Genomic DNA, 102,237 nt, shown 5'->3' on the forward strand with positions numbered 1-102,237 from the left:
AGCAGATCCGCATCCAGGCATCTGGTGGTCTGTCCGACGCCGACATCGAGAAGATGGTCAAGGACGCCGAGGCGAACGCCGAAACCGACAAGAAGCGTCGTGCCGGTGTGGAAGCCAAGAACCAGGCCGAAAGCCTCATTCACTCCAGCGAGAAGTCGCTGGCTGAATATGGCGACAAGGTAACCGAGACCGACCGTAAGGCGATCGAGGATGCCATTGCCGCGCTCAAGGCTTCGGTCGAAGCTTCCGAGCCTGATGCAGATGACATCCAGGCGAAGACCCAGACCCTCATGGAAACATCCATGAAGCTTGGTCAGGCCATCTATGAGGCCCAGCAGGCTGATGGTGGCGCTGCCGAAGCCGGCAAGGACGACGGTGTCGTCGATGCCGACTACGAGGAAATCAAGGACGACAAGAAGTCGGCCTAAGTCTGGTTCCGTTGACGGATACCGCTAGATAGTCGACTAAGATATCCGGCTGCCATCGTGCAGCCGGAACCCTTTCTGGAGCCGGTTACCGCTTATGGCTAAAGCAGATTTTTACGAAACGCTGGGTGTCGGCAAATCCGCTGACGAGAAGGAGCTGAAAAGCGCCTTCCGTAAGCTTGCGATGAAATACCATCCCGACAAGAACCCCGGCGATGCGGAAGCTGAGAAGAAATTCAAGGAGATCGGCGAAGCTTACGAGACGCTGAAGGATCCCCAGAAGCGCGCGGCCTATGATCGCTTCGGTCATGCTGCCTTCGAACAGGGTGGCATGGGCGGCGGCGGTGGCGGCTTCTCCGGCGGCGCGGGAGCAGGTGGCTTCTCCGACATTTTCGAAGACATTTTCGGCGACATGATGGGTGGCGGCCGTGCGCGCCGGTCCTCCGGCGGTCGCGAACGTGGCGCCGATCTTCGCTACAATATGGAGATCACCCTCGACGAGGCCTATGCCGGGAAGACGGCGCAGATCCGGGTTCCGTCCTCGATCACCTGTGATGTCTGTTCGGGTTCGGGCGCCAAGCCCGGCACCCAGCCGAAGACCTGCGGCACCTGCCAGGGATCCGGGCGCGTCCGTGCATCCCAGGGCTTCTTCTCGGTCGAACGGACCTGCCCGACCTGTCATGGCCGCGGACAGACCATCACCGATCCGTGCACCAAGTGCCACGGCCAGGGTCGCGTCACCGAAGAGCGTTCGCTGTCCGTAAACATTCCATCGGGCATCGAAGACGGCACGCGCATTCGCCTGCAGGGCGAAGGCGAAGCCGGTGCGCGCGGTGGCCCAACCGGGGATCTCTACATCTTCCTGTCGGTCCGACCGCACGAGTTCTTCCAGCGTGATGGCGCCGATCTCTACTGCGCCGTGCCGATCTCCATGACAACGGCAGCGCTTGGCGGCACGTTCGATGTCGGGACGCTGGATGGATCGAAGTCACGTGTGACCGTTCCTGAGGGCACACAGGCCGGCAAGCAGTTCCGCCTCAAGGGCAAGGGAATGCCGGTGCTGCGGTCTTCACAGACGGGTGACCTCTACATCCAGATCCAGATCGAGACGCCGCAGAAGCTGACCAAGCGCCAGCGCGAGCTGCTGCAGGAGTTCGAGGACATCTCGTCCAAGGAGAACAATCCGGAATCGACGGGCTTCTTTGCCCGGATGAAGGAATTCTTCGACACCTGATGGCTGTCGCAAAGACGAAGATTGCAAAACGCCGGCCCTGCGCCGGCGTTTTTCTTCGTTAACCCTTATAGACACCGCAATCTGCCCAGCCATTATTATAGAGCTGAACAATCCCGCTCTGTAGTTGCGGGACTGAAACAATCGAGACCAGACATGACGGACGGTAAACACTACTGGCTTCGCAAAGACGACAAGCAGGCGACCAAGGCCAACTTCCCGGAACTGTTCTTCGACCTGGTCTTCGTCTTCGCCTTCATCCAGTTGTCGGAAACGCTGGCCGCGGATTTCTCACTCGGGATCGCCGCCGAAGCGCTGATTTTCATCTTCGCGCTCTGGTGGGTCTGGATCCACACGACCTGGGTCACCAATCTTCTCGATGCCGAAATAGAGCCGGTGCGGATCCTGCTGTTCGGCCTGATGTTTCTCGGCGTCATTCTGGCAATTGCCCTGCCGAGGGCGTTTCAGGACATGGGCCTGACCTTAGCGCTCGCCTATTCGGCCATGCAGATCATTCGATCGCTGTTTGCGCTCTACGCCTTCCGACACGCCGATCGGGCCTCCTATGTCACCTTCCAGCGGATTACCGTCTGGCTTTCGGTTTCGAGCGCTTTGTGGATCGCCGGCGGCCTCGGTGAACAGTCCGTCCGGGTGTATTTCTGGATTGCTGCGCTGGCGATCGAATATATCGCACCGATCCTACGTTACCGGGTGCCCGGGCTAGGTGCCGCGCCTGCGGAAACGCTTGACATCAACGGCGAGCATATGGCCGAACGCTGCGCGCTGTTCGTCATCATCGCGCTTGGGGAAACGATCCTCACCACGGGCAAGAATGCATCCAGTCATCTGGAAAGCAGCTTGACGCCACTGGTGCTGTTTGTAGCCTTCCTTTCGACCGTGCTGATGTGGTGGATCTACTTCCATGACGGGCAGGAAAAGGCAGCCGACAAGGCGGAAGAAAGTTCAGAGCCGCAGGCGACCGCGAATCATCTTTTCACCTACGGTCACCTGCCGATTATCGCTGGCATCATCCTTACAGCAGTCGGTGAAGACTTCGCACTGTCGCATGCGCACGAGCATGCGACGCTTGCTCAGGCTTTCGCGCTTCTAGGCGGTCCGATCCTGTTCTTAAGCGGCATGATCTGGGTAAAGACGCATTCGACAAAGCATGTGCCATGGTCGCATTGCGCCGGCATTGCCGTCCTTGTTGCCTGCTTTCTGCTTGTTGCGAGCCTGACAACCGTCCACATCCAGATGCTTGCGACGGGTTCGCTTCTGGCCGTCGCAATCTGGGAATATGTGGCCCTGAGGCGCTTTGCCCGCGCCGCCGCGTGACGGTCAGTAGTGTGGCGGCCTGGTGTTGGCCGGCGCTTCCAGCGAGGTTTCCTCGAGGGACAGAAAGCGTACGGTCAGCCGGTCGAGCTTCGAGCGGGTCTGCTCGACGACCTTCCACTGTTCGGCAAGCTGGTCGGACAGTTCCTCGATGACCTTGGCCTGATGCGCCGCCAATTCCTCCAGCTTCAAAATTCTATCGTCGTCGGTCACACTATTCACTCGCACTCGATTTCGGGCATTCGCCGGATCCCTCCGGCTGAGGCTTTCTCCGAGACTACAGCGTTTGGAGCGGGAAGAAAACGGCGGGCACGGCCTGCATTCTGCTCAGGGTGATGTGACTTGTAGACCTCCGCTTGCCTTCTTGGCGCGAAGTCCTTAGCTCCTACGTGGAAACAACGCGATACAAGATGGCGCAAAAGACTTTCCTTTCCCGGCTGAAGCTGACCGACTTCCGGAATTACACCCAGGCTTCGCTCGATCTCGACGGCCGGCATGTCGTCCTGACCGGCGAGAACGGTGCGGGCAAGACCAACCTTCTCGAAGCCGTGTCCTTCCTGTCTCCGGGCCGTGGCCTGCGCCGCGCCGTGCTGAGCGATGTCACGCGCGTCGGTGCTGCCGCTGGTTTCAGCGTCTTTGCGGATGTGGACGGGATGGAAGGCGAGGTTTCGCTCGGCACCGGCATCGAAGCGAATGACGGCGACGGTGTCAGCCGTAAGCTCCGCATCAACGGCACGCCGGCAAAATCGACGGAGGAACTTTCCGACCATCTTCGTGCCCTGTGGCTGACGCCGGCGATGGACGGCCTGTTTACCGGCCCTTCGGCCGACCGTCGCCGCTTTCTCGATCGACTGGTTCTCTCGCTCGATGCAGGCCACGGTCGGCGGGCGGGCGATTTTGAGCGCGCCATGCGCAGCCGCAACCGGTTGCTGTCCGAAGGACGGTTCGACCCTGCGTGGCTTTCCGCAATCGAGGCCCAGATGGCGGGTCTCGGCATATCCATGGCAGCGGCCCGGCACGAGATGCTGGGACTGCTGAAGACGCTGTCTGCCAATCTCGGCGACACGCCGTTTCCAACGCCAGAGCTTTCGCTGGAAGGGTTTCTGGACGGTGCCATGGATCGGCCCGCGGCGGACCTCGAAGATGAATATCTCGCCATGCTCGCGTCAGGGCGTGGCCGCGACGCTGCAGCGGGACGAACACTGGATGGTCCGCACCGTGTCGACCTAACCGTTCGTCACCGCGAGAAGGACATCGAGGCTTCGCGCTGCTCGACCGGGGAGCAGAAAGCCCTGCTGATCGGGCTCGTGCTTGCCCACGCCCGCCTGACGGCTGATATGACCGGCCATGCGCCAATCCTGCTTCTGGACGAGATTGCAGCACATCTGGACGAGGGACGGCGCGCGACATTGTTCGATCTCGTGCATGGGCTGGGCGGCCAGGCCTTCATGACCGGCACCGATCGCCACATGTTTGCAGCGCTTGCCGACCGGGCGCAGTTCCTGACAGTCTCGCATGGCGGCATAAGCCGCTGAACCTGCTTACACTCGATTTCTGCGGTGCTATGATCCCATGATGGAAAACCAGAATTCGGACACGCTTCGCCCAGATGAAATCGAGCGCTATCGCCGCCATATCCTGCTGCCGGAGATCGGCGGTCAGGGCCAGCAGAAGCTCAAGAGCGCACGTGTGCTGGTGATCGGTGCGGGCGGTCTTGGGGCGCCCATTCTCGAATATCTCGCGGCGGCCGGCATTGGCACGATCGGCATCGTCGACGACGACCGCGTTTCGCTGTCCAACCTGCAGCGTCAGGTAATTCACGATACCGGCACGATCGGCGAAATGAAGACACGAAGTGCAAGGCAAGCGATCGCGCGGTTGAACCCGAATACGCGGGTGATGGATTTCGAGGAGCGCTTCTCCGCCGAATGGGCGCAGATGCATCTCTCCCGTTTCCGCCTGCTGATAGACGGCTCGGACAATTTCGACACGCGGTATGCGGCAGCGGACGCTGCGGAAGCGGCCCGCATTCCATTGGTCACGGGTGCGGTCGGACGTTTCGACGGGTCGGTGACGGTACTGAAACCGTACGAGGCCGGCGCGGACGGAGAGCTCAACCCCACCTACCGCGACCTCTTCCCCGAGCAGCCGCCGGAAGGCCTTATCCCCGCCTGCGCGGAGACTGGCGTCGTCGGTGCGCTCACCGGCGTGATCGGGACGCTGATGGCGATGGAAGCGATCAAATTGGTGACAGGGATTGGCGAACCGCTGGTTAGGCGCCTGTTGCTCTACGATGGACTTGCAACGCGGTTCGATGTGATCAAGTACAAGCGCCGTGCGAAACGGACGGCTACCGAATGACTGAGATCGTTCGCATCGACGAGAGTTTCACCGGCTGGGAAGACCTGCTGACGCTGATCATGTCATCCTTTGCCTATATGGACGGGGTGATCGATCCGCCCTCCTCTGCCCACCGGCTCACGCTTGTGTCGCTTGAGCAGAAGGCGCGCGACGAGATTGCGTTCGTCGCGGTGGAAGAGGGACAGCTTGCAGGTTGCGTGTTTCTGAAGCCTGAACCCGGATGTCTCTATGTGGGCAAGCTGGCGATATCGCCTGCGTTCCAGAGCCGAGGCATCGGCCGGCATCTGCTTTCCGTGGCGGAGGATATCGCGCGGCAAAGAGGCCTGCCTGCGCTCAGGCTGGAGACCCGCATCGAGCTTACCGGCAATCACACGACCTTCGCGAGGTGGGGCTTCGTGAAGACGGCCGAGAATGCCCATGCGGGCTATGCCAGAACGACATCGATCGAGATGCGGAAGCGGCTTTCGCAGACAACCTAGTTCCGGCCGGGCAGAACCCGGTTCGGTGGGCGATGGCCGTCGAAATACGTGCGGATATTGATGATCACCTTGTCGCCCATGTCGATGCGACCTTCGATCGTTGCCGAGCCCATATGCGGCAGCAGCACGACACGTCCCTCGCGGGCGAGCTTGACCAGCTTCGGATTGACGGCCGGTTCGTTCTGATAGACGTCGAGCCCTGCGCCTGCAATTTTCCCATCGCGCAGCAGCTGCACCATCGCGACCTCGTCGATGATATCGCCGCGGGCGGTGTTGACGATGATCGAACCGGGCTGCAGCAAGGCCAGCCGGCGGGCCGAGAGAAGGTGGAAGGTCGCCGGCGTCGACGGGCAGTTGATCGAGACGATATCGACGCGCGCAAGCATCTGGTCGAGGCTGTCCCAATAGGTCGCCTCCAGCTCTTCCTCGGTGGCCGGACTGACCGGCTTGCGATTGTGATAATGGATGGCGAGGCCGAAGGCCTTGGCCCGGCGCGCCACGGCACTGCCGATGCGGCCCATGCCGACGATGCCGATACGCTTGCCCCAGATCCGCCGGCCGAGCATCCAGGTCGGGCTCCAGCCTTCCCAGTCTCCGGGCTTGTCGGTGAGGATCCGCGATCCTTCCGCCAGGCGTCGGTTGACGGCAAGAATCAGCGCCAAGGTCATGTCGGCCGTGTCTTCGGTCAGGACGTTCGGCGTGTTGGTGACCGTGATTCCTTTCTTCGCGGCCGCATCCACATCGATATGATCGGTACCGTTGGAAAAACTGGCGATCAGCTTCAGCTGCGGGCCTGCTTCCGCGATCAGCCCTGCGTCGATCCTATCGGTAACCGTCGGCACCAGCACATCGGCGGTCTTCATAGCAGCGATAAGCTCTTCGCGCGAACGGGGACAATCGTCGATATTGAGCTCTGCGTCGAAAAGCTCGCGCATGCGCGTTTCAACGGCGTCCGGAAGTTTGCGAGTGATGTAAACCTGGGGTTTTTTCTTCGCTGTCATGGTTTCAAAGCCGCATTGCAATCAGCTGCCATTAGGACGTCCTTAACCAAGGTGCGCAATAGTCTGAGGCATCCAGGGCGTTTTCTTAACAGACCCGTCGGCGAAGACAAACAAAACCTCGCATGGACAGGAACGCTTGTGGAATTTCAGCCGGAATGAGATTCATGCGCAGAACATTCTTTACATCCTTCCTTGCAGCCTCGATCGGGCTCCTCACCTGCCTTTCCGGCGCCGACGGCGCACTTGCACAGGGCGTTGCCAAGGGCGCAAGCGGCCTGCCGCTTCCCCGTTTCGTCAGCCTGAAATCGAGAAAAGTGAACATCCGCATCGGTCCGAGCACGGATTATGCGGTGTCATGGATGTACATGAAGTCGGGAACCCCGATGGAAATCATCCAGGAATACGACAACTGGCGCCGTGTTCGCGATGCCGAGGGCACGGAGGGCTGGGTCAACCAGGCCCTGCTATCGGGCGAGCGCACGGCCGTTGCAGCGCCGTGGATGCGCGGCAAGGGCAAGGACATCTATGTCAACATGCGCAACGAACCGCAGCAATCCGCGGGCCTCACTGCAAAGCTCGAGCCCGGCGTGATGATCAAGATCAGCGAATGCAATGGCGACTGGTGCCATGCGGAAGCGAATGGTGCAGAGGGCTGGATCGCCCAGGCGGAAATCTGGGGCGCTTACCCGGGAGAGGCCTTTAAATAAGGCCTCTTTCCTTCGCCGCCTGCGCGAGCGAGACCATCGGCCGCGGCCCGATCTGCTGAATGACGATGGCCGCGACCAGGCAGCCAAGCTTGCCGCAATCCTCAAGCGAACGATCTGCGGTATAGCCGTAGAGAAAGCCGGCGGCGAACAGATCGCCGGCACCGGTCGTATCGACGAGTTCCTCGATGGCATAGGCCGGGATCGCGATCCGTTCCTTGCCACGCACGAGAACAGCACCTTCCTCGCTCAGCGTGATGGCCGCCAGCTTGCAATCGTGAGCGATCTTGCCGAGGGCGAGCTCGAAATCGTCCGTCTCGTAGAGCGACAGAAGTTCCTGCTTGTTGGCAAAGACGATATCCACGATGCCGGATTTCATCAGCTCCAGGAATTCCTCGCGGTAGCGGCCGACGCAGAACGGATCCGACAGCGTCATCGAGACTTCACGACCATGCGCATGGGCGATGCGGGCTGCTTCGCGGATCGCATCCTTGGCGCGCGGCGGATCCCACAAGTAACCTTCGAAATAGGTCACCTTCGATTCGGCCACCACGTCTTCCTCGACATGTTCAGGACCGAGTTCGACGCAGGCGCCGAGATAGGTGTTCATCGAACGCTCGCCATCCGGCGTCACGAAAATCATCGAACGGGCGGTCGGTGGATGAACACCGTCAGGCTTTGTTTCGTAGTGGACACCCTGGGCACGGATATCATGCTGGAAAATGGTGCCGAGCTGATCGTTGGCGACCTTGCCGAAGTAGGCAGCCCTGCCGCCGAGACTGGCAACGCCGGCCGCTGTGTTGCCGGCGGAACCGCCTGAGGCTTCGACCGCAGGACCCATCTTCGAGTAGAGAAGTTCGGCGCGCTCGGCATTGATCAGGTTCATCGCACCCTTGATGATCGCGTTGTCGCCGAGGAATTGATCGTCGCAGCGCGCGAGGATGTCCACGATGGCATTGCCGATGGTTAGCACGTCGAATTTCGGCATCCGGCTCTGATCCTCTTTCGAATGAATGGATGAGAGAACGGGTATTCGCCTTTAGCCGTGATGGGAAGCAAAAAACGCTGTCGGCACTAAGGCTCCAAAAATCCGCAGCTGTCATTCTCCCGTCATGGTGAGCCCCTAGATAACGATCATCCGATTGCTGATGTCGACCACGGATGAACTGGCGACGAAGCGTTTGGACACCCCTGGCTGGACCGGGGAAGGAAGCGGGGATCAAGCCCCGCTTTTCTGTTTTCGGCTTTCGCCTGCAACGGGTTTGCGCCCGACGCATTTGTCGTTCAGCCAGATCTGCGCTAGACGCAGATAACAGTCTCCTCCGAAAGCCGCCTCCGTGTCGTCAGTCTTCGCCAATGTGCTGCCCGTCTTCATCCTGATCCTGATGGGCTGGCTCGCCGCCAAAACCGGGCTTTTGAAGGCCGAAACCGGTGACGCGCTGGGGGAATACGTCTTCAAGATCGCGGTTCCGATGCTGATCTTCCGGACGGTTGCGGACGCCCATTTTGGCGGCGTCTCTCCCTTCGGGCTGTGGAGCGCCTATTTCATTGCCGTTGCCGTCACATGGACGACCGGGCATCTGATGGCCACGCGGTTCTTCGCACGGGATGCCAAGGTCGGCGTCATCGCGGGCATGTCGAGTGCGTTTGCCAACAACATCTTCATCGGCCTGCCGTTGATCGATCACATGGTTGGCAAGGAAGGGCTTCTTGCCGTCTCGATCCTGCTCGCCATCCATCTGCCGATCATGATGATCGCCGGCTCGATCCTGATGGAGGGGGCAACTGCGCGGGTCGACGGCACACAGAAGCGCACGCTTTCCGTGGTTCTGCGGCAGGTCGCCAGCAACCTGGTCCGCAATCCGCTCGTGATCGCGATCGCGATCGGGATACCGTTCAATCTTCTGGGCTTCTCGATCCCCACGTCCGTGCTGCCTGTCGTCAACCAGATCGCCGCCTCAGCCGGGCCGGTGGCGCTGATTTCAATCGGCATGGCGCTGACCCGTTATCCGATCCGTGGCGATATCAATCTCGCCACGGCCGTTGCAGTCCTGAAGCTTACCCTGATGCCGGCGATCGTGTTCGCCACAAGCCATGCGATCGGGCTGCCGCGGGACTGGGCGGCCGCTCTGGTTTTGACCTCTTCTGTTCCAACGGGCATCAATGCCTGGCTGATTGCCCAGCGGTTCAGGTCCGGACAAAGCCTTGCCGCCTCGACCATCAGCATCACGACAGCGTTCGGCCTTATCACCGTAAGCTTCTGGGGTTGGCTGCTGTCGTGATCGGAATGTCTGCCGCCGGGTGGGATCAATTCGTCGGGGCGGGAGCGGGTGCAGCGCCGGGTTCAGGCAGTGGCGCAGGGCTATCAGACTGTTCGCGGATATAAGCAAGCAGGTTGCCGCGTTCCTTGTCGTTCTTCAAGCCGGCAAAGCCCATCGCTGTCCCCTTCACGTAGGCCTTGGGCGCAACGAGGAAGTGGTTGAGGTGATCGAACGTCCAGGTCTCCGCGCCGCCCTTGGAGAAATCCTTCATGGCAGCAGAGTAGGAAAAGCCCTCATGGCTGGCGATCGGACGGTTCACAACACCCCATAGATCGGGACCCACCTTGTTGGGGCCTCCCTTTTCAATGGAGTGACAGCTCTGACACTTCTTGAATACCGTTGCGCCGGCAGCGGCATCGGCACCCGCCATCAGCTGACCAACAGGGACAACTTCCGCGGCACCGCCACCGGCAGCCGCTTCGCCGCCGGCTGGCTCTTCCAGCGCGGCGATTGCAAATCCTTCCTTCTCAGGCGACGGCGAGTGGAAAATCCCCTCCGACGCGATCGATACGGACATCATCACGAAAACCGTGGCAAGCAATGCGCCTACCGACATGTTTACATAGGGATTCATCAGCAAATTCTCCTCACCGGCCCGCCGTCCCAAAGCAGGCACCTTGAATTTGTTTGGAAGCTATGTCTTTTGCAGAGGCCTTGCAACACGATACGCTCGTTCTGCTTGAGACTTTTTGCCACTGCACAGGCTGGATTGGAAGGTTTTACGATGACTTACACGGCTTTCGACCGGACGCTCGTCCTCATTCCAGCACGAATGGCGTCGACGCGCCTTCCCGGCAAGCCGCTCGCAGACATCGCCGGCCTTCCCATGATCGTGCAGGTCGCAAAGCGCGCCGAGGAGGCCAATGTCGGTCGCATCGTCGTTGCCGTGGACCATCAGGACATTTTCGATGTGGTGAAAGCTGCAGGCTTCGAGGTGGTCATGACCCGCGAAGACCACCAGTCGGGTTCCGATCGGATCTTCGAAGCGCTGACCAAGGCGGACCCTGACGGCAAGGTGGAATACGTCATCAACGTGCAGGGCGACCTGCCGACCGTGGAAGCCGACGTCGTGCGCGCCTCGCTCAAGCCGCTGCTGGACAGCCCGCAGACGGATATCGCCACGCTTACCGTCGAAATCACTGACGAGCATGAGAAGACCAATCCGAACGTGGTCAAGATCGTCGGTTCGCCTCTCTCGGACACGCGGCTGAAGGCGCTCTATTTTACCCGCGCCACAGCTCCTTACGGCAACGGACCACTTTACCATCATATCGGGCTTTACGCCTACCGCCGCACTGCACTCGAGAAATTCGTGGCGCTCGGCCCTTCGGTGCTCGAAAAGCGCGAATCACTCGAACAGCTGCGGGCACTTGAAGCCGGCATGCGCATCGATGCCGAAATCGTCGCGTCGGTGCCGCTGGGCGTCGACACGCCGGCCGACCTTGAAAAGGCACGCGCCATCCTCTCCTCCCGCGGTTTGTAACGGATCAGCCTCATGAATGCCTCGACCAACCGCATTTCCTTCCAGGGCGAATTCGGCGCCAATTCCGATATGGCGTCCAGGGACATGTTTCCGGATATGGAACCCCTGCCCTGCCCGACCTTCGAGGATGCGTTCCAGGCGCTGGAAAACGGCGATTCGGATCTCGCGATGATCCCGATCGAAAACACCATCGCCGGCCGTGTTGCCGACATTCACTACCTGCTGCCGGAATCGCGTCTGCATATCGTCGGCGAATATTTCATGCCGATCCGGTTCCAGCTGATGGTGCTGCCGGGTGTGGAGCGCGAGGAGATCCGCACCGTCCACAGCCATATCCACGCGCTTGGCCAGTGCCGCAAGATCATCCGCGCCAATGGCTGGAAGGCCGTTGTTGCCGGCGACACGGCGGGTGCTGCGAAACTCGTTTCCGAAAAGGGCGACCGCTCGATGGCGGCCCTTGCGCCACGGCTTGCGGCCAGTCTCTACGGGCTCGACATTCTGGCTGAGAATGTCGAGGACACGGAAAACAATGTCACACGGTTCGTGGTCCTGTCGCGCGACGAGAAGTGGGTGCAGCGCAACGAGGCCGACGACGTGATCGTCACCACCTTCGTGTTCAACGTGCGCAACATTCCGGCTGCGCTCTACAAGGCGATGGGTGGATTTGCCACCAACGGCATCAACATGACGAAGCTCGAAAGCTATCAGCTGGGCGGCAAGTTCGTGGCGACGCAGTTCTACGCGGATATCGAGGGGCATCCGGACGATGCCCCTGTGCGCCGTGCGCTCGAAGAACTGCGGTTCTTCTCCGAGAAAGTCCGCATCCTCGGAACCTACAAGGGTCATCCGATGCGCGGCGCGCTGCAGAAAGGCTGACGGGCGGAAGCGCTCCTTTCAGCGCTTCCAGTCGATCCAGTCGCGCATCAGCCGATAGGCAATCGCTCCCTTGGCGGGGCCGAACGGCTTGTCATCCGGGCCTGCCTCCAGCATCGCCTGCACCTCGGCGCGCGAAAACCAGCGAACGTCAGACATTTCGTGGGCATCGATGGTGATCTCCGTCGACGTCGCCTCGGCGAAACAGCCGATCATCAGCGAATGCGGCATCGGCCAGGGCTGCGATGCGTGATAGCGCACGCGTCCGATCTCGATCGCCGATTCCTCGACGGTTTCACGTCTGACGGCCTGTTCGATCGTTTCGCCGGGTTCGACGAAGCCAGCCAGGCAGGAATACATACCCTCCTGGAAATGATGGCTGCGTCCGAGCAGGCAGCGGTCGTTTTCCTCATCGATCGTCATCATGATGACGACGGGGTCGGTGCGCGGAAACATCATGTGCTGACACTTCGTGCAGACGCGCTTGTAGCCGCCGATCTTCATTTCGGTGGGCGAGCCGCATTTGCCGCAGAAGATATTGGCGGCATTCCAGTTGAGCAAGGACACGGCCTGGGCGACCTCGCCCTGAAGCTCGTCATCGAGCAGGCCTTCACGGAAAAGAGCTCGCGCCTCGGTCGGCTTGTAATGGCTTGCAAGCTCTTCATCGGCGATCGTGACCGGGACGGCGACGCGCGGCTCGCCGTTCTGGTGATGGCCGAGCAGCACGGCCCGGTCGAAATCCGGCTTCAGCTCCGCCAGCTCGTAAGCCGCAAACAGCGGATCGAGGATCTGGCCGTCGTGCTTCAGAATGACCCGGCTGCCGGAGAAGGCGAGGATATGGGTGCCATCGACGGACAGCGCCTTCTCGATGCAGTCGTCTTCCCGGTTTTCCGCCTGCCGGTCGAGCTTGTTGCCGGAGAACGCCGTGAGGCTGCTGGGGTCGGGATGGGGTGTATCGGTATCGAATATGCTGCTCATCGGGAAAGCTTTTCCATCAGTCTGTTCATCAGGGCCTGCATCTTTTCGCCATCATACGGTTCTGCGGATCCGTAGCCCCAGATCGGGCCCGGCCAGTTCGCATCGCCTTCGAAGCGGGCAATCACATGAACATGGAGCTGCCGGACGATGTTGCCAAGCGCACCGACATTAATCTTGGTCGCGCCCGTTATCGCATTCAAGGCGGCCGCAACATGATTGACCTCGGCCGACAGGAGCGCCTGATCGGCCTCCGAAAGCTCGAAAATCTCGGTCATGTCGGCCCGCTGCGGCACCATGACAAGCCACGGCCAGCGGCTGTCATTCTGGATCCGCAGCTGACAGAGATCGAGGGTGGCGATGAGATCGGAGTCCCGCGCAATGCGCCCGTCCAGTTCGAACTCGCTCAAGCATTCCTCCTAAATTTTTTTATCTGGTCGTAGTTTTTTACAGGCTTGGCTTGCATTTGGAAGCGTTATTGACGATATGAGCGGTGGGAGGTTGGTGGTGGACGAGCCACTCGCCAACCGGGTCAGGTCCGGAAGGAAGCAGCCCTAACGAGCCAGGCACGGGTCGCCGTGCCAGCCTCCCACCCTCTCATCTTGGTCAGCATCCGGCGCGCTCAGTCTCTGACGGCCGGAATGGCCCGTACAGGCTGGCAGGATTTTCATGAGCGACGACGGGCCGACATATTCCAGCAACCCGACTGCGCCCACGCCTTCCGGCAGTGGCTACCGGGTTCTCGCCCGCAAATACCGTCCCAAGGATTTTTCCGACCTGATGGTCGGCCAGGAGCCGATGGTGAGAACACTCACCAACGCCTTCGAGACCGGCCGCATCGCCCAGGCCTATATGCTGACCGGTGTGCGCGGTGTCGGCAAAACCACGACTGCCCGCATTCTGGCGCGTGCGCTCAATTACAAGACCGCCGAGATCGACCGCCCGACGATCGATCTGCGTATCCCCGGCGAACACTGCCAGGCGATCATGGAAGGTCGGCATGTCGATGTCATCGAGATGGACGCAGCCTCGCACACCGGCATCGACGATATCAGAGAGATCATCGAGCAGGTGCGCTATCGGCCTGTCTCGGCGCGCTACAAAGTCTACATCATCGACGAAGTGCACATGCTCTCCACGCAGGCCTTCAACGGCCTGCTGAAGACGCTGGAAGAGCCGCCGGAGCATGTGAAGTTCATCTTCGCGACGACGGAAATCCGCAAGGTGCCGATTACCGTCCTGTCGCGCTGCCAGCGCTTTGACCTCCGCCGGATCAGTGCTGCCGATCTCGTCGGCCTGTTCACGACCATCCTCGAAAAGGAAGGTATTCCGGCCGAGACCGAGGCACTGTCGATGATCGCGCGCGCGGCTGAAGGCTCCGCTCGCGACGGACTGTCCCTTCTCGACCAGGCGATTGCCCATGGCGCAGGCCATGTGGTGGCCGATACCGTGCGCGGCATGCTTGGCCTTGCCGACCGCGCCCGCATCGTCGATCTGTTCGAACAGATCGTGCAGGGCGACGTGACGGCTGCCCTTTCCGAATTCACCGCACAATACGAGGCCGGCGCCAACCCTGTCGTGGTTCTGACCGACCTTGCGGACTTCACCCATCTCGTCACGCGCTTCAAATATATCCCGGAAGCGGCGGACGATCCTTCGCTGAGCGAAGTCGAGCGTGTGCGCGGTCGCGAATTTTCCGAGACGATCGCCGTCAGCACCCTGTCGCGGATCTGGCAGATGCTGCTCAAGGGCATTCCGGAAGCGGAGAACTCTTCCCGCCCCGCCGGTGCCGCCGAAATGGTGCTGATCCGCCTGACCCATGCCGCCCACCTTCCCTCGCCGGAAGACGCTGCGCGTCGGCTTGCCGACCTTTCCGGTGGCGATGGCCAGCGCGGCGCGCCCAATGGGAATGGCGGCGGCAATGGCGCAGGCCAGACTTCGTCATCGCAGCCGCCGGTCAATGCCCGCGGGATCGATATGCAGTCGCAGCGTATGCCGTCAGGCGGACCGACCGCGATGCTGAAAGCCGTGCCGAACGACAATCCGCGCGAGATGCCGGTCGGCCGTGTCGAGGAAAAGCCCGAGCCCAGCGTTGCTGTTCGCTCGCTGGCCGACATCGTCGATCTCTGCTCCAAGAACCGCGACGCGAAGCTGAAGGCGCTGGTGCGCAATTTTGTGCGGCTGGTGAAGATCGAACCGGGCCGGCTCGACATGCGCCTGACCGACGGCGGACCAACGACGCTGCCGGGTGAACTCGGCGTCAAGCTGAAGGAATGGACCGGCATCCACTGGATCGTCTCCCTCAGCAAGGAAGACGGTTCGCCGACATTGGTCGAGGCAGAGGGAACCGCGCGCGAGGCGCGGCTGACCGACGCCCGCTCCGATCCGGATGTCGCGGCGATCCTGTCGCAGTTTCCCGGCGCAAAGATCACCGACGTCCGGATCCGCGTGAGCGAGGACGAAATCGACGCAGACGAATTGCCGCCGCCAGCCGTGGTGGAAAGCGCCGAGGGCGATATCCTGCCGGGCGACGACATCGAACTTTAAAAATCAGGAAGAGGAGATCCCGATGCGCGACATCATGGGCATGATGGGCAAGGTCAAGGAAATGCAGGCCAAGATGGAGAAGATGCAGGCGGATATCGCCGCTCTCGAAGTCGAAGGCACGGCCGGTGGCGGCCTCGTGACCATAAGAATGAACGGCAAGGGCGACATGCTGGGTCTGAAGATCGATCCGTCCCTGTTCAAGGAAGACGAATCCGAGATTCTCGAAGACCTGATCATTGCGGCCCACAAGCTGGCAAAGGACCGGGCAGAAGAGATCACTGCCGAAAAGACCAAGGAACTGACCGCCGGCCTGCCGATCCCGCCCGGCATGAAGCTGCCGTTCTAAGACGAGACCGGCGTTCCCTCTTGGAACTGCCTGCCAACAAGGCCCGCCTATTCGTTAGAACTTGGCGGGTTTTCCGGCTTCGATCGCCTCTCGCATATCGGCATGGATGGGTGCGGATAAAAACCGTTGCCGGTCGTCATCCCCAAGACGCTTGCCGAATTTTGCGAGCAGTTCCGGGATGGAAACCCTCGTTCCCTGGTAGACGCTGAACTCGACCGCATCGCCCGCCGCTGCAAAACCCGGCGTCAGCACCCGGCAGTAGATGCCGGGGCGAGCAGCCGTTCGGTAGGCTTTGACGAAAGTCGGATCGCCCATCTTGGCGGCAAGCGTCGCGCAGGGTGTGCGGGCGGATGTCGCCTGCAGAACAAGCTCGGCACCGATGCGGAAACAATCGCCGGCGGCCACGTCGCGGTTGTCGAGCCCTTCGATCACGAGGTTTTCGCCAAACGTGCCATCCGGCAAATCACGGCCGAGTTGCGACCGCCACCAGTCGAGCGTCAGGCTGCCTTCGAGCAGGATCGCCTGCTCAGGGCCACCATGATATTTCGTATTGCAGACGGCATCGCCGACCAGGCCTTCCACGTCGATCATGACCGGATTTCTCATCGGCATCTTGTTGATGCCGGTCTTGTAGCTCTTGCCCGGAAGCTTTTCCGGATGACCAAGGCAGAGGCTAAGAAGTTTCATTCGGCTGGTCCTTCGTCGATTCCGTTTCCCCTGCATATGGGCTAAAGGAGAACCATGGCAAAGCGAGTCACCGGCCCCGAAATCGAAAAACTCATCCAGCTTCTGGCGAAAGTACCGGGTCTCGGCCCCCGTTCGGCCCGCCGGGCGGCATTGCATCTTATCAAGAAGAAGGACCAGTTGCTCGGTCCGCTGTCGAACGCGATGGGCGAAGCCTATGACAAGGTGAAGATCTGCTCGCGCTGCGGCAATGTGGATACGTCCGATCCCTGCACCGTCTGCACCGATATCCGACGCGACCAGTCGACGCTGATCGTCTGCGAAGATGTGTCCGATCTCTGGGCGCTGGAGCGCGCAGGCGCGATGAACGCGGCCTATCACGTGCTGGGTGGCACGCTGTCTCCGCTCGATGGCGTCGGACCTGATGATCTTAACATTCGCGGCCTGATCGACCGGGTGAGCGAAGGCTTGGTCAAGGAAATCATCATCGCCGTCAACGCCACGGTCGAGGGACAAACCACAGCACACTATATAACCGACCAGCTGGCCGGCATCGATGTCAAGATCACCCGGCTTGCGCACGGCGTGCCTGTCGGCGGCGAGCTCGACTATCTCGACGAAGGCACGCTGACGGCGGCACTTCGGGCACGAACGGCGATCTGAGGAGATTTCATGCGCAAGACACTCATCGCCCTTGGCGCCATCCTTTGCCTGCTTCCGCCGCCCGTGATGGCCCAAAACAAGCCGGATGTGGAAAAGCAGTTCCAGCGATGGATCGCCAGCGATCTTGGGCCGGAAGCCCGCAAAGCCGGCATTTCCGAGCGGACACTGAAAACCGCCTTTAACGGGATCTCGCTCAACTGGAGCATTCCTGATCTGGTGCCGCCGGGGTCAAAGCCGCCGAAAAGCCAGGATCAGAGCCAGGCGGAGTTCTCTTCCCCCGGCGCCTATTTCTCCGAAAAGCGGCTGCAAGGACTGGCGGCAACGGGTCGCGGCCTTGCGTCGACACATGCCGCGACGCTGAAGCGGATCGAGGCCGCCTACGGCGTTCCCGGTGAGATCGTGGTCGCCATCTGGGGTCGCGAGTCCGGTTTCGGCAAGGCACGGCTTCCCTATTCGGCACTCGAGGTTCTCGCGACCAAGGCCTTCATGTCCACACGCAAGCCGATGTTCCGTGAGGAGTTGATTGCGGCGCTGACGATGATCGAGCGCGGCGACGTGGATGCGGCGACGATGAAGGGTTCGTGGGCGGGCGCTCTCGGCCAGCCGCAATTCATGCCGACCAGCTACCTGAAATACGCCGTCGATTTCGACAAGGACGGGCATCCGGACATCTGGAATTCCGTGCCCGACTCGCTCGCGTCCATAGCCCACTATCTTCAGAAGGAAGGCTGGCAGCGCGGGCGTGACTGGGGTTTCGAGGTTTCCATTCCTGCCAAGGTTTCCTGCGCCCAGGAAGGCCCGGATCTGGCCAAGCCGATCTCCGCCTGGGCGGCGACCGGGATCACCCGCGTGTCGGGCAAGCCTTTTCCTTCCGCCGATCTCAAGGCATCCGGCATGATGCTGGTACCTGCCGGCCGCAACGGACCGGAATTCGTCGTCACGCCGAATTTCTACGTGCTCAAGGAATACAACAACTCCGACCTCTATGCGCTGTTCATCGGCAATCTCGCCGATCGCATTGCCCACGGCGCCGGCGCCTTCGAGGGCGCATGGGGTGACGTCGGCAAGATGCTTCGCTCCGACGTGCTCGCCATGCAAAAGGCGTTGGTGGCCAAGGGTTACGACGTCGGAAACGTCGATGGTCTGCCGGGCTTCAAGACCCGCCGGGCGCTTGGCGACTGGCAGGCAAAGAATGGTCTGACGCCGACCTGCTATCCGGATGCATCGCTGAAGACCCGGCTCAGGTAACAATCGCCGGCCTTTCGCCTTAGTGGTGAAAGTCGATATGGGGCTTGTGCATGATGTCGGTGGAGGGCGGGATCGTCTGCCGCTCGATCATGCGATGGACCTTCGGTTCTTCTTCACCCTGATGCAGCTTGCGGATCGCATCCCAGATTTCGGCATCCATCTGCATGCGCCGCTGGTTGTGGCGCACGTAATCCGCCCAGGTGGCGGTATGATAGGTCTCCGTCCAGACGTCGGGATGTTCGAGATCGCGCATCAAGGCCCACTGCCGTGCACCGTCGCGGATACGCACCCGTCTGCGGCGTGCCATCAGGGTCAGGAATTCGGGGATATCGGCCTCGCCGATGAGGTAGTCGATCTGGAGCACGATCGGACCGCTGCGCGGCTGCAGCGCGAGGCTCAGAAGCGGCGCGTTGAAGCGGTTGAGCGGATCAAGATTGACATCGCCGAACTGCGGCAGCGGCATGCGCCAGCCGACGAGAGCGCCGACAAGCATGGCGAGGCTCGCGATAGAGAGTGCAACCGACGCGCCAAAGTTTTCGGACAGAAGACCCCACATCCAGCTGCCCGCAGCAATGCCGCCGAAGGTTGCCGTCTGGTAGAAGGACAAGGCACGGCCGACGACCCAGCGTGGCGTCGAAAGCTGCACGGTCGTGTTGAACAGTGATAGCGCGAGAACCCAGCAGGCGCCGGGGAACAGGAGGGCGATCACCGTCACCGTCGTATTCGTGCTTGCGCCGATGACGGCGGAGCTTGCGGCAAAGCCCACGAACGCGAACCGGACGATCCACTCGCTCGAAAACTTTTCCCTGAGCCTCGCATTGGCAATGGCACCGGCGACGGCGCCGATGCCGAAAGCGCCCAGCATGATGCCGTAGGTGAACGGGCCACCGGACACGAGATCGCGGGCAACGATCGGCAGAAGGGCCAGAATAGCGCTTGCGGTCAGACCGAACAGCAGGCCGCGCAGCAGCACATTCAGAATATTCGGCGACATCGCGACGTAGCCAAGGCCGGCGGACAGTGCCCGCAGCAAAGTTTCGCGCGGAAGCGAATCGTCGGCACGCTGCGGCTTCCAGCGAAACAGCGCATAGATGATCGCGAAATAGCTCATCGCGTTGACCGCGAAGGCGGCAGCAGCCCCTGCTGCTGCGACGATCGCGCCGCCGATCGCCGGCCCGACGCTGCGGGTGATGTTGAAGCCGACGCTGTTCAGCGTCACTGCGGTCGGCAGGATTTCGCGTGGTACGATATCGCCGACCGAGGCCTGCCAGGACGGGTTGTTGAGCGCCGTGCCGCAGCCGATCAGGAAGGTGAACATCAAAAGAAGCCACGGCGTCAGCAGGCCGAGATAGGCAAACACCGTCAGCGCAATCGACACGGTCAGCATGAAGACCTGCGCCGTCAGCATTAGGCTTCGGCGATTGTAATTGTCGGCCAATGCCCCGGCGACAAGCGAAAACAGCATGATCGGCAACGCGTTGGACGCCTGCACCAGCGCCACCATGTCTTGCGAACTGGCGATCGCCGTCATCATCCAGGCGGCACCGACGGCCTGGATCAACCCACCGAAATTCGACGCGATGCTGGCAATCCAGATCATTCGGAACGTCGGCAGCCGAAACGGCGCCAGCGTCGAAATCCGATCGGGCAAGTCTCTTCCTCCCATCATGGCACTGTCACCAAAGGGTTATAGACCTGAAGACCACAAATTCCACCCGCGTCATGTCCTAAAATGCCCGATGATGGAGATCTGCTGTCACCAACCCCATCACGGACCGGAGCGAATGCGACGAGTCTTGCGGCGGTCTTGCAATCGCCGGTGTGAAAGCGTATATGCAGGCCATATTCTTGATCGTCCGATGAAGAGTGGGCCCTCCCGGACCCGCTCTTTTTTGTTAGGCGATCGCTTTTCTCCCCCTCGTCCGGAAACCGGACAGGGAGCACGAATTCGGAGGGCGCATGCCACAAACCGACAGCGAACCGCGCCTGATCGTCGAGACCGGGCTTGAACTGAGAGTGGCCGAGATCATCGAGCCCGTTCTGACATCCATGGACTTCCGCCTCGTGCGCGTCCGGATGCTCAATCAGAATGGCGCGACGCTGCAGATCATGGCCGAACGCAACGATGGCACGATGGATGTCGAGGGCTGTGAAGCCGTCTCGATGGCGATCTCGCCCGTTCTCGATGTGGAAGATCCGATCGATCGCGAGTATCATCTCGAAGTGTCGTCGCCCGGCATCGATCGCCCGATGGTGCGCAAATCCGATTTCGAGCGCTGGAACGGCCATATCGTGAAATGCGAGACGTCGATCCTGGTCGACAATCGCAAGCGTTTTCGCGGCAAGATCACCGACGTCACGTCCGAGGGCTTCACGATCGACCGCGATCAGGTCGCCGATGGCGAGACACAGCATTTGCTCATTCCGTTTACGGCGCTGTCCGAAGGAAAGCTTGTCCTCACCGACGAACTGATCCGCGACGCGTTGCGGGCTGACAAGGCGGCCAAGCAGCAGGCCGCCAATCAGAACGACGAAACCGACGAAGACACTGACGAAGAATAACCGACAGCACGCCTTCCTTTGAGAAGGTCGCACATAGCTCGACTTACGGAGACCAACGACAATGGCAGTGAGCGCAAACCGGCTTGAACTTCTGCAGATCGCAGATGCAGTAGCCCGCGAAAAGGTCATCGACCGCGAAATCGTGCTGGCTGCGATGGCCGACGCCATCCAGAAGGCCGCCCGCTCGCGCTATGGTTCGGAAACCAACATCCGTGCCGACATCAATTCCAAGACCGGCGAGATCCGCCTCCAGCGCCTGCTGGAAGTGGTCGACGTCGCCGAGGATTACGGCACGCAGATCCCGCTGACGCTGGCACTCGATCGCAACGTTGACGCCAAGATCGGCGACTTCATCGCCGATCCGCTGCCGCCGATGGATTTCGGTCGTATCGCTGCCCAGTCTGCCAAGCAGGTTATCGTCCAGAAGGTGCGCGAAGCGGAACGTGACCGTCAGTTCGACGAGTTCAAGGACCGCGTCGGCGAAATCGTCAATGGCACCGTCAAGCGCGTCGAATATGGCAACGTCATCGTCGACCTCGGTCGTGGCGAAGGCATCATTCGCCGTGACGAGATGATCCCGCGCGAAAACATGCGCTACGGTGACCGCGTTCGAGCCTATGTCTACGACGTGCGCCGCGAACAGCGTGGCCCGCAGATTTTCCTGTCGCGTACCCATCCGCAGTTCATGGTGAAGCTGTTCACCATGGAAGTGCCTGAAATCTACGACGGCATCATCCAGATCAAGTCGGTTGCTCGCGATCCGGGCTCGCGCGCCAAGATCGCTGTCGTTTCCAACGACTCGTCGATCGATCCGGTCGGCGCCTGCGTCGGTATGCGCGGTTCGCGCGTTCAGGCCGTCGTCGGCGAGCTGCAGGGCGAAAAGATCGACATCATTCCGTGGAGCCAGGATCCGGCGTCGTTCATCGTCAACGCGCTGCAGCCGGCAGAAGTCTCCAAGGTTGTTCTCGACGAAGACAGCGAGCGGATCGAAGTCGTGGTTCCGGACGAGCAGCTGTCGCTGGCGATCGGTCGTCGTGGCCAGAACGTCCGCCTTGCATCGCAGCTGACCGGCTGGGATATCGACATCATGACGGAAGCCGAGGAATCGGAGCGCCGCCAGAAGGAATTCAACGAGCGCACCAACCTGTTTATGGACGCGCTCGATGTCGACGAGATGGTTGGCCAGGTGCTGGCGTCCGAAGGCTTTGCCGCCGTTGAAGAGCTTGCCTATGTCGAGCTCGACGAAATCTCCTCGATCGACGGTTTTGACGAAGATACCGCGACCGAGATCCAGACCCGTGCCCGCGAATATCTCGAGCGGATCGAGTCTGAAAACGATGCAAAGCGCGTCGCACTCGGTGTTGCCGACGAACTGAAGCAGATCGACGGCCTGACCGGTCAGATGCTCGTCGCGCTTGGCGAAGACGGCATCAAGACGATCGAGGATTTTGCCGGCTGCGCGGCCGATGATCTTGTCGGTTGGAGCGAGCGCAAGGACGGCGAGACCAAGAAGTTCGAAGGTCTGTTTTCGAAGTTCGAGGTTTCGCGCACCGAAGCTGAAAACATGGTCGTGCAGGCCCGCCTGCTGGCTGGCTGGATCACCGATGCGGATCTTGCCACCGAAGAAGCACCAGAGGCCGAAGACGCCGAGGAGGCGCCTGCCGCCGAGCGGGAATGATCCCGATTGGCAATGAACCAGACGACGATGCAGACGACGAGCTTATCGTGAATGACCGTACCTGCATCGTCACCCGTGAAGCCGGATCACCGGAAACGCTGATCCGCTTCGTGGCCGGGCCTGATGGCCAGGTTGTTCCCGATCTCAAGCGTCGCCTTCCGGGGCGGGGCTGCTGGGTAAAGGCCGAACGGGCGTTGATCGACCGGGCGGTCCAGAAGAAATCCTTCGCCCGCGCGTTGAAGACGGACGCTAAGGCGGATGCCGATCTGGGGGCGACGGTTGACAGACTGCTCGCGGCCGATCTGATCGGCATGATGAACATGGCTCGCAAGGCGAGCCAGTTTATTTCGGGCGCGACGAAGGTCGATGCCGCAGTTCGCTCCGGCGGCGCGATTGCTTGCTTTCATGCCTCAGATGCTGCGGCAGACGGTATCCGGAAGATCGATCAGGCTCGCAAAGCCTTCAAATTCGGCTCGAATGCCGAGGAAGAAATTCCATCCTTTTTGCTCTTCACGGGGGCCGAACTGGACGAAGTGATGGGCCAGAATGCTTTTATCCATGCCTGCGCGCTTGCGGGACAGGCGGGTGAAGGTGTAGTGAAACGCGCAAACCTACTTGAACAGTACCGCACGGGCGGTCTGTCCCAGACAAAAGGTGTCGCTGACATGCCGAAACAATGACGCGGTTACCGGTTTTTGCCGGACGCACATCGATATGTACGAATTGAACGACAGGCACTGATGGCTTCCATCTGTTCCTGTCCGAAGGAACAGGAACGGAATGACTGATAACAACGACGACAAGACACTGGGCGTGAAGAAGACCCTTACCCTGAAACCATCGGGTGTGACCCAGGGTACTGTGCGCCAGGACATGGGTCGCGGCCGGACCAAGGCGGTCGTCGTCGAGACGGTCAAGCGCCGTCCGACCCGTCCGCTCGACGAAAAGCCAATTACACCGATCGCAGCACCGGCCCCTCGGCCAGTCGAGGCAGCCGCTCCTATAGCGCCACGCCCGCAGCCGGCAACCCCTGCAGCGCCGGCACCAGCCGCCCCTGTGGCAGCCGCTGCACCTGCAGCCCCCGCCCCTGCTGCACCCGTCAGCCAGCCGAGCCCGCCGCAGCCGCGCGTACAGCAGCCTTCATCGCAGGGATACCGCCCCGGTTCTTCGCAGGGCCAGCGCCCTTCGTCATCGCAGGGTCAGCGTCCCTCGTCGCATCAGGGCCAGCGTCCGCAGCAGCCGTCACAGCCGCAGCGCCAGCCGCAGCGTTCGGGTGGTGCTGTCCTGCACGACCTGTCCGCAAGCGAGATGGATGCACGCCGTCGCGCACTCGTCGAAGCCCAGGCGCGCGATGTGGTCGAAGCCAAGCAGCGCGTCGAGGATGATGCACGCCGCAAGGTAGAAGACGAGCGCCGCAAGGTCGAAGAAGCAGCCGAGGCAGCACGTCTGGCCGAAGAAGCCAAGGCACGCGCTGCCGAGGAAGCTCTGCGTCCGGCACCCGTCGCGCCAGCGCCAGCCGCTGCAGATCGCAACGCAAATACACAAGACAACCGTAACTCGGCTCGCCCGACGCCTGGAGCCGCACCTGTTGCCGCGCCCGTCATCGGTCGTGGTCGCCGCAACGACGAGGAAGAGGATCGCGCACCTGCCCGGACCATTCCAGGTCGTGGCCGCGTTGCAGCGCCGGTTCCTGCCAAGCCACCGACACGCCCGAAGGTCGAGGAAGGCCGTCGCCAGGGCAAGCTCACGATTACCGCTGCCAGCACCGATGATGACGGTACCGGCCGTGGTCGCTCGATGGCTGCCATGCGCCGCCGGCAGGAAAAGTTCCGCCGCAGCCAAATGCAGGAAACCCGCGAAAAGGTTATGCGCGAGGTCATCCTGCCTGAAACCATCACCATTCAGGAACTGTCGCAGCGCATGTCAGAACGTGCCGTCGACGTTATCAAGTACCTGATGAAGGAAGGCCAGATGATGAAGGCCGGCGACGTTATCGACGCCGATCTCGCTGAAATCATTGCAGGTGAATTCGGCCATACGGTCAAGCGCGTTTCGGAATCGGACGTTGAAGAAGGTATCTTCAACCAGATGGACGACGCCGGCGAAATGGTGTCGCGTCCTCCGGTCGTGACGATCATGGGTCACGTCGACCACGGCAAGACCTCGCTTCTCGACGCCATTCGCCAGGCCAACGTTGTTTCGGGCGAAGCCGGTGGCATCACCCAGCATATCGGTGCCTATCAGGTTGAACAGAACGGCCAGAAGATCACCTTCATCGACACCCCCGGTCACGCCGCCTTTACGGCCATGCGTGCCCGTGGTGCGCAGGCGACTGACATCGCGATCCTCGTGGTTGCAGCCGACGACAGCGTGATGCCGCAGACGATCGAATCCATCAGCCACGCAAAGGCTGCCGGTGTTCCGATCATCGTGGCGATCAACAAGATCGACAAGCACGAAGCCAACCCGGACAAGGTGCGCCAGCAGCTGCTGCAGCACGAAGTGTTCGTGGAATCGCTGGGCGGTGAAGTTCTCGACGTCGAAGTTTCGGCCAAGAACAAGACCAATCTCGACAAGCTGCTCGAGGCTGTTCTGCTGCAGGCCGAAATTCTCGACCTGAAGGCAGATCCGGTCCGTACGGCCGAAGGCATCGTCATCGAAGCCCAGCTCGACCGTGGCCGCGGTGCGGTTGCAACCGTGCTCGTCCAGAAGGGCACGCTGAAGCCTGGCCAGATCATCGTTGCCGGCGATCAGTGGGGCCGCGTCCGCGCGCTCGTCACCGACAAGGGTGTTCACGTCAAGGAAGCCGGCCCGGCCATGCCGGTCGAAGTGCTCGGTCTTTCCAGCACGCCTGCTGCCGGCGACAAGTTTGCCGTCGTTGAAAACGAGAGCCGTGCTCGCGAGATTTCCGAATATCGCCAGCGGCTTGCCCGCGACAAGGCGGTTGCTCGCCAGTCCGGTCAGCGCGGTTCGCTCGAACAGATGATGAGCAAGCTGCAGAATACCGGCTACAAGGAATTCCCGCTGCTCATCAAGGGCGACGTTCAGGGTTCCGTCGAAGCCATTATCGGCGCTCTCGACAAGCTTGGCACCGACGAAGTCCGCGCCCGCATCGTCCATTCGGGCGCAGGTGCGATCACCGAGTCGGATCTTGCGCTTGCCGAATCCTCCGAAGCAGCGATCATCGGCTTCAACGTCCGTGCCAACGCACAGGCGCGCATAGCGGCCGATCGTGCCGGCACCGAGATCCGCTACTACAACATCATCTACGATCTGGTGGATGACGTGAAGGCAGCAATGTCGGGTCTGCTTTCGCCAGAACGTCGCGAGACCTTCCTCGGCAATGCCGAAATCCTCGAGGTGTTCAACATCACGAAGACCGGCAAGGTTGCAGGTTGCCGCGTCGTCGAAGGCAAGGTCGAGCGTGGTGCAGGTGTTCGCCTGCTGCGCGACAACGTTGTCATTCACGAAGGTAAGCTCAAGACGCTCAAGCGCTTCAAGGACGAAGTTGGCGAAGTGCCGATGGGTCAGGAATGCGGTATGGCGTTCGAAAACTACGAAGATATCCGCGCAGGCGACACGATCGAGTGCTTCCGCGTGGAGCACATCACGCGCACGCTGTAAGTTTAGCGCTGCCGAAACCATCAACCGCCGAAGAGAAATCTCCGGCGGTTTTTTCGTTTGTGCGGAGCTTTGGGAGACAGGCTGCGGCTGGCAGCATGGCCATGCGGACCAAATCATGACGGAAGCAGTCAAATTTAAGCGATACTCTCCCGATTATAGTTGCCAACCACACTCATGTTTATTATCGCATAGCGGCAAGCCGCCGCCCTCAGTTTTCGGACCGGCTGAATGATATCGAGCCGTTGGGCCAACTGAGCCTTCCGGCGACCAGTCGGAGTATCGCTGCCATGTCCGTTGTGCCGAAGTCTCACCTCTACAGGAAGCAGTTGCGCGTTGCCGGGCCAGGTCCCCTGGTGACAACGATTGCGGCCTTGATGCTGATGACGACAAATGCGGTCGCGCAGGTCGAGGCGCCTGCACCGGAAGCGCCTGGTCCGGCACAACAGACGGCGCCGGCCCTTGCTCCTCCAAGCGCTGCTCCTACGACACAGCAGACCCCGCCACCCGTTCAAGACGCAACCCCGGCAGAACCTGCTGCTCCCTCCGTGACGCCAATCGAGCAGGCTCCGGCTGCAACGGGTGCACCTTCCCCCGAAGCACGCGCCGATATTCCTCACAATCTTTCGCCCTGGGGCATGTTCATGGCGGCCGACTGGGTGGTGAAGGCCGTGATGATCGGCCTTGCCATTGCCTCGCTTCTCACATGGACGATCTGGATCGCAAAGACGCTTGAGCTGATGGGCGCCCGTACCCGCGCCAGGCGCGTCCTCAAGATCATCCAGGGCGCGCATACGCTGCCGGAAGCGCTTGAGACGACAGGCAGCCGCGGCGGGCCTGCGGCCCTGATGCTGCGCGCGGCGACCGAAGAGGTGGAGCTTTCCGAAGCTGCTCTCGACTACGCCCATACCGATGGTGTCAAGGAGCGCGTATCTTCGGTCCTGTCGCGCATCGAAGCATATTCCGGACGGCGCATGGCCCGCGGCACGGGCATTCTCGCCTCGATCGGTTCGGTTGGCCCGTTTGTCGGGCTGTTCGGCACGGTCTGGGGCATCATGAATTCCTTTATCGGCATTTCGCAGTCCAACACGACCAACCTTGCGGTCGTGGCACCCGGCATCGCCGAAGCGCTGCTTGCGACCGCCCTTGGTCTGGTCGCGGCAATCCCGGCCGTGATCATCTACAACGCCTTCGCCCGCTCGGTCACCGGCTACCGCCAGCTACTGGCCGACGCTGCTTCCGGTGTCGAACGACTGGTCAGCCGCGATCTCGATTTCCGCAAGGTGCCGCCAGGCGGACGCAGGCCGGCGTCGATGTCTCTGGTCGCGGGGGAATAATTCCATGGCAGGCGGCATTCGCGAACATCACGGCGATGAACTTCCCGAAAATCACGAGATCAACGTGACGCCGTTTATCGACGTCATGCTGGTGCTCCTGATCATTTTCATGGTGGCCGCGCCGCTGTCGACGGTCGACGTCAATGTCGATCTGCCCGCCTCCAGCGCCAAGCCCGCAGAACGACCGGACGAGCCTCTCTACGTGACGGTCAAGGACGACCTATCGCTCAATATCGGCAACGATCCGGTCGCGCGCGAACAGTTTGCCGCAAATCTCGACCGCCAGACCGAGGGTAACAAGGATACGCGGATCTTCCTGCGGGCCGACAAGGCCGTCGATTACGGGCAGTTCATGGAAGTGATGAACCTGCTGCGCGATTCCGGCTACCTGAAGATTGCGCTGGTCGGGTTGGAGGCCGCGTCGGGTGCCCAACAGGCGCCAGCGTCTACACCCGCCGCACCGGCAGCGCCTGCACCAGCCGCTTCGCCGGCCACCGGAGGCGCTCCATGAGCCTTGCCATGCAGCGCAGAGGATATGCGAGCAGGATCGGCGAGATCGCGCTGTGGGGATCTGCCGCTATCCTTGTGCTCACGGTCCACATTGCCGCCGCAGCTCTTCTGATGAGGCAAGAGCCGGAGGAACTCGCCGACAACGGTCCGCAGGCCGCCATCATGATCGAGCTTGCGCCGGAGCCGGAGGCGGCGATCCCAGACGAAGAGCAGATCGCTACCGACACCGAAGACCGGCAACTGGTCGAGACCCAGCAGACCGAGCCGGTCGAAGAGGTCGAACCCATCGAGGAGCCGCCACCGGTCGAACCGCCACCGGAAGTGGCTGAGGAGATACCCGAACCGCCGCCGGAACCCGTGATCGAGACGCCGCTGCCGGAGGAAACGCCCCCGCCGCCGGAGATCGTCGAAACGCCGCCGCCCGAGCCTGTCGATCCGATCGAGCAGAAGGTCACCGCAGCGTTGGAGAACGTGGAAGTCCCGCTGCCGGTCACTCGTCCACCACCACCGAAGCCGGTCCAGAAGGTAGAAAAGCCACGCCGTCAGCCGCAGGCGCAGAAGGAAAAGGCGCAGGCAAAGGTTCAGGCAAAGCCGTCGGAGCGCACGGCCGCTGCGCAGACCTCGAGCGGATCGGTGGCCTCGACGATGTCACCGTCCACCTGGATGACCCGTGTGCGCACGAAGATCGCCCGTAATGCCCGCCGCTGCCCGTCCAACCAGAAGGGGATCGTGACGATCAGCTTCAATTTCGATAGCGATGGCAATATCGGGCGCGTGTCCGTTGCCAGATCGTCTGGAGATACGCGTATCGACGACTACGTCGTCTCAGCCGTTCGGCGCGCATCACCTGTTCCGATCGCACCGGCAGGTGTTGCAAGCCTCGTCACTCAGTCGGTAGAGTGCAAGTAGCCGTGCTTTCGGGTTCGGTTGCCCTCCTTAACACTCGCTCCCGGAACAGCTTGTCCATGCAGATTACCCTTGAAGAAGCCGAAACGCTGGTGAGCGGCGTTTTCGAAGCCAACGGCGTGCTTGATAGCACCGCACGCTCGGTTGCCCGCGCCCTGGTGCAGGCGGAAGCCGCCGGCCAGTCCGGTCATGGGCTTCGCCGCATCCCGGCCTATGTCAAACAGGTGCGGACCGGCAAGGTCGACGGCAGTGCTCTCCCTGAGGCGAGCAGGCCTCGACCCGCAGTTCTTGCAATCGACGCGAACTTTGGCTTTGCCTATCCGGCGCTCGATCTCGCTGTCTTGGAACTTCCAGCGATTGCGCGCGAACAGGGCATCGCCTTTGCCGCCATCAACCGTTCGCACCATGCAGGCGTCATGGCGTTGACCGTGGAGCGCTTTGCCGAGCAGGGGCTGGTTGCGATGATGTTTGCCAACGCGCCCGCCTCCATGGCCCCCTGGGGTGGCAAGGTGCCGCTGTTCGGCACCAATCCGATCGCTTTTGCGGCGCCTATTGCCGGTGACGAGCCGCTGGTCATCGATCTAGCACTCTCCAAGGTTGCCCGCGGCAAGGTGATGGAAGCGACCCAGAAGGGCACCAGTATTCCCGACGACTGGGCGTTCGACACCGACGGCAATCCGACAACCGACGCATTTGCCGCGATCAAGGGAACGATGGCGCCATCCGGGGGCGCCAAGGGGGCAGCGCTTGCACTCATGGTCGAAGTGATGGCGGCCGGCATCGGCGGTGCGCATTACTCCTACCAGGCCAGCTCGCTGTTTGACGAGACCGGACCTCCGCCGGCGCTTGGCCAGTCGCTGATCGTCATCGATCCGGATGCCACGACGGGTGGCGGCGCGGCAGAACGCTTTGCGGCATTGGCGAGCGAAATGGCAAAGCAGGACGGTGTCCGCCTGCCCGGCCGGCGCGGCCGCGGTCTTCGCGCCGAAAGCATCCAGCACGGTCTCAAGATCGACGACGACGTGATGAAGGCGATAGAAGCTCTGGGCTGACCTGCAGATCCACCTTTATGCCGGACAAGCCAGTGCAGCGATGCGCTGGCTTTTTCTTATTGCGCAGCAAGGCGTTCTGCGGAGGCAGAGCCGGTCATACAGAGGATTTTAAGGGATACAAAACGAGAAAAGCCTGGCGCGGGAGGAGGATGCGCCAGGCTTTAAACTTGATCAACAACTGGGAGGAGGAGGGTGTTGTTGATCCGTATCGAACGACACTGGGAGGAGGAGGTGCGTCGTTCGATGACCAAACTTCTAGCCATATCTTCCCGGTGCGCCAAGAGGCTCTGCTGCAATGCAGCAATGCGTTTGCTGCATTGCTGGGCAATTGCTCACGCGTTCGTGTTTCGTCGTCGCCAAGCGATAGCCATTGTCCGGGATAAGACGATGCGGCCGCGTGCTTCCACCGGAGCTTTCCTCTAGGTTATCCCGCATAGAGCCTGACAGCGGAGACACGCATGAAGACGTCGATACGGTACCATCAAGGAGATATTCCAGCCTCTGACGCTGCGCGCTACACAGGCGCGATCGCAATCGATACGGAAACGCTTGGCCTCGTCCCGCGCCGCGACAGGCTTTGTGTCGTGCAGCTCTCACCAGGCGACGGAACCGCGGACGTCATCCGGATCGCAGCCGGGCAGAAGCAAGCTCCCAATCTCGTCGCACTGCTTGCCGATCCCGCCCGACAGAAAATCTTTCACTACGGACGCTTCGATATTGCGGTTCTGTTTCACACGTTCGGGGTTACGACCACGCCTGTCTTCTGCACCAAGGTCGCATCGCGGCTCGTGCGGACCTATACGGATCGACACGGCCTCAAGGACAATCTGAGAGAGTTGCTGGACGTCGATATCTCGAAGGCGCAGCAGCAGACCGACTGGGCTGCCGAAACCCTGTCGCAGGCCCAGCTCGAATATGCGGCGTCCGACGTGCTTCACCTCCATGCGCTCCGCGACAAGCTGACCGAGCGCCTTCTCCGCGACGAGCGTATCGAACACGCGACGGCGTGTTTCGAGTTCCTGCCGACCCGAGCCAAGCTCGATCTGCTCGGCTGGGGTGAGACCGACATTTTTGCGCATAGCTGACGACCGGTCGGGCCTGCCAGCGATTAGCGATGATTTAACCATAGCGATTTAAGAATTGGTGCTCGGCATTCATGCGCCATGAGTTGGCGGCGCAGTTTTGGCGTGCGACGTGCGCGTGAATTCGTGTGTGGCCGAGTTGTCCCTTCCTTTCACACGCGAGAGATGGAGGCGCGCTATGCTTACTCCTGTCAGTGCTACGCAAAGCATGCAGGCCGACCCACTCTCTCCGGTCCGTACGGTTGCTTCCACGCGTCCCATCGCGGCGGCCGCAGGAGCAGACCCTGACCTGTCCGCGAGCGATGGACTGCTTGCGGGCGCCCGCCTGAACCTTCTGTCGCTCTCCGGCCAATTGCAGCTTGCCTACGGGTCGTCGATCTTCGCCGAAACGATCGGTCAACTCCTGCAGATACCGCGAAACGACGGCGAGTTGCTGGCAGACTATGCAGAGCGCCTGACTGTCGCGGTGCAGTCCATGAATACGGACGACATTGCAGCGCTTGAAAAAACGCTGAGACAGCTGGTCAAGGGCATGTCCGTGCCGCTGCTCGCCGAGATCCTCAAGAACCCCGGTGGTCTCGACGCAGCACGGCTGATCCTGTCGCTCGAAGCAGCGCTCGTCACGGATAGCGATACGGTTGAGAATGCAGCGGTCACCTCCTATCGGCAGAATGAGATAGCCAGCCTTCCAAAAGACGGTGCGGCACCCTCTCCTACGACGCGGCCCGGCGCCCCGCCGGCAGTTGCCCCGACTGGCCCGTCCTTGCCCGGCCCATCATCCCCCGCGCTCTCAGCGCTCCAACCCTCGACGCCCAGCCCCGCATCGCCGGCAGTTCCTCTGCCCGGTTCTTCTTCGGGCACAGCAAGTACAGAGACCCCCGGGCCATCCCCCGGCGCTCTGCCTGACATCGGAGCAAAATCGCAGTCGGTGACGTCACCCGCCACCAGTGCAACGCCGCCGGCTCCCGGTGCAGCGGCACCAGCTATCGCTCCGTTCTCGCCACCCACGAGCGGGTCAGCCGCCGCGGCTCCTGACACAAAGGTTCCCGGTACGGAGCTTCAGAAACCCCAACTGCTGCCGCCGCTCGTTGATCTGCAGGAAGAGCCGACCCGCGAGGCGATTCTTGCGCGGCCGATGCCGGTCCGAACAGAAGGTCTCGCGACAGCAACCGCCGACCTTCAATCCAAACCAGCTCTACCATCTCCCGCCGTCCCAAGTGCGGTTCCGATCAAGCCGGACGCAAGCCCGGCGCCTGCGCAAGCCCCGCCGATCTTGGCTGCAGATGCGAAGCCGATGCGGCAAGTCTTGCCGCAAGTCTTACCGCAGACCGCCGTGCCGGGCATCGCGACTGTGACGAATACCGGGGCTCTGGTCGCAGCGGTTATCGATGCCTTCGACACCGAATTGAAGATCCCGATCAGCGATGCCGAACCGGCGCCGGCGCCGAAACCCGCTGTGGAATGGCCCAGCAATCTGGCACAACTGGTGTCAGTGATTGCACCAAGCGCGCTTCAGGCAGCGCTGCTCGCGACAGGAGCTCCGGTCGACAATTCGACAGCGGCACTGTTCAAGAACCTTTTTGGCGGAGGCGGCGGTGGAACGGTGCCCCATGCCGGCGGGCATGGACAACCTGCCCCGGCTGCTCCGGACATAGACGCAATGCATACGGCCGGGATAACGGATGCCGAGGACGATCTGCTGCGCATTGCAAACGAACGTCACACCACGGCCGCAAAAGCCAGCGGAGCCCCGGAGGCGGCGCCAGAGCCTGACATCCAGCCGATGCCGGTGCCGCTGCCGCTCGTCCAGCGCGAGGCGATTGGCCTGCCGTTTGTCCCCTACCCAATGGCGGACGACGAGCCGCGGCGCGAAAACCGCAAGACGCAGCCGGTGACGGCAGTCGACGAGGATGGCGAAGCCGACCACAGCCAGGACCAGGCTTTCGATCACCCTGATGACGGCAACGAGCCGACTGACGACGACAACCCTGGCGACGGCGAGGCCGCATCCTCGGAGGCCAGCAACGACGATCGTCGTCCGAACGAACTTTACTGGCGCATGGCAGGGTGGGCCTGAGCCGACAGTTCACGGTGCGACCCAAAAAAAGCGGGCATGAAAAAAGCCGCCGGATCTTTCGATCCGGCGGCTTTCGCATTTCAAGCTACAACGATTACTCGCTGCCGCGGTTCTTCAGAGCCGCGCCGAGGATGTCGCCGAGCGAAGCGCCGCTGTCGGACGAACCGAACTGTGCAACTGCTTCCTTTTCTTCAGCGATCTCGAGAGCCTTGATCGACAGCATGACCTTGCGATCCTTCTTGGAGAAGTTCGTGACGCGGGCGTCAAAAACCTGACCAACCGAGAAACGCTCCGGACGCTGATCGTCGCGATCGCGTGCCAGGTCGTTGCGGCGGATGAAGGACGTGATGTCTTCGTGAGCAACAAGCTTCACTTCAACACCACCGTCGTTGACGGCGATGACTTCGCACGAAACGACAGCGTTCTTGCGCAGTTCGCCGGATGTTGCGGCTTCGCCGACAGCATCCTTGCCGAGCTGCTTGATGCCGAGCGAGATACGCTCCTTCTCGACGTCCACATCCAGAACGACAGCCTTAACGACGTCGCCCTTGTTGAACTCCTCGATGACCTGTTCGCCTGGACGGTTCCAGTCGAGGTCGGAGAGGTGAACCATGCCGTCAACGTCGCCGTCGAGGCCGATGAACAGGCCGAATTCGGTCTTGTTCTTGACTTCGCCTTCGACTTCAGTGCCGGCCGGATGGCTGAACGCAAATGCCTGCCATGGGTTCTCGAGGGTCTGCTTGAGACCGAGCGAGATGCGGCGCTTCGACGGATCGACTTCGAGAACGACAACGTCGACGTCCTGCGTGGTCGAAAGGATCTTGCCGGGATGTACGTTCTTCTTGGTCCAGGACATTTCCGAGATGTGGATCAGGCCTTCGATGCCTGGCTCCAGCTCGACGAATGCGCCGTAGTCCGTGATGTTCGTGACGGTACCGGAGATCTTCTTGCCAACCGGGTACTTGGCAGCAATGCCATCCCACGGATCCGACTCGAGCTGCTTCATGCCGAGCGAGATGCGGTGGGTTTCCTGGTTGATGCGGATGATCTGAACCTTGACCTGCTGGCCAATGGACAGGATTTCCGACGGATGGTTGACGCGGCGCCATGCCATGTCGGTCACGTGCAGCAGGCCATCGATGCCGCCGAGGTCAACGAACGCACCGTAATCGGTGATGTTCTTGACGACGCCGTCAACAACCTGACCTTCTTCAAGGTTCTGAACGATTTCCGAGCGCTGTTCTGCACGGGACTCTTCAAGAACCGTACGACGCGAAACAACGATGTTGCCGCGACGCTTGTCCATCTTGAGGATTTCGAAGGGCTGCGGGTTGTGCATCAGCGGGGTCACGTCGCGGATCGGACGAATGTCGACCTGGCTGCGCGGAAGGAAGGCAACAGCGCCGTCGAGATCGACCGTGAAGCCGCCCTTGACCTGGTTGAAGATAACGCCTTCAACGCGTTCGCCAGCTTCGAACTTGACTTCGAGCTTGACCCAGCTCTCTTCGCGGCGAGCCTTCTCGCGCGACAGAACTGCTTCGCCAAGCGCGTTTTCGATGCGCTCGACATAGACTTCGACTTCGTCGCCGACCTTCAGCGAACCGTCTTTGCCCTTGACGCCGAATTCCTTCAGCGCGATGCGACCTTCGACCTTGAGGCCGACGTCAACAACGGCCATGTCCTTTTCGATCGCCGTTACCAGACCTTTGGTAACGTAGCCTTCGGCCAGATCATTGGTTGCGAAGGATTCTTCGAGAAGGGCTGCGAAGTCCTCCCGCGACGGGTTAGTTACTGCCATGAAATCTCCTGGTCGTGTCCAGTCAAGGACACATTGCGCCGTGGGTTCGTGTTGATCACACCCGAAATCCAAGCCCGCCTCGTCATGTTCAGAGGCAATCCGGCGCGAGGACTAAGATATCGGGCTCGAATGCGCCGCCGGTTATCCGGTCGGTCATCATCCTTTCAGGGCGGCGTCGATAATCGCCTTCGCGGCCTGAAACGCGGCCTCTATACCCATTTCTGACGTATCAAGCAAGTGCGCGTCTTTCGCAGGCTTCAAAGGGCTGTCGGCACGCCCCATGTCGCGCTCGTCGCGCTTTCGCACATCGGCAAAAATCTCGTCGAAATCTGCGGCATCGCCGCGGCCAACGATCTCGTCGTAACGGCGTCTGGCGCGCACTTCAGGCGATGCGGTGACATATAGTTTCACGGGTGCATCGGGGCAGACGACGGTGCCGATATCACGCCCGTCGAGCACCGTGCCTGGCTTGCGCCTCGAAAACGCCTGCTGCGCTTCCACCAGCGCCCGGCGCACGGCGGGCATGACGGCGATCTTCGAGGCCGCTTCGCCAATCGCATGGGCCGACAGGATTTCGCGGTCGAGACCTGCCAGTTCGACGTCTCGCGCCATCGTCTCGGCAACACCCTCGTCGTTGAGCGGCAGACCCCGGTCGAGCAGCGCCTTGGCGGCTGCGCGGTAGGTGAGGCCCGTATCGAGGTGCTGGAAGCCGTAGGTTTCAGCGATCTGGCGCGACAGCGTGCCCTTGCCGGCTGCGGCCGGGCCGTCGATTGCGATCACCAGAGGCGTAGTTCTATCTGCAGAATTCATGTCAGGCGGGAGGCTCCGTAGCGGCGGACAAGATCGGCCATTTGGTCCTGTCCGGGCATGTTATCAAGTCCGGAGGCTACGCCTTCGCGATCGCCGACCGGGCGGTTCTGACTGACCTTCCACTTTCCTTCGATCGCCGCGATCTCGATCTCGACACCGACGATACCCTTCAACTGGGCGGAAATGAAATCGTCTGGCGCATCGTTGACGGACCAGGGCATCGGCCGGCTGCTCTCATGCTGGCTGGTGATTGCCTCGATCTGGGCAAGCAGCCAGCCGGCGTCTTCGACGATGCGGGCCGGACCGCGGGCCTGAACGATGGCATAGTTCCAGGTGGGCACGACCTTACCCGTCTCCTGCTTGGTCTGGTACCAGGACGGTGTGACGTAGCTATCGGCGCCCTGAAACACAGCAAGGACGCTCGCGCCGTCGCGGATGTCTTTCCACTGGCTGTTCGCCCGGGCAAGATGCAACCGCAGCACACCTTTTTCGGCAGCTTCTCCATCAAGGTGAAACGGCACCGGATTGGCCAGCAGACCGGAATTTCCCGATGTGATCAGCATGCCCAGCGGATGGGCGCGGATCAGCGCATGCTGGGTGCCGAGATCGTCTTCGCGGAAATGCGGCGGTTGGTACATTAGCGTGCGCCTCAGGTCTTTCCTTCGATGTGGTTCTCGATCTGCGCGCCGAGACCGGTCATCAGATCCATGAACTCCGGAAAGCTGGTGGCGATGATCGAGGCGTCGTCGACCGTGACTTCGTGCTCGGATGCCAGACCGAGAACGAGGAAGCTCATGGCGATGCGGTGATCGAGATAGGTGATAACGGCAGCGCCGGACGCATTGCCGTAGCCTTTACCGCCTGGACGGCCGCGCACCACCAGCGTTTCCTTGCCTTCATCGCAATCGACGCCGTTCAGCTTCAAACCTTCGGCAACGGCCGAGAGACGGTCGGATTCCTTGACGCGCAGCTCCTCGAGACCGAGCATCGTCGTCGTTCCCTCGGCAAAGGCTGCGGCGACCGCGAGGACGGGATATTCGTCGATCATCGATGGCGCACGATCGGCAGGAACGGTGACGCCGTTGAGGTCGGAGCCGCGGACGCGCAGGTCGGCCACATCCTCGCCGCCAGCGCTGCGGGCATTCATCACCTCGATATCCGCACCCATTTCCTGCAGCGTCAGAATAAGACCGGTGCGGGTGGGGTTCATCAGGACGTTCATGATGGTCACGTCCGATCCCGGCACCAGGATGGCGGCCACAAGCGGGAACGCGGTCGAGGACGGATCGCCGGGAACATCGATCACCTGGCCCTTGAGATTGCCGCGACCTTCAAGCCGGATCGTGCGGACGCCATCGGCATCGGTCTCGACGGTCAGATCAGCGCCGAAACCCTGCAGCATTTTTTCCGTATGGTCGCGGGTCATGACCGGTTCGATCACGGTGGTGACACCAGGCGTGTTGAGGCCGGCAAGCAGCACCGCGGACTTGACCTGCGCCGAGGCCATGGGCACGCGGTAGACGATGGGGTTCGGCGTGCGCGGACCACGCAGCGTGACGGGCAGCCTGTCGCCGGCCATCGACGTCACCTGGACGCCCATCTCGCGCAATGGATCGAGCACCCGGCCCATCGGCCGCTTGGACAGCGAGGCATCGCCGATAAAGGCGGACTCGAAATCGTAGACGCCGACGAGACCCATCGTCAGGCGGCAGCCGGTGCCGGCATTGCCGAAATCGAGAGGCGCCTGCGGTGCGAGCAGCGCGCCGTTGCCGGTGCCCTGGATGATCCACTCGGCGCCGACCTTGTCGATCTTTGCGCCCATAGCACGCATCGCCTTGCCGGTGTTGATGACGTCTTCGCCTTCCAAGAGGCCGGTGATCCGCGTCTCGCCGGCAGCCAGGCCTCCGAACATGAAGGAACGATGCGAGATGGACTTGTCGCCCGGGATGCGGACGGTCCCGGTGAGGTTCGTCGATCTTCTCGACTTTGCCGGTTTGAGGGCAATCCCATGCGACATGATCGGTCCTTGCTCGTATGCCTTTGATTTCCGCCGTCGTTATCACAAAGCAAAAGGCGGGTCATTAGCCTGCCTGCCAAGGAATTCAGGAAAAGTTAGTCTTTGACATGGAGCCCGCCAGGCCTTATGGGGACCGGCTTAGATTTTTCACCCATTGATTGCCGCTTTATGCGGCTTCGCCGACCTGTTCGGCCATCTCATGAGGCTTTGATAGTGGCTAAAGCGGAACTCGGAACCAAGCGCACCGACCCGGATACCGGCAAGAAGTTTTACGATCTGAACCGCGATCCCGTCGTTTCCCCCTATAGCGGCAAGTCCTGGCCGTTGTCGTTCTTCGCCGAAAACAGCGCCGCTGCAAAGCTGGAGCAGGCGGAAGAAGAAGATGTCGAGGAAGTCGACGTTGAGAACCCAACTGTCGAGCCCGTCGCAACCGACGACGCCGACGATGCGGCAACCGGCGACGACATCCCGGATCTGGGCGACGACGATGATGTCGATATCGGCGACGATGACGACAACACCTTCCTCGAAGCCGACGAAGACGATGAAGACGACGACGTAACCGGCATTGTCGGCGTTGGCGGCGACGACGACGAGAATTGATCTTTCGACCTAAAGCCCGGTAATTTGAAGAAAAATTGCCGGGCTTTGAAAAACAGGCTTGCACTCTCCGAAAACCGGACGTAATAAGCCGCCACTCCGGTCAGCATCGCTGCTTCGGAGTTCCCAAGGACCGGAACACCCGGACCACCCTGATGGGGCTATAGCTCAGCTGGGAGAGCGCTTGCATGGCATGCAAGAGGTCAGCGGTTCGATCCCGCTTAGCTCCACCAAATCTTTCTCCGAACAAACCGACTGCTGAATAGAGGCCGACAAGGCCTAATTCGCGAAGTACGCGGCTGTGCTGTGCGCAGCTTTCGTCTGATGAATCCGGGTGCGGCGGGCGGCGAGTTTGCGGGTTTTGTGGGCCGCGTGCCGGAAGCGCTTCTTGGTGCGCTCGACTTCGCGCAGATAGCCGAGATCTGAGGCCAGAACCTCGTCCTGGTACTGCTGGCGGCGAGCATCCGCGATCTGGCGAACCACCAAGGCGCCGGTCCCTGCGAGAGTGGCGACCGCTGCAATCAGAATTAAAATTACCGTCATTGCCGTTTCCTCCATCCCCATAACGCGGAAGGAGCGCAAAGGTTCGCTTTCCCGCATTGGAGGTAGTGGAACACGGAACTGGTTACGGCCGATTTAAAGGTTAACCGATCGCCTTGTCGTTTTCGTCGAACCGGTGCAGCGAGGCCTTATCCGGTGTGGCAAAGACGATGTCGTCTGGACCATAGCGATGCTCGCCGAACAGACGGACCGTGATGAGGCCCGCCGTCTCGGTTTCGAGATAGAGGATGGTATCGGCGCCGAGGTGCTCGGCATGGACTACCTTGGCCTTCCAGTCGCCGCTTTCTCGCGACAGAGCGATATGCTCCGGCCGGATGCCGATGGTCTTGATGCCGCTTTCGGAAAGCGTCTCGCCCGGGATAAAGTTCATCTGCGGCGAGCCGATGAAACCGGCGACGAAGACGTTGGCGGGCTTGTTGTAGAGCTCCATCGGAGACCCCACCTGCTCGATCGCGCCGGCGCTGAGCACGACGATCTTGTCGGCAAGCGTCATCGCCTCGACCTGGTCGTGCGTCACGTAGATCATCGTCGCCTTAAGCCGCCGGTGCAGGCGGGCGATTTCAAGCCGGGTCTGCACGCGCAGCGCCGCGTCGAGGTTGGACAACGGCTCGTCGAACAGGAAAAGCTTCGGTTCCCGCACGATGGCACGACCAATCGCCACGCGCTGGCGCTGTCCGCCGGACAGCTCGGCAGGGCGACGGGCGAGATAGGGATCGAGCGACAGAAGCGACGAGGCATTCGACACACGTGTCTCGATCTCGGCCTTGTCCGTTCCGGCCTGTTTCAGACCGAGGCCCATATTGTCCTTCACCGTCAGATGCGGGTAGAGCGCATAGGACTGGAAGACCATGGCAATGCCGCGCTTGGCGGGAGGGGTCGTTGCCATTTCCTGGTCGTCGATCCGGATCGAGCCCGATGACGCATCTTCAAGGCCTGCAATGACCCGCAGCAGCGTGGACTTGCCGCAGCCGGAAGGACCCACGAAGATGACGAATTCGCCATCCTGAACCTCGAGGTCGATGCCCTTCAGCACTTCATGATCGCCGAAGGCCTTTCGGATGGATTTCAGTTGCAGCGAACCCACGAGCGTATTCCCACTTCTGTCGTTTGGTGCAATCGCGGACGCTGTCCCGTCCGGCACGATTGCTTGCGTTGCTTTCAGAGATAGATCGGCTTGCCGGTCCGTGCGCTTTCATCCGCCGCAAGGCAGATGCGCAGCGACTGGACCGCATCGTCTATGTGCCGGCTGAGATCGATATCCTCGCGGATCGCCTTCAGCATATAGGCCTGCTCGAAATCGCAAAGCTGCTGATGGCCGGGTTCGCCCGCCATCGTCATATCCTCGTCGGGCCTGATGAACCTGCCGTCCGGGCCGGTCTCGGCGTTGTGAAGGCGAATGACAGAGGTTTTGGTATGGGTGTCGATATCGTCGGATTTGGCATTGGGGTCCATGACGATCGAGACCGAGCCTCTCGGCGACATCACGTCCTTCACGAAGAACGCAGTTTCGGAAATCATCGGGCCCCAGCCCGCCTCGTACCAGCCGACCGATTTGTCATCGAAGATCACCTGAAGGTGGCCGTAATTATACATGTCGGGCGCAATTTCATCGGAAAGGCGCAGGCCCATGCCGCGCACTTCCACCGGCTTGGCATCGGTGATCTGGCACATGACATCGACATAATGAACGCCGCAATCAACGATCGGCGGCGTCGTCTGCATCAGCGCCTTGTGGACATCCCAGGTGGGGCCTGACGATTGCTGGTTGAGGTTCATCCGGAAGACATAGGGCGGTCCGAGCTTGCGGGCTTCGGCAATCAGGCGGATCCAGGAAGGATGATGGCGCAGGATATAGCCGATCACCAGCTTCTTGCCCGCGACCTTGGCGGCGGAAACGACGCGCTCGGCATCGGCAACCGTGGTTGCCAGCGGCTTTTCGACAAACACGTCGCAACCGGCTTCGAAGGCGGCAACTGCATAGTCTGCATGGCTGTCGGAATAGGTGCAGATGGCGCAGAGGTCCGGCTTCAGCTCGGCAAGGGCTGTCAGGAAATCGGCATGGATCTCGTAGCCGGCAAGGGCCGGATCGAGCGTCGGCGTCGAGCGGTTGACGAGACCGACGATCTCGAAGCCCGGGTTGTTGTGATAGGCCAGCGCATGGCTACGGCCCATATTGCCGAGGCCTGCGACGAGAACGCGGATCGGCTTTTCGGTTGAACTCACTTGACGGCTCCAGACGTGATGCCGCGGATCAGTTGCCGCGAGAAGATGACGTAAAGGACAAGGATCGGCAGGATGGCGAGCGACAGCGCTGCCAGCACCGCGTTCCAGTTGGTGACGAACTGGCCGATAAAGATCTGCGATCCGAGCGTTACCGTCTTGGTGGCCTCAGAGGGCGCGAGGATCAGCGGGAACCAGAGATCGTTCCAGATCGGGATCATGGTGAAGACGGCGACCGTTGCCATGGCCGGGCGCACAAGCGGCAGGACCAGACGGAAGAAGATCGCATATTCCGAGAGCCCATCGATGCGCCCGGCATTTTTGAGATCGTCGGAGACCGAGCGCATGAATTCGGACAGGATGAAGATCGCAAGCGGTATCCCTTGCGCCGTGTAGACGAGGATCAACGCGGTGAGCGTGTTGACGAGGCCCGACGCGACCATGCCCTGCAGGATAGCAACCGTGCCGAGCCGGATGGGGATCATGATGCCGATCGCCATGTAGAGGCCGAGCAGCGTGTTGCCGCGGAAGCGATACTCTGACAGCGCAAAGGCGGCCATCGCGCCGAACAACAGCACGAGCGCGATCGAGACGACCGTGACGATCATGCTGTTCTGGAAATAGCCGATGAAATCCGCCTGTCCGAGAACCGTCTGGTAGCCGATCAGGCTGAAGCTCGACGGTGTGGGAACCTGCATCGGATTGCGGAAGATCGAATTGCGATCCTTGAACGAGTTGATGATGGTGAGGAACACCGGGAAGAGCGCGATCAGCGTGTAGGCGATCAAAGCCAGATGCACGAGGCTTGAGCGGATCGGTGAAGAGCGTGCCTTGTTGGACATATCTACACGCCCCCTAGAACTGGTAGCGGCGCATGCGCCGCTGGATGGCGAAAAGATAGAAGGAAACGCCGGCAAGGATGATGACGAACATCACCGCTGCGATCGTTGCCCCCATGGAGCGATCTCCGAGTTGCAGCTGGAAACCGAAGAAGGTGCGGTAGAGAAGCGTGCCGAGAATATCCGTCGACATATCAGGGCCCGCAAGCGCGCCCTGCACCGTGTAGACCAGATCGAAGGCGTTGAAATTTCCGACGAAGGTCAGGATCGAGATGATGCCGATCGCCGGCAGAATGAGCGGCAGCTTGATCTTCCAGAACTGGCTCCAGCCGGTAATGCCGTCGCATTCGGCAGCTTCGACCACCTCTTCGGGGATGCTGAGCAACGCCGCATAGATCAGCATCATGGGTATGCCGACATATTGCCATACCGAAATCAGGGAAACGGCAATCAGCGCCGGCCCGGACTGACCGAGCCAGGGCGCAAACAGCCATTTGGCACCGGCAAGGCTCATCAGCCAGGGCGCAACGCCCCAGATGGGCGAGAGGATGAGCTTCCAGATAAAGCCGACGATGACGAAGGAGAGAAGCGTCGGAAGAAAGATGGCGGTGCGGTAAAAGGCGGCGAAACGCAGTTTCGGCAGCGACAGGAGTGCTGCGAGCGCAATGCCGATCGGGTTCTGCACGCACATGTGGATGGCGAAGAAGATCAGGTTGTTGGTGAGCGCATTCCAGAAATCGCGCGCCCAGCGCACATCACCGAACAGGACCTGGTAGTTTGCAAAGCCGACGAAGGACTGAGCACCATCGACAGTGTTGTAGAACGAAAGCCTGAGCGTCTCGATCAGCGGCAGGATCATGATCGCCGTGTAGACCAGCAGCGCCGGCGCCATGAAGACGACGATATGCCAGCGGAACGGGCGCTTGATCGATACCAGCTGCAGGGCAGATGAAGGGTGGATGTCGCTCATGGCTTTGCCTGTTTTCTTGTGCTTGCGCTGGCGCAGCATGATCACGATACCTCCCCCTTGAAGGGGGAGGTCGCAGCGAAGCTGCAGGTGGGGGTGACACCACACGCACAAGGATCACCCCACCCCGGCCCGTCGGGCCGACCCTCCCCATCAAGGGGAGGGTAAGCTTGTCACTTACCTGGCTTGTACCAGCTGTCGAGGCCCTTCTGGAGCTTTTCGGCGGCAACGGCCGGGGTATCGGTGCCGTTGATGACGTTGGCCGATTCGACCCAGGTCTCGTTTTCGAGGTTCGGGGTGCCGCGCGACAGGATTTGATAGGTCGAGCGGACCGTCGGCTTGTATTTTTCACGCCAGGAAACGAATTCCTGCGCCATCGGATCGGCCATCTTCACCGGCGACGAATTCAGGCTGAAGAAGCCCGGAAGAGAATTGGCGTAGATCTCGGCGAATTCCGGCGAAGCAACCCAGGTAAGGAACTTCTTGGCTTCTTCCGGATGCTTGCTCTTGGTGTTCAAGCCAACGCCGATATCCGGATGGTCGGAGATGTAGCCGGTTTCGCCAGCCTTCAGGACCGGCGGCGGGAACGCGCCCATCTTGAACTGGGCCTGGCTGGTGAACAGCGCGATTTCCCACGAACCGGCTGGGAAGATCGCCGCGCGGCCGAGCGTGAAGAGGTTCTGGCTGTCGGCATAGGTCTGGGCTTCGAAACCGTCGCCGAGATAGGGCTTCCACTTGGCCAGCTCTTCGTAGGGCTTGACCCATTCCGGATCGGTCAGCTTCTGCTTGCCTTCGATCAGCGCCTTGCGGCCTTCCTCGCCCTTCCAGTAGTTCGGGCCGATGTTCTGGTAGCCCATCGTTGCGGCTTCCCAGAGATCCTTGGTTCCCATGGCAAGCGGAATGAACGTGCCGTCGGCCTTGATCTTGTCGAGCGCCGCGTAGAATTCTTCGTTCGTCTTCGGCACCGCGATCTTCAGCTGGTCGAAGGCGTCCTTGTTGTAGATGAAGCCGTGGATGACGGATGCCATCGGCACGCAGAAGGTGGACTTGCCGTCGTCTGTCGACCAAGCGGCCTTGGCGACCGGCGAGAAATTGCTCATGCCCGACAGGCTGGTGAGATCGACGAGCTGCTTCTTGTTGAAGAGTTCGAGCGAGGCATCGAACGGACGGCAGGTGATGATGTCACCGGCAGAGCCTGCATCGAGCTTGGCGTTGAGCGACGCATTGTACTCGGTCGGTGCGGTCGGCGAGAAGTTGAGCTTGATGCCGGGGTTCTTCGCTTCGAAGGCCGGGATCAGCTTTTCTTTCCAGATCGCCAGATCGTCATTGCGCCAGCTCTCGATGTTGAGCGTGACATCGGCCGCAGACGCTGCACCCGCGGACGCGAGCACCGTCGTGGCCAAAAGAATTGTTTTCAACAGGCTGTTCATGCTGTTCTCCCTTATTGGTTAGCGCCTTGCAGCGCGAGTCTCGGTCGTTTCCGTCATCTTCAGTTCCGCAAGTGCTTTCCTCAACACGTGATCGGAACGAATAAGCAACGATTGTGCGGCGTCGACATCAGAGGCGCCTTCAGCCAGGAGCACGGCGATCTTCACCGATCCGTCCGCCACCTGCAGATATCTTACCGCCTCGTCGGCAGTCACGCCTGCGATATCGGCAACCATGCCGGCGGCGCGGGTGCGCAGCTTGGCATTGTCGGCGCGCAGATTGACCATGTGTCCGTCATGCACGTGACCGAGCTTGATCGCAGCCAACGTCGACAGCATGTTGAATGCAAGCTTCTGTGCGGTCCCCGCGCCCATGCGCGTCGACCCCGCCACCAGTTCCGGCGGCGTTTCGAGAAGGACGGCCACATCGGCATGGTCAAAAAGGGGTGCATCGGGATTGTTGGCGAGTGCCACGACCTTTGCGCCACGGGCCCCGGCAATTTCGACGATCTTCAGCACGTAAGGGGTCGAGCCGCTTGCAGACACGGCGAGAACGCAGTCTCCCGCCGCAATGATCGCTGCATCCTGATCGGCCAGGGCGATATCATCCTCCGGCGCGCCCTGCAGGTCAGCCAGAACGGACGTTCCGCCGGCAAGAAGAAGAACGATCTGCTCGCGTGCAATGCCGTAGGTTCCGGGAAGCTCGAGCGCATCGGCCATGGCCATCAGGCCGGAGCTGCCGGCGCCTGCGTACACAAGCTTTCCGCCCATCTTCAGAGCCGAAGCAACCAGCTCCGCTGCATCGGCAAGAGCCGGGACCGCCGCATCGATGCTGGCTGCGGCCTGCTGCTGACCGGCAGCCAGAAGCCGAAGGATTTCGGTCGGGGCGCGCGTATCGAGCCCTTCCGTATTCCCATGCCTGGCTTCGGTGGCTGTTTGGCTCATCCGTTTCTCCCTCAAGCAAAATGATGCCAAAAAAATACCAATTGTCCAGCAGGAAATTAACGAAAGTTACCGACTGAAACATGGCAGCTGGCGTTTAGTACTAATAATCGAGTTAAAATAGCGTCTTAGCCCCGCTCTGTCCGCATCAATAATTTCGCGCTTGGTAAATGGTATTTTTTTGGTATCATTCTTCGTGGAGGTATCCATGGCGGATTACGTGATCGGGATAGATGGCGGCGGGACAAGCTGCCGGGCGGCGCTGGCCGATAGGAACGGCACCCTGCTCGGCCGCGGCAAGAGCGGTGCCTCCAATATCCTGACCGATCCCGACACTGCCCTCAGGCATATTGCTGAAGCCGCAGAGCTGGCGTTCGAAGATGCTGGGCTCACGCCGGATCTTTCATCCGCATCTGCAATCCTGGGTCTTGCCGGCAACAATGTCGGCGGCGCGGTGGGCTATGTGACCGAACGTCTCCCCTTTGCCAGATCGCAGATCGTGTCTGACGGCGTCATCGCCTTGCAGGGCGCGATCGGTGACGAAGACGGTGCGATCGGCATCGTTGGGACCGGGACCGTCTATATCATTCGCAGCCAGGGTCAGTTCAGATCCGTCGCCGGCTGGGGGTTTCAGGTGAGCGATCTCGGCAGCGGTGCAAGGCTGGGACAGCTCGCGCTGCAGGAAACCCTGCTTGCCTTTGACCGGATACGGCCGATGACCCCGCTTTGCGAGGCAATCCTTGCCGAGTTCGACAACAATCCGGAACTGATCGTCGATTTCGCGCGGCTGGCAAAGCCCGGCGACTTCGGTCGTCACACGCCAAAGGTCTTCGACTTTGCGCGGCGTGGCGACGAGACGGCTTTGCGGATCCTCCATACCGGTGCAGCCGGGATCGACGAAGCGCTCGATGCAGTTACCGCGCTATCCGGCGACAAGACCAAGCTCTGCCTGCTGGGCGGTCTCGCACCGCTTTATCCTCCCTATCTTGCCCAGAGGCACAGGCGTCGCCTTTCCGAGCCGCGGGCGGACGCGCTGACCGGCGCCGTCGAACTGGCCGTCAAGGCCTTCGCATCTGGAGCCCGGATGGAGGCGTGCGCATGAGCGAGACGCTGACGGCCATCCTCCCCCTCGACGGCCTGCAGTCCGGCGGCTCCGGCCCGCTTTATCTCAAGCTGCGCCAAAGCCTGGAAGATGCGATCCGGTCCGGCAAGCTCGGTCACGGCGACGCGCTTCCCGCGGAGCGGGATCTCGCCGACTATGCGAGCGTCAGCCGCGTCACGGTGCGCAAGGCCGTCGACGATCTCGTCCGGGACGGGCTTCTGACCCGCCGCCATGGATCCGGGACCTTCGTGGTAAAACCGCTGTCGCGCGTCGAGCAACCCCTGACCAAGCTGACATCGTTTACCGAGGACATGGCACGGCGTGGCCTGGTTTCCCGATCGGAATGGCTGGAGCGCGGATTGTTTCATCCCTCGCCCGAAGAGATGATGATGCTGGGTCTCGCACCCGGCACGATGGTTGCCCGGATCGGACGTTTGCGCTTTGGGAACGACATGCCGCTTGCCATCGAGCGCGCCAGCATATCGGCAGAATTCCTGCCCAACCCGGTATCGCTCCAGCAGTCGCTTTATGCGGAACTTGAAAAGAAGGATGCGCGACCGGTACGCGCCATCCAGCGGATCTCCGCTACCAATCTGAAAAAGATCGACGCCGGCCTGCTTGAAGTGCCCATCGAGGCGGCGGGCCTGTCGATCGAACGCGTTTCCTACCTGGCCTCCGGCCGGGTGGTGGAGCTTACCCGCTCGCTTTACCGGGGCGATGCCTATGATTTCGTGGCCGAGCTTTCGCTTGGCGACAGCTGATCAGACGAGGATGACGATGAAGACCCATATGCGCCAGGAAATCGACGAGATACCGGAGGCGACGGCCCGATTGCTCGACCGTTCGGCGGCAGACATTGCCAAGGCCGGCAAGGCCCTGCGCGACAAGGATCCGGCCTTCCTGGTAACGATCGCGCGCGGCTCCTCCGATCATGCCGCGACGTTCATCAAATATGCGATCGAGCTGACGGCGGGGCGCCCGGTTGCCTCGCTCGGACCGTCGCTTGCCTCGATCTACGGTGCCAATATGCAGCTTGGCGGTGGCGCTGCGATCGCCATCTCCCAGTCCGGCAAGAGCCCGGACATCGTCGCGATGGCGGAGGCTGCGACCCGGTCAGGAGCGGTGACGATTGCGCTGACCAATACGCTCCCGTCGCCGATCACCGAGGCATCGCTGTATGGGGTCGATATCAATGCGGGTCCGGAAATTGCGGTTGCGGCAACCAAGTCTTTCGTCAGCTCGATTGTCGCCGGTCTTGCCCTTCTCGCCGAATGGACCGCCGATGACCGGCTGAAAGCGGCGGTTCGCGCCCTGCCCGGCCATTTCGATGAAGCCATCAAGCTCGACTGGAGCGCGTTTGCGAGCGAACTCGGCGATGCTGATTCGCTCTACATGCTCGGCCGCGGCCCGGCGCTAGCAGTCGCCAGCGAGGCTGCGCTCAAATTCAAGGAAACGTCCAACATGCATGCGGAGGCCTATTCCGCGGCCGAAGTCCTGCATGGTCCGGTGGCGCTGGTCGAAAAGCGCTTTCCGGTACTGACCTTTGCCGCGAGGGACGCGGCGGAAGCGTCCGCGGTGCAGATCGCAGACAATTTCGCGGCCAAGGGCGCGCTCGCCTACGCGACCTCCGACAAGGTCACGGCTGCCCGAAAGCTGCCATTCGTTGCCACCGGCCATCCGCTGACCGACGCGCTGGCGCTGATCGTGCCCTTTTACGGTTTCGTCGAAGCCTGGTCGCGGTCGAAGGGGTTTGATCCCGATCAGCCGGCAGCCCTCAACAAAGTCACCGAAACCCTATGACCGACCTCAAGGCTCTGACTGCAAACCGCATCTTCGACGGCGCCGACTGGCATGAGAATGCCGCGGTCGTGTTTTCGAACGGCCGGATCGATCACATCCAGCCTTCGGCTTCGCTCGCACCTGAGATCGAGAGGATCGACGGTGGCGAGATCATCGCTCCGGGTTTTATCGACCTGCAGGTCAATGGCGGCGGTGGCGTGCTCCTCAACGAAGAGCCGACGGTCGAGGGTATCGCCACGATCTGCGCCGCCCATGCGAAGTTCGGGACGACGGCACTGTTGCCGACCTTGATCACCGACACGCCTGACATTTCCGCCCGGACTGTTGCCGCCGGTATCGATGCGAAGACGCGGGGCATTCGCGGCTTTCTCGGACTGCATCTGGAAGGACCGCATCTGTCCGTTGCCCGCAAGGGAGCGCATGATCCTACGCTCATCCGTCCGATGGAGGATCGCGACCTCGATCTGATGCTCTCCTGCGGACGGGCGCTCGATGTGCTGATGGTGACCATTGCGCCGGAAAGCGTGACCGCCGAACAGGTCACAAAGCTCGCAGACGCCGGCATCATCGTCAGCCTCGGTCACACGGAAGCAAGCTACGATACGGCGGCGGCCTATGCCAAGGCCGGCATTCGCACCGTCACGCATCTCTTCAACGCCATGAGCCCGCTCGGTCACCGCGAACCGGGGCTGGTCGGGGCGGCGCTCGATACCGGAGCGCTTTATGCAGGCCTGATCGCCGATGGCATCCACGTCCATACCGCGGCAATGGGGGCAGCGCTGCGCGCCAAAGCCGGTCCGGGAAAGATATTCCTGGTGACCGATGCCATGTCGACGATCGGCACCGACATGACATCCTTCACGCTCAACGGCCGCGAAATCCTGCGCAAGGATGGCCGGCTGACCCTTGCCGACGGAACACTCGCCGGCGCCGATATCGACATGATCTCGTCGGTTCGATACGTGCACCGCAATCTCGGCCTGTCGCTGGAGGAGGCCTTGCGCATGGCTTCTGCCTATCCCGCCCAGGCCGCTCGCATCGAGGATCGGAAGGGCTTTCTGAAGCCCGGATATGATGCGGATTTCGTCGTGCTTGGCGCGGATCTCTCCATGAAAAGCACCTGGATTTCTGGAGAATGTGCGTACGCTTAAGGGTGGAGGAACCTATCCGGCCAGCGGGAAATCGATCCGGACTTTCAAGCCTGTACCGACTGAGGCATCGTGAAGCGACAGGGCAGCGCCGTGTAGGCGGGCGATCTCTTCGACGATCGGCAGTCCGAGACCGGTGCCGGATGCATCGCCGCGGCCGAGACGTCCGAATCGTTCGAGCACGGTAGCTCGCTTCTCGGGCGGAATACCCGGGCCGTTATCCTCGACCTCGAGCCGGGCCGTCTCGTCACTCCGTTCGATGCGGACGGTGACCTCCGTGCCGGAGCCCCCATGAAGGATCGCGTTGACGATCAGGTTCTTCACCAGTTCGCCGATCAGCAGCGGCTCGACGTTGACCTCAGTTGCGCCCTCTCCTTCGAACCCGAGGTCGATGCCACGATCGGCGGCGCCCGGAACATGATCTCCCGTCAGGCCGCGGACGAGATCGGTGAGATCGAGCTTGCGGAATGCTGCCGAGCGTCCGGCCGCATCAATCTTTGCCATCAGCAGCAGCTGCGCGAGGATATGTTCGGCACCGGCGACCGCTTCATCCGCCTTGCGGACCGCCGTCTTTGCCGTGGCCAGATCGTCCGCCCGGTCCGCAAGTGCGAGCTGTGTGCGCACGATTGCGAGCGGAGTTCGGAGCTGGTGGCTGGCATTGCCGGTAAAGTGGCGCAGGGCATTCAACGCGCCTTCGAGCCGCACCATGAACGAATTGACGGTATCGACCAGGCCCTGAACCTCGTTCGGCACTCTTTCTCCGATCGGATGCAGATCGTCCGGGCTGCGTTCGGCGATCGCTTCGCTGAAGCGATAGAGCGGCCGGAGCGACAGCGTGACGGCGATCCAGACGATCACGGCGGCACCGATGATCATGAAGAGGATTCGCAGCGCCGACCGGATCAGGATGGTGCGCGTCAATTGTTCGCGGGCCATGGTGGTTTCGGCGACCGTGACGACGAAGGGCACAGACCGGATGCCGGTCGAGGCGGATCTGGCGAGCACCGCCACGCGGATGGGCTCGCCGCGGAAGCTGGCGTTCTCGAACGCCACCGCCTGGCCCTCCCGACGCGCGATGGAGGGAAGGTTCTGGTAGCCGGTGATGAAGGTGCCGGGCGGCCCGTCGACGCGGTAGAAGACCCGGTCCTGCGCGGCAGAGGTCAGCATTTCCAGGGCCACATAGGGGATGTCGACCTCGAGCGCTCCGTCTTCCGCGACGATCACGCGCTCGGCGATCGCGAGAGCCGACCCCGCAAGCACGCGATCGGACACTTCATTGGCCGTATCGAGCGCCTCATCCCATGTGTCGAACATGGCGACGCCACCGATCAGCGCCGTCGAGAGAAGCAGCCACGCTAGGAGGCGGCGGCGGAGCGAATAGGCGGCTGTCGGCGTCATTCCGGAGAGGCCATTTTCTCGAGATAATAGCCGATGCCGCGGGCGGTCTTGACGGTCAGGCCGTAGACCGCAAGCCGCTTTCTTAGTCGGCTCACATACTGCTCGATCGCATTGGACGAGAGGTCGTCGTCGAACCCTGTCAGCGACCGAATGATCGCCTCCTTGGACACGACCTTTCCGGCCCGCATGAAGAGGAGTTCGAGAAGGGCCACCTCGCGGGCAGGGATATCGAGCGGCACGCCCTGGCTCGAAAAGGTTCGGGAGGTCAGATCGAAAGTGACGCCGCCATAGGTGATGACAGAGCTTCGCAGGCCCGCTTGACGGCGAAGAAGGACGCGGATGCGCGCCTCGAACTCCGGCACGTCGAACGGTTTCGTCATGTAATCGTCGGCGCCGAGATCGAGGCCTTTGACCCGCTCTTCCGGCGTGCCGCGGGCGGTGAGGATCATCACCGCCGCCCGGTTCTGGCGGGCGCGCATGGCCTTCAGAACATCGAGACCATCCATTTCGGGAAGGTTGAGGTCGAGAATAACCAGATCGTAGCTTTCGGCGGCGACCGTTGCCTCCGCCGACGTTCCGTCGGCCACGAGATCGACCACATAGCCGCTGCCGCGCAAAATCGCGGCAAGGCCCGATGCCAGCGTCTGATTGTCTTCGACAAGAAGGATACGCAAACCGTCATTTCCCCGTTCCGGCTGACTCTTATCGCCGGGACGCGGGGTTGTCACTGGACACAGCAGCGTCTGCCGATAGCTCGCCTAGCTACGGCCGAGATAATCGGTCTTGCCGATGGGTACGCCTTTGTGGCGGAGGATCGCGTAGGCGGCGGTGAGATGGAAATAGAAGTTGGGCAGGGCAAACCCGAGAACGTAGTCGGTGGCTGTGAATTTCATCTCGCCGGACCGGGTCTTCAGCACGACCTCGGCCTCGTCGCGACCGGACATGCTGGCGGGAACGACGGTCTTCAGGAAGGCGACCGTCTTGTCGATGCGGGCATGGAGATCCGCAAACGTGACTTCGTTATCCTCCATCGCGACGTTTTCGAGCTGGCCGACGCGCACCGGGACGAACTTGGCCGTGTCGCTAGCGCGCTGGATCTGACCCGTCAGCGGCAGCATGTCCTCGATCAGGCACGCTTCGAGAAGCTGGCTGTGGGGAATGCCCTTCTCGTCGGCGAAGGCTTCGGCCTTCTTCAGGATCTCGGAGAGATTGGCAAATCCACGGATAAAGGCCGGGACGGAGACGTCGTAGAGGGAAAGCGACATGGTTATGACCTCAAAGGGCTGGTGGGGAAATCGCCATTGACAGGTAATAACGGCGACCGGCAATACAACAGGGGAGCGGTAAACCGCGAGCCCTGCATTCCGGACGCCAGTGATGGATTTCCAACGGCTTGCCGCAAGCGCCCGGGTCGGGCATTCTTGCCCGCAATGAAAAAGCTTCTCCTCTGTCTTTGTCTCATCGCTGCGCCGCATCTGGCCGTCGCGGAAGTGCTGATGTTTCCTGCCCTTTCGGGCAACAAGGATGCGCCTGTCCTTACCGTCTATTCGTCGCTGGACGAGCCTCTTGCCAAGCCGATGATCACAGGCTTCCAGTCGTCCAACCCAGATGTGGCGGTGTCCTACGAGGACATGCTGACGGGAGAGATCTACGACAGGATCGTGCGGGAGACCGACGCGGGCCGCAAGACCGCCGATTTCGCGTTTTCGTCGGCCATGGATCTCCAGGTCAAGCTCGCCAATGACGGTTACGCCCAGGCGAGCGATCTGCCGATGAGCGGGCGATGGCCCGAATGGGCGAACTGGCGCAATACGGTTTACGCGCTGACCTTCGAGCCGGCCGTGTTCGTCTACAACAAGCCGAGTTTCAAGAACGAGGCGCCGCCTGCCACCCGCGCCGAGTTCATCGCGTTTCTGGCGCGCCAAGGTGACCAGGCGCATGGCCGCATCGGCACCTACGATATCGAACGCTCCGGTGTCGGCTTCCTGTTCATGTCGCGCGACCAGGAACAGTTCGGCGACATCTGGTCGGTGGTGCGGGCGATGGGCGAAGCGGGCGTCAAACTCTATTCGACAAGCGGCGCCATCCTCGAGAGGGTGGCGGATGGCCGTTTCCTGATGGGTTACAATATCGTCGGTTCCTACGCCGCCGACTGGGCCTCACGGAACCCGAATGTCGGGATCGTCCTGCCGAAGGACTATACGGTGGTCATGTCGCGTATCGGGCTGGTGCCGCAAGCCGCTCAACGTGCCGATCTCGGAAAGCGCTACCTCGAATTCTTCATGTCGAAGGAGGGCCAGACGATTATGGCCCGCGAACTGCAGATCCCGGCCGTCAGTCCCGAAGTGTCCGGCAACAACACCGCAACGACGATGCGCGAGATGCTGGGTGGCCAATTGAAGCCGGTGCCCGTCAGCCTCGGGCTGATGGTCTATCTCGATCAGGTGAAACGGGCGCGGCTGATCTCGAAATGGAACGAGGTCTTGCGCCAGCAGTGATCAATTCTGGCGATTTTGAGGCATTTACCCTTGTCAAACAGACGCAGTCAGGGAAATGTCAGGTAGATGTCAGCTTGTTATGCTGCCTTAGAACCATTCGAGACCCGTTCGGAGGCGGACTCGATCGGTGACGGGAGGAGATCAACGGACGGCACCAGTCCGCTCAAATCGATCCTACCGTTGCGCCATCAAAGATTTCGTCCAAAAGGACGTCAACGGAGGACATACCCTTGAAACATTTTCTCATCGCATCTTTCCTCGCGGGCGCAGTCGCCTTCCCGGCTGTAGCGGCTGACTATTCGGTCATGGCACCGGCAGCGCCGGGCGGCGGCTGGGACCAGACGGCCCGCACCATGCAGGTCGCCCTGCAGCAGGAGAAGATCTCCAACCGCGTCCAGGTCATGAACGTTCCGGGCGCCGGCGGCACGATCGGCATCGCCCAGTTCGCCAGCCAGCAGAAGGGCAACCCGAACGCTCTGATGGTTGGCGGTTACGTCATGGTCGGCGCAATCCTCACCAACAAGTCGCCGGTAACTCTGAAAGACGTCACACCGATCGCACGCCTGACCGGCGAATACGAAGTGATCGTCGTCCCGACCTCTTCCGACATCAAGACGATGGCGGATCTGGTCACCAAGCTGAAGGCTGATCCGGGTTCCGTATCCTGGGGTGGCGGTTCGGCTGGCGGCACCGACCACATCGGCGCTGGCCTCATTGCAAAGGCTGCCGGCGTAGACCCGACCAAGATCAACTACATCGCGTTTTCCGGTGGCGGCGAAGCGCTTGCCGCGATCCTGGGCAGCCAGGTGACGGCCGGTATCTCGTCCTACGGCGAGTTCGAATCGCAGATCAAGGCCGGCTCGCTGCGCCTGCTGGGGATCTCGTCCGACAAGAAGATCGACGGCATTGATGCCCCGACGCTGAAGGAATCCGGTCTCGACGTCGTGCTGCAGAACTGGCGCATGGTTGCCGCTGCTCCCGGCATTTCCGACGAGCAGAAGAAGACCATCACTGCCGACATCGAGAAGCTGGTAAAGTCCAAGACCTGGCAGGATAACCTGAAGACCAAGGGCTGGATGGACACCTACCTCTCCGGTCCGGCCTTCGATGAGCAGCTCGCCAAGGATATCGCTGCGACGGAAACCATCCTGAAGGACATCGGACTGGTCAAATGAGTTCTGAAAACACGACTACCGAACAGCGCCGCCCTGATTGGGCGGCGCTTGCCATTGCAGCCGTACTCGCGATCGTCGCCGCCGTCATCTTCATCGATGTGTCGCGGCTGACGAGTACGACTGGCTACTCGCCTGTCGGCCCCGCCTCCGTGCCCTACTGGATCGCTTTCGGCCTGATCGGCCTAGCCATCTGGACGGTCTTTGCGGCATTCCGTCGGGATTTCCCCGCGCGCGAACGGCAGGAATTCGGTCCCGTCGCCTGGGTTGTCGCCGGGCTTCTCGCCCAGATGATCCTGATCCGGTTCGTCGGGTTCTCGATTGCGACGGGCCTGCTTTTCGCTTTCGCCGCACGCGGTTTTGGTGCCCGTCGGCTGCATATCAGCATTCCGATCGGCATCGCGATCTGTCTCGCCATCTGGTACCTGTTTGCGGGCGTCCTGCAGCTTTCCCTTCCCGCCGGTCCGCTGGAAAACCTGCTCCTTTAACTTGGAGCCAGAGAGTTAATCCATGAGCACTTTCGAATTCCTTCTTCAGGGTCTGGCCTCTGCCGCAGAGCCGATGAACCTGTTTTACGCGCTCGTCGGCGTAACGCTCGGCACGATGGTCGGCGTGCTGCCCGGCATCGGTCCGGCAACCACCGTCGCGCTGCTTCTGCCCGTTACCTACCAGCTGGATGCAACCGGCTCGCTGATCATGTTTGCCGGCATCTATTACGGCGGCATGTATGGGGGATCGACGACCTCGATTCTTCTCAACACGCCAGGCGAAAGCGCCTCGATCGTGACTGCGCTCGAGGGCAACAAGATGGCCCGCGCAGGACGCGGGGGGCCAGCGCTTGCAACAGCTGCGATCGGTTCCTTCGTGGCCGGCCTGATCGCCACGCTCGCGCTCGCCTTCGTTGCACCCTATATCGTCAAGCTGGCGCTGGTGTTCGGTCCGCGCGAATATTTCGCGCTGATGGTTCTCGCCTTCGTCACAGTCTCGTCGGCTTTCGGAAACTCGACGCTGCGTGGCTTGACATCTCTGTTCATCGGTCTTGCTTTGTCGCTTGTCGGCATCGATCAGCTGACCGGCCAGAACCGCCTCTCCTTCGGCGTACCTGACCTTCTCGACGGCATCGAGGTCACGACCATGGCGGTTGCCATGTTTGCGATCGGCGAGACGCTGTTTATCGCAGCCCAGGGTGCCCAGGCACCCGACAAGGTGGAAGCGATCAAGGGCTCCGTCTGGATGACCGCCCAGGACTGGGCGCGCTCTTGGAAAGCCTGGTTGCGCGGGACCGTCATCGGCTTCCCGATCGGCGCAATGCCGGCCGGTGGTGCAGAAATCGGCACCTTCCTCTCCTATGCGACCGAAAAGCGTCTTTCCAAGCATCCTGAAGAGTTCGGCAATGGTGCGATCGAAGGTGTTGCCGGTCCGGAAGCTGCCAACAACGCATCCGCCGCCGGTACGCTCGTGCCGCTTCTGACGCTCGGTCTTCCGACGTCGGCGACGGCCGCCATCATGCTGGCCGGTTTCCAGCAATATGGCCTGCAGCCGGGCCCGCTGCTTTTTGTCACCAACCCGCAGCTGGTCTGGGGACTGATCGCTTCGCTTCTCATCGCCAACCTGATGCTGCTGGTGTTGAACCTGCCGCTGGTCGGTCTGTGGGTGAAGCTGCTGACGATCCCGAAGCCTTGGCTCTATGCCGGCATTCTCGTGTTTGCGACGCTTGGCACGATTGGCGCAAATCCGTCGGTGTTCGAGCTTGGCATGCTGCTCGTCTTCGGTCTCGTCGCCTACATCATGCGCGTGTTCGATTACCCGATCGCGCCTGTGATCGTCGGCCTGATCCTTGGCCCGCTGGCCGAGCAGCAGTTGCGCCGTGCCTTGTCTATCAGCCAGGGCGACGTGACGGTGCTGTTCACCTCGCCGATCGCCGCAGGCCTGCTGCTCGTGGCAGCGGCTGCCCTGATCGTACCGCTGGTGCTGCGCATGCGCGGACGCGGCAACGTGCTGAACCAGATGGCAGCCAGCGAAGACTGAGGACCTCAGCCTTCCCCCAACGAAACAAGCCCGGTCTTCCGAAAGGAGGCCGGGCTTTCTGTTTTGAAGGGAGTGTTGTGTCAGTGCCCGAACACGGACCAGCCGGTTTCATCCGCCAGCATTTCGAGCGCGAGCGAACCGACCAGCGAATTGCCGTTCTGATTGAGACCTGGAGACCAGACGGCCATTGATGCGCGTCCCGGCGCCACGGCCATGATGCCGCCGCCGACACCACTCTTGCCGGGAAGCCCGACCCGATAAGCGAACTCGCCGGAGCCGTCATAGTGGCCGCAGGTCAGCATGAGGGCATTGATGCGCCGTGCCCGCTGGCTTGAGACCACGGTGTGCCCGGTCATCGGGTTGCGGCCATTGGCGGCGAGGAATAGACCGGCCCGCGCCAGCTGGGTGCAGGTCATGGAGATGGCGCAGTGGTGGAAATAGACGCCGAGCACATGCTCGACCGGATGCGAGAGCTTGTTGAAAGAGCGCATGAAATTGGCAAGCGCAAAATTTCGGTAGCCGGTCGCTTCCTCGGATTTCGCAACCGACGGGTCGATCGCGATCGTTTCGTCATCCGCCAGATATCGGACGAAGCGCAGGATCTCCCCGATCGCCTCGCGCGGCGTATGGCCAGCAAGAACGAGATCGCTGACGGCAATCGCGCCGGCATTGATGAAGGGGTTGCGGGGCTTTCCGGCCTCCTGTTCGAGCTGGACAATGGAGTTGAAGGGAGAGCCCGACGGCTCCCGACCGACCCGGTTCCAGGTGGTTTCGCCATGCTTGCCGAGTGCGAGCGTCAGCGTGAAAACCTTCGACACGCTCTGGATCGAGAAGGGTTCGGCACAATCACCAGCGCTATTGACCTTGCCGTCGACGGTGACGACCGCCATGCCGAACTTGCGTGGATCGACATGGGCAAGCTGGGGAATGTAGTCGGCCACTTTTCCCTCGCCCAGCCGGCTCTGCAGCTTGGCGTGAATCCGGTCGACGATGGCCTGCAGATCGTCCGTCATTGCTCACACTCCGAGATATCGATCCTGCAACCCTGGTGTCAGATCGGCTGGTGCGCCGGTCCAGACGCTTCTGCCATTTTCGAGGATGACGCACCGGTCGGCAACCGGCAAGAGCTCGGACAGCGTCTTGTCGACCAGGAGAATGGACAGGCCCTTCGTCTTCAACTGGCGCAGCGCCTTCCAGATATCCTGGCGGATGACAGGAGCAAGCCCTTCTGTCGCCTCGTCGAGGATCAGCAGGCGCGGATTGGTCATCAGCGCGCGTCCGATCGCCAGCATCTGCTGCTCGCCGCCCGAAAGCGACCTCGCGATCTGCGCATGCCTTTCCTCAAGACGGGGAAACAGGGCATTGATCCCTGCGACGGTCCATTCGCCGGGCCGGGCCGCGGCGACCAGGTTTTCGTGAACGGTGAGGTTCGGGAAACAGCGGCGTCCCTCGGGCACAAGTCCGACGCCCAGCCGCGCCACCTTGTAGGGTGCCAGCTTCCCGGTGTCCTTACCATCGAAGACGATGCGGCCGGTTTTCGGGCTCAAGAGATTGCAGATCGACTTGATGGTCGTGGACTTGCCCATGCCGTTGCGGCCCATCAGCGCCACGACCTCGCCTTCCGCCACCGCAAATTCGACGCCGAACAGCGCCTGGCTGCTGCCGTAGTACGTCGCGATATCCTTGACATCGAGCAGCATCAGGCGTGATCCCCCAGGTAGGCGGTACGGACCGCCGGATCGCGCCTTATATCCTCAACCGTGCCGGTTGCGATGATGCGGCCGTAGACCAGAACCGAAATCCGGTCGGCCAGCGCGAAGACGGCATCCATATCATGTTCCACAAGCAGGATCGGTGCTTCCTGGCGCAGCGTATCGAGAAAGCCTGTAAGCCGTTTCGAACCTTCCGGCCCCATTCCCGCCATCGGCTCGTCGAGAAGCAGAGCCTTCGATTGCAGGGCCAGCGCCATGGCGATCTCCAGCTGGCGGCGCTCGCCGTGGGAAAGCTCGGCCGCCGGCAGGCGTGCCCGGTCGGACAGACCCACGCGCTCGAGGATCGCCATCGCAGGATCGATCAGCGATCTGTCGCGCATGACAGGTCGGAAGAAACCGAAACTCGACCCCTGCCTCGCCTGAACCGCCAGCATGACATTACGCAGCGCTGAAAACTCCGGCGCCAGCGACGACACCTGAAACGTGCGACCGAGCCCCCGTCGGGCGCGAGCGGCAGCACTCAGTGCGCCGATGTCTTCACCCGCGAGGCGGATCGTGCCGCTATCCTGCTTGAGCGTGCCGCAGATCTGGTGAATCAGGGTCGATTTTCCGGCACCGTTTGGACCGATCAGTGCGTGGATTTCGCCCGGCTTCAGGTCGAGCGTGATGCCGTCGGTGGCTCGAAGCGCGCCGAAGCTCTTGACGAGATTGTCTATTTGCAGGACCGGCTCAACCATGTTTCGTCTTCCCGGCAAGAAGGCCCAGCAATCCGCCGCGGGCAAACAGAACCACGCCGAGAAGGATGAGACCGAGGAAGAACTGCCAGCGTTCGGTGAGGCCTCCCAGCGCGAACTCGAACGCCACATAAAGGGCTGCCCCTGCCAGCGGCCCGAACAGCCGGCCGGTGCCGCCGAGAATGATCAGGACGATGAGTTCGCCCGACATGTGCCAGGCGAGCATGGACGGGCTGACGAAGCGGTTGAGATCTGCGTAGAGAGCGCCGGCAAGGGCCGTGATCATGGCCGAGATGACGAAACCTGCGAGCCGGATACGATAGGGGTCTATGCCGAGGGCGGCAACGCGAATCTCGTTCTGGCGGGTGGCAACCAGCGCCGCACCGAACCGCGACGCACGGATCAGCGCGAAAAGGCCGATGCCGGCCAGCAGAACGGCATATGCGACGAAGAAGAAATTGAGCGGGCGCATCGTGTTGGTGCCCGGAAACTGGTTGCGCACCGCGATCGAAAGCCCATCCTCGCCACCGTAAGCCGGCCAGGATATCGCGAAGTAATAGACCATCTGCGCGAAGGCGAGCGTGATCATGATGAAATAGACGCCTGACGTTCGCAGGCTGAGCGCGCCGATGGCGAGCGCCACCAGACCGGCTGCGATGACCGCGACCAGCCAGATGATCGGCATCTGCGCCGTGCCCGAGAGATCGAACAGAAGCGGTTCGCCTGATAGCGCGTGGCTTGCAAGAATGCCGGCCGCATAGCCTCCGATGCCGAAAAAGGCTGCGTGGCCGAACGACACCATGCCGCCGAGGCCGAGCGCAAGATTGAGGCCGAGCGCTGCCAGCGCCAGAATGGCGATCCGGGTCGCAAGGGTTATGTAGAACGGCTGGCCGAGCGCACTCGCGGCCAGGGGCACGGCGAGCAGCAGGACGGCCAGCGTGAGATTGACTGCGTTTTCGCGGGTCAGCACCATCGTTGAACGGCCTTCATGCATGTGCTGGCGGAAACAGGCCGCGAGGTTTTACCGACAGGATCACGGCCATGACCACATAGATCAGCATGGATGCCGCAGCGCCGCCGATCATGCCCGCCTGGGACGGATCCATGAACAGGGTCAGCAGTTGCGGCAAAAGAAGCCGGCCGAGCGTATCGGTGATACCGACAAGCAGCGCGCCAATGAGCGCACCCTTGATCGACCCGATGCCGCCGATGACGATCACCACGAAGGCGAGGATGAGGACCGGTTCGCCCATGCCGACCTGGACAGATTGCAGCGGGCCGACGATTGCGCCGGCAAGCCCGGCCAGAGCCGAGCCCAGTGCAAAGACCAGCGTATAGAGCGTGCGGATATCGACGCCGAGCGCGCCGATCATCTCGCGGTCGCTTTCGCCGGCCCGGATGCGCATGCCGAGCCGGGTCTTGCCGATCAGCAGGTAAAGGCCGAGCGCCACCAAGGCACCGACAGCGATGATCGCCAAGCGGTAGACGGGATAGGTTGCATCCCCCGGCAGAGCGACCGCGCCCTGCAGCAACGGCGGAATATCGAGATAAAGCGGGAAGGAGCCAAACAGCCAGCGGGTGCCTTCGGAAAAGATCAGGATCAGTGCAAACGTCGCCAACACCTGATCGAGATGATCGCGGTCATAGAGCCTGCGGATGACCAGGAGTTCGACGATGGCACCGGCTGCCGCCGCACAGGCAAGGCTGGCGACGAGACCGAGCCAGAACGACCCGGTCAATGCTGCAACGGCCGCGCAGGCGAAGGCGCCGACCATGTAGAGCGAGCCATGGGCGAGATTGATCAGGCCCATGACGCCGAAGATCAGCGTCAGCCCGGCAGACATGAGAAACAACATGACGCCGAGCTGGATACCGTTCAGCAGCTGCTCGAGAGCAAGCGAGATGGTCACATGCTTCCCTTAGATCTTGCAGTCTTTGGCGTAGGCGTCGCCATGATCGGCAAAGATCTTCTCGACCGTCTTGTTGGTCAGAACGCCGTCCTTCTTCACCACTTCCGTCAGGTAGATATCCTGGATCGGATGCTGGTTGGTGTTGAACTTGAACTTCCCACGCGGCGACTTGATATCGGCTTTCAGAAGTTCGGCGCGGAAGGCCTCGGTATCCTTGACATCTGCCTTGGCAGCGGCCGACGCGATCAGCTGGCCGGCATCATAGGCCTGAAGCGCATAGATGGACGGCAGGCGATTGTATTCGGCCTTGAAGTCGGTGACGAATTTGCGGCTGACGTCGGTATCGAAATCCGGAGCCCACTGCCCCGATGCCTTGGCGCCGAGCGCCGCATCGCCGATCGCCGGCAACACATCCTGGCTGAAGGAGAAGCCCGGGCCCATGACCGGGATCTTCACACCCGACTGGGCAAACTGCTTCATGAAGGAAATGCCCATGCCGCCCGGCAGGAAGACGAAGATGCCGTCTGCACCCGATGCCCGCATCTGGGCGATTTCGGCGGCGTAATCGGTCTGGCCAACCTTGGTATAGACCTCGCCCGCCAGCTCGCCCTTGTAATAGCGCTTGAAGCCGGTGAGCGAATCCTTGCCCGCCGGATAGTTCGGCGCCAGGATGAACATCTTCTTGTAGGACTTGTTGGCATATTCGCCGACAGCTTCATGAAGATTGTCGTTCTGATAGGCAGCGTTGAAATACAGTTTGTTGCAGCCGGCACCGGCGAGCGCTGCGGGTGCGGCATTGGTTGAGACGTAGAACTTGTCCTGCGCGACCGCGCCTGGAACGACGGCCATCAAGAGGTTCGACCAGACGATGCCGGTGAGCAGGTCGACATTGTCGCTCTGGATCATCTTGTCGGCGATCTGGACGGCGAGTTCCGGCTTCTGCGCATCATCCTCGGTGACGACGGTGATATCCTTGTTGCCGGACTGCTTGATGGCCAGCATGAAGCCGTCGCGCGTATCGACACCGAGGCCTGCACCGCCGCCGGATAGCGTGGTGATCATGCCGATCTTGAGCGGTTCTGCGATGGCCAGACCGGATGCGCCGAGGCCGAGTGCCATCGTGGCGGCTGCCAGGATTTTCTTCATCGTCATTCTCCCCTTTTTTATCCCCTGCTCCGCCAATCCGTCGATGGCGGTGAAACCGTTACCTTCCACATTCGCCGGCAAACTTCCACCGCGTGCAAGCGCAAAAAGCATCACAAAGCAAACTATGCCAACGAGGCGATGTCTGCGGAGACAAACGCAGGCTTTCCAGCGACACCGGGGGCGGGTTATGACGCTAGCCGGATCAATCATGGGACAATCACATGCGCCACGGGATCATCGACTGGGACGACGCCTATGCCAATGGCCCGAACATTCCAAAGGGCGATCGTTGGCCAGCGGCCTGGGTGGAACCGGCAAGACTGTACCGCGAAACGCTGGTGGCCGAAGGACGTGCGAAGCTCGACATTGCCTATGGCGACAATCCGCGCAACCGGTTCGATCTCTTGCTGCCCGCCGGAAAGCCGGCAGGCCTCGTCGTCTATGTCCATGGCGGCTTCTGGATCGCGCTCGACAACAGCTACTGGTCGCATTTTGCCCATGGCGCGCTGGAAAGCGGATATGCGGTGGCACTCCCCGCCTATACGCTTGCGCCGGAAAACCGGATCGCTGAAATCACCCGCGAGATCGGCCAGGCCATCACGGCCGCAGCAGATCTGGTGGACGCGCCGATACGGCTTGCCGGGCATTCGGTGGGCGGGCATCTGGTGACGCGGATGATCACCACCACGTCGCCACTCGCAGAGACCGTCCGAGACCGCATCGTCAACACGGTGTCGATCTCAGGCGTGCATGACCTTCGCCCGATCATGAAGACGAAGATGAACGAGAAGCAGCGGATCGATCCTGACGAGGCGCAGCGCGAAAGCCCGGCCTTGCTGGAACCCCTGCCGAACACGCGCCTCACCTGCTGGGTGGGTGGCAACGAGCGCTCGGAATTCCTTCGACAGAACGCCCTGCTCGCCAATATCTGGAAGGGTCTGGGGGCCGAGACCGAAGCCGTCGAGGAGCCGGACAGAAACCATTTCACGGTTCTGGACGGGCTATCCGATCCGAACCACCCGCTGACGAGAGCGCTTTTGGGCTAGCGTTTTGTCGCTAGAGAGACGCGGCGCCGCGGGCGGCCTGATCGTAATGGCCGGACAGGGCGCGAAGGCGGGCGGCGACATCCGACAAGGAGTCTGCGGACACTTCGGTTGCCAAAACGGATTTGACGAGCAGGCTTTCACGCATCGCCTTGTAGCGGGCACAGGCGGCAGCGCCCGCTTCCGTCACCATGACCAGCTTTTCCTTGCCGCGTCTGCCGGACTTGATCAGCTTCAGCCGTTCCAGCTTTTTGAGCGCGTAGGTCACGACGTGGGTGTCTTCGATATTGAGGACGAGCGCGATATCGGCCAGCGTCTTCGGTTTGTTGCGGCTGTTGACGTTGTGCAGGACGAGAATGTCGACGGTTGAAAGGTCAGGCACTCCGGATGCCGCCATGCAGCGCACCATCCAGCGGCTGAACGCATGATTGAGCATGGTGAGGCCGAACTCGATTTCGGACAGAGCCGGCAGCGCGCCGCTCGCCAGGTGTTCCGAAGAAACGATCGGGCCAACAGTGTCTATCGGTTCGGACATGAGCTTCTCCGGAATGAGAGGGCGCCGCGGCACGATTGCCACGGCGCTTCCGAAATCACATCTTCTTGTAGGCGTCCAGAATGGCGGCGCCATCTGCGCCGGCTTTCTTCGACCAATCCTCGGTCAGCTTGGCGCCGATTTCGGAAAGACCGGTCTTCAGTTCGGCGCTTGGTTCCAGAACCTGCATGCCGTTCTTCTTCAGCGTTTCCATGTAGGACGCCGTCTTCTCGGCGGCCATCGACCAGCCGCGGGTTTCTGCAGCCGCAGCCGCATCCGTCACGGCTTTCTGCGTGGCGGCGTCGAGGGCTGCGAACGCAGCCTTGTTGACGAAGATGACGTTCTTCGGGATCCAGGCCTGGGTGTCATAGTAGTGGGTCAGTGATTCCCAGATCTTGCTGTCGACGCCAGTGGCGCTGGAGGTCATCAAGCCATCGACGACACTGGTTGCCAGAGCCTGCGGCAGTTCGGCAGCCTGGACGGTGACCGGCTGGGCGCCGACCAGTTCCGCAATACGCGATGTGCCGACATTATACGCGCGCCACTTCAGACCCTTCAGGTCGGCGACGGTGTTGACGTCCTTCTTGGTGAAGAGGCCCTGTGGCGGCCATGGCGTGGTGTAGAGGAGCTTCAGGCCCTGCTTGTCGAGCGCCTGTTCGATAGCGGGCTTCGACGCTGTGTAAAGCTTCTTGGACTGTTCGAAGCTGGTGGCGAGGAACGGCACGACGTCGATCCCGAAGACCGGGTTTTCGTTTTCGTGCAGCGACAGCAGCACTTCGCCCGCCTGCGCCTGGCCGGTCTGGACCGCGCGCTTGATATCGGGGGCCTTGAAGAGGGAGGCATTCGGATGAACGGTGATCTTCAGCTCACCCTTAGTGGCCGCATCGATGTCCTTGGCGAACTGGTTGAGGTTCTCGACATGGTAGTTGGTCGGTGGATAGGCGGACGGCAGGACCCAGTTGGCTGCGAAAGACGATGCTGTGGACGCGAGGAGCGCGGCTGCGGCAATGCCGAGGCGGGCGAGTTTTCCAGTGACCTTCATTTTCAGTTCCCTCTTTGTGATTAACCCGGGAATGCCATTTTCGGCAGAACCATCACGATTTCCGGGAAAACCGTAATGATGGCGACGGTCGCCACAAGCAGGAAAAAGAATGGCAGCGAGGCTTTTGCCACCGTGAGGCTATCGCGCCCGCTCATCGTCTGCAGGACGAAGAGATTGAAGCCCACGGGCGGAGAGACCTCCGCCATCTCGACGATCAGCACCAGGAAGATGCCGAACCAGACGAGGTCGAAGCCGGCCTGCTGGATCATCGGCAAAACGACAACCGTGGTGAGGACGATCATCGAAAGACCATCCAGTGCCGCACCAAGCAGAATATACATGATCGTCAGCACCGCGATCAGCGCGTAAGGGCTGAGGTTGAAGCTATCGACCCAGGCAGCCAGCGCGTTCGGAATGCCGGTATATCCCATGGCGATCGACATGAAGCCGGCACCCGTCAGGATCAGCATGATCATGCAGGTGAGACGTGTCGCACCCATGACGCTGTCCCAGAAGGACTTCCAGCTGAGCGTTTTCGACCAGGCGGCAATGGCGAGCGAGCCGGCCACACCCCAGGCCGCACATTCTGTCGCTGTGGCCCAGCCGAGCAACAGTGTTGCGAAGACGAGGATGATCAGAAGGCTGACCGGAATGAGATTGGCCGATTCCTTCAGTTTTTCTTTGAAGCTCATTTTCGGCGGCGCAGGCGGCTGCTTGTCGGGGTTGAGCAGCGACCAGACGACGATATAGCCGCAATAGAGGACCATCACGATCAGGCTCGGCAGGAATCCGGCGAGGAAGATCTGGATGATCGAAACGTTGGCGGCGACCGCATAGACGACCATGGTGATCGACGGCGGAATGAGAATGCCGAGCGTGCCGGCACCGGCCAGCGAGCCGAGACTGACCATTTCGTCATAGCCGCGCTTCTTCAATTCCGGCAGGGCGATCTTGGCAATCATTGCCGTGGTTGCAGCCGAGGAACCTGAGATCGAGCCGAACAGGCCGCATCCGAGAACGTTGACATGCATGAGCCTGCCCGGGAGCCAGCCAAGCCAGGGTGCCAAACCCCGGAACATCTCTTCGGACAGCTTTGTCCTGAAAAGGATTTCGCCCATCCAGACAAACAGCGGCAGCGCCGCCAGCGACCAGGACGCGCCGTTGCTCCAGGAGTTGGTGGCCAGCACCGCGCCAAACGGGATGCCCGGCACGAAAAGCATGGCAATCAGGCCGCAGATGAGCAGCGAGAAGCCGATCCAGACTCCGGCGGCCAGAAGCGCCAGCAGCGCGACGAGGACGACGCCGGCGATTTCAACGAGTTCAATCGTTCCCATGCGTCAGGCCCCGCTCTGCATTGCGCGTTCAATTACTTCTTCGGCCGTTTCCGCAGGCGGCTTTTCATAGCGGGGTGCCCCGCCGAAAAGCACATGCAGAAGCTCGTCCGTCATGGCGACAGCGAGGATGATCAGGCCGCCGGAAAAACCGATCTGGGGGATCCACAGCGGCATGGCGATGACGCCTTGGGCAAGATCGTTGAACCGCCACGACGTGACGTTCATGTCGAAAGCGTACCAGGCGAAATAGAGGGCAGCGGCGGACCCAACCAGCAGGGCAAAAATCTCGACCATCTGGCGGGTACGGCCGGTGAACCTTTCCACCAGCAAGCCGACGCGGATCATTTCGCCGGAGCGGAATGTATGGGCGAGACCGAGGAAGGCAGACGCCGCCATTGCCCAGGATGCGAAATCGTCGCCGGCCGGAACGTCTATCCCAAGCGGGCGACCTGCGGAAAGCGCGAGCATGATGAGGAAGATCGCAATCAGGAAAAGCCCGGCCAGCCAGCCGGACACGAGGTACAAACCGTCCAACCCTTTACGGAGCCATTCGGGGAAGATGCTGTGGCGTGGATCAACGGTGGACACAGTTTGCCCTCCGCACAAGAATGCGTAGATCGCTCATATGGCTTCCCCTCGGTTGCCTTTGCGGCGCGGCTCTTCTGGCCACTTTGCCTGTTATAAAGGCATGATGCCGTACTGGGCATTTTCCTGTCAATCGATCATTGACGTTTTATCGACGAAATGTTCTCGTGGCCTCAAATCGATCGTTACGGGGGCATTGCATGGCGCAGGACAAGTGGGATTTCTGGATCGACCGCGGCGGCACATTTACCGATATCGTTGGGCGCAAGCCGGATGGGACACTTGTGGCCCACAAGGTCCTTTCGGAAAATCCCGAAGCCTATCGCGATGCTGCCGTGCAGGGCATTCGCGAGTTGCTGCAGGTCGAAGCTGGGCAACCTATTCCGGCCGAACTGGTCGGCGCTGTTAAAATGGGAACGACCGTCGCCACCAATGCGCTGCTGGAGCGCAAGGGCGAGCGGACGCTTCTCGTCACCACACGCGGCTTCAAAGATGCGCTGGCGATCGGTTATCAGGCCCGAACCGACATCTTTGCCAAGAAGATCGTGAAGCCCGAACTGCTCTACACGGCGGTCGTGGAAGTCGAAGAACGCGTGCGTGCCGACGGAGAAGTCGAGGCGGAGCCGGACGAGGCGACGGTGCGCGCGGACCTTCAGGCGCAGTTCGATGCGGGCTACCGTGCGATCGCTATCGTCTTCATGCATGCCTATCGTTATCCGGCTCATGAACAGCTCGTTGCAACGATCGCCCGCGAGATCGGCTTTGCTCAGGTCTCGGTCAGCCATGAGGTTTCGCCACTGATCAAGCTGGTCGGCCGCGGCGACACGACCGTCGTCGACGCCTATCTCTCACCGATCCTGCGCCGTTACGTCGATCAGGTGGCGAGCGAGCTTGGCACGGATGCGGAGACTGCCGGTTCTGAGGGACCGCAGCTGATGTTCATGCAGTCGTCTGGGGGCCTTACCGCGGCACGACTGTTTCAGGGCAAGGACGCAATCCTGTCAGGCCCGGCCGGCGGCGTCGTTGGCGCGGTCGAAACCTCGCGACTTGCCGGGTTCGACAGAATGGTCGGCTTCGACATGGGCGGCACGTCCACCGATGTTTCGCACTATGACGGAGAGCTTGAACGTTCGTTCGAGACCGAAGTCGCTGGCGTGCGGATGCGCGCGCCGATGATGTCGATCCACACGGTCGCGGCCGGCGGGGGCTCTATCCTGCATTTCGAAAACGGTCGGTTCCGCGTCGGCCCGGATTCCGCCGGCGCCAATCCCGGCCCGAAGGCCTATCGCCGCGGCGGACCGCTTACCGTCACCGATGCGAACGTGATGCTGGGCAAGCTTTCACCAGAACTCTTCCCTAGGATTTTCGGGCCAAACCGCGACGAGCCACTGGATGCCGGTGCCGTGCGGAAAGCCTTCGAGGAGATGGCGACGGTGGTCGGCGATGGCCGCACGCCGGAACAGGTGGCGGATGGCTTTCTTGCCATCGCGGTCGAGAACATGGCCAATGCCGTCAAAAAAATCAGTGTCCAGCGCGGCTACGATGTCACGCATTACGCGCTGACCTGTTTCGGTGGCGCCGGTGGTCAGCACGCCTGCCTGACAGCGGACGCGCTCGGTATCTCGACGGTCCTGATCCATCCGTTTTCCGGTATCCTGTCTGCCTACGGGATGGGTCTCGCCGATATCCGCGCTACCCGCCAACGGACGGTTTCGCGGCCGCTTTCCGAAGCATTGGCGTCGCTCGACCCGGTACGCGACGAAATGTCGACAAGCGTGCTCGCCGAAATGGGTTCGCAGGGCGTGGCTCAAGCGCAGACCGAGGTGCTACACCGTGCTCATCTTCGCTATCAGGGAACGGATACGACCCTCTCGGTCGCGGTGACAGATGCCGGGGAGATGACGGCCGCGTTCGAGACTGTCCACCGGAAGCAGTTCGGCTTTATCTTCGAAAACCGCGAGATCATCTTCGAGGCCTACGAGGTCGAGGCGATCGGTGGCGGTGCCGATGCATCGGAGCCCGAGTTTGCGCTGGACGACGCGGCTCCAACGGCTGCGGAGCGCACGCGTTTCTATTCCACCGGCGCATGGCGCGAGGCACCTGTCTATCGCCGTGCCGACATCAGACCCGGCGCGCGGGCAAACGGTCCCTGCCTGATCGTCGAGCCGCACCAGACCATCGTGATCGAGGATGGCTGGGCATTCGAAGTGACCCGGCTCAACCACGTGGTCCTAAAGCGCATCGTCACGTTGTCGCGTGGCAAGGCTGTCGGCACCCAGGCCGATCCGGTTCTGCTTGAGGTCTTCAACAACCTGTTCATGTCGATTGCCGAGCAGATGGGCGTGACGCTGCAGAACACGGCGTCGTCCGTCAACATCAAGGAACGACTGGATTTCTCCTGCGCCGTGTTCGACGAGAACGGCGCTCTGGTCGCCAATGCACCGCATATGCCGGTTCATCTCGGATCGATGGACCGCTCCGTCGAAAGCATCATCGCGCAGAACCGGGGCAAGATCCGTCCCGGCGACGTGTTTGCGTTGAACGCGCCTTACAATGGTGGCACGCATCTGCCCGATATTACCGTGGTCACACCGGTATTCGATGACGCGGGTGAGAAAATCCTGTTCTACGTCGCCTCGCGCGGTCACCATGCCGATGTCGGCGGGACCGCGCCGGGATCGATGACGCCGCTGGCAACGACAGTGGATGAGGAAGGCGTGCTGTTCGACAACGTGCTTCTGGTCGACCGCGGCCGGTTCGACGAGGCGGGCATCACCAACCTCCTGTCCGACCATCCCTACCCTGCCCGCAACGTCGCTCAGAACGTCGCAGACCTGAGAGCGCAGATCGCGGCCAATGAAAAGGGCGTCTACGAAATGCGCCGGATGATCGCGCAGTTCGGGCTGGATGTCGTGCAGGCTTATATGGGCCACGTGCAGGACAATGCGGAGGAAAGCGTTCGCCGCGTGCTGGAAAAACTTGGCGACGCAGAGTTCTCCTATGCCACCGACCAGCGCAGCACGATCAAGGTCAAGATCACCATCGACAGGCAAAAGCGCGAGGCGACGGTCGATTTTACCGGCACCAGCGAGCAGAAGAAGAACAATTTCAACGCACCCGAACCGGTGACGCGCGCAGCTGTTCTTTACGTGTTCCGCGTGATGGTGGAGAGCTCAATCCCGATGAATGCCGGGTGCCTGAAGCCGATCCGGATCATCGTGCCAGATGGTTCGATGCTCAAGCCGCAATATCCGGCAGCGGTCGTTGCCGGCAATGTCGAGACGTCGCAGCACGTGACGAATGCGCTGTTCGGCGCGCTGGGTGCCATCGCGGCAAGCCAGGGCACGATGAACAACCTGACCTTCGGCAACGCCACCTACCAGTATTACGAGACGCTGTGCTCCGGTTCGCCGGCAGGTCGTTTCAACGACGGCAGCGGTTTTGCGGGCACCGACGCTGTCCATGTGCACATGACCAACTCGCGTCTCACCGACCCGGAAATCCTGGAGACGCGCTATCCGGTGCTGCTCGAAGATTTCCACATCCGCGACAATTCCGGCGGACAGGGGCAGTTTGCGGCAGGCGACGGCACGAAGCGGACGATCCGGTTTCTCGAAACGATGGATTGCGCCATCCTCTCCTCGCATCGAACGCTTCACCCGCACGGCCTTGACGGCGGCGGAGAGGGAGAGCTTGGCATCACCACCGTGCGCAGGCTCGACGGCTCGATCGAGACACTTCCGGGCTGTGCCCAGACGGTGATCGAGGCGGGCGAAGCGGTGACCGTGACGACACCAACGGCTGGGGGCTATGGCAAAACGGGGTGATCTGCCGTAACCGGAGATCATGAGCAGACAGGTTGCGATCATAGGCGGTGGGCCGGCGGGACTGATGGCGGCGGAGCATCTTTCCGCCGCAGGATTTTCGGTGACCGTTTACGAGGCGATGCCGACCTTCGGGCGGAAGTTTCTGCTGGCCGGAAAGTCCGGGCTCAATATCACCCATGCGGAGGATTTTGCCCGGTTTGCCGGTCGCTTCGGCTTGTCTTCGTCGCGGATACAACCGGCGCTTGACGCGTTCACACCGTCGGATGTTCGCGCCTGGGCACAGGAGCTCGGGACGGAAACATTCGTCGGAACGTCGGGCCGGGTTTTTCCGGTTGCCATGAAGGCATCGCCACTGCTGCGCGCCTGGCTTAGCCGCCTGGACAAGCAGGGTGTCGTGCTGAAGACGCGCCATCGCTGGACGGGGTTCGAAGGCGGCGGTTACAGATTCGAAACTGTTGATGGCGACCTTCTCATTCGCCCGGACGCCGTCATTCTGGCGCTCGGGGGCGCAAGCTGGCCAAGGCTCGGTTCGGATGCGGCATGGGTGCCGTGGCTGAAGGCCGAGGGGATTGCGATATCCGAGCTCCAGGCTGCCAATTGCGGCTTCGACGTTGCGTGGAGCGACGTGTTCGTCGAGCGGTTTTCTGGAGCACCGCTCAAATCCGTCTCGACGCGATCGGATGCGGGCACGTATCAGGGCGAGTTCGTGATCTCGAAACACGGGATCGAAGGCAGCCTTGTCTATGCGCATTCGGCAGTCCTGCGTGAGTTGATCAACAGGGATGGCCAGGCGGTGCTTGATGTCGACCTGATGCCGGGCCGAAGCGTCGAGCGTCTCGTGCGCGATCTCTCGCGGCAGGATGTCAAAGCAAGCTTTTCCAACCGGTTGCGCAAGGGTGCAGGCCTCGACGGCGTCAAGGCGGCCCTGCTGCGCGAACTGATACCGGATGTGAACCGGATGCCGCCGGAGGATCTGGCGCGGGCGATCAAGTCCCTGCCGATCCCGCTGCTTCGCCCCCGCCCGATTGCGGAAGCGATCTCGACGGCCGGTGGCATTGCCTGGGACGAGCTCGATAGCGGCTATATGCTCAAGCGGCGTCCCGGTCTGTTCGCAGCCGGCGAGATGCTCGACTGGGAGGCGCCGACCGGCGGCTATCTTCTGACCGCCTGCTTTGCCACGGGCCTTGCTGCGGCGCGCGGCGTTGAAGACTATCTCAAGACAGAGTGACCGTTGCCGCGTTCACCATCGGCCCGCGACAGGATAGACTGGCCGGGACTCAAACAGACGACGGTCCATGTTTTTTATTTCCAAGCTGATCTGGCTGCTCGCACAGCCGCTTTCCATCGCCTTCCTGCTTTCGGCCCTTGCCGCTCTCTTCGGACTTTTCGGCCTGCGGAAGCTTTCCGGCATCTCGGCACTTCTGTGCGCGCTCACCCTGTTCGTGACGCTCTATACGACGGCGGGCGCTTTGGCGCTGCAGTCCCTCGAAGCTCGCTACCCGAAGCCGGCAACCGATCCTGCCGACCTCTCCTGCATGATCATTCTCGGCGGCGCCTTCGAGAGCGAGGTGACGGCGGCGCGGGGTGGCATCGAATTCAACCAGGCGGCGGACCGCTTTATCGAAGCGGGTCGGCTGGCGCTGCAATTTCCGCAGTCGCGCATCCTGATTTCCGGCGGCGACGGGTCGTTCAGCGGCGTCTATGAAGGCGAAGCGCAAGCGTCCGAACGCTTCTTCACAGCCTTCGGCATAGCGCCGGACCGGGTAGTGAAGGAAAACACGTCGCGCACCACCTACGAGAATACGCAGAATACGGCCGACATCCTGAAACAGCAGGGTTTCAGCGATTGCGCGCTGATCACCTCGGCCTTCCACATGCCCCGTTCCGTCGCCCTGTTTCAGAAGGCGGGCATTCAGGTTCGCCCGTGGCCGACCGACTTTCGCACCAGCGGCATCGTAGCCGCCAAGCTCGATTTTACCCAGCCGGCGCTCAATGCGCAGCTGACGGCGACGGCTGCACGGGAGTGGATGGCCGTTCTCGGCTATAGGTTCGCGGGCCGTATCGACAGCATCAAGGCGCCCTGATCCCTAAAGGGGCCGTGATTACTGTTTCGAGATCGTCACGAAACGGCCGCCGCGGACGCGGACCCGCATGACGCAGGGCGCGGCATCGGTGCGCTCGCAGAACCGCGGATGCATCTGCAGCATGAACACCATGTTGCCGAAATACTGGACGAAATCGTAGCCATAGATCTGGGCGGTGGCGATCATGATATAGCCGCCCTCCTTCGCCTGGACGTAGAAGTTCTGCGGGCAGCCATCTGCATTGCATTTGGGGCCGCGAACGCCGTCGCACGTCAGGTCGCTGTGATCGGTGACGACGTCCGTTATGCCATCATTGTTGATGTCGAAACGTTTGACGAAGCCCGGACCGAACTCGACTTTTCCGCAGGTTTTCTGGAAATGGCTCTTTTCCGTGACTTCCGGATCGCTGAACAGTTTCTGCTGGGCTGACGCGAAGGTCGGCAGCAGGACGAGAGCGACCAGAAGTATCAAGACCTTATTCACCGCACCTACCCATATTCTCAAATCATCTGTTCATGACATCATCGGACCTGGCCGGAGATGCCGTTGCTGTCGTTAGCGTGATCATCTAGAGCAATGCACTTGCGCGACGCTGGAGAATGGAATGTCCCTGCTGATGATCCTCGATTATGCCGGCATCGCGGTGTTTGCCGCAACCGGTGCGCTTGCGGCATCAAGAAAGGAGCTCGATCTCATCGGGTTTTTGTTCTTTGCAGCCGTGACCGGGCTCGGCGGCGGCACGGTGCGTGACATCATTCTTGGCCGTACCCCGGTCTTCTGGGTTCTCGACCCGACCTATATCCTGATCTGCGTCGTAACCGGCGTTCTCGTCTACCTGACGGCACACCGGGTCGAATGGCGCTATCGCTTGCTGATCTGGCTCGATGCGGTGGGCCTTGCCGCTTACACCGTGCTGGGTGCGGCCAAGGGCCTGGCCGCGACCGGATCACCCACGATCGCGATCATCACCGGCGCGCTGACGGCGGCATTCGGCGGGATCCTGCGCGATCTTCTCGCAAACGAGCCTTCCGTGCTGCTGCGCTCGGAAATCTATATCACGGCCGCGATCGCCGGCGCGGCCGCGTTCACGGCGGCACAAGCGCTCGGTTTTCCGCAATATGTCAGTTCAGGCTTTGGGGTATGTGTCGCCTTCGCCTTGCGGGGCGGCGCGATCCATTACGGCTGGACGCTGCCACGCTACAAGTCACGTCCGGGGCGACCGGCAGACGAGGCGATCAAGGGCAAGGCCAAGGATTAGCCGCGCTTTTCGCGCAGCCGGATGATGACGTCGACATGGGCGATTTCCATGCCCTCGGGCGCATCCGGGAGATTGCCGATTTCGAGATTGCTGATCGGGATATCCAAAACCTCGTTGCGCCCTTCGACAAAGAAGTGATGGTGATCGGAAATATTGGTGTCGAAATAGGTGCGTGCGCTCTCCACCGCGAGAACGCGGATGAGGCCTGCCTCGGTAAACTGGTGGAGGGTATTATAGACGGTGGCGAGCGAGACCGGCACGCCGGCTTCCGTGGCTTCCGCGTGCAGTTCCTCGACCGTCAGATGCCGATCACCCTTTGCAAACAACAGATCCGCCAACGCGACGCGCTGCCTCGTCGGTCGAAGGCCGCAATGGCGCAATCTAATCTCGATGTTCGGCATGGCATCCGCCATATGTGCTTCGGCTCCAACCGTTTCGTCACACGGGATCTAATCTGATTTCCGATATAACTTTTAAGATGAATTCTTTCAATAGTGTCCCTTAGCACGTCCTTCCGCGGTCGGCAAAAACGCTAATTTTCGGTGTTTTACCACTGGTTTGCGCTCTCCGCTTCCTATATGCGGACCTGAATGCGATGCTTCCGCAGCTGCAGTCTTCCCCAGACAGCACCTGTGTTTTCATGGCAAGACTTCAATTTCGGCCCATATTGCTCTAAAGCTTGGGAAACAAAAGCTTCAAACGGGGGGAAACGGAAATTCATGTCCACCAGACAGTCCAGCTTCAGCTACGAAGAAATCCTCTCTTGCGCCCACGGTGATCTGTTTGGTCCCGGCAATGCGCAGCTGCCGTTGCCGCCCATGCTGATGGTCCACCGGATCACGGAGATCTCGGAAACCGGCGGCGCCTTCGACAAGGGTTACATCCGCGCTGAATACGACGTGCGTCCGGACGACTGGTATTTCCCCTGCCATTTCGAAGGCAACCCGATCATGCCGGGCTGCCTTGGCCTTGACGGCATGTGGCAGCTGACCGGCTTCTTCCTGGGCTGGCTGGGTGAACCCGGCCGCGGCATGGCGCTTTCGACCGGCGAAGTGAAGTTCAAGGGCATGATCCGCCCGGACACCAAGCTTCTGGAATATGGCATCGACTTCAAGCGCGTCATGAGGGGTCGCCTCGTGCTGGGCACCGCCGACGGCTGGCTGAAGGCCGATGGCGAGACCATCTATCAGGCGACGGACCTCCGCGTGGGTCTGTCCAAGGAAAAGACCGCCTGAACTGCTTGAAAAGCGCAGCTGTCGAAAACAACAAAGGTTTGATGAAATGAGACGGGTAGTTGTCACTGGGCTCGGTATCGTGTCCTCGATCGGTAACGACGCAGCCGAAGTCACCGAGTCCCTGCGGCAGGCAAAGTCCGGTATTTCTTTCTCGCCGGATTTCGCCGAGCACGGCTTCAAGTGCCAGGTCTGGGGCAAGCCCAACATCGATACGACGGAACTCGTCGATCGCCGCGCCATGCGCTTCCTCTCCCAGGGTGGAGCGTGGAACCATGTGGCGATGAAGCAGGCGCTGGCCGATTCCGGACTTGAGGAAAAGGATTACAGCGAGAACGAGCGCACCGGCATCATCATGGGTTCGGGCGGTCCTTCCACCCGCACCCTGATCGAAGCGGCCGAGACGACGATCAAGAACAACAGCCCGAAGCGGATCGGTCCTTTTGCCGTGCCGAAGGCGATGTCTTCGACGGCGTCGGCAACGCTTGCGACCTGGTTCAAGATCCACGGCGTCAACTACTCGATCTCGTCGGCCTGCTCGACGTCTGCGCATTGCATCGGCAATGCCGCGGAGATGATCCAGTGGGGCAAGCAGGACGTGATGTTCGCCGGCGGCCACGAAGACCTCGACTGGACCATGTCGAACCTGTTCGACGCGATGGGCGCCATGTCCTCCAAGTACAACGACCAGCCGGCGACGGCTTCGCGCGCCTATGACGCCGACCGCGACGGTTTCGTCATCGCCGGCGGTGCAGGCGTTCTCGTGCTTGAAGAGCTGGAGCATGCCAAGGCGCGCGGCGCCAAGATCTATGCGGAACTCACCGGCTACGGCGCAACATCCGATGGCTACGACATGGTCGCACCATCAGGCGAAGGCGCAATCCGCTGCATGCGTCAGGCGCTTGCCAACGTGGAAGGTGAGGTCGACTACATCAACACCCACGGCACCTCGACACCGGTTGGCGATTCCAAGGAAATCGGCGCCATCCGCGAAGTGTTCAAGGACAAGATCCCGCACATCCAGTCGACCAAGTCGCTGACCGGCCACTCGCTCGGCGGTGCCGGCGTGCAGGAATCGATCTACGGTCTGCTGATGATGCAGGAACGCTTTATCGGCGAGAGCGCGCACATCCAGACGCTGGATCCGGAATTCGACGGCGTGCCGATCGTTCGCAAGCGGATCGACAATGCCAAGATCGACACTGTGCTCTCCAACTCCTTCGGCTTCGGCGGCACCAACGCTACGCTCGTCTTCCAGCGTCATAACGGATAATTTGATGTCCGGGATCATGCAGGGCAAGCGCGGCCTGATCATGGGCGTTGCCAACAACCACTCGATCGCCTGGGGAATTGCCAAGGCGGTCGCGGCACAGGGTGCGGAAGTGGCTTTCACCTATCAGGGTGAGGCGCTTGGCAAGCGGGTCAGACCGCTTGCCGCCGAACTCGGCTCAGATTTCGTGGTTCCCTGCGACGTCGAAGACATCACGTCGGTCGACGCAACGTTTGAAGCGCTGCGCGAACGCTGGGGCACGATCGACTTTCTCGTTCATGCCATCGGCTTCTCCGACAAGAACGAGCTGAAGGGCCTCTACGCCGACACGACGCGCGAGAATTTCTCGCGCACGATGGTAATCTCCTGCTTTTCCTTCACGGAAATCGCCAAGCGCGCCGCAGCCCTGATGCCGGATGGCGGCTCTATGCTGACGCTGACCTATAACGGTTCACAGCGCGTCATTCCGAACTACAACGTGATGGGCGTTGCCAAGGCAGCGCTTGAAGCCTCGGTGCGGTATCTGGCCGCCGATTTCGGCCCGAACGACATCCGCGTCAACACGATCTCCGCCGGCCCCGTGCGCACGCTTGCCGGCGCCGGGATTTCCGATGCACGGGCGATCTACGCCTGGAACCAGCAGAACGCGCCGTTGCGCCGCACTGCCACGATCGAGGACATCGGCGGATCGGCACTCTATCTGCTGTCGGATCTCTCCCGCGGTGTGACCGGCGAAGTGCATTACGTCGATGCCGGATACAGCATCACCTCACTGCCAAGCCTCGACAGACTGCGCAAGTCCGACGCTCAGTAGCATCCGACGCGTGCGATCCCTGGGACGGCGGGCACTTTCAATTTGAGTTCAATTCCCGGACCGCGTCGGCATTGCCGGCACTCGCTGACTGCTTGAGCAGTTCTTTGGAGCGACGTGGATCGCTCGACCGGATCAACTGCGCCAGCTTCAGCTGCGCCCAGTGATCGTGCGTGAAAGGCAGGCTCTTTTCGAAATAACTTTGCGCAAGGGCGAGGTTCTTTGCGACCCCCTCCCCGTCCATCAACATGAAGGCCAGCATATGATGGGCCCACAGGTTGCCTTTGCTGGCGGAGCGCTCGTACCATTCGACAGCCCGTGATGGATCAGCCCGCAGGCTCAAGCCCTTCTGATAGAACCAGCCGACCTTCAGCTCCGCATGCATGTCGCCAGCGTCGGCGGACTGGCGATACCAGCGGAGCGCTTCCGGAAGATCGAGTGGGACACCTGAGCCTATCTCATAAGCTTCACCGAGCTTGTATGCTGCCGCAGCGTTGCCGTTCTTGGCCGCGAGCCGGAAGTAATGCGCGGCAATGCGAAGGTCATCCGGCCCTTTGACCTTGTATTTGCGATAGGTTTCCGCGGTGTTGAACCATTCCCAGGTCAAGCGAACACTGGCGCGCGGCTCTTCGGCGCTCGCCGTTTCAGTGGCGATCAAGAGCAGAAGTGCTGAAACAACGCCTTTCATACAAAAACCCCGACAGCTCGAACGCAACTTCAGTGTGCATTCGAGCTGTCGGGACGGGCAATCCTAGATTTTGAGGGGTGACGTTACTTCTTCGCCCACAGGATCTTGAAGCGGGCGTTGCGGCAGGTTTCGCCGTATTCCCGGAACGCTTCCTCGAGCACCGGCTCGTATTGCATGCCGCGATTGGCGACCAGCATAAGCCTTCCGCCGCTTCTCAGCGCGCCCGCAGCCGTGCGGATCATCGTCTTGCCCAGTTCCGGATCCGCAGCCTGCGTCTCGTGGAAGGGCGGGTTCATGATGACGAGGTCGTATTTTTCCTTTGGCGGCTCGGTTCCCAGATCCTGCCAGAAGAAGCGGGCTTCGAGATCCGGGCAATTGTGCGCAACGTTCTGCTTTGCAAATTCCAACGCCCGGTGATCGGCCTCGAACAGGTCGATACGGTTCACGCGGGGCGAACGCTCGGCCAGCATCACCGAAAGATAACCCCAGCCCGCACCGAAATCGGCGGCATTGCCATCGAAATCCGTCGGGAAGCGGCTTACCAGAAGTTCGGAACCCGGATCGATGCGGTCGTGCGAGAACATGCCAGGAGCGGCCTGGAAGCGACCATCGACCGTGACGGCCGTTTTTTTCAGTGCCTGGATCGCGCCAGACGCATCCTCCGGCCGGCCGAACCAGATGGCAACGCCGTGATACTTCGGCGCGTAGTCCAGCGTGATGCCGAGCTTCAGCAGCATCGTGCGAATTGGTGCGATACCGTCTTCCTTGCCGCCGGCAACGACGATCAGGCCGCCAACCTTTACCCGCGCAAGCGCTTCGGCAATGCGGTTTTCGTTTTCGCCGCGATGCTTGCCGCAGAGTACGAGGGCACCGTCGTAATCCTCGCCCTCGGGCTCGGGAAACGCGTTGTCGCGCAGGCTGCGGAATAGTGGGCGGAACGGCTGGATGGCCGTGATCTCGGCATCAAACCCGTCAGGCAGGGCATTGCCCGCTTCCGCACCCAGAAACAGTATGCGCTCACCCTCGCCGGGCGTTTGGATCGCGTCGGTGGCGAAGGGATGAAAAAGGGTCTTCAGGGCTTCTCGGGTCATGATCGGATCTCGGGCGGTCGTGTCGTCGGTGAAAACAAAAAAGGCGCGGAAGTTATTCCTTCCGCGCCTCGATCTCTCGATAGGTCGAGGGCTTATTCGGCAGCTTCGCCGTCAGCCTTCTTGACTTCCTGGCCGGTGGCCTGGTCGACGGCCTTCATCGACAGGCGAACCTTGCCGCGCTCGTCGAAGCCCATCAGCTTGACCCAGACCTTCTGACCTTCCTTGACCACGTCCTGGGTCTTGGCAACACGGTCGGAAGCGAGCTGGCTGATATGGACCAGACCGTCGCGGGCGCCGAAGAAGTTGACGAAGGCGCCGAAGTCGGCGGTCTTCACAACGGTACCTTCGTAGATGGTGCCGACTTCCGGTTCAGCAACGATCGAATGGATCCACTTGCGGGCCGCTTCGATTTCCTTGCCGGAGGCGGAGGCAATCTTGACCGTGCCGTCGTCTTCGATGTTGATCTTGGCGCCGGTCTTTTCGACGATTTCGCGGATGACCTTGCCGCCCGAACCGATGACTTCACGGATCTTGTCGACCGGGATGTTCATCACTTCGATGCGCGGTGCGAATTCGCCGAGTTCCGAGCGACCTTCGGTGATGGCGTTGGCCATTTCGGCGAGGATGTGCTTGCGGCCACCCTGTGCCTGGCCGAGCGCGACCTTCATGATCTCTTCGGTGATGCCGGCGATCTTGATGTCCATCTGCAGCGAGGTGATGCCGTCGACAGTACCTGCAACCTTGAAGTCCATGTCGCCGAGATGATCTTCGTCACCGAGGATATCGGAGAGAACCGCAAAGCGTTCGCCTTCGAGGATCAGGCCCATGGCGATACCGGCAACAGGCTTTGCGAGCGGGACGCCAGCGTCCATCAGAGCGAGCGAGGTGCCGCAGACGGTTGCCATCGAGGACGAGCCGTTCGACTCGGTGATCTCGGAGACGACGCGCAGCGTGTAGGGGAACTGTTCAGCCGTTGGCAGCATCGGACGGATAGCGCGCCATGCGAGCTTGCCGTGGCCGATTTCGCGACGTCCTGGGGAACCCATGCGGCCGGTTTCACCAACCGAGTAGGGAGGGAAGTTGTAATGCAGAAGGAAGCGTTCCTTGTACATGCCGGTCAGGCTATCGACATACTGTTCGTCTTCGCCGGTGCCGAGCGTCGCAACAACGATCGCCTGGGTTTCGCCGCGTGTGAACAGGGCCGAACCGTGGGTGCGCGGCAGGATGCCGACTTCCGACACGATCTTGCGAACGGTCTCGAGATCACGACCGTCGATGCGGCTCTTGGTGTCGAGGATGTTCCAGCGAACGATCTTCGCCTGCAGGTGCTTGAAGGTCGCGCCGATGACTTCGGCCGGGTACTTCGGCTCTACGCCTTCCGGGAAGAAGTGTGCCTTGACCTTCGCCTTGACGGCGTCGACGGCAGCGTAGCGTTCAGCCTTCTGCGTGTTCTTGTAGGCGGTACGCAGTTCGGCTTCGAAGTGCTGCAGCATTTCGGCTTCGAGCGCGGAATGATCTTCCGGCTGGAAATCGCGTGGCTCCTTGGCGGCAACTTCAGCGAGCTTGATGATCGCGTCGATAACCGGCTGGAAGCCCTTGTGGCCGAACATGACGGCGCCGAGCATGATCTCTTCGTTGAGTTCCTTGGCTTCCGACTCGACCATCAGGACGGCGTCCTGGGTGCCGGCAACGACGAGGTCGAGAACCGACTCGTCCATCTCGTCGAGATGCGGGTTCAGAACGTATTCGCCGTTGATGTAGCCGACGCGTGCGCCGCCAACCGGGCCCATGAAGGGAACGCCAGAGATCGTCAGGGCAGCGGATGCTGCAACCATCGACAAGACGTCCGGATCGTTTTCAAGGTCGTGCTGGATGACGGTAACGACGACCTGGGTCTCGTTCTTGTAGCCTTCCGGGAAGAGCGGGCGGATCGGACGGTCGATCAGGCGGGAAACCAGCGTTTCCTTTTCCGACGGGCGACCTTCGCGCTTGAAATAGCCGCCCGGGATCTTGCCGGCGGCGTAGGTCTTTTCCTGGTAGTTGACGGTCAGCGGGAAGAAGTCCTGGCCGGGCTTGGCCGACTTGGCCGAAACAACGGTGGCGAGAACGACGGTTTCGCCGTAGGTGGCGAGAACCGCGCCGTCAGCCTGGCGGGCGATCTTGCCCGTTTCAAGCTTCAGCGGGCGGCCTGCCCATTCGATTTCGACGGAGTGGGTATTGAACATATGGTGTCCTTTAATGCGGGAGCACGCGCAGTGCCGTAGCCGGCGCAGTGCATAGTCGACCGCAATCGATGTGACAGATCACGGGCAAGACAACGGGAGGCTTCGGGTCGGCGACTTCGGTGGTCGACGTCTGCTCAGGGTTTTTGAGTGATCCCTGGTCGAAAGCATCCGGCAATCCTGCCCCATGACAGGTCAACGGTTTGTTTTTTGCAGATCCGGCCCATCCGGGTCTGCGGGCATTCTTGCGGCGCGAGATAAAGCGCATCGCAAACATTCCATCGGACGCTTGGCCCGAATGAGAAACCGGCAGGCGCCCGATTGAGCGCCCGCCGGAAATTTTTAGCGGCGAATGCCCAGAGCAGCAATCAGCTTGCTGTAACGGGATTCGTCTTTCTTCTTGACGTAGTCGAGAAGCGAACGACGTGTGGAAACCATGGTCAGAAGGCCACGACGGGAGTGGTTGTCCTTCTTGTGGCCCTTGAAGTGTTCGGTCAGATTGTTGATCCGCTCGGTGAGGATCGCGACCTGGACTTCCGGCGAACCGGTGTCGCCTTCAACGGTTGCGTATTCCTTGATGAGCTCGGCCTTGCGCTCTGCAGTGATCGACATCGTGTTATCCTTTCGAATATGAGGATTATGGGTCGCCTAAGGCCGGGATGTCGTCCAGTCTTGGCCGTGAAACGCAAAACAGGCGGAAAAGCCTGCTTTTGCTGGCGGTGCCTATAGACCATTCAAGGAGAGAATGGAAGAGGCTCAGCCAAACACCCGCTTCGGACGGAACTCTCCCTGGCCGATCTCGCCGATGGCAAGCAGCTTGCCACGCACCGTCGCATAGGCTTCCGCTTCGTCGGCCGGTGCATCGCGGCCGCGCAGGATAATCGGATTGCCCATCTTGATGCGGTGGGCCTGATCGTCTGTGACAGGCAGATGCGGCAGGCTGGAAAGCGCTTCAGACGTGTTGATCATGAAGGCATCAAGGGCTGCCAGCCGTTCGTCGCGATCCTCGATCTGTTCCAGCGCCACAAGTTCGGAGAGCGGCACCATGCGGTCTTCGGCAAAGGGCGCGACGAAGGTGCGGCGCAGTTCCGAGATATGACCGTAGCAGCCCAGATCGCGGCCGAAGTCACGGGCGAGCGCCCGAACATAGGTGCCCTTGCCGCATTCCACTTCGAAATGCGCCTTGTCCGGTGTCACACCGAGGAGCGTCAGGCGAAAGATCTGGACCTCGCGCGAGGGGATCTCGACAGTCTCGCCGTCGCGGGCCAGATCATAGGCCCGTTCGCCGGCAATCTTGATGGCGGAAAACTGCGGCGGGATCTGATTGATCGTGCCGGTGTAGTTGGGCAGAAGTGCGCGGATCTGTTCTTCGCTCGGACGGCTGTCGGACGATGCGGTAACGGCGCCTTCGAGGTCGTCGGTCGACCGTTCCTCGCCCCAGGTGACGGCGAATTCGTAGATCTTCCGCCCATCCATGACATAGGGCACGGTCTTCGTCGCATCGCCGAGCGCGATCGGCAGCATGCCTGACGCAAGCGGATCCAGCGTGCCGGCATGGCCGCACTTCTGGGCATTGAACAGCCACTTGATCTTGGACACGGCTTCGGTCGAGCCGAAATCGATCGGCTTGTCGAGAATAAGCCAGCCGGAAACCGGCCGGCCCTTTGGTTTGCGGGGTTTGGACATCAATACTTCTTGATTGTTATTTCTGGTCTTTGGTTTCGTCGCTGTTGAGATCACGCTGGACCTCCGGCGAGCGAAGAAGCTCGTCGATCTTCTTGTAGTTGTCGAAGCTCGTATCGTCGCGGAAGCGCACTTCCGGCATGTATTTCATCTGACGGAGCTGGCCGGCTATTCGGCCGCGGATATACTTGGCATGCCGGTTAAGCGCTGCGATCACGATGTCATGGTCAGCGACGCCAAGGGGCGTCACATAGGCCGTCGCGACCTTCAGATCGGTCGACATGCGCACTTCCGAAACGGAAATCACGGTTTTCTCGAGCAGGTCGTCGCGGACTTCGCCACGTTGCAGGACCTGGGTGATGGCGGCGCGTACCTGTTCGCCAACACGAAGCATGCGCTGCGACGGCGCCGAGGATGTGGGCTTGGTCATGTTGTTTCTTTCGTATAACGCCGCCGGGGCTCGTCCCGATGGGGCGCTTCGTCAAATGAAGGCGGTCACATGACAAAGGCCCGGCGAAAGGTCAAGGTCCAGCGGGTATTTAATCGGTCTGACTTGGAGGCCGTCGATGCCGATGACGCCTGAAAACAGCGTGTCGTCACTCATGCAACGGAGACGAGGGACGTTTCGCCAAGGGGTGTGGTTCCCATGATCTTCGCGTGCAGTTCCCGTTCCAAACCCATTGTGTAAAGGGCGGAAATGCGAGCCCCGAGTTCGATGAGGGCAGGCTCGATGGCGGCCAGTGGCCGGGCGCTTGCGAAGGCTTCGCCCTCTTCCGCGCAGGCCCGCAAAACCTCACCAAGCTCAATCTTGAAATCAAGCCGAGCAAGCGAGGCATCGATTTCGCCGACGGCGGATCGGCTGTGTTCGCCAAGCAGCGACATTTCGGTCTCCCTGCGATCGCCGACAACGCGGATATTGGCGAGTGCCTGTTCGAGCCGAAGATCGAGCGAGCCGCCCGTATCTTCGCAGGCGCTGAGCTTTTGCGCAGATTCTTCCAGCATTCTGAGATGAACGAGGATCTTGTCGGCGGCACCATCCAGTTCGCCCGCGTAATTGCGCAGTTCGGCGGCAACCACGTTGATCGCCTTGCCCTGATCTCCGATCCTGCCGCAGCGCAGATTGGTATTGAGGGCCATGTAGTGAATATCGGTGCGGACCAGTTGCACGACGCCGATGCTGGTGACGAGCTCGCTTACGGTCTGGCCGGTCGACCGGCTGAGTTCCGTCGCCTCGCCGGCAACGGCTTCGATCTGGCGAACCGCTTCGCGCGCAACGCCGACGCCGGTGTCGAGCTGGCGCATGGCGGCGTCGCTGCCCTGGCCTTCTGCCATCGTTTCCCGGATTGCATCGATCTTTTGGAGCTCTGAACGGAAACTCGTCACGCTTGCGACGATCTTTGCCGTGTCACGCTCGAAATGATCGATGGACTGCCTGAGCTGATGGGAGACAAGCCTCCGGATGACAGCGGACAGGTTGTCGCGCTGAGGACCGGTCAGCGGCGTAGCGTCCGGTGAGGCCAGAAAATCGTCGAGGAGCGTGAGCGTTGACTGGCAATGCTCGATCCGCTGGCGGGTTGTGTCGCCGATCTGCATGGCAGACAGCGTCGAGGCGAGCTTGGTCTGGATGCCGCGCGCGATTGCCCGGACGCTTGCAGCCTGTTCGATCATCGATCTGCGATTGAGAGCGATCGCCTCGCCGCCGTTCGACAGTCCTGCTGCGATCTGCGGGATTGTGTCCTCGTAGGAGCTTACAATCCTCTTCCCTCTTGTGATCAGGGAACCCAGTCCCTGGCCGAGATACTGGACCTTGTCCGAGAAATCATTGACCTGACGGGTGCCGTCCTGAATCCTTTGCAGGATTTCCTCAGCAAATCCTGCAAAGTCGGCAATTCCGGCGCCGGTGATCTTTGCAGTAACTGCAAAGGTGCGCAGATAGCGCAGGGTTTCCTGCATGTCCTCGGCATGGCCCTTCAGGTGCCCCTGGGCGTCGGAAATGAGGGTGAACTGGACCTGTCGGCCTTTCTCGTTTTCGCTCAGCTGAGAAAGCCGCGCGACCGTCTGGGTGAGCTCGAACAGGGATGCGTTCGCCGTTTCTGCGTCGAGCGAGCTCTCGGCCTGATCGAGCGAGGCGACCAAGCGGTTGAGAACGTCGAGAATGGAAAGAAGCGCTCGTCCGCCTTCGGTGAAGCGTTCCTCAAGGCGCGAACGGGCAGCGTCCAGCCGCGCGGCAAACGCCGAGGCATCTGCGGAAACACCCTCTTCTATCGATACGACCGCTCTGACTGCCATGTTCACCACCTTTTCCAGCTTCGCCGCAACGTTGAGTTCGTCGCTGGAAAACCGTTCGCCCTGTTTGTTGTGGGACACGTCTCCGCCTGAAGCAGGCACGGGTGTCCTCCAATAGCTGGACAGTGCCGGTGCAACGGTTAACTGAACAAGAACCGATCGCGGAGTTGCGTGTACGTGGTTAACCATTGCGCTCGTTCGGAACACCACGGGGCAGCATAGAGAGATCCTGACCAGCCTCAAAAAACGCGATACGATGGCGCTATAAAACGGGAAATCTCTTCTCGTTTTTCCTATATCGCAGGCATCGTTCGTATTTTAAGAGCAATTTTTCAGGAAGGACCGCCCTGATGACCGAGAAAACTCCTGCCGACAATTTTCCTGCCGGCTACGAGCCGCCGAAGATCTGGACCTGGGAAAAGGGCAATGGCGGCCAGTTCGCCAGTATCAACCGCCCGATCTCCGGCCCGACACAGGACAAGGAACTGCCGGTCGGAAAGCATCCGCTGCAGCTTTATTCGCTGGGCACGCCGAACGGCGTCAAGGTGACGATCATGCTGGAAGAGCTTCTGGCAGCCGGTCACACACAGGCCGAGTATGACGCCTGGATGATCAATATCGGCAAGGGCGATCAGTTCGGATCCGGCTTTGTCGACATCAATCCGAACTCGAAGATCCCCGCACTTTGCGACCACGCGCCAAAGGATGGCGGCAAGCCGCTGCGCGTGTTCGAGTCCGCCTCGATCCTAATCTATCTGGCGGAGAAGTTCGGCGCCTTCCTGCCGACCGATCTGCGCACCCGCACGGAAACGATGAACTGGCTGTTCTGGCAGATGGGCTCGGCACCGTTTCTCGGCGGTGGGTTCGGACATTTCTATGCCTATGCGCCGATCAAGATCAAATACGCGATCGATCGCTATGCGATGGAGACGAAACGCCAGCTCGACGTGCTCGACCGGCATCTTGCCGACAACCATTATATGGCGGGCGACGAGTACACGATTGCGGACATGGCGATCTTCCCCTGGTACGGCACGCTGGCGCTTGGCCAGGTTTATGGCGATGCAGGTGATTTTCTTGAGGTAAAGAGCTATGAGAACCTGCAGCGCTGGACGGCGGAGGTTTTCGCACGGCCTGGCGTCAAGCGCGGCCGCATGGTCAACCGGACATCCGGCGAGCCATCCGAGCAGCTGCATGAGCGCCACGACGCTTCGGATTTCGATACGAAGACACAAGACAAGATCGGCTGAAAGCCGATCAGCCGCATAGGACTTGAGGATACGAACATGGCAAACCTGCCTGAAATGACAAAACACCGAGGCTTTCCGGGCGGGATGCCAAGCACGGGGGTGCAGTTCACCATCCGCCGGGCCAATCCGAAAGGCGTGACGCCGATCAAGGCTCTGCCGCGCAGGGCTCGTCCCGGCACGAAAGAGCACAAGATCGACGGGGCATTTCTGCATGCGCTATGGCATCACTTCGGCACCGAACCCTTCGAGCGCGGCAATCTCGATGCCGCGCGTCTGAGCCTTCTGTTCGGGCGCGAAGTGCTGCCGGCCGACAAAACGTTCGACCCGCTTTCCTATGAGGCGATGCTTGTCATCAACGAAAAGCTGGCGCGGCAGAACTTTCCGGAATCGTTCGAGAATATCTTCGAGATCTGACGGCGTTTGTCGACGTTGTAGAGAAGGCCGCTGGCGAACGTCGCCGGCGGCCTTTCGCATTCAGCTGAGGCTCTTGCCGTATCGCTCGAAGCTTTCCTTCAGCACCGTCGTGCTGGCGCCTGGCTGCTGTGGCCTTCGATAAATGCCGCCATCGACATTGGACGGTTCCTCGAAGTGATCCTTGATCCAGGGAATGTATTCGAGAATCGTCGAGGCCGGATGCCAGTAGCTGAGATGGACATGAACCTGGCTCATCTCGCCCGCATGCGGCACGACGGGAAGCCGATGGGCCAGTGCCAGGTCCGCAACCTGGATATATTCGGTGACGCCACCGAGACGCGTGACGTCAGGCTGGACGTAGGACACGGCACCGGCTGATATGAACGCCCGGAACGCATCAACGGTATAGAGCTGCTCGCCAAGCGCGATCGGGATCGTGCTGCTTCTCGCAAGGGCCGCATGTCCGGCAATATCGTCGTACCAGAGCGGCTCCTCGAACCAGTAGATATCGAGATCGCGGGCTCTCTCGCAAAACCGCTGGCAGGTGGGGAGATCCCATTTGCCATTGCCATCGATGGCGATCCGCACGTCTGGGCCCAGCCGCTTGCGCACCGCTTCCAGGCGGCGCACATCGTTATTGGGATCGTCATGGCCGACCTTGAGCTTGATCCGGGTGAAGCCTTCTTCCTCCACGGCGCGCGCCGACCCGGCCAGCAGGTCCTCCAGCGAAAACGACAGCCAGCCGATATCGGTATTATACGCTTCAAGACGATCGGTTCTTGCACCGCCGAGCAGGCTCCAGAGCGGCACGCCTGCCTTCTTCGCCTTGAGATCCCAGAGCGCGACGTCGACGGCGGCCAGCGCCAGATGGGTGATCCCCGCACGGCCGACCCATTGCAGGGAGGGATAGCGTGCGAGCTTGGTCCACAGGCGCTGGTGCTCGTTTGCGTCCTCGCCGATCAGCAGCGGCGCGTAGCAATCCCTTATACAGGCCGTGATCAGCCGGTCGGAAGCCAGATGCGCATGTGTGCCGGTAAAGCCGTAGCCCTTCAGCCCGTCGGTGGTTTCGATCACGGTGCCGACGACACCCCAATGGGTGATGCTGTGGGTGCTGTCGGAAATCGAGTCCGAGGTCAGCGGCAGATGCAGGATGAATGGCTCTACGGATTTGATCTTCATTGTTGGGCTCCTCCCTCCCGGTGGTTCAAATCAGTCTGTTTTGACGTGCCCCTGCCGTTCCAGATAAGGCAGGTCAGGCAGGGCGATGTTTCGCGATGCGGCAGCCCTAATGCGGGCAATTGCGCGGTCGCGTGAGATCCGCAAATGCCTCTCCAGCGCATCGCATGCGGCGCCGATATCGCCGGAAGCGAGCGGCGAAAGCACGTCCAGATGCTCCAGCAGGAATGGCTCGCCGTCATAGCCGGTGGTCTTCGGCTGATAGAGAAAATGGTGGGCGACCAGGATCGCCTGCGGCAGGCTGATTGCCTGCATCAGCGCGCGGTTGTCGCAATATCCGAGAAGCTCCGAATGCAGCTGATGTTCGACGCGGTCGAGCATGTCGCCGGTGACCGTCTCGGCGGCGGCGATCGCCTGCTCGATGAACTCGATGCATCCCGCCACGTATCCATCGGGCAAGTGCGGGAAGGCCTGCTCGAGAGCCAGCGGTTCCAGCATCCAGCGCAGCTCGTAGAGCTGGCCGACATGGACAGGCGTCAGGCCCGGCGCCAGCCAGCGGCCGGCATCGTCCTTCAGCACCACGCCGCGTTGCTGCAGCCTTGCCATCACGTCCCGCGCAACGGTTCGGCTGACGCCGTGGGCTGCGGCAAGCGCTGCTTCGTTGATACGCCAGCTGGCAAGCGAGGTGCGGGAAACGATCTCGATCTCGATCTGGCGGTAGATCAGTTCCCAGCTCGACAGGAAATGGATCTTCTCGTCGGAGCCCGCAGGATGGCTCGACGGGGCGGCGGGCGCGGTGCCGCTTTCCGAGGACAGGATCTGGTATCCCCTGCCAGGGACGCGCTGCATCAGGCCTCGCAGTTCAAGCTCGCCCAAGGCATGGCGCGCTGGCGCCCGGCTGATGCCGAAGCGGTCGGCAAGGCTGGTTTCGGTCAGATACGCGCCGGCAGACAGCGCACCGGAGGCGATCTCGGATGCCAGTATCTCGCATACGCGTTGATGAAGCCTCGGGGACGGGCCAGCCATTCGGCTCTCCAGGACATGAAACGCAATCGATCGAAATCGCAGTGCATGGATTGCATCTTCCAAATCGGATGTCTAGTGTAGACAAAAGACATTGTGGAGGATGTCCTGACATGCCGACTGGGAATGACAGAGCGTGCGTTTCGCTTGTGGAGCTCGATCGCTTCTGCCGCGAGGTCCTTCTGGCTTGCGGCGCCGACGCTGCGACGGCAGACGCTGCAACGCGGGCGATGATGCATGGAACCCGCCATGGCGTGGACAGTCACGGCGTGCGTCTTCTCGACCATTATGTGACCGCGCTTGAAGGCGGTCGCCTCAACAAGGCGCCGAAGCTTAAACCCGTCGGCGGTTTCGGAGCGGTGGAGACGCTGGACGCGGATCACGCGCATGGCGCACTTGCGACCTATACGGCGATGGACCGCGCAATCGCGCTCGCGCGTCAGTTCGGCATCGGCGCTGTGGCGATCCGCAACAGTTCGCATTTCGGCCCGGCCGGCGCCTATGCGCTGGAGGCGGCCCGCCAGGGCGTGATTGGCTTCACCTTTTGCAATTCCGACAGTTTCGTGCGCCTGCATGAGGGCGCATCGCGCTTCCACGGCACCAACCCGATCGCCGTCGGCGTGCCGGTGAAAGGGCAAGATCCGTGGTTGCTGGACATGGCAACCAGCGCCATTCCCTATAACCGCGTGCTGCTCTACCGCAGCATGGGCACGACCCTGCCGCAGTCGGTCGCGTCAGATGTTTCGGGCATCGACACGCTCGATGCGAACAAGGCCGACATGCTGGCGCCGCTCGGCGGCGAATTTGGCTTCAAGGGCGCGGGTCTTGCCGGGCTTGCGGAAATCCTCAGCGCTGTCGTGACCGGCATGAGCCTGAGTTTCGACCTCGCCCCGATGGGCGGTCCAGATTTTTCGACGCCGCGTGGTCTCGGAGCCTTTGTCTTTGCGATCCTGCCGGAGGCGTTCGGCGATCGGGAGACGTTCGATGCGGGCATGACACGCTATCTGGACGTGTTGCGAAACTCTCCCGCCCGTGCCGACTGCCGGGTCATGGCGCCAGGCGACCGGGAATGGGCGGTTGCAGCGGATCGACAAGCATCTGGCGTCACGCTCGATCCGGCAACACACGCGGCTTTCGAAGGACTTGCTGGTCGCTACGGGGCGCAACTGCCGGTTCCAAACCTGGTTTTGCAGTCAGAGGTTGATGGCACTTGACTTCCCAAAATTGGTAAGACAATCTGACCGCATTACGCGTCGGGAGGACGCGTGGAGGACACCATGTTCGTAGCCCTTGAGCCGCGCCGCCTTTACAGGCAGGCCGCGGAACAGCTTCGTACGCTGATCGAAGCCGGAGAAGTCCGGGCCGGTGAGCGTTTGCCGGCCGAGCGTGAGCTTGCCGAGCGCCTTGGCGTGTCCCGTCCCACCATTCGCGAAGCCCTGATCGTGCTCGAAGTCGAGGGTCTGATCCAGATCCGCATGGGATCCGGCGTCTATGTCAGCGCCAGATCAAACCGGCAGCCGGAAATCCTTGCCGCCGATGACAGCGATGGTCCTTTTGAGATCCTGCAGGCGCGCTGCCTGATCGAGAGCGCTATTGCCGAAGAGGCAGCCCGCAAGGCGGACAGCGAGAGCATCGCCAAGCTCAATTCGATCCTTGCGGAGATGGAGGGTTCGCTCGACGATTCGCACCATGCGCTGGCGCTGGACCGGGCATTTCATACGGCGATTGCGGACATGATCGGCAATTCGGCGCTCAACCGCTTTACCGGCCTGATCTACGACAAGCGGCTGTCGCCGTATTTCACCAAGCTGGCCAGCTATTTCGAAGGCCCGCACACCTGGAAGGCAGCACTCGAAGAACACAAGATCATTCGCGACGCGCTTGCTGCGGGCAACCCCGCCGATGCGCGCGAGGCAATGCGGCAGCATTTGACGCTGTCGCAGAAGAGATTCTCGGAAAGCTTCGGAGAGGAGCCGACGAGGAACGACTGATCCGACCGCGAGGAGGCGGCGGATCGAGACGATAGTTTGAGATTTCAATTCGGGAGGAGAAAGTTATGTTGAAGTTTACCACTATTTTAGGTGCCGCCGCCGTCGTCATGGCGTCGGCAATCGGCGCACAGGCGCAAACAGCGCTCAAGTGGGCGCATGTCTATGAGACCTCGGAGCCGTTCCATACGGAATCCGTATGGGCTGCAGGCGAAATCGCCAAGCGGACCGAAGGTCGCTACAAGATCGACGTCTTCCCCGCGTCGCAGCTCGGCAAGGAAGCCGACATCAACCAGGGTCTGAAGCTCGGAACGGTCGACATGATCATTTCCGGCTCCAGCTTCGCTGCCCGCGATTACAAGCCGATCGGCGTGACCTACTTCCCCTACATCTTTCGCGATCCGGCGCACCTCATCGCCTATGTGAAGAGCGACGTCTTCAAGCGCCTCTCCAAGGGCTATGAAGACAAGACCGGCAACGTGATCACAGCCGTCAGCTACTACGGCACGCGCCATACGACATCCAATAAGCCGATCGAAAAATGCGCCGACCTGAAGGGCGTCAAGATGCGCGTTCCGGACGTTCCGGCCTACCTTGCCATGCCTCGCGCCTGCGGCGCCAACACCACGCCGATCGCGTTTGCCGAAGTCTATCTCGCCCTGCAGAACGGCACGGTCGACGCCCAGGAAAATCCGCTGACCACGATCGAGGCGAAGAAGTTCTTTGAAGTCCAGAAGAACATCGTTCTGTCCGGTCACATCGTCGACCATCTCAACACGGTCATTTCCAAGAGCCGCTGGGCAAGCCTGTCGGACGAAGACAAGAAAATCTTCACGGAAGTGACGCAGGAAGCCGCCACCCGCACCACCAAGATCATTGAGGAACGCGAAAAGGCGCTCGTCGAGGACTTCAAGAAGCGCGGCCTCAACGTTGTTGAAGTCGACAAGGCCGACTTCGAAAAGACGGTGCTCGAGAAGGTGACCTTCGAAGAGTTCGGCTACGCGAAATCCGATTGGGAAGCCATCCGCGCCATCAAGTAACGCGGATCACGCCAACGTTCGCGCGGCTCGCAAGAGCCGCGCCTTCCCTTCGTGAAACTGGATCGGATCCATGTCGACATCCCCGGAAATCCACACTCAGGTGACCCCTGAGGAGCTCGCCCATACATTCGACGAAGCGCCCGTCGATGTGGACCTTAAAATCTATGCCTTCGAGGACTGGGTCACGCTTGCCCTGTTCTGGGTGATGACGGGCTGCGTCTTCCTGCAGTTCTTTACCCGTTACGTCCTCAACGACAGCTATGCCTGGACAGAAGAAATCGCCGTCAATTGCCTGATCGGCGTGGTTTTCCTCGGTGCCGTCATGTGCGTGCGCATGTCGCGCCACATTCAGGTGGACGTTCTCTATCACTACCTGCCGCCGCATGTGACGCGCATCATGGCGACGTTGGTCGACATTATCCGGGTCGGTTTCTTTGCCTACGGATCATGGCTGATGTGGCGGTACATGGAAATCGTCGAGGGCGAGGAGATGGTCACCGTGAACCTGCCCCGCAACATCGTCTTCTACAGCGTGCTGGTTGCCTTCGTGCTGATGCTGCTGCGCTCCATCCAGGTTTTCGTCGCCAACATGCGCCGCGGTTATTCGGTGCTCGAGCGCCCCGAAGAATTCCAGAACGCCGAGGATTGATTTCATGCTGCTGCTTATCGGTTCGTTTCTTCTCCTGATGGTGCTGGGTCTTCCGGTCGCCATCTCCATGGCAACCTCGTCGGTCCTCTACATCGTCTTTTACAATGTTGCGCCTGACATCATCGTCGCGCAGCGGCTGATTGCCGGTGTCGAGAGCTTCCCGCTTCTGGCCGTTCCCTTCTTCATTCTTGCCGGCAACCTGATGAACAGCGCCGGCGTGACCGGCCGCATCTACTCTTTCGCAGTCGCGCTGGTCGGCTGGATGAAAGGTGGTTTGGCGCAGGTCAACATCATCGGTTCGGTCATCTTTTCCGGCATGTCCGGAACGGCGCTTGCCGACGCTGCCGGCATCGGCACGATCGAGATCAAGGCGATGAAGGACCACGGCTATCCGATCGAGGCCGCCGTCGGCGTCACCGCGGCATCGGCAACGCTTGGTCCGATCTTTCCGCCATCGCTGCCCTTCGTCATCTACGGGATGATGGCCAACGTTTCGATCGGCGCGCTGTTCATGGCCGGCATCGTGCCGGGCGTCGTCATGACGGTGCTGATGATGCTGACCGTTGCCATCTTCGCCTATGTGAAACGCTGGGGTTCCGATACGCCGTTCAGCTGGAGGAATATCCTCAGCGCATCGACGGAGGTCCTTGTTGTGGCCATGGTGCCGCTTGGTATCTATCTGCTGACGCTGACCGGGCTATCGCTCAACCTGTCGATCCTGATCGCGCTCGTCGTGCTTCTCGCCTGCGACTGGTATTTCGACTTCTCCGCCGTCATGGCGCTGATGACCCCGGTCATCCTGATCGGCGGCATGACGATGGGTTGGTTCACGCCGACGGAGGCAGCCGTTGCCGCCGTGCTGTGGTCGCTGTTCCTCGGCCTCGTGCGCTATCGCACCATGACCTTCAAGTCGCTTGCCAAGGCAACCTTCGACACGATCGAAACGACGGCCTCCGTGCTGTTCATCGTGGCCGCGGCCTCCGTCTTTGCATGGCTTTTGACGGTCAGCCAGACGGCGCAGCTTCTGTCGACGGCGATCACCAGCCTGACCGACAGCAAGTGGGTGTTCCTGATCCTCGTCAACCTTCTGATGCTGTTCGTCGGCTGCTTCCTCGATACGATCGCCGCCATCACCATCCTGGTGCCGATCCTGCTGCCGATCGTTTTGCAGTTCGACATCGATCCGGTGCATTTCGGCCTGATCATGACGCTGAACCTGATGATTGGCCTCTTGCATCCACCGCTCGGCATGGTGCTGTTCGTCCTGTCCCGCGTCGCGAAACTGTCCGTCGAGCGCACTACGATGGCCATCCTGCCCTGGCTGGTGCCGCTGCTGCTCGCACTGGTGCTGATCACCTTCGTGCCGGCAATCACGCTGTGGCTGCCGACTGAAATGGGCCTGATCCGCTGATACAGACACACATTCCGCGTCGGCCAGACCGGCGCGGAATGACCGATCGAAACGCATGAAACGAGGCTATCCCCATGCTTACCCGCGTCGTCCGCCTGCATGGCAAACGCGATCTCAAGGTCGAGAGCGAGGGTTATAAAGCTCCTCGCCCCGGTGAAGTGCTCCTGCGCATGGCGATGGGCGGCATTTGCGGCTCTGACCTGCATTATTACCAGGACGGCGGCTTCGGCCCGATCCGCGTGCGCGAACCGATCATTTCCGGACACGAAGCATCCGGCTTCGTCGAAGCGATCGGAGACGGCGTTTCCGGTCTCAGCGTCGGCACCCTGGTCGCCGTCAATCCGTCCCAACCCTGCGGCCATTGCCATTATTGCGGCATTGGGCAGCCGATCCACTGCCTCGAAATGCGGTTCATGGGCAGCGCCATGCGCCTGCCGCACGAACAGGGCATGTTCCGCGATCATCTCGTGGTGCCGGCAATCCAGTGCCATCCCGTGTCGGCCGATGTTTCGCCTGAGGAAGCCGCCTGCGCGGAACCGCTCGCAGTCTGCCTTCATGCAGTCTCCCAGGCCGGCGATCTCAAAAACAAGCGCGTGCTGGTGACCGGCGCTGGACCGATCGGCCTTCTGACCGTCGCTGCGGCCCGGTATGCAGGTGCTGCCGAGATCATCGTCACCGATCTCGCCGACGCAGCCCTTGCCCGGGCTCCCGCCATGGGAGCGACCGAAACGGTTAACGTGGCCGAAAACGCGGAAGCGCTTTCGCCCTATCTCGAAGGCAAAGGCACGGTCGATGTGGCCTTCGACTGCTCTGCCGCCGGCCCAGCGCTTCGCACCGCCTTTGCAGCCCTGAAGCCGCGAGGAACTCTTGTTCAGGTGGGCGTGACGGGAGATGTCACGATCCCGCTCAACATGCTGGTCGGCAAGGAAATCAACTGGCGCGGTTCGCAGCGCTTCGATCGCGAGTTTGCAGAAGCGGTGAATCTGATTTCTCGGCGCGCCATCGATGTGCGGCCAATCCTTTCGCATACCTATCCACTCGAGGACGCGGTGAGCGCCTTTGAACAGGCTTCGGACCGTTCCGTCGCCTGCAAGGTGCAGATCGCACTTTTCGACCATGAAACGGGAAGAACAGAATGAAGCATACCTGGCGGTGGTTCGGACCGATCGACAAGGTTTCGGTAAGGGATGCGGCGCAGGCCGGCGCGGAGGGCATTGTCAGCGCCCTGCATCACATCCCGACAGGGGCCGTATGGCCGGCCGACGAGATCGAGAAGCGACACGCGGAAATCAAGGCCGGCGGCCTTTACTGGGATGTGGTCGAAAGCGTGCCTGTCTCGGAAGAGATAAAGACCCAGACCGGCGACTGGCGCACCCATGTCGCCAACTGGCAGGAAAGCCTGCGCCGCCTTTCGCAAAGCGGCATTCGCACAGTCTGCTATAATTTCATGCCGGTCCTCGACTGGACCCGGACCGACCTGCGCTGGGAAACGCGGCACGGCGCAAAGGCAATGCGCTTCGACCTTACCGATTTCGTCGCCTTCGACATCCATATTCTGAAGCGACCGGATGCGGCCGCCGATTATCCGGAAGCCCTGCAGGACAAAGCGGCGAGGCGCTTCTCCGAGCTCGCGGACGACAGGATCGCAGCACTCGGCCGCAACATCGGTGCCGGGCTGCCGGGCTCGGCGGACGGCTACTCGCTCGACCAGCTTCTGGAAAAGCTGAGGACTTACCACGGCATCAACCGCGAAAAGCTGCAGTCGAACCTCGTCGATTTCCTTTCGCAAGTCGTCCCGGTGGCGGAACAGGTGGGGATCAACATCTGCGCTCATCCGGACGATCCGCCATGGCCGCTGCTTGGCCTGCCGCGGATTCTTTCGACCGAAGACGATTACGCCCATATGCTCAAAGCAGTCGACAGCCGCGCCAATGGCGTGACGCTGTGCTCCGGCTCGCTCGGCGCGCGTGCGGATAACGATCTCCCCCGGATTGCCGAGCGTTTTGCCGACCGCATCCATTTCGTCCATCTGCGCAATGTGACGCGCGATGAGGACTCCTTGCCCTGCTCCTTCTTCGAAGACGAGCATCTCGAAGGCGGTACCGACATGGTGGCGGTCATCGCCGCCCTGTTGAAGGAGGAGAAGCGGCGTCATCGCGAAGGACGTGAGGATCACAGGATTGCCATGCGGCCGGACCATGGTCAGGAGATCCTCGACGATCTCACCCGTGGCGCCCAGCCGGGCTATCCGGCGATCGGCCGGCTCAAGGGTCTGGCGGAACTACGCGGCATCGAGCGCGCGCTCAGCCATCCGGAATTTGGAGCAAGAGAATGACCCTGCAGAGACTTTCATCCGCGACGGTGTTGCCTGAAACTGTGACCGGTCCGACATTCGACCGCACGAAACTTCGCCCCGGGATCGTGCATTTCGGGCTCGGTGCCTTTCACCGCGCCCATCAGGCGGTCTATACGCAAAAGGCGCTCGAGGCGGAGTTTGGCCCCTGGGGCATCGTTGCGGTCAATCTGCGCTCGCCGGAGCCGGTCAAAGCGATTGCCGAACAGGACGGGCTGTACTCGATCACCGTGCGCGACACCGAGGGCGATCGTTCCGAGGTGATCGGTTCGACCGTCGACTGGATCTGCGCTGCGGACCAGCGCGACCAGGTTCTCGCCTATCTCGCCAGCCCCGACATCCGGATCGTCACACTCACCGTCTCCGAAAAGGCCTACGGGCTGCATCCGACGACAGGCGGCCTCGATTCCGATCACCCCTCCGTTGCCGCGGATCTTCAAAACCCGCAGGCGCCGGTCGGCCCGATCGGTTTCATCGTCGAAGGGCTGGCGCTTCGCCGCAACCTGGATGTCGCGCCTTTCACCGTGCTCTGCTGCGACAATCTTCCGTCCAATGGCAAGATCCTGCGGCGGCTGGTGCTCGACATGGCAAACCGGCGCGACCCGGCTCTTGCCGAATGGATTGCCGAGAACGGTGCATTTCCCTCGAGCATGGTGGACAGGATCGTGCCTGCCGCCACGGAAGAAACCCGGCAGCGCGCATCCCGACTGCTCGGCGTCGGAGACGCACTGGCGCTCGATACGGAGCCGTTTCTGCAATGGGTGATCGAAGACGAGTTCGTCTCCGGCCGACCGCAATGGGAAGCCGCCGGCGCCCTCTTTGCCGTCGATGTCGAGCCCTATGAAAAAATGAAGCTGCGGCTTCTCAACGGTTCGCATACGCTGCTTGCGCATCTGGGCCTGCTGGACGGGCTGGAATGCACACGCGACGTGATGACGGTCGAACGGCATGTTGACGATGTCGAGCGACATCTCAACACCGTGGTCAAGACGCTCGACCCGGTCCCGGGCATCGACCTGTCGGCCTATATCCAGCAGCTTCTGCAACGCTTTGCCAATCCGACAATCGCGCATCGTTGCGCGCAGATCGCGATGGATACGAGCCAGAAGATCCCGCAGCGTGTTTTCGGACCCGCAGTCGAGGTTCTCGGCCAAGGCGAGGATGGGGCGGCCTATGCGCACGTCGTCGGCGTCTGGCTTGCGGCCGTTTGCCGGCTACAGGACTGCAACGATCCGCGCCACGACGAGCTTCTCTCCGCCGCTGCACGGAGTTCGGACGAGCACCCCTCGGCCCTGTTTTTCGAGATCCCGGGCCTGTTTCCGCAGGTTCTGATCGATTCCCAGGCATGGCGCGCGCTGGTGGACGCGGAAATGAAACAGTGGCGCTAGGGCGTTCCTCTGTCTGCTAGAACGACAAAAAGCCCGCACTCGGCGGGCTTTTTGCACTTCTGAACGACGGTAACGGAATACGCCGCCATGGCTAGAAGCCGAGCGCCATGCCGTCCTTGCGGCTGTCCGACCCGCCCTCGAGCAGGCCGTCGCGGATGCGAATGGCCTGACTGCCTCCGATCGGGCTGGTGACGATCTTCAGCACATGGCCCCTCGCTTCAAGATCTGCCCGCACCGCCGGGCTGACGGTGGGCTCGAGTTCCAGCACGCCGCCGAAGCCGAAACTGCGCGGCACGTCCATGGCCGCCTGCAAATCGAGACCTCTGTCGATCACGCCCGACAGGAAGGCCGCATGACCCGCTGCCTGGTAATGGCCGCCCATCACGCCAAACGGCATCACCGTTTTGCCATCCTGCGTCACCATGCCGGGAATGATCGTGTGCATCGGGCGCTTCGACGGGCCGATCGCATTCGGATGCCCCTCGATCAGCCGGAAAGACGCGCCACGGCTGTGGAACAGCACGCCGGTCTTCGGGTCGAGACGCGTCGAGCCGAAGGGATGGAAGATCGAATTGATAAAGGAAATCGCGTTGCCCTGCGTATCGACGACGCAGAGATAGATCGTGTCCTTGTGTTCTGGCTCGTCCCACAGAACCGGCGGCAGTGCCTTCTTCATGTCGATACGGCTGCGGAGCGTCGCAACGACTTCGTCGGACAACAGCTGTTCGGCAACGCCCGCGCAATGGTCGGGGTCTGCGATCAGGGCGTCGCGGTGATGATAGGCGATCTTGGTCGCCTCCGCGTGCACATGGATCCGATCCGCCTCGTCCATGGCGGCGAGATCGAAGCCTTCGACGATCTTCAGGATCAGCAGCGCCGCCAGCCCCTGTCCATTCGGCGGGCATTCGTGGACGTCGAAACCCTTGTAGCTGGCGCTGACCGGATCCACCCAGTTCGCGCCATCCTTGCCAACCGCGAAATCCTCGAGCGTGTGCAGACCACCGAGCGAGCGCAGATGGGCAACCATCTTTTCCGCCGTTTCCCCTTCGTAGAAGGCGGCAGCCCCGCCTGCAGCAATCTCCTCGAGGCGGTCTGCCAAAAGCGGCTGGCGGATGACAGCGCCTGCAACGGGCGCCTCGCCTTCAGGCAGAAACACCGAAGCGGCGTGGCTGTCGCCGGCGATAACTTTTTCATTGCCCTTCCAGTCCATCGCGACACGAGGCGTGACGGGAAAGCCGGAACGCGCATAGCCGATCGCGCGCATGAACAAGCGCTCGAGCGGTAGAGTTCCATGGTCGGTGTGGAGACGGCACCAGGCGGAAATGGCACCCGGGACGGTGACCGAATGCGGGCTTGTCTGGGGAATCTCGCCGTTTAAGCCGAGCTCTGTAAGGGCTGCAACGGAGGCGGCGGCAGGCGCGCGGCCCGAACCGTTGAGCGCCTTGACCGCACCGCCCGCAGGTGCGTAGAGCGCAAAGCAATCGCCACCGATCCCGGTCATCAGGGGATCGACGACGCATTGGACGGAAACCGCGGCAATCGCTGCGTCGACGGCACTGCCGCCGTCCTGCAGGACTTCCAGACCGGCTGCCGTGGCAAGCGGATGCGACGTGGCAATCATCGCGCCGGTCGACAGGGTCGACGGGCGCCTTGCGGAAAAGAAATCGAAATCAGACATGTCATTCCTTTGTTTCACTGACAGCCTTTCATGGCCTCAGCGCCTACGGGTCCAAACGTCATCATATTCGGAGGGGATGTCGGTCAGCGGCAAACCTTTCGGCAGCCCGCCGCCCTTGGACGATAACCTCCATCAGGCAATCGGCTTTCACGATAGTGCAGCGAACGGCAAACCTGCAACCTCAAGGAAGGAAAAGCGGTCTCGCAGTTTCATTTGAGCGCTGAAACCTGCGGGCGTGCAGCTACGTCTTATGCCCTGGCAGAGGCTAGCAACTCGAGCGTCGCTCGAAGAGCTGTCAGGATTGTCCGAGGAGAAGGCCAGCAAAACCGAACCCATCTGTCGCCATCCGTCTTTGGCAGACCCGTATCGGTCGTTAGTGCGCTTCGGTTAGGCCACAAACGCAAAACACCCGCAGCTTTCGCTACGGGTGTTTTTCAATAATGATGATTTGGTTGCGGGGGCAGGATTTGAACCTGCGGCCTTCAGGTTATGAGCCTGACGAGCTACCGGGCTGCTCCACCCCGCGCCAAGCGAATTTGGCATTGCCAGTGGTTGCGGGGGCAGGATTTGAACCTGCGGCCTTCAGGTTATGAGCCTGACGAGCTACCGGGCTGCTCCACCCCGCGCCAAGCGAATTTGGCATTGCCAAATTTCGCGTCTGCGTCACGGCCATGCCGTGATGCCTGTGCCGGAGCAAATCCGAAGGATTTGTCTCCTTTGAGGGACGCACCGGCGACAGACCGAACGTCCCATTATTTCGTTAAACCCCAGCAACGACAAAAGGCCGCTTTGGGAGCGGCCCTTGGTTTGGCCAGGGGCCGGTTTGTTATGTGTGAGAAGATTGTTTGGTCCATCCTTATGGATGGCATTGCCTTTAATAGACCTGGCAGCGACCTACTCTCCCGCGTCTTAAGACGGAGTACCATTGGCGCAGGGGTGTTTCACGGCCGTGTTCGGAAAGGGAACGGGTGCAGCCACCCCGCAATGACCACCAGGTCGATTAAGGGCAATGTATGCGTGGCAATGGGCGACCATTGCAACGCTTTATCGAGAAGCTGGCGGGGGCGAACCCCCTTTTGTCTTAGTTGAACACGTCTTTGGTGCAACAAACCGGACGAACACTGACGTGTTCGCCGGGCCCGTCGCAAAGGCTTTCGCCTTCGCTCTGTCAGGACCAACGCTCACGCGTTGGCCTTGAGATGAGCATAGTCAATGAGAACGATGAAGCCAATCGGGCTATTAGTAAGGCTAAGCTTCATGCATTACTGCACGTCCACACGCCTCCTATCAACGTGGTCGTCTTCCACGGCCCTGATAGGGAATACTCGTTTTCAGGTGGGTTTCCCGCTTAGATGCCTTCAGCGGTTATCCCTTCCATATATAGCTACCCTGCTATGCCGTTGGCACGACAACAGGTCCACCAGAGATATGTCCATCCCGGTCCTCTCGTACTAGGGACAGATCCTGTCAATATTCCTACACCCACGGCAGATAGGGACCGAACTGTCTCACGACGTTCTGAACCCAGCTCACGTACCGCTTTAATTGGCGAACAGCCAAACCCTTGGGACCTGCTCCAGCCCCAGGATGCGATGAGCCGACATCGAGGTGCCAAACAACCCCGTCGATATGGACTCTTGGGGGTCATCAGCCTGTTATCCCCGGCGTACCTTTTATCCGTTGAGCGATGGCCCTTCCACGCGGGACCACCGGATCACTATGACCGACTTTCGTCTCTGCTCGACTTGTCAGTCTCGCAGTCAGGCGGGCTTATGCCATTGCACTCGACGACCGATTTCCGACCGGTCTGAGCCCACCATCGCGCGCCTCCGTTACTCTTTCGGAGGCGACCGCCCCAGTCAAACTACCCACCATACACTGTCCCGGATCCGGATAACGGACCGCGGTTAGACATCCATGACGATAAGGGTGGTATTTCAAGGATGGCTCCACGAGAACTGGCGTCCCCGCTTCAAAGCCTACCACCTATCCTACACATGCCGACACGAATGCCAGTGTAAAGCTATAGTAAAGGTGCACGGGGTCTTTCCGTCTAACCGCAGGAACCCCGCATCTTCACGGGGAATTCAATTTCACTGAGTCTATGTTGGAGACAGCGGGGAAGTCGTTACGCCATTCGTGCAGGTCGGAACTTACCCGACAAGGAATTTCGCTACCTTAGGACCGTTATAGTTACGGCCGCCGTTTACTGGGGCTTCAGTTCAAAGCTTGCACCTCTCCCTTTAACCTTCCAGCACCGGGCAGGCGTCAGGCCCTATACGTCGTCTTTCGACTTCGCAGAGCCCTGTGTTTTTGATAAACAGTCGCTACCCCCTGGTCTGTGCCACCCCTTTCCACTTGCGTAAAAAGGGGTCACGCTTCTTCCGAAGTTACGCGTGCAATTTGCCGAGTTCCTTCAACATAGTTCTCTCAAGCGCCTTGGTATGCTCTACCTGACCACCTGTGTCGGTTTCGGGTACGGTCTATACGGTGGAGCTATTTCCTGGAACCGCCCCGCTGCACATCCAATCCAATAAGGAGGTACAACTTAC

The 102,237-nt window shown here is 61.2% G+C and carries 95 protein-coding genes, 3 tRNA genes, 2 rRNA genes and 1 other RNA gene (2 of these 101 cut by a window edge); 53 read left to right on the forward strand and 48 right to left on the reverse strand.

Annotated features, from left to right (window positions below; all coding sequences use genetic code 11):
• The 3 genes from dnaK to ASG19_RS05900 all read left to right on the forward strand — a co-directional run.
• Positions 1–428 carry the 3' end of a molecular chaperone DnaK gene (gene dnaK / locus ASG19_RS05890; protein WP_062454180.1) on the forward strand. Its footprint begins 1,474 nt before the window's first position, so only the last 428 of its 1,902 coding nucleotides appear in the window; its start codon lies beyond the left edge, outside the window; its stop codon occupies positions 426–428.
• Positions 429–522: 94 nt separating this feature from the next.
• The gene (gene dnaJ, locus ASG19_RS05895; protein WP_062454181.1) at positions 523–1,659 is read left to right on the forward strand and encodes a molecular chaperone DnaJ; all 1,137 of its coding nucleotides are present in this window, start codon (positions 523–525) and stop codon (positions 1,657–1,659) included.
• Positions 1,660–1,812: 153 nt separating this feature from the next.
• On the forward strand, positions 1,813–2,991 hold the full coding sequence (locus ASG19_RS05900; RefSeq protein ID WP_062454182.1) for a low temperature requirement protein A: 1,179 nt from the start codon (positions 1,813–1,815) through the stop codon (positions 2,989–2,991).
• Positions 2,992–2,994: 3 nt separating this feature from the next.
• Here the strand turns inward: ASG19_RS05900 and ASG19_RS05905 are convergent, their stop codons facing one another.
• Positions 2,995–3,210, reverse strand: a complete 216-nt coding sequence (locus tag ASG19_RS05905) for a SlyX family protein (protein ID WP_092663966.1) — start codon at positions 3,208–3,210, stop codon at positions 2,995–2,997.
• 188 nt (positions 3,211–3,398) lie between these two features.
• Between ASG19_RS05905 and recF the strand changes: the two genes are divergently transcribed.
• Genes recF through ASG19_RS05920 form a run of 3 tightly spaced genes read left to right on the forward strand, consistent with a single transcriptional unit; the run spans position 3,399 to position 5,828 of the window.
• The gene (gene recF / locus ASG19_RS05910; RefSeq protein WP_062454184.1) at positions 3,399–4,523 is read left to right on the forward strand and encodes a DNA replication/repair protein RecF; all 1,125 of its coding nucleotides are present in this window, start codon (positions 3,399–3,401) and stop codon (positions 4,521–4,523) included.
• Between the two features lie 40 nt (positions 4,524–4,563).
• The gene (gene moeB / locus ASG19_RS05915; RefSeq protein ID WP_062454955.1) at positions 4,564–5,349 is read left to right on the forward strand and encodes a molybdopterin-synthase adenylyltransferase MoeB; all 786 of its coding nucleotides are present in this window, start codon (positions 4,564–4,566) and stop codon (positions 5,347–5,349) included.
• Positions 5,346–5,828, forward strand: a complete 483-nt coding sequence (locus ASG19_RS05920) for a GNAT family N-acetyltransferase (protein WP_062454185.1) — start codon at positions 5,346–5,348, stop codon at positions 5,826–5,828. Before moeB ends, ASG19_RS05920 begins: the two co-directional genes overlap by 4 nt.
• Here the strand turns inward: ASG19_RS05920 and ASG19_RS05925 are convergent.
• Positions 5,825–6,829: a D-glycerate dehydrogenase gene (locus ASG19_RS05925; protein WP_062454186.1), complete on the reverse strand. Its 1,005-nt coding sequence runs from the start codon at positions 6,827–6,829 to the stop codon at positions 5,825–5,827. The two genes, ASG19_RS05920 and ASG19_RS05925, sit on opposite strands and share 4 nt — an antisense overlap.
• Positions 6,830–6,993: 164 nt before the next feature.
• Between ASG19_RS05925 and ASG19_RS05930 the strand changes: the two genes are divergently transcribed.
• Positions 6,994–7,536, forward strand: a complete 543-nt coding sequence (locus ASG19_RS05930; RefSeq protein WP_062454187.1) for an SH3 domain-containing protein — start codon at positions 6,994–6,996, stop codon at positions 7,534–7,536.
• Here the strand turns inward: ASG19_RS05930 and ASG19_RS05935 are convergent.
• A complete protein-coding gene (locus ASG19_RS05935) occupies positions 7,529–8,521 on the reverse strand; it encodes an adenosine kinase (RefSeq protein ID WP_062454188.1) in 993 nt (330 codons plus the stop codon). The genes ASG19_RS05930 and ASG19_RS05935 overlap by 8 nt on opposite strands.
• A 349-nt stretch (positions 8,522–8,870) precedes the next feature.
• Between ASG19_RS05935 and ASG19_RS05940 the strand changes: the two genes are divergently transcribed.
• Positions 8,871–9,815 (forward strand): AEC family transporter, encoded by a 945-nt coding sequence (locus ASG19_RS05940; RefSeq protein WP_062454189.1) that lies wholly within the window; start codon positions 8,871–8,873, stop codon positions 9,813–9,815.
• Between the two features lie 25 nt (positions 9,816–9,840).
• On the opposite strand, the gene ASG19_RS05945 is transcribed toward ASG19_RS05940, so the two are convergent.
• Positions 9,841–10,428 (reverse strand): cytochrome c family protein, encoded by a 588-nt coding sequence (locus ASG19_RS05945; protein ID WP_062454190.1) that lies wholly within the window; start codon positions 10,426–10,428, stop codon positions 9,841–9,843.
• 150 nt (positions 10,429–10,578) lie between these two features.
• Here ASG19_RS05945 and ASG19_RS05950 point away from each other — a divergent pair, with 150 nt between their 5' ends.
• Both ASG19_RS05950 and ASG19_RS05955 read left to right on the forward strand, forming a co-directional pair.
• The gene (locus ASG19_RS05950) at positions 10,579–11,337 is read left to right on the forward strand and encodes a 3-deoxy-manno-octulosonate cytidylyltransferase (protein ID WP_062454191.1); all 759 of its coding nucleotides are present in this window, start codon (positions 10,579–10,581) and stop codon (positions 11,335–11,337) included.
• A gap of 12 nt (positions 11,338–11,349) precedes the next feature.
• Positions 11,350–12,213, forward strand: a complete 864-nt coding sequence (locus ASG19_RS05955) for a prephenate dehydratase (RefSeq protein ID WP_062454192.1) — start codon at positions 11,350–11,352, stop codon at positions 12,211–12,213.
• 18 nt (positions 12,214–12,231) lie between these two features.
• On the opposite strand, the gene nudC is transcribed toward ASG19_RS05955, so the two are convergent.
• Together nudC and ASG19_RS05965 are read right to left on the reverse strand one after the other, a co-directional pair.
• A complete protein-coding gene (nudC, locus tag ASG19_RS05960; protein ID WP_062454193.1) occupies positions 12,232–13,188 on the reverse strand; it encodes an NAD(+) diphosphatase in 957 nt (318 codons plus the stop codon).
• Positions 13,185–13,595 (reverse strand): HIT family protein, encoded by a 411-nt coding sequence (locus tag ASG19_RS05965; protein WP_062454194.1) that lies wholly within the window; start codon positions 13,593–13,595, stop codon positions 13,185–13,187. The genes nudC and ASG19_RS05965 overlap by 4 nt, the downstream gene beginning before the upstream one ends.
• Positions 13,596–13,681: 86 nt before the next feature.
• Here ASG19_RS05965 and ffs point away from each other — a divergent pair.
• The 3 genes from ffs (at position 13,682) to ASG19_RS05980 (ending at position 16,078) form a co-directional block, all read left to right on the forward strand.
• An RNA gene (gene ffs / locus ASG19_RS05970) (signal recognition particle sRNA small type) lies at positions 13,682–13,778 on the forward strand.
• A gap of 76 nt (positions 13,779–13,854) precedes the next feature.
• Complete coding sequence (locus ASG19_RS05975; protein WP_062454195.1) at positions 13,855–15,732, forward strand: DNA polymerase III subunit gamma/tau; 1,878 nt, start codon at positions 13,855–13,857, stop codon at positions 15,730–15,732.
• 22 nt (positions 15,733–15,754) lie between these two features.
• Positions 15,755–16,078, forward strand: coding sequence for a YbaB/EbfC family nucleoid-associated protein (locus ASG19_RS05980; protein ID WP_062454196.1), 324 nt, complete (start codon positions 15,755–15,757; stop codon positions 16,076–16,078).
• A gap of 54 nt (positions 16,079–16,132) precedes the next feature.
• Here ASG19_RS05980 and ASG19_RS05985 read toward each other — a convergent pair whose 3' ends face one another.
• Positions 16,133–16,765 (reverse strand): MOSC domain-containing protein, encoded by a 633-nt coding sequence (locus tag ASG19_RS05985; RefSeq protein WP_062454197.1) that lies wholly within the window; start codon positions 16,763–16,765, stop codon positions 16,133–16,135.
• 54 nt (positions 16,766–16,819) lie between these two features.
• Here ASG19_RS05985 and recR point away from each other — a divergent pair, with 54 nt between their 5' ends.
• Both recR and ASG19_RS05995 read left to right on the forward strand, forming a co-directional pair.
• The gene (recR, locus tag ASG19_RS05990; protein ID WP_062454198.1) at positions 16,820–17,425 is read left to right on the forward strand and encodes a recombination mediator RecR; all 606 of its coding nucleotides are present in this window, start codon (positions 16,820–16,822) and stop codon (positions 17,423–17,425) included.
• 66 nt (positions 17,426–17,491) lie between these two features.
• On the forward strand, positions 17,492–18,673 hold the full coding sequence (locus ASG19_RS05995) for a lytic murein transglycosylase (RefSeq protein WP_244476116.1): 1,182 nt from the start codon (positions 17,492–17,494) through the stop codon (positions 18,671–18,673).
• Between the two features lie 19 nt (positions 18,674–18,692).
• Here ASG19_RS05995 and ASG19_RS06000 read toward each other — a convergent pair whose 3' ends face one another.
• Positions 18,693–20,342 (reverse strand): MFS transporter, encoded by a 1,650-nt coding sequence (locus ASG19_RS06000; RefSeq protein WP_062454200.1) that lies wholly within the window; start codon positions 20,340–20,342, stop codon positions 18,693–18,695.
• Positions 20,343–20,632: 290 nt separating this feature from the next.
• On the opposite strand from ASG19_RS06000, the gene rimP reads away from it, so the two are divergent.
• The 10 genes from rimP (at position 20,633) to ASG19_RS06050 (ending at position 33,498) form a co-directional block, all read left to right on the forward strand.
• Positions 20,633–21,235 carry a ribosome maturation factor RimP gene (rimP, locus tag ASG19_RS06005; RefSeq protein WP_062454201.1) on the forward strand — a complete coding sequence of 201 codons (603 nt, stop codon included), beginning with the start codon at positions 20,633–20,635 and terminating at the stop codon, positions 21,233–21,235.
• Between the two features lie 61 nt (positions 21,236–21,296).
• Positions 21,297–22,913, forward strand: coding sequence for a transcription termination factor NusA (gene nusA, locus ASG19_RS06010; protein ID WP_062454202.1), 1,617 nt, complete (start codon positions 21,297–21,299; stop codon positions 22,911–22,913).
• Positions 22,910–23,593 (forward strand): RNA-binding protein, encoded by a 684-nt coding sequence (locus tag ASG19_RS06015; RefSeq protein ID WP_062454203.1) that lies wholly within the window; start codon positions 22,910–22,912, stop codon positions 23,591–23,593. Before nusA ends, ASG19_RS06015 begins: the two co-directional genes overlap by 4 nt.
• A gap of 100 nt (positions 23,594–23,693) precedes the next feature.
• Positions 23,694–26,537, forward strand: coding sequence for a translation initiation factor IF-2 (gene infB / locus ASG19_RS06020; RefSeq protein ID WP_062454204.1), 2,844 nt, complete (start codon positions 23,694–23,696; stop codon positions 26,535–26,537).
• A gap of 287 nt (positions 26,538–26,824) precedes the next feature.
• A complete protein-coding gene (exbB, locus tag ASG19_RS06025) occupies positions 26,825–27,871 on the forward strand; it encodes a tonB-system energizer ExbB (protein WP_082476195.1) in 1,047 nt (348 codons plus the stop codon).
• Positions 27,872–27,875: 4 nt separating this feature from the next.
• On the forward strand, positions 27,876–28,382 hold the full coding sequence (gene exbD / locus ASG19_RS06030; protein ID WP_062454205.1) for a TonB system transport protein ExbD: 507 nt from the start codon (positions 27,876–27,878) through the stop codon (positions 28,380–28,382).
• Positions 28,379–29,290, forward strand: a complete 912-nt coding sequence (locus ASG19_RS06035; protein WP_062454206.1) for a TonB family protein — start codon at positions 28,379–28,381, stop codon at positions 29,288–29,290. Before exbD ends, ASG19_RS06035 begins: the two co-directional genes overlap by 4 nt.
• A gap of 56 nt (positions 29,291–29,346) precedes the next feature.
• Positions 29,347–30,339: an Ldh family oxidoreductase gene (locus tag ASG19_RS06040; RefSeq protein ID WP_062454207.1), complete on the forward strand. Its 993-nt coding sequence runs from the start codon at positions 29,347–29,349 to the stop codon at positions 30,337–30,339.
• Positions 30,340–30,797: 458 nt separating this feature from the next.
• Positions 30,798–31,424 (forward strand): ribonuclease D, encoded by a 627-nt coding sequence (locus tag ASG19_RS06045; RefSeq protein ID WP_062454208.1) that lies wholly within the window; start codon positions 30,798–30,800, stop codon positions 31,422–31,424.
• Between the two features lie 175 nt (positions 31,425–31,599).
• Complete coding sequence (locus ASG19_RS06050) at positions 31,600–33,498, forward strand: hypothetical protein (protein WP_156466410.1); 1,899 nt, start codon at positions 31,600–31,602, stop codon at positions 33,496–33,498.
• Positions 33,499–33,592: 94 nt separating this feature from the next.
• Here the strand turns inward: ASG19_RS06050 and rpsA are convergent, their stop codons facing one another.
• From rpsA to aroA, 4 genes are all read right to left on the reverse strand, one after another.
• The gene (rpsA, locus tag ASG19_RS06055) at positions 33,593–35,296 is read right to left on the reverse strand and encodes a 30S ribosomal protein S1 (RefSeq protein WP_062454210.1); all 1,704 of its coding nucleotides are present in this window, start codon (positions 35,294–35,296) and stop codon (positions 33,593–33,595) included.
• 156 nt (positions 35,297–35,452) lie between these two features.
• A complete protein-coding gene (gene cmk, locus ASG19_RS06060) occupies positions 35,453–36,106 on the reverse strand; it encodes a (d)CMP kinase (protein WP_062454211.1) in 654 nt (217 codons plus the stop codon).
• The gene (locus ASG19_RS06065; protein WP_062454212.1) at positions 36,103–36,744 is read right to left on the reverse strand and encodes an FMN-binding negative transcriptional regulator; all 642 of its coding nucleotides are present in this window, start codon (positions 36,742–36,744) and stop codon (positions 36,103–36,105) included. The genes cmk and ASG19_RS06065 overlap by 4 nt, the downstream gene beginning before the upstream one ends.
• Before the next feature lie 11 nt (positions 36,745–36,755).
• Complete coding sequence (gene aroA, locus ASG19_RS06070) at positions 36,756–38,123, reverse strand: 3-phosphoshikimate 1-carboxyvinyltransferase (protein WP_062454213.1); 1,368 nt, start codon at positions 38,121–38,123, stop codon at positions 36,756–36,758.
• 213 nt (positions 38,124–38,336) lie between these two features.
• Between aroA and ASG19_RS06075 the strand changes: the two genes are divergently transcribed.
• Entirely contained in the window at positions 38,337–38,726 is a 390-nt protein-coding gene (locus tag ASG19_RS06075) for a TIGR02300 family protein (RefSeq protein ID WP_062454214.1), read from the forward strand.
• A gap of 154 nt (positions 38,727–38,880) precedes the next feature.
• Positions 38,881–38,956, forward strand: a tRNA-Ala gene (locus tag ASG19_RS06080).
• A 46-nt stretch (positions 38,957–39,002) separates the two neighbouring features.
• Here the strand turns inward: ASG19_RS06080 and ASG19_RS06085 are convergent.
• From ASG19_RS06085 to ASG19_RS06115, 7 genes are all read right to left on the reverse strand, one after another.
• On the reverse strand, positions 39,003–39,266 hold the full coding sequence (locus ASG19_RS06085) for a hypothetical protein (protein ID WP_156466411.1): 264 nt from the start codon (positions 39,264–39,266) through the stop codon (positions 39,003–39,005).
• A 100-nt stretch (positions 39,267–39,366) separates the two neighbouring features.
• Positions 39,367–40,368 carry an ABC transporter ATP-binding protein gene (locus ASG19_RS06090; protein ID WP_062454216.1) on the reverse strand — a complete coding sequence of 334 codons (1,002 nt, stop codon included), beginning with the start codon at positions 40,366–40,368 and terminating at the stop codon, positions 39,367–39,369.
• A gap of 74 nt (positions 40,369–40,442) precedes the next feature.
• On the reverse strand, positions 40,443–41,507 hold the full coding sequence (locus tag ASG19_RS06095) for a Gfo/Idh/MocA family oxidoreductase (protein WP_062454217.1): 1,065 nt from the start codon (positions 41,505–41,507) through the stop codon (positions 40,443–40,445).
• Entirely contained in the window at positions 41,504–42,346 is an 843-nt protein-coding gene (locus ASG19_RS06100) for a carbohydrate ABC transporter permease (protein WP_062454218.1), read from the reverse strand. Before ASG19_RS06100 ends, ASG19_RS06095 begins: the two co-directional genes overlap by 4 nt.
• A gap of 13 nt (positions 42,347–42,359) precedes the next feature.
• On the reverse strand, positions 42,360–43,313 hold the full coding sequence (locus ASG19_RS06105) for a sugar ABC transporter permease (protein ID WP_062454957.1): 954 nt from the start codon (positions 43,311–43,313) through the stop codon (positions 42,360–42,362).
• 170 nt (positions 43,314–43,483) lie between these two features.
• A complete protein-coding gene (locus ASG19_RS06110; protein ID WP_062454219.1) occupies positions 43,484–44,740 on the reverse strand; it encodes an ABC transporter substrate-binding protein in 1,257 nt (418 codons plus the stop codon).
• Between the two features lie 18 nt (positions 44,741–44,758).
• Positions 44,759–45,682, reverse strand: coding sequence for an N-acetylmuramic acid 6-phosphate etherase (locus ASG19_RS06115; protein ID WP_062454220.1), 924 nt, complete (start codon positions 45,680–45,682; stop codon positions 44,759–44,761).
• A 205-nt stretch (positions 45,683–45,887) separates the two neighbouring features.
• On the opposite strand from ASG19_RS06115, the gene ASG19_RS06120 reads away from it, so the two are divergent.
• The 4 genes from ASG19_RS06120 to nagA are packed head-to-tail and all read left to right on the forward strand — an operon-like array spanning position 45,888 to position 49,732.
• A complete protein-coding gene (locus ASG19_RS06120) occupies positions 45,888–46,781 on the forward strand; it encodes an N-acetylglucosamine kinase (protein WP_062454221.1) in 894 nt (297 codons plus the stop codon).
• The gene (locus ASG19_RS06125; protein WP_062454222.1) at positions 46,778–47,542 is read left to right on the forward strand and encodes a GntR family transcriptional regulator; all 765 of its coding nucleotides are present in this window, start codon (positions 46,778–46,780) and stop codon (positions 47,540–47,542) included. The genes ASG19_RS06120 and ASG19_RS06125 overlap by 4 nt, the downstream gene beginning before the upstream one ends.
• A 10-nt stretch (positions 47,543–47,552) precedes the next feature.
• Positions 47,553–48,581 (forward strand): SIS domain-containing protein, encoded by a 1,029-nt coding sequence (locus ASG19_RS06130; protein WP_244476084.1) that lies wholly within the window; start codon positions 47,553–47,555, stop codon positions 48,579–48,581.
• On the forward strand, positions 48,578–49,732 hold the full coding sequence (nagA, locus tag ASG19_RS06135) for an N-acetylglucosamine-6-phosphate deacetylase (protein ID WP_062454224.1): 1,155 nt from the start codon (positions 48,578–48,580) through the stop codon (positions 49,730–49,732). The genes ASG19_RS06130 and nagA overlap by 4 nt, the downstream gene beginning before the upstream one ends.
• Before the next feature lie 12 nt (positions 49,733–49,744).
• Here nagA and ASG19_RS06140 read toward each other — a convergent pair whose 3' ends face one another.
• The 3 genes from ASG19_RS06140 to ASG19_RS06150 all read right to left on the reverse strand — a co-directional run bounded on the left by ASG19_RS06140 (position 49,745) and on the right by ASG19_RS06150 (position 52,392).
• Positions 49,745–51,127 (reverse strand): sensor histidine kinase, encoded by a 1,383-nt coding sequence (locus ASG19_RS06140; protein ID WP_062454225.1) that lies wholly within the window; start codon positions 51,125–51,127, stop codon positions 49,745–49,747.
• On the reverse strand, positions 51,124–51,801 hold the full coding sequence (locus ASG19_RS06145) for a response regulator transcription factor (protein WP_062454226.1): 678 nt from the start codon (positions 51,799–51,801) through the stop codon (positions 51,124–51,126). Before ASG19_RS06145 ends, ASG19_RS06140 begins: the two co-directional genes overlap by 4 nt.
• An 84-nt stretch (positions 51,802–51,885) precedes the next feature.
• A complete protein-coding gene (locus ASG19_RS06150; protein WP_062454227.1) occupies positions 51,886–52,392 on the reverse strand; it encodes a DUF1993 domain-containing protein in 507 nt (168 codons plus the stop codon).
• Positions 52,393–52,557: 165 nt separating this feature from the next.
• On the opposite strand from ASG19_RS06150, the gene ASG19_RS06155 reads away from it, so the two are divergent.
• The 4 genes from ASG19_RS06155 (at position 52,558) to ASG19_RS06170 (ending at position 56,825) form a co-directional block, all read left to right on the forward strand.
• Positions 52,558–53,625 (forward strand): ABC transporter substrate-binding protein, encoded by a 1,068-nt coding sequence (locus ASG19_RS06155; RefSeq protein WP_062454228.1) that lies wholly within the window; start codon positions 52,558–52,560, stop codon positions 53,623–53,625.
• Positions 53,626–53,855: 230 nt separating this feature from the next.
• Complete coding sequence (locus ASG19_RS06160) at positions 53,856–54,800, forward strand: tripartite tricarboxylate transporter substrate binding protein (RefSeq protein WP_062454229.1); 945 nt, start codon at positions 53,856–53,858, stop codon at positions 54,798–54,800.
• A complete protein-coding gene (locus ASG19_RS06165; protein WP_062454230.1) occupies positions 54,797–55,285 on the forward strand; it encodes a tripartite tricarboxylate transporter TctB family protein in 489 nt (162 codons plus the stop codon). Before ASG19_RS06160 ends, ASG19_RS06165 begins: the two co-directional genes overlap by 4 nt.
• A 22-nt stretch (positions 55,286–55,307) precedes the next feature.
• Positions 55,308–56,825: a tripartite tricarboxylate transporter permease gene (locus tag ASG19_RS06170; RefSeq protein WP_062454231.1), complete on the forward strand. Its 1,518-nt coding sequence runs from the start codon at positions 55,308–55,310 to the stop codon at positions 56,823–56,825.
• Between the two features lie 80 nt (positions 56,826–56,905).
• Here ASG19_RS06170 and ASG19_RS06175 read toward each other — a convergent pair whose 3' ends face one another.
• Genes ASG19_RS06175 through ASG19_RS06200 form a run of 6 tightly spaced genes read right to left on the reverse strand, consistent with a single transcriptional unit; the run spans position 56,906 to position 62,327 of the window.
• Entirely contained in the window at positions 56,906–57,838 is a 933-nt protein-coding gene (locus ASG19_RS06175; RefSeq protein ID WP_062454232.1) for a glutaminase, read from the reverse strand.
• 3 nt (positions 57,839–57,841) lie between these two features.
• Positions 57,842–58,528 (reverse strand): ABC transporter ATP-binding protein, encoded by a 687-nt coding sequence (locus ASG19_RS06180; protein ID WP_062454233.1) that lies wholly within the window; start codon positions 58,526–58,528, stop codon positions 57,842–57,844.
• Positions 58,525–59,274: an ABC transporter ATP-binding protein gene (locus ASG19_RS06185; protein WP_062454234.1), complete on the reverse strand. Its 750-nt coding sequence runs from the start codon at positions 59,272–59,274 to the stop codon at positions 58,525–58,527. Before ASG19_RS06185 ends, ASG19_RS06180 begins: the two co-directional genes overlap by 4 nt.
• The gene (locus tag ASG19_RS06190) at positions 59,267–60,244 is read right to left on the reverse strand and encodes a branched-chain amino acid ABC transporter permease (protein ID WP_062454235.1); all 978 of its coding nucleotides are present in this window, start codon (positions 60,242–60,244) and stop codon (positions 59,267–59,269) included. Before ASG19_RS06190 ends, ASG19_RS06185 begins: the two co-directional genes overlap by 8 nt.
• A 13-nt stretch (positions 60,245–60,257) precedes the next feature.
• Entirely contained in the window at positions 60,258–61,181 is a 924-nt protein-coding gene (locus ASG19_RS06195; RefSeq protein ID WP_062454236.1) for a branched-chain amino acid ABC transporter permease, read from the reverse strand.
• 9 nt (positions 61,182–61,190) lie between these two features.
• Entirely contained in the window at positions 61,191–62,327 is a 1,137-nt protein-coding gene (locus ASG19_RS06200; protein ID WP_062454237.1) for an ABC transporter substrate-binding protein, read from the reverse strand.
• Between the two features lie 221 nt (positions 62,328–62,548).
• On the opposite strand from ASG19_RS06200, the gene ASG19_RS06205 reads away from it, so the two are divergent.
• Positions 62,549–63,373, forward strand: coding sequence for an alpha/beta hydrolase (locus tag ASG19_RS06205; protein ID WP_062454238.1), 825 nt, complete (start codon positions 62,549–62,551; stop codon positions 63,371–63,373).
• A 10-nt stretch (positions 63,374–63,383) separates the two neighbouring features.
• Here the strand turns inward: ASG19_RS06205 and ASG19_RS06210 are convergent, their stop codons facing one another.
• The 4 genes from ASG19_RS06210 to ASG19_RS06225 are packed head-to-tail and all read right to left on the reverse strand — an operon-like array spanning position 63,384 to position 66,866.
• Positions 63,384–63,905, reverse strand: a complete 522-nt coding sequence (locus ASG19_RS06210) for a winged helix DNA-binding protein (RefSeq protein WP_062454239.1) — start codon at positions 63,903–63,905, stop codon at positions 63,384–63,386.
• 55 nt (positions 63,906–63,960) lie between these two features.
• Entirely contained in the window at positions 63,961–64,944 is a 984-nt protein-coding gene (locus tag ASG19_RS06215) for a TRAP transporter substrate-binding protein (protein ID WP_062454240.1), read from the reverse strand.
• Between the two features lie 20 nt (positions 64,945–64,964).
• Positions 64,965–66,278, reverse strand: a complete 1,314-nt coding sequence (locus ASG19_RS06220; RefSeq protein ID WP_062454241.1) for a TRAP transporter large permease subunit — start codon at positions 66,276–66,278, stop codon at positions 64,965–64,967.
• A 3-nt stretch (positions 66,279–66,281) separates the two neighbouring features.
• Positions 66,282–66,866: a TRAP transporter small permease gene (locus ASG19_RS06225; RefSeq protein WP_062454242.1), complete on the reverse strand. Its 585-nt coding sequence runs from the start codon at positions 66,864–66,866 to the stop codon at positions 66,282–66,284.
• A gap of 197 nt (positions 66,867–67,063) precedes the next feature.
• On the opposite strand from ASG19_RS06225, the gene ASG19_RS06230 reads away from it, so the two are divergent.
• From ASG19_RS06230 to ASG19_RS06240, 3 genes are all read left to right on the forward strand, one after another.
• The gene (locus ASG19_RS06230) at positions 67,064–70,690 is read left to right on the forward strand and encodes a hydantoinase B/oxoprolinase family protein (protein ID WP_062454243.1); all 3,627 of its coding nucleotides are present in this window, start codon (positions 67,064–67,066) and stop codon (positions 70,688–70,690) included.
• 16 nt (positions 70,691–70,706) lie between these two features.
• Complete coding sequence (locus ASG19_RS06235; RefSeq protein WP_162238131.1) at positions 70,707–71,918, forward strand: TIGR03862 family flavoprotein; 1,212 nt, start codon at positions 70,707–70,709, stop codon at positions 71,916–71,918.
• 67 nt (positions 71,919–71,985) lie between these two features.
• Positions 71,986–72,774: a YdcF family protein gene (locus ASG19_RS06240; protein ID WP_062454245.1), complete on the forward strand. Its 789-nt coding sequence runs from the start codon at positions 71,986–71,988 to the stop codon at positions 72,772–72,774.
• 18 nt (positions 72,775–72,792) lie between these two features.
• Here the strand turns inward: ASG19_RS06240 and ASG19_RS06245 are convergent, their stop codons facing one another.
• Complete coding sequence (locus ASG19_RS06245; protein WP_092664052.1) at positions 72,793–73,257, reverse strand: hypothetical protein; 465 nt, start codon at positions 73,255–73,257, stop codon at positions 72,793–72,795.
• A 121-nt stretch (positions 73,258–73,378) separates the two neighbouring features.
• On the opposite strand from ASG19_RS06245, the gene ASG19_RS06250 reads away from it, so the two are divergent.
• On the forward strand, positions 73,379–74,032 hold the full coding sequence (locus tag ASG19_RS06250; RefSeq protein WP_062454246.1) for a trimeric intracellular cation channel family protein: 654 nt from the start codon (positions 73,379–73,381) through the stop codon (positions 74,030–74,032).
• On the opposite strand, the gene irrA is transcribed toward ASG19_RS06250, so the two are convergent.
• Complete coding sequence (gene irrA / locus ASG19_RS06255; protein WP_062454247.1) at positions 74,029–74,445, reverse strand: iron response transcriptional regulator IrrA; 417 nt, start codon at positions 74,443–74,445, stop codon at positions 74,029–74,031. The two genes, ASG19_RS06250 and irrA, sit on opposite strands and share 4 nt — an antisense overlap.
• Positions 74,446–74,751: 306 nt before the next feature.
• Here irrA and fabA point away from each other — a divergent pair, with 306 nt between their 5' ends.
• Genes fabA through fabI form a run of 3 tightly spaced genes read left to right on the forward strand, consistent with a single transcriptional unit; the run spans position 74,752 to position 77,348 of the window.
• Complete coding sequence (fabA, locus tag ASG19_RS06260) at positions 74,752–75,267, forward strand: 3-hydroxyacyl-[acyl-carrier-protein] dehydratase FabA (protein ID WP_062454248.1); 516 nt, start codon at positions 74,752–74,754, stop codon at positions 75,265–75,267.
• Between the two features lie 46 nt (positions 75,268–75,313).
• The gene (fabB, locus tag ASG19_RS06265; RefSeq protein WP_062454249.1) at positions 75,314–76,537 is read left to right on the forward strand and encodes a beta-ketoacyl-ACP synthase I; all 1,224 of its coding nucleotides are present in this window, start codon (positions 75,314–75,316) and stop codon (positions 76,535–76,537) included.
• A 4-nt stretch (positions 76,538–76,541) separates the two neighbouring features.
• Positions 76,542–77,348, forward strand: coding sequence for an enoyl-ACP reductase FabI (gene fabI / locus ASG19_RS06270; RefSeq protein ID WP_062454250.1), 807 nt, complete (start codon positions 76,542–76,544; stop codon positions 77,346–77,348).
• 37 nt (positions 77,349–77,385) lie between these two features.
• On the opposite strand, the gene ASG19_RS06275 is transcribed toward fabI, so the two are convergent.
• The 7 genes from ASG19_RS06275 to ASG19_RS06305 all read right to left on the reverse strand — a co-directional run bounded on the left by ASG19_RS06275 (position 77,386) and on the right by ASG19_RS06305 (position 85,396).
• Positions 77,386–78,033: a tetratricopeptide repeat protein gene (locus ASG19_RS06275; protein ID WP_062454251.1), complete on the reverse strand. Its 648-nt coding sequence runs from the start codon at positions 78,031–78,033 to the stop codon at positions 77,386–77,388.
• 83 nt (positions 78,034–78,116) lie between these two features.
• A complete protein-coding gene (locus ASG19_RS06280) occupies positions 78,117–79,124 on the reverse strand; it encodes a class I SAM-dependent methyltransferase (protein WP_062454252.1) in 1,008 nt (335 codons plus the stop codon).
• Positions 79,125–79,216: 92 nt separating this feature from the next.
• Positions 79,217–81,349: a polyribonucleotide nucleotidyltransferase gene (gene pnp / locus ASG19_RS06285; RefSeq protein WP_062454253.1), complete on the reverse strand. Its 2,133-nt coding sequence runs from the start codon at positions 81,347–81,349 to the stop codon at positions 79,217–79,219.
• Positions 81,350–81,688: 339 nt separating this feature from the next.
• Positions 81,689–81,958: a 30S ribosomal protein S15 gene (gene rpsO, locus ASG19_RS06290; RefSeq protein ID WP_062454254.1), complete on the reverse strand. Its 270-nt coding sequence runs from the start codon at positions 81,956–81,958 to the stop codon at positions 81,689–81,691.
• Positions 81,959–82,102: 144 nt separating this feature from the next.
• Entirely contained in the window at positions 82,103–83,032 is a 930-nt protein-coding gene (truB, locus tag ASG19_RS06295; protein WP_062454255.1) for a tRNA pseudouridine(55) synthase TruB, read from the reverse strand.
• Positions 83,033–83,048: 16 nt separating this feature from the next.
• On the reverse strand, positions 83,049–83,459 hold the full coding sequence (rbfA, locus tag ASG19_RS06300; protein ID WP_062454256.1) for a 30S ribosome-binding factor RbfA: 411 nt from the start codon (positions 83,457–83,459) through the stop codon (positions 83,049–83,051).
• Between the two features lie 170 nt (positions 83,460–83,629).
• Positions 83,630–85,396 carry a hypothetical protein gene (locus ASG19_RS06305; RefSeq protein ID WP_062454257.1) on the reverse strand — a complete coding sequence of 589 codons (1,767 nt, stop codon included), beginning with the start codon at positions 85,394–85,396 and terminating at the stop codon, positions 83,630–83,632.
• A gap of 269 nt (positions 85,397–85,665) precedes the next feature.
• On the opposite strand from ASG19_RS06305, the gene yghU reads away from it, so the two are divergent.
• Positions 85,666–86,565: a glutathione-dependent disulfide-bond oxidoreductase gene (yghU, locus tag ASG19_RS06310; protein WP_062454258.1), complete on the forward strand. Its 900-nt coding sequence runs from the start codon at positions 85,666–85,668 to the stop codon at positions 86,563–86,565.
• Positions 86,566–86,601: 36 nt separating this feature from the next.
• Positions 86,602–86,979 carry a hypothetical protein gene (locus ASG19_RS06315; RefSeq protein WP_062454259.1) on the forward strand — a complete coding sequence of 126 codons (378 nt, stop codon included), beginning with the start codon at positions 86,602–86,604 and terminating at the stop codon, positions 86,977–86,979.
• 60 nt (positions 86,980–87,039) lie between these two features.
• Here ASG19_RS06315 and ASG19_RS06320 read toward each other — a convergent pair whose 3' ends face one another.
• Positions 87,040–88,158 carry a mandelate racemase/muconate lactonizing enzyme family protein gene (locus tag ASG19_RS06320; protein ID WP_062454260.1) on the reverse strand — a complete coding sequence of 373 codons (1,119 nt, stop codon included), beginning with the start codon at positions 88,156–88,158 and terminating at the stop codon, positions 87,040–87,042.
• 30 nt (positions 88,159–88,188) lie between these two features.
• The gene (locus ASG19_RS06325) at positions 88,189–89,181 is read right to left on the reverse strand and encodes a GntR family transcriptional regulator (protein WP_062454261.1); all 993 of its coding nucleotides are present in this window, start codon (positions 89,179–89,181) and stop codon (positions 88,189–88,191) included.
• 110 nt (positions 89,182–89,291) lie between these two features.
• Here ASG19_RS06325 and ASG19_RS06330 point away from each other — a divergent pair, with 110 nt between their 5' ends.
• The 8 genes from ASG19_RS06330 (at position 89,292) to ASG19_RS06365 (ending at position 98,007) form a co-directional block, all read left to right on the forward strand.
• On the forward strand, positions 89,292–90,392 hold the full coding sequence (locus ASG19_RS06330) for an Ldh family oxidoreductase (RefSeq protein WP_062454262.1): 1,101 nt from the start codon (positions 89,292–89,294) through the stop codon (positions 90,390–90,392).
• Positions 90,393–90,455: 63 nt separating this feature from the next.
• A complete protein-coding gene (locus ASG19_RS06335; RefSeq protein ID WP_062454263.1) occupies positions 90,456–91,169 on the forward strand; it encodes a FadR/GntR family transcriptional regulator in 714 nt (237 codons plus the stop codon).
• Between the two features lie 65 nt (positions 91,170–91,234).
• Positions 91,235–92,206 (forward strand): sialic acid TRAP transporter substrate-binding protein SiaP, encoded by a 972-nt coding sequence (locus tag ASG19_RS06340; protein WP_062454264.1) that lies wholly within the window; start codon positions 91,235–91,237, stop codon positions 92,204–92,206.
• A gap of 70 nt (positions 92,207–92,276) precedes the next feature.
• Complete coding sequence (locus tag ASG19_RS06345; protein ID WP_062454265.1) at positions 92,277–92,855, forward strand: TRAP transporter small permease; 579 nt, start codon at positions 92,277–92,279, stop codon at positions 92,853–92,855.
• A 4-nt stretch (positions 92,856–92,859) separates the two neighbouring features.
• Positions 92,860–94,266, forward strand: coding sequence for a TRAP transporter large permease (locus ASG19_RS06350; RefSeq protein ID WP_062454266.1), 1,407 nt, complete (start codon positions 92,860–92,862; stop codon positions 94,264–94,266).
• Positions 94,267–94,340: 74 nt separating this feature from the next.
• Positions 94,341–95,405, forward strand: coding sequence for an L-idonate 5-dehydrogenase (locus ASG19_RS06355; RefSeq protein WP_062454267.1), 1,065 nt, complete (start codon positions 94,341–94,343; stop codon positions 95,403–95,405).
• Entirely contained in the window at positions 95,402–96,601 is a 1,200-nt protein-coding gene (gene uxuA / locus ASG19_RS06360) for a mannonate dehydratase (RefSeq protein WP_062454268.1), read from the forward strand. Before ASG19_RS06355 ends, uxuA begins: the two co-directional genes overlap by 4 nt.
• Positions 96,598–98,007, forward strand: a complete 1,410-nt coding sequence (locus ASG19_RS06365; protein ID WP_062454269.1) for a mannitol dehydrogenase family protein — start codon at positions 96,598–96,600, stop codon at positions 98,005–98,007. Before uxuA ends, ASG19_RS06365 begins: the two co-directional genes overlap by 4 nt.
• Positions 98,008–98,098: 91 nt before the next feature.
• On the opposite strand, the gene ASG19_RS06370 is transcribed toward ASG19_RS06365, so the two are convergent.
• The 5 genes from ASG19_RS06370 to ASG19_RS06390 all read right to left on the reverse strand — a co-directional run.
• Complete coding sequence (locus ASG19_RS06370; protein WP_062454270.1) at positions 98,099–99,685, reverse strand: gamma-glutamyltransferase family protein; 1,587 nt, start codon at positions 99,683–99,685, stop codon at positions 98,099–98,101.
• Between the two features lie 449 nt (positions 99,686–100,134).
• Positions 100,135–100,211, reverse strand: a tRNA-Met gene (locus ASG19_RS06375).
• Positions 100,212–100,234: 23 nt separating this feature from the next.
• Positions 100,235–100,311 (reverse strand) — tRNA-Met (locus ASG19_RS06380).
• A 255-nt stretch (positions 100,312–100,566) separates the two neighbouring features.
• Positions 100,567–100,681 (reverse strand): 5S ribosomal RNA (rrf, locus tag ASG19_RS06385).
• 222 nt (positions 100,682–100,903) lie between these two features.
• Positions 100,904–102,237 (reverse strand): 23S ribosomal RNA (locus ASG19_RS06390) (it continues 1,591 nt past the right edge of the window).

It is taken from the genome of Rhizobium sp. Leaf306, assembly GCF_001423425.1.
Classification (GTDB): domain Bacteria; phylum Pseudomonadota; class Alphaproteobacteria; order Rhizobiales; family Rhizobiaceae; genus Neorhizobium; species Neorhizobium soli.

What these genes read in the sequence shown, in the direction of transcription:
- dnaJ (WP_062454181.1), top strand. Translation starts at nt 523, where the DNA reads ATGGCTAAAGCAGATTTTTACGAAACGCTGGGTGTCGGCAAATCCGCT.
- ASG19_RS05900 (WP_062454182.1), top strand. Translation starts at nt 1,813, where the DNA reads ATGACGGACGGTAAACACTACTGGCTTCGCAAAGACGACAAGCAGGCG.
- recF (WP_062454184.1), top strand. Translation starts at nt 3,399, where the DNA reads ATGGCGCAAAAGACTTTCCTTTCCCGGCTGAAGCTGACCGACTTCCGG.
- moeB (WP_062454955.1), top strand. Translation starts at nt 4,564, where the DNA reads ATGGAAAACCAGAATTCGGACACGCTTCGCCCAGATGAAATCGAGCGC.
- ASG19_RS05920 (WP_062454185.1), top strand. Translation starts at nt 5,346, where the DNA reads ATGACTGAGATCGTTCGCATCGACGAGAGTTTCACCGGCTGGGAAGAC.
- ASG19_RS05925 (WP_062454186.1), bottom strand. Translation starts at nt 6,829, where the DNA reads ATGACAGCGAAGAAAAAACCCCAGGTTTACATCACTCGCAAACTTCCG.
- ASG19_RS05930 (WP_062454187.1), top strand. Translation starts at nt 6,994, where the DNA reads ATGCGCAGAACATTCTTTACATCCTTCCTTGCAGCCTCGATCGGGCTC.
- ASG19_RS05935 (WP_062454188.1), bottom strand. Translation starts at nt 8,521, where the DNA reads ATGCCGAAATTCGACGTGCTAACCATCGGCAATGCCATCGTGGACATC.
- ASG19_RS05945 (WP_062454190.1), bottom strand. Translation starts at nt 10,428, where the DNA reads ATGAATCCCTATGTAAACATGTCGGTAGGCGCATTGCTTGCCACGGTT.
- ASG19_RS05950 (WP_062454191.1), top strand. Translation starts at nt 10,579, where the DNA reads ATGACTTACACGGCTTTCGACCGGACGCTCGTCCTCATTCCAGCACGA.
- ASG19_RS05955 (WP_062454192.1), top strand. Translation starts at nt 11,350, where the DNA reads ATGAATGCCTCGACCAACCGCATTTCCTTCCAGGGCGAATTCGGCGCC.
- nudC (WP_062454193.1), bottom strand. Translation starts at nt 13,188, where the DNA reads ATGAGCAGCATATTCGATACCGATACACCCCATCCCGACCCCAGCAGC.
- ASG19_RS05975 (WP_062454195.1), top strand. Translation starts at nt 13,855, where the DNA reads ATGAGCGACGACGGGCCGACATATTCCAGCAACCCGACTGCGCCCACG.
- ASG19_RS05980 (WP_062454196.1), top strand. Translation starts at nt 15,755, where the DNA reads ATGCGCGACATCATGGGCATGATGGGCAAGGTCAAGGAAATGCAGGCC.
- ASG19_RS05985 (WP_062454197.1), bottom strand. Translation starts at nt 16,765, where the DNA reads ATGAAACTTCTTAGCCTCTGCCTTGGTCATCCGGAAAAGCTTCCGGGC.
- recR (WP_062454198.1), top strand. Translation starts at nt 16,820, where the DNA reads ATGGCAAAGCGAGTCACCGGCCCCGAAATCGAAAAACTCATCCAGCTT.
- ASG19_RS05995 (WP_244476116.1), top strand. Translation starts at nt 17,492, where the DNA reads ATGGCCCAAAACAAGCCGGATGTGGAAAAGCAGTTCCAGCGATGGATC.
- ASG19_RS06000 (WP_062454200.1), bottom strand. Translation starts at nt 20,342, where the DNA reads ATGATGGGAGGAAGAGACTTGCCCGATCGGATTTCGACGCTGGCGCCG.
- rimP (WP_062454201.1), top strand. Translation starts at nt 20,633, where the DNA reads ATGCCACAAACCGACAGCGAACCGCGCCTGATCGTCGAGACCGGGCTT.
- nusA (WP_062454202.1), top strand. Translation starts at nt 21,297, where the DNA reads ATGGCAGTGAGCGCAAACCGGCTTGAACTTCTGCAGATCGCAGATGCA.
- ASG19_RS06015 (WP_062454203.1), top strand. Translation starts at nt 22,910, where the DNA reads ATGATCCCGATTGGCAATGAACCAGACGACGATGCAGACGACGAGCTT.
- infB (WP_062454204.1), top strand. Translation starts at nt 23,694, where the DNA reads ATGACTGATAACAACGACGACAAGACACTGGGCGTGAAGAAGACCCTT.
- exbB (WP_082476195.1), top strand. Translation starts at nt 26,825, where the DNA reads ATGTCCGTTGTGCCGAAGTCTCACCTCTACAGGAAGCAGTTGCGCGTT.
- exbD (WP_062454205.1), top strand. Translation starts at nt 27,876, where the DNA reads ATGGCAGGCGGCATTCGCGAACATCACGGCGATGAACTTCCCGAAAAT.
- ASG19_RS06035 (WP_062454206.1), top strand. Translation starts at nt 28,379, where the DNA reads ATGAGCCTTGCCATGCAGCGCAGAGGATATGCGAGCAGGATCGGCGAG.
- ASG19_RS06040 (WP_062454207.1), top strand. Translation starts at nt 29,347, where the DNA reads ATGCAGATTACCCTTGAAGAAGCCGAAACGCTGGTGAGCGGCGTTTTC.
- ASG19_RS06045 (WP_062454208.1), top strand. Translation starts at nt 30,798, where the DNA reads ATGAAGACGTCGATACGGTACCATCAAGGAGATATTCCAGCCTCTGAC.
- ASG19_RS06050 (WP_156466410.1), top strand. Translation starts at nt 31,600, where the DNA reads ATGCTTACTCCTGTCAGTGCTACGCAAAGCATGCAGGCCGACCCACTC.
- rpsA (WP_062454210.1), bottom strand. Translation starts at nt 35,296, where the DNA reads ATGGCAGTAACTAACCCGTCGCGGGAGGACTTCGCAGCCCTTCTCGAA.
- cmk (WP_062454211.1), bottom strand. Translation starts at nt 36,106, where the DNA reads ATGAATTCTGCAGATAGAACTACGCCTCTGGTGATCGCAATCGACGGC.
- ASG19_RS06065 (WP_062454212.1), bottom strand. Translation starts at nt 36,744, where the DNA reads ATGTACCAACCGCCGCATTTCCGCGAAGACGATCTCGGCACCCAGCAT.
- aroA (WP_062454213.1), bottom strand. Translation starts at nt 38,123, where the DNA reads ATGTCGCATGGGATTGCCCTCAAACCGGCAAAGTCGAGAAGATCGACG.
- ASG19_RS06085 (WP_156466411.1), bottom strand. Translation starts at nt 39,266, where the DNA reads ATGACGGTAATTTTAATTCTGATTGCAGCGGTCGCCACTCTCGCAGGG.
- ASG19_RS06100 (WP_062454218.1), bottom strand. Translation starts at nt 42,346, where the DNA reads ATGTCCAACAAGGCACGCTCTTCACCGATCCGCTCAAGCCTCGTGCAT.
- ASG19_RS06105 (WP_062454957.1), bottom strand. Translation starts at nt 43,313, where the DNA reads ATGAGCGACATCCACCCTTCATCTGCCCTGCAGCTGGTATCGATCAAG.
- ASG19_RS06110 (WP_062454219.1), bottom strand. Translation starts at nt 44,740, where the DNA reads ATGAACAGCCTGTTGAAAACAATTCTTTTGGCCACGACGGTGCTCGCG.
- ASG19_RS06115 (WP_062454220.1), bottom strand. Translation starts at nt 45,682, where the DNA reads ATGAGCCAAACAGCCACCGAAGCCAGGCATGGGAATACGGAAGGGCTC.
- ASG19_RS06120 (WP_062454221.1), top strand. Translation starts at nt 45,888, where the DNA reads ATGGCGGATTACGTGATCGGGATAGATGGCGGCGGGACAAGCTGCCGG.
- ASG19_RS06125 (WP_062454222.1), top strand. Translation starts at nt 46,778, where the DNA reads ATGAGCGAGACGCTGACGGCCATCCTCCCCCTCGACGGCCTGCAGTCC.
- ASG19_RS06130 (WP_244476084.1), top strand. Translation starts at nt 47,553, where the DNA reads ATGACGATGAAGACCCATATGCGCCAGGAAATCGACGAGATACCGGAG.
- nagA (WP_062454224.1), top strand. Translation starts at nt 48,578, where the DNA reads ATGACCGACCTCAAGGCTCTGACTGCAAACCGCATCTTCGACGGCGCC.
- ASG19_RS06140 (WP_062454225.1), bottom strand. Translation starts at nt 51,127, where the DNA reads ATGACGCCGACAGCCGCCTATTCGCTCCGCCGCCGCCTCCTAGCGTGG.
- ASG19_RS06150 (WP_062454227.1), bottom strand. Translation starts at nt 52,392, where the DNA reads ATGTCGCTTTCCCTCTACGACGTCTCCGTCCCGGCCTTTATCCGTGGA.
- ASG19_RS06155 (WP_062454228.1), top strand. Translation starts at nt 52,558, where the DNA reads ATGAAAAAGCTTCTCCTCTGTCTTTGTCTCATCGCTGCGCCGCATCTG.
- ASG19_RS06165 (WP_062454230.1), top strand. Translation starts at nt 54,797, where the DNA reads ATGAGTTCTGAAAACACGACTACCGAACAGCGCCGCCCTGATTGGGCG.
- ASG19_RS06170 (WP_062454231.1), top strand. Translation starts at nt 55,308, where the DNA reads ATGAGCACTTTCGAATTCCTTCTTCAGGGTCTGGCCTCTGCCGCAGAG.
- ASG19_RS06175 (WP_062454232.1), bottom strand. Translation starts at nt 57,838, where the DNA reads ATGACGGACGATCTGCAGGCCATCGTCGACCGGATTCACGCCAAGCTG.
- ASG19_RS06185 (WP_062454234.1), bottom strand. Translation starts at nt 59,274, where the DNA reads ATGGTTGAGCCGGTCCTGCAAATAGACAATCTCGTCAAGAGCTTCGGC.
- ASG19_RS06190 (WP_062454235.1), bottom strand. Translation starts at nt 60,244, where the DNA reads ATGGTGCTGACCCGCGAAAACGCAGTCAATCTCACGCTGGCCGTCCTG.
- ASG19_RS06200 (WP_062454237.1), bottom strand. Translation starts at nt 62,327, where the DNA reads ATGAAGAAAATCCTGGCAGCCGCCACGATGGCACTCGGCCTCGGCGCA.
- ASG19_RS06205 (WP_062454238.1), top strand. Translation starts at nt 62,549, where the DNA reads ATGCGCCACGGGATCATCGACTGGGACGACGCCTATGCCAATGGCCCG.
- ASG19_RS06210 (WP_062454239.1), bottom strand. Translation starts at nt 63,905, where the DNA reads ATGTCCGAACCGATAGACACTGTTGGCCCGATCGTTTCTTCGGAACAC.
- ASG19_RS06215 (WP_062454240.1), bottom strand. Translation starts at nt 64,944, where the DNA reads ATGAAGGTCACTGGAAAACTCGCCCGCCTCGGCATTGCCGCAGCCGCG.
- ASG19_RS06220 (WP_062454241.1), bottom strand. Translation starts at nt 66,278, where the DNA reads ATGGGAACGATTGAACTCGTTGAAATCGCCGGCGTCGTCCTCGTCGCG.
- ASG19_RS06230 (WP_062454243.1), top strand. Translation starts at nt 67,064, where the DNA reads ATGGCGCAGGACAAGTGGGATTTCTGGATCGACCGCGGCGGCACATTT.
- ASG19_RS06240 (WP_062454245.1), top strand. Translation starts at nt 71,986, where the DNA reads ATGTTTTTTATTTCCAAGCTGATCTGGCTGCTCGCACAGCCGCTTTCC.
- ASG19_RS06250 (WP_062454246.1), top strand. Translation starts at nt 73,379, where the DNA reads ATGTCCCTGCTGATGATCCTCGATTATGCCGGCATCGCGGTGTTTGCC.
- irrA (WP_062454247.1), bottom strand. Translation starts at nt 74,445, where the DNA reads ATGGCGGATGCCATGCCGAACATCGAGATTAGATTGCGCCATTGCGGC.
- fabA (WP_062454248.1), top strand. Translation starts at nt 74,752, where the DNA reads ATGTCCACCAGACAGTCCAGCTTCAGCTACGAAGAAATCCTCTCTTGC.
- fabB (WP_062454249.1), top strand. Translation starts at nt 75,314, where the DNA reads ATGAGACGGGTAGTTGTCACTGGGCTCGGTATCGTGTCCTCGATCGGT.
- fabI (WP_062454250.1), top strand. Translation starts at nt 76,542, where the DNA reads ATGTCCGGGATCATGCAGGGCAAGCGCGGCCTGATCATGGGCGTTGCC.
- ASG19_RS06275 (WP_062454251.1), bottom strand. Translation starts at nt 78,033, where the DNA reads ATGAAAGGCGTTGTTTCAGCACTTCTGCTCTTGATCGCCACTGAAACG.
- ASG19_RS06280 (WP_062454252.1), bottom strand. Translation starts at nt 79,124, where the DNA reads ATGACCCGAGAAGCCCTGAAGACCCTTTTTCATCCCTTCGCCACCGAC.
- pnp (WP_062454253.1), bottom strand. Translation starts at nt 81,349, where the DNA reads ATGTTCAATACCCACTCCGTCGAAATCGAATGGGCAGGCCGCCCGCTG.
- rpsO (WP_062454254.1), bottom strand. Translation starts at nt 81,958, where the DNA reads ATGTCGATCACTGCAGAGCGCAAGGCCGAGCTCATCAAGGAATACGCA.
- truB (WP_062454255.1), bottom strand. Translation starts at nt 83,032, where the DNA reads ATGTCCAAACCCCGCAAACCAAAGGGCCGGCCGGTTTCCGGCTGGCTT.
- rbfA (WP_062454256.1), bottom strand. Translation starts at nt 83,459, where the DNA reads ATGACCAAGCCCACATCCTCGGCGCCGTCGCAGCGCATGCTTCGTGTT.
- yghU (WP_062454258.1), top strand. Translation starts at nt 85,666, where the DNA reads ATGACCGAGAAAACTCCTGCCGACAATTTTCCTGCCGGCTACGAGCCG.
- ASG19_RS06315 (WP_062454259.1), top strand. Translation starts at nt 86,602, where the DNA reads ATGGCAAACCTGCCTGAAATGACAAAACACCGAGGCTTTCCGGGCGGG.
- ASG19_RS06320 (WP_062454260.1), bottom strand. Translation starts at nt 88,158, where the DNA reads ATGAAGATCAAATCCGTAGAGCCATTCATCCTGCATCTGCCGCTGACC.
- ASG19_RS06325 (WP_062454261.1), bottom strand. Translation starts at nt 89,181, where the DNA reads ATGGCTGGCCCGTCCCCGAGGCTTCATCAACGCGTATGCGAGATACTG.
- ASG19_RS06330 (WP_062454262.1), top strand. Translation starts at nt 89,292, where the DNA reads ATGCCGACTGGGAATGACAGAGCGTGCGTTTCGCTTGTGGAGCTCGAT.
- ASG19_RS06335 (WP_062454263.1), top strand. Translation starts at nt 90,456, where the DNA reads ATGTTCGTAGCCCTTGAGCCGCGCCGCCTTTACAGGCAGGCCGCGGAA.
- ASG19_RS06340 (WP_062454264.1), top strand. Translation starts at nt 91,235, where the DNA reads ATGTTGAAGTTTACCACTATTTTAGGTGCCGCCGCCGTCGTCATGGCG.
- ASG19_RS06345 (WP_062454265.1), top strand. Translation starts at nt 92,277, where the DNA reads ATGTCGACATCCCCGGAAATCCACACTCAGGTGACCCCTGAGGAGCTC.
- ASG19_RS06350 (WP_062454266.1), top strand. Translation starts at nt 92,860, where the DNA reads ATGCTGCTGCTTATCGGTTCGTTTCTTCTCCTGATGGTGCTGGGTCTT.
- ASG19_RS06355 (WP_062454267.1), top strand. Translation starts at nt 94,341, where the DNA reads ATGCTTACCCGCGTCGTCCGCCTGCATGGCAAACGCGATCTCAAGGTC.
- uxuA (WP_062454268.1), top strand. Translation starts at nt 95,402, where the DNA reads ATGAAGCATACCTGGCGGTGGTTCGGACCGATCGACAAGGTTTCGGTA.
- ASG19_RS06365 (WP_062454269.1), top strand. Translation starts at nt 96,598, where the DNA reads ATGACCCTGCAGAGACTTTCATCCGCGACGGTGTTGCCTGAAACTGTG.
- ASG19_RS06370 (WP_062454270.1), bottom strand. Translation starts at nt 99,685, where the DNA reads ATGTCTGATTTCGATTTCTTTTCCGCAAGGCGCCCGTCGACCCTGTCG.